General features: G+C 66.8%; 101 protein-coding genes (2 of these 101 cut by a window edge). 52 read left to right on the plus strand and 49 right to left on the minus strand.

Annotated features, from left to right (window positions below; all coding sequences use genetic code 11):
* Window positions 1–563: the 5' portion of a glycosyltransferase family 2 protein gene (locus ACSQ9I_RS07225; protein ID WP_093106694.1), read on the minus strand. It extends 289 nt beyond the left edge of the window; 563 of the gene's 852 nt are visible here — the first part of the coding sequence; its start codon is at window positions 561–563; its stop codon lies off the left edge, out of view.
* Window positions 564–710: 147 nt separating this feature from the next.
* A complete protein-coding gene (gene argH / locus ACSQ9I_RS07230; RefSeq protein ID WP_436312713.1) occupies window positions 711–2111 on the minus strand; it encodes an argininosuccinate lyase in 1401 nt (466 codons plus the stop codon).
* Window positions 2112–2168: 57 nt separating this feature from the next.
* Here argH and ACSQ9I_RS07235 point away from each other — a divergent pair, with 57 nt between their 5' ends.
* The 3 genes from ACSQ9I_RS07235 to ACSQ9I_RS07245 are packed head-to-tail and all read left to right on the plus strand — an operon-like array spanning window position 2169 to window position 5174.
* Entirely contained in the window at window positions 2169–3233 is a 1065-nt protein-coding gene (locus ACSQ9I_RS07235; protein ID WP_244503858.1) for a sensor histidine kinase, read from the plus strand.
* Between the two features lie 4 nt (window positions 3234–3237).
* Window positions 3238–3987 carry a LytR/AlgR family response regulator transcription factor gene (locus ACSQ9I_RS07240; protein WP_093106685.1) on the plus strand — a complete coding sequence of 250 codons (750 nt, stop codon included), beginning with the start codon at window positions 3238–3240 and terminating at the stop codon, window positions 3985–3987.
* Window positions 3984–5174 (plus strand): AI-2E family transporter, encoded by a 1191-nt coding sequence (locus ACSQ9I_RS07245; RefSeq protein WP_436292579.1) that lies wholly within the window; start codon window positions 3984–3986, stop codon window positions 5172–5174. The genes ACSQ9I_RS07240 and ACSQ9I_RS07245 overlap by 4 nt, the downstream gene beginning before the upstream one ends.
* Here the strand turns inward: ACSQ9I_RS07245 and ACSQ9I_RS07250 are convergent.
* The 4 genes from ACSQ9I_RS07250 to ppc form a co-directional block, all read right to left on the minus strand.
* Entirely contained in the window at window positions 5171–6076 is a 906-nt protein-coding gene (locus ACSQ9I_RS07250) for a LysR family transcriptional regulator (protein WP_093106679.1), read from the minus strand. The two genes, ACSQ9I_RS07245 and ACSQ9I_RS07250, sit on opposite strands and share 4 nt — an antisense overlap.
* A 33-nt stretch (window positions 6077–6109) precedes the next feature.
* Window positions 6110–14281: a GH36-type glycosyl hydrolase domain-containing protein gene (locus ACSQ9I_RS07255; RefSeq protein WP_436312714.1), complete on the minus strand. Its 8172-nt coding sequence runs from the start codon at window positions 14279–14281 to the stop codon at window positions 6110–6112.
* Window positions 14278–14496 carry a hypothetical protein gene (locus ACSQ9I_RS07260; RefSeq protein ID WP_093106673.1) on the minus strand — a complete coding sequence of 73 codons (219 nt, stop codon included), beginning with the start codon at window positions 14494–14496 and terminating at the stop codon, window positions 14278–14280. The genes ACSQ9I_RS07255 and ACSQ9I_RS07260 overlap by 4 nt, the downstream gene beginning before the upstream one ends.
* Window positions 14497–14658: 162 nt before the next feature.
* Window positions 14659–17493 carry a phosphoenolpyruvate carboxylase gene (gene ppc, locus ACSQ9I_RS07265; RefSeq protein ID WP_093106670.1) on the minus strand — a complete coding sequence of 945 codons (2835 nt, stop codon included), beginning with the start codon at window positions 17491–17493 and terminating at the stop codon, window positions 14659–14661.
* A gap of 89 nt (window positions 17494–17582) precedes the next feature.
* Between ppc and hemC the strand changes: the two genes are divergently transcribed.
* The 7 genes from hemC (at window position 17583) to ACSQ9I_RS07300 (ending at window position 25744) form a co-directional block, all read left to right on the plus strand.
* Window positions 17583–18494 carry a hydroxymethylbilane synthase gene (gene hemC / locus ACSQ9I_RS07270; RefSeq protein WP_436312715.1) on the plus strand — a complete coding sequence of 304 codons (912 nt, stop codon included), beginning with the start codon at window positions 17583–17585 and terminating at the stop codon, window positions 18492–18494.
* A 5-nt stretch (window positions 18495–18499) separates the two neighbouring features.
* Window positions 18500–19273 (plus strand): uroporphyrinogen-III synthase, encoded by a 774-nt coding sequence (locus ACSQ9I_RS07275; protein WP_436312716.1) that lies wholly within the window; start codon window positions 18500–18502, stop codon window positions 19271–19273.
* Window positions 19270–20349: a uroporphyrinogen-III C-methyltransferase gene (locus ACSQ9I_RS07280; RefSeq protein ID WP_436312717.1), complete on the plus strand. Its 1080-nt coding sequence runs from the start codon at window positions 19270–19272 to the stop codon at window positions 20347–20349. Before ACSQ9I_RS07275 ends, ACSQ9I_RS07280 begins: the two co-directional genes overlap by 4 nt.
* 18 nt (window positions 20350–20367) lie before the next feature.
* A complete protein-coding gene (locus ACSQ9I_RS07285) occupies window positions 20368–21651 on the plus strand; it encodes a heme biosynthesis protein HemY (protein ID WP_436312718.1) in 1284 nt (427 codons plus the stop codon).
* Between the two features lie 226 nt (window positions 21652–21877).
* Window positions 21878–23038 carry a polysaccharide biosynthesis/export family protein gene (locus ACSQ9I_RS07290; RefSeq protein WP_436312719.1) on the plus strand — a complete coding sequence of 387 codons (1161 nt, stop codon included), beginning with the start codon at window positions 21878–21880 and terminating at the stop codon, window positions 23036–23038.
* 31 nt (window positions 23039–23069) lie between these two features.
* Window positions 23070–23489 carry a low molecular weight protein-tyrosine-phosphatase gene (locus ACSQ9I_RS07295; protein ID WP_436315725.1) on the plus strand — a complete coding sequence of 140 codons (420 nt, stop codon included), beginning with the start codon at window positions 23070–23072 and terminating at the stop codon, window positions 23487–23489.
* Window positions 23489–25744 (plus strand): polysaccharide biosynthesis tyrosine autokinase, encoded by a 2256-nt coding sequence (locus tag ACSQ9I_RS07300; protein WP_093106655.1) that lies wholly within the window; start codon window positions 23489–23491, stop codon window positions 25742–25744. Before ACSQ9I_RS07295 ends, ACSQ9I_RS07300 begins: the two co-directional genes overlap by 1 nt.
* A gap of 42 nt (window positions 25745–25786) precedes the next feature.
* Here ACSQ9I_RS07300 and ACSQ9I_RS07305 read toward each other — a convergent pair whose 3' ends face one another.
* From ACSQ9I_RS07305 to ACSQ9I_RS07340, 8 genes are all read right to left on the minus strand, one after another.
* Window positions 25787–27031, minus strand: a complete 1245-nt coding sequence (locus ACSQ9I_RS07305) for a glycosyltransferase WbuB (protein WP_436312720.1) — start codon at window positions 27029–27031, stop codon at window positions 25787–25789.
* A gap of 3 nt (window positions 27032–27034) precedes the next feature.
* On the minus strand, window positions 27035–28198 hold the full coding sequence (locus ACSQ9I_RS07310; RefSeq protein ID WP_436312721.1) for a glycosyltransferase: 1164 nt from the start codon (window positions 28196–28198) through the stop codon (window positions 27035–27037).
* Window positions 28195–29541 carry a hypothetical protein gene (locus ACSQ9I_RS07315; protein WP_436312722.1) on the minus strand — a complete coding sequence of 449 codons (1347 nt, stop codon included), beginning with the start codon at window positions 29539–29541 and terminating at the stop codon, window positions 28195–28197. The genes ACSQ9I_RS07310 and ACSQ9I_RS07315 overlap by 4 nt, the downstream gene beginning before the upstream one ends.
* 37 nt (window positions 29542–29578) lie before the next feature.
* Complete coding sequence (locus ACSQ9I_RS07320) at window positions 29579–30553, minus strand: hypothetical protein (RefSeq protein WP_436312723.1); 975 nt, start codon at window positions 30551–30553, stop codon at window positions 29579–29581.
* Window positions 30554–30583: 30 nt separating this feature from the next.
* The gene (gene fcl / locus ACSQ9I_RS07325; protein WP_093106640.1) at window positions 30584–31552 is read right to left on the minus strand and encodes a GDP-L-fucose synthase; all 969 of its coding nucleotides are present in this window, start codon (window positions 31550–31552) and stop codon (window positions 30584–30586) included.
* A 58-nt stretch (window positions 31553–31610) separates the two neighbouring features.
* On the minus strand, window positions 31611–33047 hold the full coding sequence (locus ACSQ9I_RS07330) for a mannose-1-phosphate guanylyltransferase/mannose-6-phosphate isomerase (RefSeq protein ID WP_436312724.1): 1437 nt from the start codon (window positions 33045–33047) through the stop codon (window positions 31611–31613).
* On the minus strand, window positions 33044–33766 hold the full coding sequence (locus ACSQ9I_RS07335) for a sugar transferase (protein WP_093106635.1): 723 nt from the start codon (window positions 33764–33766) through the stop codon (window positions 33044–33046). Before ACSQ9I_RS07335 ends, ACSQ9I_RS07330 begins: the two co-directional genes overlap by 4 nt.
* 563 nt (window positions 33767–34329) lie before the next feature.
* Window positions 34330–37350, minus strand: coding sequence for an Rne/Rng family ribonuclease (locus tag ACSQ9I_RS07340; protein WP_436312725.1), 3021 nt, complete (start codon window positions 37348–37350; stop codon window positions 34330–34332).
* A 540-nt stretch (window positions 37351–37890) separates the two neighbouring features.
* On the opposite strand from ACSQ9I_RS07340, the gene ACSQ9I_RS07345 reads away from it, so the two are divergent.
* The 4 genes from ACSQ9I_RS07345 to ACSQ9I_RS07360 are packed head-to-tail and all read left to right on the plus strand — an operon-like array spanning window position 37891 to window position 41008.
* Entirely contained in the window at window positions 37891–38943 is a 1053-nt protein-coding gene (locus tag ACSQ9I_RS07345; RefSeq protein WP_436312726.1) for an RluA family pseudouridine synthase, read from the plus strand.
* Window positions 38940–39608 carry an HAD-IA family hydrolase gene (locus ACSQ9I_RS07350; RefSeq protein WP_436303150.1) on the plus strand — a complete coding sequence of 223 codons (669 nt, stop codon included), beginning with the start codon at window positions 38940–38942 and terminating at the stop codon, window positions 39606–39608. Before ACSQ9I_RS07345 ends, ACSQ9I_RS07350 begins: the two co-directional genes overlap by 4 nt.
* 10 nt (window positions 39609–39618) lie before the next feature.
* Complete coding sequence (locus ACSQ9I_RS07355) at window positions 39619–39984, plus strand: Rieske (2Fe-2S) protein (RefSeq protein WP_436303151.1); 366 nt, start codon at window positions 39619–39621, stop codon at window positions 39982–39984.
* A gap of 1 nt (window position 39985) precedes the next feature.
* Window positions 39986–41008, plus strand: a complete 1023-nt coding sequence (locus tag ACSQ9I_RS07360) for a S49 family peptidase (protein WP_436303152.1) — start codon at window positions 39986–39988, stop codon at window positions 41006–41008.
* A gap of 1 nt (window position 41009) precedes the next feature.
* On the opposite strand, the gene ACSQ9I_RS07365 is transcribed toward ACSQ9I_RS07360, so the two are convergent.
* From ACSQ9I_RS07365 to ACSQ9I_RS07375, 3 genes are read right to left on the minus strand one after another with little or no spacing between them, the layout of a single operon-like run.
* Window positions 41010–42128 (minus strand): MFS transporter, encoded by a 1119-nt coding sequence (locus tag ACSQ9I_RS07365; RefSeq protein WP_436312727.1) that lies wholly within the window; start codon window positions 42126–42128, stop codon window positions 41010–41012.
* Window positions 42129–42154: 26 nt separating this feature from the next.
* Window positions 42155–42913: an SAM-dependent methyltransferase gene (locus ACSQ9I_RS07370; protein WP_093106615.1), complete on the minus strand. Its 759-nt coding sequence runs from the start codon at window positions 42911–42913 to the stop codon at window positions 42155–42157.
* Window positions 42910–43491, minus strand: a complete 582-nt coding sequence (locus tag ACSQ9I_RS07375; protein WP_436312728.1) for a Maf family protein — start codon at window positions 43489–43491, stop codon at window positions 42910–42912. The genes ACSQ9I_RS07370 and ACSQ9I_RS07375 overlap by 4 nt, the downstream gene beginning before the upstream one ends.
* Window positions 43492–43529: 38 nt before the next feature.
* Here ACSQ9I_RS07375 and ACSQ9I_RS07380 point away from each other — a divergent pair, with 38 nt between their 5' ends.
* From ACSQ9I_RS07380 to nagZ, 22 genes are all read left to right on the plus strand, one after another.
* Complete coding sequence (locus tag ACSQ9I_RS07380) at window positions 43530–44078, plus strand: YceD family protein (RefSeq protein WP_436312729.1); 549 nt, start codon at window positions 43530–43532, stop codon at window positions 44076–44078.
* Window positions 44079–44227: 149 nt separating this feature from the next.
* A complete protein-coding gene (gene rpmF, locus ACSQ9I_RS07385; protein ID WP_028248601.1) occupies window positions 44228–44410 on the plus strand; it encodes a 50S ribosomal protein L32 in 183 nt (60 codons plus the stop codon).
* 61 nt (window positions 44411–44471) lie between these two features.
* Window positions 44472–45560, plus strand: coding sequence for a phosphate acyltransferase PlsX (gene plsX / locus ACSQ9I_RS07390; protein ID WP_093106606.1), 1089 nt, complete (start codon window positions 44472–44474; stop codon window positions 45558–45560).
* Window positions 45560–46537: a beta-ketoacyl-ACP synthase III gene (locus ACSQ9I_RS07395; RefSeq protein ID WP_436303157.1), complete on the plus strand. Its 978-nt coding sequence runs from the start codon at window positions 45560–45562 to the stop codon at window positions 46535–46537. The genes plsX and ACSQ9I_RS07395 overlap by 1 nt, the downstream gene beginning before the upstream one ends.
* Before the next feature lie 54 nt (window positions 46538–46591).
* A complete protein-coding gene (gene fabD / locus ACSQ9I_RS07400) occupies window positions 46592–47545 on the plus strand; it encodes an ACP S-malonyltransferase (RefSeq protein ID WP_436292598.1) in 954 nt (317 codons plus the stop codon).
* A 26-nt stretch (window positions 47546–47571) separates the two neighbouring features.
* The gene (gene fabG / locus ACSQ9I_RS07405) at window positions 47572–48315 is read left to right on the plus strand and encodes a 3-oxoacyl-ACP reductase FabG (protein ID WP_093106600.1); all 744 of its coding nucleotides are present in this window, start codon (window positions 47572–47574) and stop codon (window positions 48313–48315) included.
* A gap of 100 nt (window positions 48316–48415) precedes the next feature.
* The gene (gene acpP / locus ACSQ9I_RS07410; protein WP_007830471.1) at window positions 48416–48655 is read left to right on the plus strand and encodes an acyl carrier protein; all 240 of its coding nucleotides are present in this window, start codon (window positions 48416–48418) and stop codon (window positions 48653–48655) included.
* Window positions 48656–48748: 93 nt separating this feature from the next.
* The gene (gene fabF / locus ACSQ9I_RS07415; RefSeq protein ID WP_093106598.1) at window positions 48749–49993 is read left to right on the plus strand and encodes a beta-ketoacyl-ACP synthase II; all 1245 of its coding nucleotides are present in this window, start codon (window positions 48749–48751) and stop codon (window positions 49991–49993) included.
* A gap of 13 nt (window positions 49994–50006) precedes the next feature.
* Window positions 50007–50489: a hypothetical protein gene (locus ACSQ9I_RS07420; protein WP_436312730.1), complete on the plus strand. Its 483-nt coding sequence runs from the start codon at window positions 50007–50009 to the stop codon at window positions 50487–50489.
* Window positions 50486–51160: an RNA polymerase sigma factor RpoE gene (rpoE, locus tag ACSQ9I_RS07425; protein WP_436312731.1), complete on the plus strand. Its 675-nt coding sequence runs from the start codon at window positions 50486–50488 to the stop codon at window positions 51158–51160. The genes ACSQ9I_RS07420 and rpoE overlap by 4 nt, the downstream gene beginning before the upstream one ends.
* 13 nt (window positions 51161–51173) lie before the next feature.
* Window positions 51174–51809 (plus strand): sigma-E factor negative regulatory protein, encoded by a 636-nt coding sequence (locus ACSQ9I_RS07430; RefSeq protein WP_436312732.1) that lies wholly within the window; start codon window positions 51174–51176, stop codon window positions 51807–51809.
* A 22-nt stretch (window positions 51810–51831) separates the two neighbouring features.
* Entirely contained in the window at window positions 51832–52899 is a 1068-nt protein-coding gene (locus tag ACSQ9I_RS07435) for a MucB/RseB C-terminal domain-containing protein (protein ID WP_436315726.1), read from the plus strand.
* Window positions 52900–52950: 51 nt separating this feature from the next.
* Window positions 52951–54432 (plus strand): DegQ family serine endoprotease, encoded by a 1482-nt coding sequence (locus ACSQ9I_RS07440; protein ID WP_436312733.1) that lies wholly within the window; start codon window positions 52951–52953, stop codon window positions 54430–54432.
* A gap of 522 nt (window positions 54433–54954) precedes the next feature.
* Window positions 54955–56766: a translation elongation factor 4 gene (gene lepA / locus ACSQ9I_RS07445; RefSeq protein WP_093106585.1), complete on the plus strand. Its 1812-nt coding sequence runs from the start codon at window positions 54955–54957 to the stop codon at window positions 56764–56766.
* Window positions 56767–56771: 5 nt separating this feature from the next.
* Window positions 56772–57743, plus strand: a complete 972-nt coding sequence (gene lepB / locus ACSQ9I_RS07450; protein WP_093106582.1) for a signal peptidase I — start codon at window positions 56772–56774, stop codon at window positions 57741–57743.
* A gap of 29 nt (window positions 57744–57772) precedes the next feature.
* Window positions 57773–58132 carry a DUF4845 domain-containing protein gene (locus ACSQ9I_RS07455; RefSeq protein ID WP_093106579.1) on the plus strand — a complete coding sequence of 120 codons (360 nt, stop codon included), beginning with the start codon at window positions 57773–57775 and terminating at the stop codon, window positions 58130–58132.
* Between the two features lie 45 nt (window positions 58133–58177).
* Window positions 58178–58879: a ribonuclease III gene (gene rnc, locus ACSQ9I_RS07460; protein ID WP_093106576.1), complete on the plus strand. Its 702-nt coding sequence runs from the start codon at window positions 58178–58180 to the stop codon at window positions 58877–58879.
* The gene (era, locus tag ACSQ9I_RS07465) at window positions 58876–59844 is read left to right on the plus strand and encodes a GTPase Era (RefSeq protein WP_436312734.1); all 969 of its coding nucleotides are present in this window, start codon (window positions 58876–58878) and stop codon (window positions 59842–59844) included. The genes rnc and era overlap by 4 nt, the downstream gene beginning before the upstream one ends.
* 30 nt (window positions 59845–59874) lie before the next feature.
* Entirely contained in the window at window positions 59875–60648 is a 774-nt protein-coding gene (gene recO / locus ACSQ9I_RS07470; RefSeq protein WP_093106569.1) for a DNA repair protein RecO, read from the plus strand.
* Window positions 60645–61388 (plus strand): pyridoxine 5'-phosphate synthase, encoded by a 744-nt coding sequence (locus ACSQ9I_RS07475; RefSeq protein WP_436312735.1) that lies wholly within the window; start codon window positions 60645–60647, stop codon window positions 61386–61388. Before recO ends, ACSQ9I_RS07475 begins: the two co-directional genes overlap by 4 nt.
* A gap of 86 nt (window positions 61389–61474) precedes the next feature.
* On the plus strand, window positions 61475–61870 hold the full coding sequence (gene acpS, locus ACSQ9I_RS07480) for a holo-ACP synthase (protein WP_093106564.1): 396 nt from the start codon (window positions 61475–61477) through the stop codon (window positions 61868–61870).
* Window positions 61867–62943: a beta-N-acetylhexosaminidase gene (gene nagZ, locus ACSQ9I_RS07485; RefSeq protein WP_436312736.1), complete on the plus strand. Its 1077-nt coding sequence runs from the start codon at window positions 61867–61869 to the stop codon at window positions 62941–62943. Before acpS ends, nagZ begins: the two co-directional genes overlap by 4 nt.
* On the opposite strand, the gene ACSQ9I_RS07490 is transcribed toward nagZ, so the two are convergent.
* From ACSQ9I_RS07490 to ACSQ9I_RS07505, 4 genes are all read right to left on the minus strand, one after another.
* Window positions 62940–63449, minus strand: a complete 510-nt coding sequence (locus ACSQ9I_RS07490) for a M48 metallopeptidase family protein (protein WP_436312737.1) — start codon at window positions 63447–63449, stop codon at window positions 62940–62942. The two genes, nagZ and ACSQ9I_RS07490, sit on opposite strands and share 4 nt — an antisense overlap.
* Complete coding sequence (locus tag ACSQ9I_RS07495; RefSeq protein WP_436315727.1) at window positions 63446–64702, minus strand: Hsp70 family protein; 1257 nt, start codon at window positions 64700–64702, stop codon at window positions 63446–63448. Before ACSQ9I_RS07495 ends, ACSQ9I_RS07490 begins: the two co-directional genes overlap by 4 nt.
* Window positions 64696–66234 carry a lysine--tRNA ligase gene (gene lysS, locus ACSQ9I_RS07500; protein ID WP_436312738.1) on the minus strand — a complete coding sequence of 513 codons (1539 nt, stop codon included), beginning with the start codon at window positions 66232–66234 and terminating at the stop codon, window positions 64696–64698. The genes ACSQ9I_RS07495 and lysS overlap by 7 nt, the downstream gene beginning before the upstream one ends.
* 91 nt (window positions 66235–66325) lie before the next feature.
* Window positions 66326–66973: an LON peptidase substrate-binding domain-containing protein gene (locus ACSQ9I_RS07505; protein ID WP_244503855.1), complete on the minus strand. Its 648-nt coding sequence runs from the start codon at window positions 66971–66973 to the stop codon at window positions 66326–66328.
* 49 nt (window positions 66974–67022) lie between these two features.
* Here ACSQ9I_RS07505 and ACSQ9I_RS07510 point away from each other — a divergent pair, with 49 nt between their 5' ends.
* Window positions 67023–67583, plus strand: coding sequence for a YggT family protein (locus tag ACSQ9I_RS07510; RefSeq protein ID WP_436303166.1), 561 nt, complete (start codon window positions 67023–67025; stop codon window positions 67581–67583).
* A gap of 11 nt (window positions 67584–67594) precedes the next feature.
* On the opposite strand, the gene accD is transcribed toward ACSQ9I_RS07510, so the two are convergent.
* From accD to ACSQ9I_RS07605, 19 genes are all read right to left on the minus strand, one after another.
* Entirely contained in the window at window positions 67595–68467 is an 873-nt protein-coding gene (gene accD / locus ACSQ9I_RS07515) for an acetyl-CoA carboxylase, carboxyltransferase subunit beta (RefSeq protein WP_093106545.1), read from the minus strand.
* 23 nt (window positions 68468–68490) lie between these two features.
* Complete coding sequence (gene trpA / locus ACSQ9I_RS07520; RefSeq protein ID WP_093106543.1) at window positions 68491–69336, minus strand: tryptophan synthase subunit alpha; 846 nt, start codon at window positions 69334–69336, stop codon at window positions 68491–68493.
* Window positions 69333–70610, minus strand: a complete 1278-nt coding sequence (gene trpB / locus ACSQ9I_RS07525) for a tryptophan synthase subunit beta (RefSeq protein WP_214683362.1) — start codon at window positions 70608–70610, stop codon at window positions 69333–69335. The genes trpA and trpB overlap by 4 nt, the downstream gene beginning before the upstream one ends.
* Before the next feature lie 51 nt (window positions 70611–70661).
* Window positions 70662–71348, minus strand: a complete 687-nt coding sequence (locus ACSQ9I_RS07530) for a phosphoribosylanthranilate isomerase (RefSeq protein ID WP_093106538.1) — start codon at window positions 71346–71348, stop codon at window positions 70662–70664.
* Window positions 71345–72157, minus strand: a complete 813-nt coding sequence (gene truA / locus ACSQ9I_RS07535; RefSeq protein WP_093106535.1) for a tRNA pseudouridine(38-40) synthase TruA — start codon at window positions 72155–72157, stop codon at window positions 71345–71347. The genes ACSQ9I_RS07530 and truA overlap by 4 nt, the downstream gene beginning before the upstream one ends.
* 26 nt (window positions 72158–72183) lie before the next feature.
* Complete coding sequence (locus tag ACSQ9I_RS07540) at window positions 72184–74808, minus strand: FimV/HubP family polar landmark protein (protein WP_436312739.1); 2625 nt, start codon at window positions 74806–74808, stop codon at window positions 72184–72186.
* Between the two features lie 267 nt (window positions 74809–75075).
* Window positions 75076–76218, minus strand: a complete 1143-nt coding sequence (gene asd / locus ACSQ9I_RS07545) for an aspartate-semialdehyde dehydrogenase (RefSeq protein WP_436292610.1) — start codon at window positions 76216–76218, stop codon at window positions 75076–75078.
* 93 nt (window positions 76219–76311) lie between these two features.
* Window positions 76312–77400, minus strand: a complete 1089-nt coding sequence (gene leuB, locus ACSQ9I_RS07550) for a 3-isopropylmalate dehydrogenase (RefSeq protein ID WP_093106527.1) — start codon at window positions 77398–77400, stop codon at window positions 76312–76314.
* Between the two features lie 28 nt (window positions 77401–77428).
* The gene (gene leuD, locus ACSQ9I_RS07555) at window positions 77429–78079 is read right to left on the minus strand and encodes a 3-isopropylmalate dehydratase small subunit (RefSeq protein WP_093106524.1); all 651 of its coding nucleotides are present in this window, start codon (window positions 78077–78079) and stop codon (window positions 77429–77431) included.
* Between the two features lie 13 nt (window positions 78080–78092).
* Complete coding sequence (leuC, locus tag ACSQ9I_RS07560; protein ID WP_436312740.1) at window positions 78093–79514, minus strand: 3-isopropylmalate dehydratase large subunit; 1422 nt, start codon at window positions 79512–79514, stop codon at window positions 78093–78095.
* A 34-nt stretch (window positions 79515–79548) separates the two neighbouring features.
* Complete coding sequence (locus ACSQ9I_RS07565) at window positions 79549–80493, minus strand: LysR substrate-binding domain-containing protein (RefSeq protein WP_436312741.1); 945 nt, start codon at window positions 80491–80493, stop codon at window positions 79549–79551.
* A gap of 116 nt (window positions 80494–80609) precedes the next feature.
* Window positions 80610–80750: an entericidin A/B family lipoprotein gene (locus ACSQ9I_RS07570; protein ID WP_093106516.1), complete on the minus strand. Its 141-nt coding sequence runs from the start codon at window positions 80748–80750 to the stop codon at window positions 80610–80612.
* Window positions 80751–80871: 121 nt separating this feature from the next.
* Window positions 80872–82182 carry a citrate synthase gene (gene gltA, locus ACSQ9I_RS07575; protein ID WP_436312742.1) on the minus strand — a complete coding sequence of 437 codons (1311 nt, stop codon included), beginning with the start codon at window positions 82180–82182 and terminating at the stop codon, window positions 80872–80874.
* Between the two features lie 23 nt (window positions 82183–82205).
* Complete coding sequence (locus tag ACSQ9I_RS07580; RefSeq protein ID WP_093106511.1) at window positions 82206–82508, minus strand: succinate dehydrogenase assembly factor 2; 303 nt, start codon at window positions 82506–82508, stop codon at window positions 82206–82208.
* A gap of 13 nt (window positions 82509–82521) precedes the next feature.
* Entirely contained in the window at window positions 82522–83223 is a 702-nt protein-coding gene (locus ACSQ9I_RS07585) for a succinate dehydrogenase iron-sulfur subunit (protein WP_093106509.1), read from the minus strand.
* Window positions 83224–83246: 23 nt separating this feature from the next.
* A complete protein-coding gene (gene sdhA / locus ACSQ9I_RS07590) occupies window positions 83247–85055 on the minus strand; it encodes a succinate dehydrogenase flavoprotein subunit (protein WP_093106506.1) in 1809 nt (602 codons plus the stop codon).
* Window positions 85056–85059: 4 nt separating this feature from the next.
* The gene (sdhD, locus tag ACSQ9I_RS07595) at window positions 85060–85425 is read right to left on the minus strand and encodes a succinate dehydrogenase, hydrophobic membrane anchor protein (protein WP_436292613.1); all 366 of its coding nucleotides are present in this window, start codon (window positions 85423–85425) and stop codon (window positions 85060–85062) included.
* 10 nt (window positions 85426–85435) lie between these two features.
* Window positions 85436–85882, minus strand: a complete 447-nt coding sequence (gene sdhC, locus ACSQ9I_RS07600; RefSeq protein ID WP_093106502.1) for a succinate dehydrogenase, cytochrome b556 subunit — start codon at window positions 85880–85882, stop codon at window positions 85436–85438.
* Window positions 85883–86043: 161 nt separating this feature from the next.
* Window positions 86044–86802, minus strand: a complete 759-nt coding sequence (locus ACSQ9I_RS07605) for a GntR family transcriptional regulator (protein WP_436292614.1) — start codon at window positions 86800–86802, stop codon at window positions 86044–86046.
* Between the two features lie 160 nt (window positions 86803–86962).
* Between ACSQ9I_RS07605 and ACSQ9I_RS07610 the strand changes: the two genes are divergently transcribed.
* From ACSQ9I_RS07610 to ACSQ9I_RS07630, 5 genes are all read left to right on the plus strand, one after another.
* Complete coding sequence (locus ACSQ9I_RS07610) at window positions 86963–87949, plus strand: malate dehydrogenase (RefSeq protein ID WP_436292615.1); 987 nt, start codon at window positions 86963–86965, stop codon at window positions 87947–87949.
* 18 nt (window positions 87950–87967) lie between these two features.
* Window positions 87968–88744 carry a trans-aconitate 2-methyltransferase gene (gene tam / locus ACSQ9I_RS07615; RefSeq protein ID WP_436312743.1) on the plus strand — a complete coding sequence of 259 codons (777 nt, stop codon included), beginning with the start codon at window positions 87968–87970 and terminating at the stop codon, window positions 88742–88744.
* Between the two features lie 55 nt (window positions 88745–88799).
* Window positions 88800–89801 (plus strand): HpcH/HpaI aldolase/citrate lyase family protein, encoded by a 1002-nt coding sequence (locus ACSQ9I_RS07620; RefSeq protein ID WP_093106491.1) that lies wholly within the window; start codon window positions 88800–88802, stop codon window positions 89799–89801.
* 31 nt (window positions 89802–89832) lie between these two features.
* Window positions 89833–90396: a hypothetical protein gene (locus ACSQ9I_RS07625; RefSeq protein WP_436303177.1), complete on the plus strand. Its 564-nt coding sequence runs from the start codon at window positions 89833–89835 to the stop codon at window positions 90394–90396.
* Between the two features lie 63 nt (window positions 90397–90459).
* Complete coding sequence (locus ACSQ9I_RS07630; protein WP_436312744.1) at window positions 90460–93045, plus strand: bifunctional aconitate hydratase 2/2-methylisocitrate dehydratase; 2586 nt, start codon at window positions 90460–90462, stop codon at window positions 93043–93045.
* A gap of 40 nt (window positions 93046–93085) precedes the next feature.
* On the opposite strand, the gene ACSQ9I_RS07635 is transcribed toward ACSQ9I_RS07630, so the two are convergent.
* On the minus strand, window positions 93086–93919 hold the full coding sequence (locus ACSQ9I_RS07635) for a helix-turn-helix domain-containing protein (protein WP_436312745.1): 834 nt from the start codon (window positions 93917–93919) through the stop codon (window positions 93086–93088).
* A 131-nt stretch (window positions 93920–94050) separates the two neighbouring features.
* On the opposite strand from ACSQ9I_RS07635, the gene ACSQ9I_RS07640 reads away from it, so the two are divergent.
* Both ACSQ9I_RS07640 and ACSQ9I_RS07645 read left to right on the plus strand, forming a co-directional pair.
* Window positions 94051–94467 (plus strand): hypothetical protein, encoded by a 417-nt coding sequence (locus tag ACSQ9I_RS07640; protein WP_436303178.1) that lies wholly within the window; start codon window positions 94051–94053, stop codon window positions 94465–94467.
* A gap of 94 nt (window positions 94468–94561) precedes the next feature.
* Entirely contained in the window at window positions 94562–97429 is a 2868-nt protein-coding gene (locus tag ACSQ9I_RS07645) for an aconitate hydratase (RefSeq protein ID WP_436312746.1), read from the plus strand.
* Window positions 97430–97508: 79 nt separating this feature from the next.
* Here the strand turns inward: ACSQ9I_RS07645 and ACSQ9I_RS07650 are convergent, their stop codons facing one another.
* A complete protein-coding gene (locus tag ACSQ9I_RS07650) occupies window positions 97509–98915 on the minus strand; it encodes a C13 family peptidase (protein ID WP_436312747.1) in 1407 nt (468 codons plus the stop codon).
* Between the two features lie 99 nt (window positions 98916–99014).
* On the opposite strand from ACSQ9I_RS07650, the gene ACSQ9I_RS07655 reads away from it, so the two are divergent.
* The 4 genes from ACSQ9I_RS07655 to ACSQ9I_RS07670 are packed head-to-tail and all read left to right on the plus strand — an operon-like array spanning window position 99015 to window position 102668.
* Window positions 99015–99305 carry a FeoA family protein gene (locus ACSQ9I_RS07655; protein ID WP_436292622.1) on the plus strand — a complete coding sequence of 97 codons (291 nt, stop codon included), beginning with the start codon at window positions 99015–99017 and terminating at the stop codon, window positions 99303–99305.
* Window positions 99298–101196, plus strand: coding sequence for a ferrous iron transporter B (gene feoB / locus ACSQ9I_RS07660; RefSeq protein ID WP_436312748.1), 1899 nt, complete (start codon window positions 99298–99300; stop codon window positions 101194–101196). Before ACSQ9I_RS07655 ends, feoB begins: the two co-directional genes overlap by 8 nt.
* Window position 101197: 1 nt before the next feature.
* Window positions 101198–101479 (plus strand): DUF6587 family protein, encoded by a 282-nt coding sequence (locus tag ACSQ9I_RS07665; protein WP_436292624.1) that lies wholly within the window; start codon window positions 101198–101200, stop codon window positions 101477–101479.
* Window positions 101480–101486: 7 nt separating this feature from the next.
* A complete protein-coding gene (locus tag ACSQ9I_RS07670; RefSeq protein ID WP_436312749.1) occupies window positions 101487–102668 on the plus strand; it encodes an FAD-dependent monooxygenase in 1182 nt (393 codons plus the stop codon).
* Window position 102669: 1 nt separating this feature from the next.
* On the opposite strand, the gene ACSQ9I_RS07675 is transcribed toward ACSQ9I_RS07670, so the two are convergent.
* The 6 genes from ACSQ9I_RS07675 to ACSQ9I_RS07700 all read right to left on the minus strand — a co-directional run bounded on the left by ACSQ9I_RS07675 (window position 102670) and on the right by ACSQ9I_RS07700 (window position 108958).
* A complete protein-coding gene (locus ACSQ9I_RS07675) occupies window positions 102670–103920 on the minus strand; it encodes an SMI1/KNR4 family protein (protein WP_436292625.1) in 1251 nt (416 codons plus the stop codon).
* A 38-nt stretch (window positions 103921–103958) separates the two neighbouring features.
* Complete coding sequence (kynA, locus tag ACSQ9I_RS07680) at window positions 103959–104795, minus strand: tryptophan 2,3-dioxygenase (RefSeq protein WP_093106468.1); 837 nt, start codon at window positions 104793–104795, stop codon at window positions 103959–103961.
* Window positions 104796–104807: 12 nt separating this feature from the next.
* Window positions 104808–106106: a kynureninase gene (gene kynU / locus ACSQ9I_RS07685; RefSeq protein ID WP_436292626.1), complete on the minus strand. Its 1299-nt coding sequence runs from the start codon at window positions 106104–106106 to the stop codon at window positions 104808–104810.
* A complete protein-coding gene (kynB, locus tag ACSQ9I_RS07690) occupies window positions 106103–106747 on the minus strand; it encodes an arylformamidase (RefSeq protein WP_436312750.1) in 645 nt (214 codons plus the stop codon). Before kynB ends, kynU begins: the two co-directional genes overlap by 4 nt.
* Window positions 106748–106820: 73 nt before the next feature.
* Window positions 106821–107756 (minus strand): ornithine carbamoyltransferase, encoded by a 936-nt coding sequence (gene argF, locus ACSQ9I_RS07695; protein WP_436312751.1) that lies wholly within the window; start codon window positions 107754–107756, stop codon window positions 106821–106823.
* Window positions 107753–108958, minus strand: coding sequence for an aspartate aminotransferase family protein (locus tag ACSQ9I_RS07700; RefSeq protein ID WP_093106459.1), 1206 nt, complete (start codon window positions 108956–108958; stop codon window positions 107753–107755). Before ACSQ9I_RS07700 ends, argF begins: the two co-directional genes overlap by 4 nt.
* Before the next feature lie 161 nt (window positions 108959–109119).
* Between ACSQ9I_RS07700 and ACSQ9I_RS07705 the strand changes: the two genes are divergently transcribed.
* On the plus strand, window positions 109120–109443 hold the full coding sequence (locus ACSQ9I_RS07705; protein ID WP_436312752.1) for a DUF3579 domain-containing protein: 324 nt from the start codon (window positions 109120–109122) through the stop codon (window positions 109441–109443).
* A 126-nt stretch (window positions 109444–109569) separates the two neighbouring features.
* Here ACSQ9I_RS07705 and rpsT read toward each other — a convergent pair whose 3' ends face one another.
* A complete protein-coding gene (rpsT, locus tag ACSQ9I_RS07710; RefSeq protein WP_093106455.1) occupies window positions 109570–109884 on the minus strand; it encodes a 30S ribosomal protein S20 in 315 nt (104 codons plus the stop codon).
* A gap of 116 nt (window positions 109885–110000) precedes the next feature.
* Here rpsT and murJ point away from each other — a divergent pair, with 116 nt between their 5' ends.
* The 3 genes in view from murJ to ACSQ9I_RS07725 are tightly spaced (at most 55 nt apart) and all read left to right on the plus strand, a layout consistent with a single transcriptional unit that may run on beyond the window.
* On the plus strand, window positions 110001–111566 hold the full coding sequence (gene murJ, locus ACSQ9I_RS07715) for a murein biosynthesis integral membrane protein MurJ (RefSeq protein ID WP_436312753.1): 1566 nt from the start codon (window positions 110001–110003) through the stop codon (window positions 111564–111566).
* 55 nt (window positions 111567–111621) lie between these two features.
* Window positions 111622–112473 (plus strand): SirB1 family protein, encoded by an 852-nt coding sequence (locus ACSQ9I_RS07720; protein ID WP_436312754.1) that lies wholly within the window; start codon window positions 111622–111624, stop codon window positions 112471–112473.
* Window positions 112473–112889: the 5' portion of a bleomycin resistance protein gene (locus ACSQ9I_RS07725; RefSeq protein ID WP_093106447.1), read on the plus strand. The gene runs 6 nt beyond the window's last position; only the first 417 of its 423 coding nucleotides appear in the window; it begins with the start codon at window positions 112473–112475; the stop codon falls past the right edge of the window. The genes ACSQ9I_RS07720 and ACSQ9I_RS07725 overlap by 1 nt, the downstream gene beginning before the upstream one ends.

A 112889-nucleotide genomic window follows, 5' to 3' on the forward strand; every position in this document is an offset into this window, starting at 1 on the left:
TCGGCATCGCTCCAGCGGTTGTGGCTCGCGATCCAGTCGCTGAGCCTGGCCGAATTCTTGTCGTGCATGAAGCCGCTGATGCGGCCGGGCGTCGCCGAGCTGATGAAGTGCTGGTCGTAGAGCCGCGACTCGCAGCGCCCGGTGCCCGAGCGGAACAGCCGCAGGTGCCAGGGATTGACGCCCGAGAAGCGCAGCATCTTGCCCATGAAGTAGTCGCGCCGGCGCAGCAGGTAGGCGTCGAAGCGCGGCGTGCCCGAGAGCAGGGCCTTGATCTCGTCGACCGCCTGCGCGTCCAGCACCTCGTCGGCGTCAAGGTGCAGTTGCCAGCCGTAGGAGGCCTCGACCTGCGAGATCGCCCAGTTGCGCTGGTCGCTGTAGTTGGAAAAAGGCCTCTGCACCACGGTGCAGCCCAGCTCCTCGAGGATCGCGACGGTGTTGTCCGACGAGTGCGAATCGACCACGTAGACGTGCGGGCTCAGCTTCTTCGCCTGCGACACGGTCTCCCGAATGATCGAGGCGGAATTGAAAGTCAGGATGACGACGACGCAGTTGGGTTTTTCCATGGGATTCGGAGACGCTCTCGTGCGATTCGGGGGGCCGCTAGATTGCAGGCGGCCCAGGCGGGATGCAATGCAACTTTAGCACTACATTTTTACAACCGGGCACAAATACCGCATTGCAGCATTCGTGCCTGCTTCCCATGGACGGCTTCAGGCGAGCCGGGCGCGATGCCGGGCGATCTGCTTGCGCACCTGGGCGGGTGCGGTGCCGCCGAGGATGTTGCGCGCATGCAGCGAACCGCGTAGGCTCAGCACGTCGTAGACGTCCTTCTCGATCTGCGGATTAAAGGTCTGCAGCACCGCCAGCGGCAGCTCCGACAGGTCGACCTTGTGCGAGATCGCCGCCTTGACCGCATGGGCCACGGTTTCGTGCGCGTCGCGGAAGGGCAGGCCCTTCTTCACCAGGTAGTCGGCCAGGTCGGTCGCGGTCGCATAGCCGCGCAAGGCTGCGTTCTCCATGGTCTCGGGCTTCACCGTGATGCCGCCCACCATCTCCGCGAAGATGCGCAGCGTGTCCTTGAGCGTGTCGACGGTGTCGAACAGCGGCTCCTTGTCTTCCTGGTTGTCCTTGTTGTAGGCCAGGGGCTGGCCCTTCATGAGCGTGATCAGCCCCATCAGGTGGCCGACCACGCGGCCGGTCTTGCCGCGCGCGAGCTCGGGCACGTCCGGATTCTTCTTCTGCGGCATGATCGAACTGCCGGTGCAGAAGCGGTCGGCGATGTCGATGAAGCCGAAGGCCTGGCTCATCCAGAGCACCAGCTCTTCGCTCAGGCGGCTGATGTGCACCATGGCCAGCGAGGCGGCGGCGGTGAATTCGATCGCGAAGTCGCGGTCGCTCACTGCGTCCAGGCTGTTCTGGCAGACCTCGTCCATGCCGAGCGCGCGGGCCACGGCCTCGCGGTCGAGCGGGTAGCTGGTGCCGGCCAGCGCGGCGGCGCCCAGCGGCAGGCGGTTGACGCGGCGGCGCACGTCGGCCATGCGCTCGGCATCGCGCGCGAACATTTCCACATAGGCCAGCATGTGGTGGCCGAAGCTCACCGGCTGCGCCACCTGCAGGTGGGTGAAGCCGGGCAGGATCACGTCGGCATTTTTCTCCGCGATGGCGACCAGCGATTTCTGCAACGCGGTCAAGAGCTCCGCAATCAGGTCGATCTCGCCGCGCAGCCAGAGCCGCACGTCGGTGGCGACCTGGTCGTTGCGGCTGCGGCCGGTGTGCAGGCGCTTGCCGGCATCGCCCACCAGCTGCGTGAGCCGCGCCTCGATGTTGAGGTGCACGTCCTCGAGGTCGAGCTTCCAGTCGAAGGTGCCGGATTCGATCTCGGCGCGGATCTGCGCCATGCCGTCCTGGATGGCCGCGTGGTCCTCGGCGCCGATGATGCCCTGCTTGGCCAGCATGCCCGCATGCGCCAGCGAGCCCTCGATGTCGGCCTGCCACAGCCGTTTGTCGAAGAAGACGCTGGCGGTGTAGCGCTTCACCAGGTCGCTCATCGGTTCGGAGAACAGGGCGGACCAGGCTTCGGATTTCTTGTCGAGTTGGTTGGAGGAGGTCATGGGGGTGAATCGGGGTGGGAGGCAATAATGGGTTTGCACCCGAATGTTTCAGCTCTGATGCGCAACCCGACGATTTTATCGGCCACCCCTTCGACGCCGGCTCCTGCCCGCGCTCGCGGGCCTGCGCGTGCGAGGGTTGCGCTGTTCGACGCCTGCCAGATCGGGGTGGTGCTGCGCACCGTGATGTTCGTCGAAGCCGTGGTCGCCGTCGCGACCTTGTTCGTCTCGCCGGCGCCCGCCGAGTGGCTGGTGCTGATGGCCACGGTGACCGGCGGCGCCTTGCCGGCCACGCTCTTGTGGCTGCTCGCGGCCTGCTGGCTCAAGAAGCTGCTCGGCCGCCTGCCGCGCGCGGCACAGTACGTCGCCGGCGCCTTGCTGGGTGCGCTCTCCGCGCTCTACGGCTGTGGCCTGCTGCGGCTGACGGGCGTGCTCGGCAGCGCGCCCTGGCTCGCGAGCGCCCTGGCCGGCGCGATGTTCGCCGCGCTGGTGATGGCCGCGCTGGTGTTGCGCGCGCGCGGCCAGACGCCGGCGGCCATGACGGCGCGGCTCGAAGAACTGCAGTCGCGCATCCGGCCGCATTTTCTTTTCAACACCCTCAACAGCGCCATCGCGCTGGTGCGCGAGGAGCCAGCCAAGGCCGAGACCATGCTGGAAGACCTGAGCGAGTTGTTCCGCCAGGCGCTGGCCGATCCGGGCGAGTCGGTCACGCTGGCCGACGAGATCGCGCTGGCCGAACGCTACCTCGCGATCGAGCAGGTGCGCTTCGGCGAGCGGCTGCGCATCCGCTGGGACATCGACCCGGCAGCCAACACCGCGCGCCTGCCGCCGCTCCTGCTGCAGCCGCTGGTCGAGAACGCGGTCAAGCACGGCGTCGAGCCGAGTCCGGCCGGTGCCAAGATCCGCATCCGCACCGAGCGTCGTGGCGGCATGGCGGTGATCGAAGTGGTCAACAGCCTGCCGCCGCTGCGCTGGGCCGACGAACCTCTGCCGCGCGGGCACGGCATCGCGCTGGCCAACGTGCGCGACCGGCTGCGCCTCCTACACGATATGCAGGCGCAGTTCAGCGCCGGGATGGACCAGAAGAGCTACCGTGTGCGCATTGCCATTCCTGCCGAAGCCTGAAGTCATGAGCGCTCTCCGCACCTTGATCGTCGATGATGAAACCCTCGCCCGGTCGCGGCTGCGCACGCTGCTGGCCGACTGCAAGTCGCCGGCGGCGGAGGTTGTGGCAGAGGCCGCGCACGGCGCCGGCGCGCTGGAACAACTGGCGGACACCCGATTCGATCTCGTGCTGCTCGACATCCACATGCCCGGCATCGACGGCCTCGAGCTCGCACGCAGCCTGAGACAGCGCGCCGGTGCGCCGGCGGTGGTGTTCGTCACGGCCCATGCGGCGCATGCGGTCACCGCCTTCGAGCTGGAAGCGGTCGACTACCTGACCAAGCCGGTGCGCGCTGAACGGCTGCAGCAGGCGCTGCAGAAGGCCGAGCGCTACCTGAAGGAGCGGCGCGGCGCGGCCACCGAGGCACCGCAGGAGGTGCTGCTGATCCAGGACCGCGGGCGCACCGAGCGCGTGCCGATGTCCGAGGTGCTCTACCTCAAGTCCGAGTTCAAGTACCTCACGGTGCGCACGCCGACGCGCAGCCACATCTATGACGGCTCGCTGGCCGAATTCGAGGAGCGTTATCCGGCGCGCTTCGTGCGCGTGCACCGCAATGCGCTGGTGGCGCGCGCGGCGATCCGGGCGCTCGAGAAATACGACGACGGTGAAGATGCCGAGGGCTGGGCGCTGCGGCTCGACGGCATTCCGGAGCCGGTGGTGGTGTCGCGGCGCCAGCTGTCGGCGGTGCGCGAGGCGCTCAAGGATCCACGATGAACGACGAAGCCGAGCAGAAGAAGGAAGCCGAACAGAAGAAGGAGGCCGAGCCGCCGGCAGAGCCCCCCGCCCCCGAACCGGAGCGCGTGCTGCTGCACATGCCGGTCGACGTGCGCAGCGCCGCGCTGGTGGTGCTCGCGGTGCTGGCCGGCGTGTTCACGCTGCACTGGGCCAAGGCCGTGTTCGTTCCGCTGATGCTGAGCCTGCTGCTGACCTACGCGCTGGCGCCGCTGGTCGGCTGGCTCGAACGCTGGAAGATCTCGCGCTGGATCGGCGCGGCCCTGATCCTGCTCGGGCTCGGCGGCGGGGTGGGCTGGACCGGCTATTCGCTCTCCGGCAGCGCCTCCGAGTTGCTCGATACGCTGCCGGTCGCCGCCCAGAAGCTGCGCCTGGCCGTGCGCAGCGGCAGAAGCACCGACCCCAGCGCGCTCGACACGGTGCAGAAGGCCGCGGCGCAGCTCGAACAGGCCGCCGAGGAGAACTCGGCCAAGGTCGCAGCGCGCAAGGGCGTGGCGCGCGTGGTCATCGAGCGGCCGACCTTCAACGTGCGCGACTACCTCTGGAGCGGCACGGTGGGGCTGATCGCCGCCGTCGGGCAGCTCACGCTGGTCGCCTTCCTGACCTTCTTCGCGCTCGGCTCGGGCGACACCTTCCGCCGCAAGCTGGTGAAGATCACCGGGCCCAGCCTGCAGAAGAAAAGAATCACGGTGAACGTGCTCGACGACATCACGCAGCACATCGAGCGCTACCTGCTGGTGCAGATCCTCACCAGCGCCGTGGTCGGCGTCGCCACCGGCCTCGCGTTCTGGGCCCTCGGCGTCGACAACGCCGCGGTGTGGGGCATCGTCGCGGGAGTGACCAATCTCATCCCCTACCTCGGCTCGGTCATCGTGATGGCGGCGGCGGGCCTGGTGGCCTTTCTCCAGTTCAATAGCATCCAGATGGCGCTCGTGGTCGGCGGCGTCTCGCTCCTGATGCACACGCTGGTGGGCAACCTGCTGGTGCCCTGGCTCACCAGCCGCACCAGCCGCATGAACCCGGTGGCTGTGTTCGTCGGCGTGATCTTCTGGGGCTGGCTCTGGGGCATCTGGGGCCTACTGCTCGGCATCCCGATCATGATGGTCGTGAAGGCCATCTGCGACCGGGTGGAAGACCTACAGCCGATCGGCGAGCTGCTCGGGGATTAGGCGCGGCCGGGCGCGCTTTTTGCGCCGATGCGCGTCTGCAGGAAGTCCAGCAGCGCGCGCAGCGCCGCGCTGTTGTGGCGCCGCTGCAGGTAGGCGGCCGAGAGCCACATGTCGTTGCGCACGAAGTCCTGCAGCACCGGCACCAGTTCGCCGTGGTCGATGTGCGGCTGCACCAGCAGGGCAGGCAGGTAGAGCACGCCGAAACCCAGCAGCGCGACCTGGATCAGCGGCCCGCCCTCGGTCGAATCCATGCGGCTCTTGACCGGCACGTCCAGCGGCCGGCCGTCGACCTCGAAGCGCCACCGCGGATGCGGGCCGAGCTTCGAGTGGGTCAGCGCCTCGTGCTGCGACAGATCGGCCGGCCGGGTCGGCATGCCGTGGTTCTTCCAGTAGCGCGGCGAGGCGCACACCACCAGCTTCACGGGCGTGAGCTTGCGCACGATGAGGTTGTCGTCCGCGATCGGTCCGAAGCGCAGCGCCAGGTCGATCGCCTCCTCGGCCATGTCGACCGTGCGATTGCTCAGGTGCAGGCTGAGGCTCACCTCGGGGTAGTAGCCCATGAACTGGGCCAGCAGCTTGGGCAGGTCGCCCTGTCCCATGCCGTGCGGCGCCGAGATGCGCAAGCGGCCCGTGGGCCGGCTCGCATGCTCCTGCAGCTCGGCCTGGGTGAGCTCCACCATCTCCATCACCGGCTTGCTGCGCTCGAGCAGCAGCGCACCGGCATCGGTCAGGCTCACCGAGCGGGTCGAACGGTTGAGCAGGCGCACGCCGAAGCGGGTTTCGAGTTCGGCCACGTATTTGCTGACCGTCGCCTTGGACATGTCGAGCTTGCTGGCGGCTCGGGAGAAGCTGCCGTGGGCGGCGACTTCGCGAAAGGTCTTGATGAGATCGAGGCTGTCCATGGCAGGCGCCAATTGTGCTGCGCCTTGGTTTTTTCAGCCGACGCGCAGCACAGCCTTGTCGGGCAGCGTGCGCCAGATGGTCCATTCGCCTCGGGCGATGTGGTGCGTGGGCACCGCCGCCGTGGTGGCGTCGCCGTACTGCACGATCAGTTCCCGGCCCTTGAGCCGCAGCGTGATCTCGAAGCCCGGCCAGTGCGCCGGCACGCGCGGCGTGAGCGAGAGCCGGTCGCCGTGCACCGCCAGGCCCAGCAGGGTTTCGACGGCGGCGCGGTGCAGCCATGCGGCCGAGCCGGTGTACCAGCTCCAGCCGCCGCGGCCGACGTAGGGCGCGGCGCCGTAGATGTCGCCGGCCATCACGTAGGGCTCGAGCTCGTAGGCGGGGCCGCGCTCGGGATGGCGCGCGCGGTGCGCCGGGCTCAGGCCCTCGAAGCTGTGCCATGCGGCTTCGGTGTCGCCGGTGAGCGCCTGTGCCATCAGCGCCCACACCGCGGCATGCGAATACTGGCCGCCGTTCTCGCGCACGCCCGGCGGGTAGGCCTGGATGTAGCCCGGGTTGTTGGGCGAATGCGCCAGCGGCGGATGCAGCAGCTGCAGCAGGCCGGCGGGCTCGTCGTGCAGATGGGCCTTCATCGATGCGAGGGCCTGCGTGGCGTGGTTCGTGTCCGAGGCGCCCGAGAGCACCGACCAGGCCTGCGCGATCAGGTCGATGCGGCACTCCTCGTTAAGCGCCGAGCCGAGCGGCGCGCCGTTGTCGAAGAAGGCGCGCCGGAACCAGGCGCCGTCCCAGCCGGCGCCGTGCAGGGCGGCGATCCAGCCTTTGCGCGCGGCCTGCCAACGCTCCCCGCGTGCCTTCTCGCCGCGCGCCTCGGCAAAAGGCGCGTAGCGCTCGACCACGCTGCACAGGAACCAGGCGAGCCAGACCGATTCGCCGCGGCCTTCGTGGCCGACGCGGTTCATGCCGTCGTTCCAGTCGCCGGTGCCCATCAGCGGCAGGCCGTGGACGCCGGTCGCGAGGCTGCGGTCGATCGCGCGCGCGCCGTGTTCGTAGACGGTAGCCGTGTGGCTGCTGGTCTGCGGTGCGTAGTAGGCGTCCTCGGCGCCGTCGGGGATCCCGGGGCCGTCGATGAAAGGCACGACTTCGTCGAGCACCGAGCGGTCGGCCGTGACTTCGACGTAATGCGAGGCGGCGTAAGGCAGCCACAGCAGGTCGTCGGAGAAATGCGTGCGCACGCCGGCGCCGCCGGGCATGTGCCACCAGTGCTGCACGTCGCCCTCGGGAAACTGGCGCGCCGCGTTGACCAGGATCTGCTCGCGCAGGCGCGCCGGATCGGTCAGCGCGAAAGCCATCGCGTCCTGCAGCTGGTCGCGGAAGCCGAAGGCGCCGCCGGCCTGGTAGAAGCCGGCCTTCGACCAGAGTCGGCACACCAGCGTCTGGTAGATGAGCCAGCGGTTGACCAGCGCATCGAACAGCGGATCGGGCGTGCGCACCTGCAGGCGGCCGAGCAGCTCGTCCCAGAAGCCGCGTGCCGCGGCCAGCGCCTCGGGCACGTCGCGCTGTTGCCAGCGGCGCGCCATCTGCATCGCAGCCTCGGGGTTGTCGGCCTGGCCCAGCATGAAGGTGAAGCTCGCACTCGCGCCGGCGGCGAGCGGGAAGTCGCCGGCCACCGCGGCGCAGGCATCGAGGCCGCTGCCGGCACGCTGGGCCAGCGTGTCGGGCACTTCGACCGCACCGTGCCCGGCGAAGAATTCGCTGCGCTCGCAGGTCCACTGGGTCGCGCCGTTCAAGCCGGCGAGCGCCACGAAGCCGGTGCTGCCGCCGAAGCCGGTGCTCGACTCGCGCTGCTGGCCGAACACCGCGGGCAGGTCCTCGGGCTTCCAGGTGTGGACGGTGCGGCGCTCGCCGCGCGCCGCGCCCTGCTGCCACTCGACCATCGCAAGCGCGCGCAGGCGGCGCGGGCGGGTGCCCTCGTTGCGCACCTTGACGAGCACCAGCTTCATGCGTTCGTCGCGGTCGGCGAAGAAGGTGGTCTCCAGCGCGACGTTGCGGTGCAGGCATTCGAACACCGTGTAGCCCTGGCCGTGGCGCACGCGGTGCTTGGCGGCAGCGCCGCCGCGGCTGGCCGGCGTGAGCGGCAACAGCTCGCGCGAATCGAGGTCCTGCAGCAGGTAGTGCTCGAAGGCCGGGTCCTGCACCGGGTCGTTCGACCAGGGCGTGAGCTGGTGCAGGCGGCTGTTGACAGCCCAGGTGTAGCCGGTGCCCGATTCGGAAATCTGGAAGCCGAAGGAGGGGTTGGCGATCACGTTGATCCAGGGCCGCGCCGTGCGCCGGTTGGGATCGACCTCGAAACGGAACTCGCCGCTTTCGGCATCGAAGCCGCCCCGCGGCGCCGTCACCGCATCGGCGAGCTCGGCCGCAGGCGGCAGCAGCGAGAGCTGGACGCGCGGGCCGAGATCTTCCGCCGCCGGGCCGCCCGAGGTCGCTTCGCGCAGCGCCGCCACCTGCATCTCGAGCGAGCGTCCGTCGGCGGTGAAGACCGCGCGCGCCAGGCTCGACAGCGCCGCTTTTTCCGAGGGCGCCACTTCGTGGTCGCGCAGCAGGTAGAAGCCGGCCGCGTCGTTGCGCGGAAAGCTGTTCTGCGTCTGCTGCGCGACGCGGCTGCGCAGCGCCTCGATCTCCCGCTGCAGCGGCATCAGGTAGGAATTGGGCTCGCCGTTGAGCACCACCAGGTCGCAGGCCACGCCGCCGAAGCCCCACCAGGGCTGGGCGCGCAGCAGCGTGTCGACCAGGCCCTTGCCGGCGATCGAGTGGATGTAGACCAGCACGATCGGCTTGTCGCCCGAGATGCCGAAGCGCCAGATCTGGCGCAGGTCGATGAGGCCGCGGTCGCGCATCGGGCGCGGCGTGGTGTACGTCAGGATGGTCGTGAGGTCCTGCAGCGCCTGGTTCTTCGCCGGGTCGATGCTGAGGTCGCGCAGGCGCACCTGCGCCAGCGTGGCGGCCATGCGCGTCGCGCGCTCGACGTGCATCGGCTGCAGGTAGCGGTCGATGCTGGGCATCAGGGCTTCCACGTCCTCGTCGGCCGCGGTGGCGAAGGTCACGCGTGCCGTACCGCCCGGCGGGATCTCGAGGCGCACGCGCAGGCAGGCGATGGGATCCAGCCCGCTGACCGGCGTACCGTCGGGCGCTGCCGATTGCGGATCGAGGGTCGGCGTCGCGAGCGTGCGGTTGCGCCCGATGAAGGCGCGCCGGTCGGTCATGCAGTCGACCGACAGCACCTGCGCATCGACCGAGGCCACGAAGTGCGCAGCGGCCACCACCGGGTCGCCGTGCAGGCGCGGCTTGCGCGTCAGCAGCAGCGCGCGCCAGCCGGGCTCCCAGCGGCTCTCGACGAAGAGGTTGGCGAAGGACGGGTGCGCCTCGTCGGCCTTGGGGTCGGAGAGCACCGGTTCGAAGTACGAGACGAGCTCCAGCGTGCGCGTCTCGCTGCCGGTGTTGTGCAGCGCGACCGTGCGCAGCTCCGTGTCGTCTTCGGGGCTGATCAGCACCGTGGTGCGCGCCTGCAGGCCGGGCCCGCTGGCATCGAACTGCACCTGGTCGGCCAGGAAGCGCGCGCGGTAGCGCCACTCTTCGCCGGGCGCGGGCAGGGCGGTCAGCGAGGTGAGCGTCGGGCTGCCGATGTCCCGCACATAGAAGAAGGTGCCGTAGCCGTCGCGCAGCGGATCGTCGCGCCAGCGGCTCACGTTGAACGAACGCCAGCGGCTCACGCCCGCGCCGTTGGCGCGCAGCGCCACGGTGTAGTGGCCGTTCGACAGCAGGTGGGTGGGCTGGAAGCCGGGCTCGTGAGGATCGACCACGCGCGGCTGGAAGATCGGCGGCGCCTCGCCGGTGCTCGGCTCGGGCGGCATGCGCGGATCGGCGCTGCCGATGATCTGCCGCGGCGTGCGCTCGTGCAGCAGCGACTCGTGCGCCCGCACCAGCGGCGCGCTGCCGAACCAGCGGCGCGGCGCGCCGTCGCACACGACGTTGCACAGTGCCACCAGCGCCATGCCGTGGTGGTGGGCCATGACGTTGTGCACCACGGTGAAAGGCTGGCCCGCGGGCTGGCGTGAGGCGGTGAAGTCGATCGCGTCGAAGAAGCCGAACTCGCCGCGCCCACCGAGCGATTCGAGCAGCCGCAGGTTGACCACCGCATCGGCCGGCGCGAGCACGGCGGCCATCATGGTGGCGTAGGGCGCGACCACGCGGTCGGTGGGCGGCGTGCGGCGCAGCGCCAGCCGCGGCACGCCGAAGGGCGAGTACTGGAAGGCGAGCGAATGGTCCTGCGCGAAGTAGGCCGACTCCGAGACGCCCCATGGCAGGTTCTGCATGTTGCCGAAGGCCTGCTGCTCGCTGACCGCCGCGAGGTTGGCCACCTGCAGCAGGCCGCCCACCGGCTCTGCCATCACCAGCGTGGGCATCAGGTACTCGAACATCGAGCCCGACCAGGACTTGAGCCCGGGCCGTACGCCGACCGAGAGAAAAGGCCGCCCGAGCGCCATCCAGTGGCGCCGCGGCACGTCGCCCTTGGCGATGGCGAGGAAGCTCAGCAGCCGCGCTTCGGAGGCGAGCAGGTCGTAGTAGCTCGCATCGAGCTCGTTCTCCTCGACCCTGAGGCCGATGTGGAACAGGTGGCGCTTGGCGTCGTAGAGCCCGCGGAAATCCATGCCCGCGCACAAGGCCTCGCAGCGCAGGGCGAGGGCTTCGAGTTGCGCGCCGGCGCCGCTGCCGTCGGCCGCGAAGCTGCGGCAGGCCTGGGCCACGGCCAGCAGGTGGCCTGCAAGGTTGCCGCTGTCGACGCTGGACACGTAGGCCGGCAGCAGCAGCTCGAGCGAGCGCGTGTCGTACCAGTTGTAGAGATGGCCCTGGTGCTTGTCCATGCGGTCGATGGTGTCGAAGGTCGCCTGCAGCCGGGCGACGAGCGCCGTGGTGTCGAGCCAGCCGAACTCGCGTGCGCAGCAGCTGGCCAGCAGGTACATGCCGATGTTGGTCGGCGAGGTGCGGTGCGCGATGGTGGGCTCGGGTTCGAACTGCAGGTTGTCGGGCGGCAGGTGGTTGTCCTCGGGCCCGACCACCTGCTCGAAGAAGCGCCAGGTGTCGCGCGCCAGCGTTTCGAGGTAGTTGCGGTGCTCGGCGGCCAGCGTGTCTTCGTTGCCCACCGGTACGCGGCTGCCCCACCAGGCCGCGACCGGGGCCAGCGCCCACAGCCCGAACACCAGCATGCCCAGCCACGGATGCGGGCTCCAGAACGCGGCCGCGGCGAGTGCGATGCAGACCAGGCTCGCGATCGCCCCGTTGCGCAGAAAGGGCGCCAGCTGGTAGCTGGCCTGCGCCTGGGCCTGGGCCGCAGTGGTCCATTCGAGCAGGTGCCGGCGGCTCACCGCCAGGCGCCATGCGGCGCGCACCATGGCATCGAGCAAGAGGCGGCTCTGCGCGGCCAGCTGGACGAACTGCCAGGCCGCGCCGGCTATGGCGCGCAGCAGCTCGGTGGAACCGACGTCGAAGAAGTGGCGCAGCTCGATCGAGCGCCGCGTCGGCACCAGGCCCGCCAGTGCGCCGAGCATGGGGCCCAGCATCAGCGCCGCCGCGACGGCCGCGAGCGCCCAGGGCAGCGGGAACGCATCGGTGAAGACGACCCACGCGAGCAGCGCGGTCGATGCCGGCACCACCAGCGCACGGCGCAGGTTGTCGCTCATCTTCCAGAGGCCCAGCGCATCGATGCCGAAGCGCGGCGCGCGCAGCATCAGAGGCAGCAGTTGCCAGTCGCCGCGCGTCCAGCGGTGCACGCGCGAGGCCGCCACGCCGGTGTGATGCGGATGGTCTTCGATCAGCACCAGGTCGCTCACCACGCCGCAGCGCGCCACCGCGCCTTCGAGCAGGTCGTGGCTCAGTACCGCGCCGTCCGGCAGGCGCCGGTCCAGCGTCGCATGGACCGCGCGCACGTTGAGCAGACCCTTGCCGGTGAAGGAGCCGCTGCCGAACACGTCCTGGTAGAGGTCGGAGGCGCTGCTGCTGTACGGGTCGAGCCCGCACTGGCCGGCGAACAACCAGTGGAAGAAGGAACGTTCGTTGCGCTCCGGGAAGGGCGTGACGATGCGCGGCTGGAAGATGCCGAAGCCCCTCACCACGCGGTGGCTGGCCATGTCGAGCTGCGGCGCATTGAGCGGATGGGCTGCCACCGCGACCAGCTCGCGCAGCGCGCCGGGCGGCAGGCCGGTGTCGCTGTCGAGCGTCAGCACGTAGGGGATGCGCTCGGCCAGCTGCAGGCCGGGCGCCAGCGGCAGGAAGCCGCTGTCCTCGCCCGCGGCCAGGAGGCGCAGCAGCATCTCGAGCTTGCCGCGCTTGCGCTCCCAGCCCATCCAGCGCCGCTCGGTCTCGCACCAGCTGCGCGGGCGGTGCAGCAGCAGGAAGCGCGGCACCGTCCCTGGCGGCGCGGGATAGCGGTCGTTGAGCGCGGCGATGCGCCGCAGCGCGTCGTCGAGCAGGGTGGCATCACCGGGCAGCGAGGGTTCGACGGCATCGGCCCAGTCCGTCAGCAGCGCGAACTGCGCCTGCGCTTCGCGGTTGGCGAGCCAATGCAATTCGAGCCGGTGCGCGAGCTGGACATTGGCCGCTTCCGAACTCAGCAGCGCCGGAATGGCAACCAGCACCCGGTGCACCTCGGGAATGCCGTGCGCGAAATCGAGCCGGGGCAGCGGCTGGACGCGGGTCGATTCGGCCATGATGCGGTGCACCAGCGCGATGACCGCTTCGGACAGGGGCCAGGCGAGCAGCACGAGCGCGACCAGCGCCTGCCAGGGCGCATCGGGCCAGCCGCTGCGGTTCAGGCCCTGGACCGCCGCCGCCAGCAGCAGCGCGGTGCCGGCCAGCACGGCCAGCACGTAGAGCGTCGGGCGCCAGGCGCGCAGCGCGCTCAGGCGCGGCGCGATGCGCGCTGCGCCCGTGCCGTCCGCCGGCGCCAGCGCGATGCTCAGCGCCGGAAGCCCCTGTCCGAAGAGGTAGTAGCCGGCGGTGCATTCGGCCCGTGACCAGCGGGTCTCGGCATCCCCGTCCTCGGGTGGATCGCAGGCTGCATCGAAAGCGAGACGCACCACTGCTTGCGCGACTTCGCGCTCAGGCCGGCGGCTGGTGCGTGCCACCTGCTCCATTGCATGGGTGATCTGCTGGCGCGTGAGCTCGCTTTCGCGCGTGAAGCTGGGCAGTTCGCGCAGCACGCGCAGCGAGCGGCTCACCGGCTCGATCAGGTCGGCCCACTCGACCTGGCCGATCATGCGCAGCGTGGTGATGATGTTGCCGACCGTGAGGTTGGCGGCGGCCTGCATCGTCTGCGCCTCGCTGACCAATGCCGGGCCGTTCGGGCAATGCTGCTCGGTCCACTTCAGGAGCGCGGGCGCATCCTCGCCATGCTCGACCGGCAACTGCAGCCACAGCTGGGTGAGAAAGCGTTCCTGCATGCCGCGGCTTTGCAGCGCGCGGTAGAGCACGTCCAGGTCCTGCGCGGAGAGCCTGTCGGCGGCGTCCCAGGCCGCATGCGCGACCTCGCGCGCCACCTTGCTTTCGGCAATGCCCTCGGCCACACGCCGCAGGTTCTCGAGCAGCACCACGCGCAGCGTGGTCGGCAGCGCCCACAGTTCGCCGAGCGTGAGCTCGTCGATGTCCTGGTAGGCATTGAGGAAGGCGGTGAACAGCTCCTGGTTCAACACGCTGTCGGTATGCGCCACGTAGGCCCAGGCGATGCCGTAGACGCGCGGCAAGCCCGCGAGCGGCGGCGCCGCGAGCTTGGGCAGGCGCGCGTAGTAGCTGCGCGGCACGCCCTCGCGAATCTGCTGCAGCTGCGCCTCGACCAGGTGGAAGTTGTCGAGCAGCCATTCGGCCGCCGGCGTGACGTAGCGTCCGCTCTGCGAGATCAGGGCGATGTAGTCGAAGGCGCTGCGCAGCGATTCGAGGTTGCGATCGACGCGCGGAAAAAAAGGCGTGGCGTCACCGCGGGAGTCCTCGCTGCGCACGACCTGCGCCCGGGCCAGGCTGTGGCCGTGCTGCTCGAAGCGCTGCGCGCCGAACAACTCGGCGCGGATCGGCGGCTCGACCGCTTCGTAGGGCCCGAGAAGAAGATTGCGCGCGTACTGGCTGAGGGAGTCGAGCCGGTCGACGACCGCCGCAGCGCTCAAGCGACCGCGTACAGCCCGATGAGGAGAACCACGGCCAGGCAGGCCATCGTCACGATGCGGCCGGCGGCGGCCGAGCGCATGCGCTGCAATCTGCTCTTCACCGTGAACCAACGCCCCTGTGCGCGCGCGCAATGTCGCATGTGCGATGCCAGCGCGTCGAAGTCGCCGCTCACAAAGTCGACCTTGGCATGGGTGAGGGAGTGCGGGGAAGACATGGCGAAGATTCCTGTGAACGAGCCTTGAGCTGCCGCGCGATTGCGAGAACTTTGAACGTGGGGGACAGGGTACTCTTCCTTCAAAGCCCCTAATTTCTGCTTCGCCGGATGTTCACGTAGGAGGCGGCGCACATGGCGCGTTTTCGCCGTCTCCTAACCGGTCTAGCCGGTATTTCGCAGCCCCGCCGCCACCCCGTTGATCGACATGTGGATGCCGCGTTGCAGCCGCTCGTCGTCCTGTCCCGCGCGCCAGCGGCGCATCAGCTCGACCTGCAGGTGGTGCAGCGGATCGATGTAGGGGAAGCGGTGGCGAATCGAACGCTGCATGTCGACGTTGCCTTCGAGCCGCTGCTTCGCGCCGGTGATCAGCGTCAGTGCGTCGGAAGTACGGTGCCATTCGGCATCGATCATCGAGAACACCTTCTGGCGCAGCTTGCGGTCGGCCACCAGTTCCGAATAACGCGAGGCCAGGGCTAGGTCGCTCTTGGCGAGCACCATGTCCATGTTCGACAGCAGCGTGCTGAAGAAGGGCCACTGCGCGACCATGCGCTGCAGGAGCGCCTGCCGCTCCTTGCGCGCCGCGGCGCTGCCCGCGGCCGCGAGGAACTGCTCGATCGCCGAACCGAAGCCGTACCAGCCCGGCAGCGTGAGCCGGCACTGGCCCCAGCTGAAGCTCCAGGGCACGGCGCGCAGGTCTTCGATTTTTCGGCTGGGGTTGCGCGAAGCGGGGCGCGAGCCGATGTTGAGCTCGGAGATCTCGCGGATCGGCGTGGCGCTGAAGAAGTAGTCGCCGAAGCCGGGTGTCTCGTAGACCAGTTCGCGATACGCCGCCATGCTGGCCGCCGAGAGCTCGCCGGCAGCCGCCAGAAAGCTTGCGGGCGCGGCCTTGGCGGAGGGCAGCAGGGTGGCTTCCAGCGTGGCCGCGACCAGGGTTTCGAGGTTGCGCCGGCCGATCTCGCGGTTGGCGTACTTGGAGCCGATCACCTCGCCCTGTTCGGTCAGGCGGATCTGGCCGCGCACCGTGCCGGGCGGCTGCGCGAGGATGGCCTGGTAGCTCGGTCCGCCGCCGCGTCCCACCGTGCCGCCGCGGCCGTGGAACATGCGCAGGCGGATGGAGGTCTTCGATTTCTTGTTGAGCTCATCGAACAACGCCACAAGCGCGGTGCCCGCGCGATAAAGCTCCCAGTTGCTGGTGAAGATGCCGCCGTCCTTGTTGCTGTCGCTGTAGCCGAGCATCACGTCCTGCTCGGCGCCCGAGCGCTGCACCAGCGCCTGGATGCCAGGCAGGGCGTAGAAGGCGCGCACGATCGGCGCCGCGTTGCGCAGGTCTTCGATGGTTTCGAACAAGGGCACCACGATCAGGTCGCAGGTGGCGTTCTCTTCCAGCGTGCCGCGCAGCAGGCCCACTTCCTTCTGCAGCAGCAGCGCCTCCAGCAGGTCGCTGACGGTCTCGGTGTGGCTGATGATGTAGTGGCGGATGGCGGCCGCGCCGTAGCGCGCGCGGGCCTTGCGGGCGGCGGCGAAGATTGCGATCTCGCTTTGCGCCAGCGGCGAGTACTCGGCATCGGGCACGCGCAGCGGGCGGGCATCGTCAAGCAGGCGCAGCAGCAGCGTCTGCTTGGCCTCCTCGGCCAGCGCGGCGTAGCCGGGCTCGATGCGCGCGGTGGCGAGCAGTTCGGCCACCACGGCCTCGTGCTTGTCGGAGCTCTGCCTGAGGTCGACCGTCGCGAGATGGAAACCGAACACCTCGACCGCGCGGATCAGCGGGCGCAGGCGCTGCGCGACCAGCACGGAGCCGTGCTTGTCGGTGAGCGAGTCTTCGATGGTGCGCAGGTCGGCCAGGAATTCTTCGGCCTGCGTGTAGGGGTTCTGCGGCGCGACCGCATGGCGCGCGGCCTCGCCGCCGGTGAGCTCGCGCAGCGTGGCCGCCAGCCGCGAATAGACGCCGGTCAGCGCGCGGCGGTAGGGCTCGTCGACGCGGTGCTCGCTCTTGTCGGGCGAGCGCTCGGCCAGCGCCTGCATCTCGACCGACACATCGACCAGCGTGGCCGACAACGACAGCTCGCCGCCGAGGAAGTGCACCTCGGTCAGGTAGTGGCGCAGCGCCAGTTCGGCCTGGCGGCGCAGCGCGTACTCGAGGGTTTCGGCCGTGACGTTGGGATTGCCGTCGCGGTCGCCGCCGATCCACTGGCCCATGCGCAGAAAGGGCGCGATGGCGCCCTGGCCCAGCGCCGCTTCGAGCTCGGCATAGACGCGTGGGATCTCGCGCAGAAAGGTGGCCTCGTAGTAGCTCAGCGCGTTCTCGATCTCGTCGGCCACGGTGAGCTTGGAGAAGCGCAGCAGCCGCGTCTGCCAGAGCTGGGTGACGCGCGTGCGCATCTGGCTTTCGTTCTCGGCGTACTCGCGCGGCGTCAGCGTGTCCTTCTTTCCCGCGAAGGCATGCTGGTGCAGCTTGATCTCGTCGCGTGCCGTGAGCAGCTGCGCGATGGCGCGCTCGGCGTCGAGGATGCTCTTGCGCTGCACCTCGGTCGGATGGGCAGTGAGCACCGGCGACACGTAGCTGTGGGCGAGCGACTCGACCACAGCCTTCGGCGCGATGCCCGCCTTGCGGATGCGTGCCAGCGCGACCTCGAGGCTGCCCTCGGCGTTCTCGCCGGCGCGCTCGGCCTCGGTGCGGCGCCGGATCTGGTGGCGGTCCTCGGCCAGGTTCGCCAAGTGGCTGAAGTAGGTGAAGGCGCGGATCACGCGCACCGTCTCGGCCGCGCTCAGGCCCTTGAGCAGGTTCTTGAGCGCGCGGTCGGCCGCATGGTCGGCATCGCGGCGGAAAGACACCGAGAGCGTGCGGATCTTCTCGACCAGCGCGTAGCTGTCTTCGCCCTCCTGCTCGCGGATCACGTCGCCGAGGATGCGGCCGAGCAGGCGGATGTCGTCGATCAGCGGCTGTTCGTCGCTGTTGCGGCGCCGGGGTGCGGAAGCGGTGGTGGGGGCTGTTTTCATTCGAAATATCTCCTCGTCGGACCCGATTGGCGCATGCGTTGTTGCGATGCAACATGCTAGCATTCCACCGATCCCCCACAGCAATGGAAATGGCCTTGAGCAACATCGTGATCGCCACGCGCGAGAGCCGGCTGGCCCTTTGGCAAGCCGAGCACGTGCAGTCCCTGCTCCAGGCCCGAGGCCATACGGTCAGCCTGCTCGGCATGACCACCCGCGGCGACCAGATCCTCGACCGCTCGCTCGCCAAGGTCGGCGGCAAGGGCCTGTTCGTGAAGGAGCTCGAGCTTGCGCTCGAGGAAGGGCGCGCCGACATCGCGGTGCACTCCCTCAAGGACGTGCCGATGGATCTGCCCGAGGGCTTCGCGCTGGCCTGCGTGCTGCCGCGCGAAGATCCGCGCGATGCGCTGGTGTCGCCGCGCTATGCCTCGCTCGATGCGCTGCCCCAGGGCGCGGTCGTCGGCACTTCCAGCCTGCGCCGCGTGGTGCTGCTGCACGCGCTGCGGCCCGACCTGCGCATCGAGCCGCTGCGCGGCAATCTCGACACGCGCCTGCGCAAGCTCGACGAAGGTCAATACGACGCCATCGTGCTCGCCGCGGCCGGACTCAAGCGGCTCGGCCTCGAGGGCCGCATCCGCGCCGTCTTCGAGCCCGATGCGATGCTGCCCGCGGCCGGGCAGGGCGCGCTCGGCATCGAGGTGCGCGCCGATCGCGCCGACTTGATCGCGCTGCTGGCGCCGCTGTCGAAGCAGAGCGACTGGCTCGCCACCACGGCCGAGCGCGCCGTCAGCCGCGCCATGGGCGGGAGTTGCTCGATGCCGCTTGCGGCCCATGCACGCTGGCAGCCCGACGGCAGCTTGCGCATCGACGCGGCCTGGGGCGACCCCGACGCGGCGGCGCCTTTGGTGAAGATTCACGCGCTGGCCGAAGCCTCAGACTTCGCGCAGGCCGATGCGCTGGGCGTGGGTGCCGCGAAACTGCTGCGCGACGCCGGCGCTCACTGATTGAGATGCCGTCCGCCCCAGTGATCGTCACGCGCCCCGCGCGCGAGGCGGCGCGCTGGGTGGGCGAATTGCGCGCCGCGGGATTGGATGCCGTTTCGCTGTCGTTGATCGTGATCGAGCCGCTCGACGATCCGGCGGAACTGCAGGCGGCACGCCAACGCTTGCCCGACTACGACGCGCTGATGTTCGTGAGCGCCGCGGCTGTCGAGCACTTTTTTCGCGCCGGCGGCGCGCTCCCCTCCGTGCTGCGCCAGCGCTTCTGGGCCACCGGGCCCGGCACCTGCGGCGCCCTGCAGGCGGCCGGCGTGCCTGCTTCGTCGATCGATGCGCCGCCCGCCGATGCCGAACAGTTCGATTCCGAAGCCCTGTGGGCGCACGTGCAGCCGCAGGTGCGTCCGGGTGCGCGCGTGCTGATCGTGCGCGGCGGCGATGCTTCGGGACAGCCGGCGGGGCGCGACTGGCTGGCGCGCGAGATCGCCGCTGCCGGCGGTGTCTGCGATACGGTGGTGGCCTATCGGCGGCTGGTTCCGTCCTGGGGTGCTGCCGAGCGGCAAGTGGCCGCCGAGGGTGCCGGCGGCCGTGCCATCTGGCTCTTCAGCAGCTCCGAAGCCATCGCCAACCTGTGCCGCGCGCTACCGGCAACGAGCTGGCGCTCGGCACGCGCGATCGCCACCCATGCCCGCATCGCCGAGGCCGCGCGGAATGCGGGTTTCGGCACGGTGCGTGTCTCTTCCCCCGGCCTGGCGGCGCTGGTCGCGTCGATAGAATCCTTCGAATGAGCGATGCCTCCGTGTTGAACGAAAGCCTGCAGGAACCCGCAGCGCGTGCGCCCCTGCCGGCCACGCTGCAGGTCACGCCCGCGGCGGCATCGGCCGTCCTCTCCAGGGTCGTGGTGGGCTTGCTGGCCGTCGTCGCGGTGGTGGCGCTGGTGATCGCTGTGGCGCTCTGGCAGAAGGTCAGCGGCATGCAGGAGCAGCTCGCGCGCCAGAGCGCCGATGCCTTGGCGCAATCCATGGAGGCCCGCACCCTGGCGCGGCAAGCACAGGAGGTGGTGCGCGACACGGCCGGGCGGCTGGCCCTGACCGAAACCCGTGTCGCCGAAGTCGCACTGCAGCGTTCGCAGCTCGAGGAGCTGATGCAGAGCCTGTCGCGTTCGCGTGACGAGAACCTGGTGGTCGACATCGAGTCGGCCGTGCGCCTGGCGCTGCAGCAGGCGCAGGTCACGGGCAACGTGCAGCCGCTGCTAGCGGCGCTCAAGGCCGGCGACCTGCGCATCGCGCGTACTGCGCAGCCGCGGCTCGCGCCTCTTCAGCGCGCGATGCAGCGTGATGCCGACCGCCTGCGCACCAGCGCCAGCGCGGACAGCGGCGAAGCGCTGCAGAAGCTCGACGAACTGATGCGCAGCGTCGACGATCTGCCGCCGCTGAATGCGGTCGCCGTGCGCGGTGCGGGCCTCAATTCGTGGCAGGCCGAGCCGGTGCCGGCCGACGCGCCCTGGTGGCAGCGCTTCCTGCTGATCGTGCGCGGCGAGGCGCGCTCGCTGCTGCGCGTGGGGCGCATCGAGCGGCCCGAAGCCGTGCTGCTCTCGCCGGACCAGACCTTCTTCCTGCGCGAGAACCTGAAGCTCCAGCTCCTCAATGCGCGTCTGGCCCTGCTGTCGCGGCAGGTCGATACGGCGCGCAACGAGTTGGCCACCGTGTCGGCTTCGCTCAACCGCTATTTCGATCCGGCCTCGCGCCGCGTCCAGGCCGCCGCCACGCTGGTGCAGCAGCTGCAGGCGCAGGTCAGAACCAGCGAGCCGCCGCGCATCGACGAAACGCTGACCGCGCTCGCGACGGCTGCTGCCGGGCGCTAGGATTAGGGCAGGCCCTAAATGCGCGCGGCACTCTGGTTTCTCGCCCTGTTCGGCATCGCGGCCGCGGTGGCACTGTTCGCCGGCAACAACCAGGGCACGGTCACCGTCTTCTGGCCGCCGTGGCGGGTCGACCTCTCCTTGAATCTCGTGCTGCTGCTCCTGCTGGCGGCCTTCGGCCTGCTTTATGTGGCGCTGCGCGGCTTGTCGGCCCTGTTCTCGCTTCCCAGGCAGGCGCGTCAGTGGCGCCTGCAGCAAAAGGAGCGCGCCCTGTACGCGGCCCTGCTCGACGCGCTGGCGCAATTGCTGGCCGGCCGCTTCTCGCGCGCGCGCAAGGCGGCGCAGGCGGCGCTCACGCAGGAAAGAACGCTGGCCGCGCTCGACGCGCGGCTGCCGCAGGCCCAGCAGGTGCGGGTGCTGTCGCACCTGCTCGCGGCCGAGAGCGCGCAGGCGCTGCAGGATCGCGCGGCGCGCGATGCGCATCTGCAGCAGGCGCTCAACGAGAGCGCCGATCGCGCAGTTCTCGCGAGTCTCGAAACGCGCGAAGGCGTGCAGCTGCGCGCCGCCCGCTGGGCGCTCGACGACCGCGATGCGCCTGCGGCGCTGGCGCGGCTTGCGGAACTACCGCAGGGCGCGCAGCGGCGCACGCTGGCCTTGCGGCTGCGGCTGAAGGCGGCGCGCCAGGACCGGCGCACCCTCGAGGCGCTCGAAACCGCGCGGCTGCTGGCCAAGCATCGCGCCTTCTCGGATTCGGCCGCGCAGAGCATCGTGCGTGGGCTGGCGACCGAATTGCTCTCGGGCGCGCACGACCCGGCCCAGCTGCTGCGCGCCTGGGGTGAGTTCGAGGCCTGGGAGCGCGAGATGCCTGAGGTCGCAATCCACGCGGCCCAGCGCATGGTGGCGCTGCGTGGCGATCTCACGCTGGCGCGCGCATGGCTGCTGCCGGTCTGGGAGCGCATGGTGGCGCAGCCCCAGAGCCTCGGCGAGTCCTTGCGCGTGAAGCTGGTGCGGGCGCTCGAAGTGGGTCTGGACTCGGTCGATGCGGAATGGCTGGCGCGCATCGAGTCGGCGCAGCGGAACAACCCGCGCGACGCCAACCTGCAGTACCTGGCCGGCATGGCCTGCATGAAGCGCCAGCTCTGGGGCAAGGCGCAACAATTGCTCACGCAAGCTGGCTTGGCGTTACAGGACCCGAACCTGCATCGGCGAGCCTGGCAGGCTCTGGCCCAGCTGGCCGAGGCTCGGGACGACGCCGATCAGGCTTCCGCCGCCTGGAAGCGCGCGGCGCAGACCGAGAACCCCTGAAATTGGGCCTATTCCGAGGCTCGGTTAGCTATCTTATTGATAGCTAACTATCAAATATCCACGGCCAATATGCAAACTTTCGCTGTCTCGGCGTTTCTGCCTACACGCGTATTTTTTCTCTGCCTAATGATCTACGCCGAGAAAGAATTTGACCTCAGCGCTGACTGATGTACAGTCGTAACTGATTGCAAAAGTATTCATTCTGGTCACGAACGCGGAGTTGGGTTTGAAACGTTTTCTATTACACACCGCTTTGTTTGCCTCGGCCGGCCTGCTGCTGCAGGCGTGCGCGCCGTTGGCACCGGGGTTCCGTTCCGCCAGCAACGACGCCGCCCAGGCCGTCTCGCCGTCGGGCTTTTCGACCTCCGAGATCGATCCGCCGCCGCCCGGTGCGATCACCTCGATCACGCCCCAGCTGATCCGGGCGCAGCGCGCTGCGGTCGGGAATTCGGTTCCGCCGGAGGTCAAGGCGCTGGTCGGCACCCCCGAGGTCTACAAGATCGGGCCGGGCGACGTGGTCGGCATCGTGGTCTACGACCACCCGGAGATCGTGTTCAGCGCGATCCCCGCCACCACGGTGGCCGATCCGGCCAGCGTGTCGCCGGCGCCCGGCTTCATCGTGTCGAACACCGGGCAGCTGAGCTTCCCCTACGTCGGTGCGCTGAAGGTCGACGGCATGACCGTCCAGGAACTGGAGAACACGCTCGTGCAGCGGCTGTCGCGGGTCTTCAAGAATCCCCAGCTCAGCGTTCGCGTCCAGGCCTTTCGCAGCAAGCGCGCCTACATCGAAGGTGAGGTCAGGCTTCCCGGCCTGATGGTGTTCACCGACATCCCGATGACGCTCGCCGAGGCGCTCAACCGTGCCGGCGGCCTGGCCCCGACGGGTGACCGTTCCGCCATCAACCTCACGCGCGACGGCAGGACCATTCCCCTCGACCTGATGGCGTTGGCAGAGGCAGGGATCGACCCGAGCCGCATCCCGCTGAAGTCGGGCGACATGGTGATGGTGCGCGGCCGCGACGAGCGCAAGGTCACGGTGATGGGTGAGGTGGGCATCCAGACCGGCGTGATGATGCGCAACGGCAGGCTCAGCCTGAACGATGCGCTGACCGAGGTCGGCGGCGTCAACCTGGGGACTGCGAATCCGCGCCAGATCTACGTGATCCGCAACGAGACCGAAGGCCAGGCGATCTTCCACCTCGATGCGCGCACGCCGACGGCGATTGCGCTTGCAGACGGCTTTGCGCTGCGTCCCAAGGACGTGGTCTATGTCGATCCGGTCCCGCTCGTGCAGTGGAACCGCGTCCTGAGCCTGATCCTTCCGACGGCCACGACCGCGACTTCTTATCGCGATCTGGGCTCGCGCGGCGGCACGACTGGGCGATAGGCAGACCGTGACCATCCGGAACGTCCTCGTCGTGTGCATCGGAAACATCTGCCGCAGCCCGATGGCCGAAGGCCTGGTGGCCGCGGCCTTGCCCGGCGTGCAGATCACTTCGGCGGGCCTCCAGGCCATGGCCGGCCAGCGCGCGGATCCGATCGCCTGCGAACTGATGGACGCGCGCGGCATCAGCCTCGAAAAACATCGGGCGCGGCAGCTCAATCTCGACATGTGCCAGCGCGCCGATCTGATCCTCGTGATGGATCGCGAGCAGCGCCGCACGGTCCAGGAACGCTACCTCTTCGCCGCCGGCAAGGTGTTTCGCCTCTGCGAGTTCGGCGACCAGGACGTGCCTGATCCGTACCGCGCGGGTCGCAGCGCTTTCGAACGGTCGCTTGCGCTCATTGAAGGCGGTGCGCAGCAGTGGGTCAAACGCATTTCAAGAGTATCCAGTTGATGAATTCCACTCTCACTCCCAAAACAAGCCCCACCTCGCAGATCATGAGCAGCGCGGACGAGGACGACCTGGACATCGGGCGTTACATCGACGTGCTGCTCTCGAACAAGTGGCTGATCGCGGCGATCACCCTCGTCGTGTTCCTGATCGGTGCCACCTACGCGTTCTTGGAGCGGCCGATCTACGAGTCCAACATGGTGGTTCAGGTCGAGGACACGGGCACCGGCGGCAAGGGCATTCTCAGCGAGGCCGGCGGCCTGATCGACGTGAAGACGCCGGCCAATGCCGAGATCGAGATCATCCGCTCGCGCATGATCGCCGGCCAGGCGGTGGAAGCGACCAAGCTCTACATTGCGGCGAGCCCGCGCTATGTGCCCTACGTCGGCGGCTGGCTGGCGCGGCGAGCCACGGGCCTTTCCGAGCCCGGTTTCCTGGGTCTCGATGGCTATGTGTCGGGAACGGAACGCATCCTGGTGTCGAAGTTCGACGTGCCGACCCACATGGAAGGCGGGCTGTTCACGGTGACGGCGAAAGCCGACAAGCAGTACACGCTCGACTATCCCGGCATGCAGCAGCTCACCGGCACCGTCGGCACGCCGCTGAAGGCCGACACCGGCAGCGGGCCGATCGAGTTGACGGTGACCGAACTCGCCGGCAAGCCGGGCGCGTTGTTCAATCTTTACCGCTACGCGATGCTGCCGACCACCATTGCGTTGCAGTCCAGCCTGATACTGACCGAGCGGGGCAAAACCTCCGGCATCATCAACGTGGCCCTGCAGGACACGGACCCGTTCAAGCTGACGCGCGTGCTAAATGCCGTGGGCGACCAGTACGTCAAGCAGAACATCGAGCGCAAGGCCGCCGAGGCGCAGAAGACGCTGGCCTTCCTCGATGTCCAGCTGCCGCAGTTCAAGAAGCAGCTGGAGGCGTCGGAAGAGGTCTACAACCGCTATCGCAACCAGAAGGGCACGGTGGCCTTCAGCGAGGAAGCGGCGCTGGTCCTGGGCCAGGCGGTCGATCGCCAGACCAAGTTGCTGGATGCCCAGCAGCGCCGGCGCGAGCTCGAGGCCCGCTTCACCTCCGCGCATCCGGCCGTGCAGACGCTCGACAGCCAGATCGCGGCGTTGAAGACCGACATGGGCGAGATCCAGGCTCGCATCAAGGGCCTGCCTGCCATCCAGCAGGAGGCGGTGCGCATGGAGCGCGACGTCAAGGTCAACACCGAGCTGTACCAGCAGCTGCTCAACAACGCGCTGCAGCTGCGCCTGGTGAAGGAAGGCAAGATCGGCAACGTCCGCGTGCTCGACGAGGCGGTGGTGCCACAGGTTCCGGTCAAGCCGAACCGCAAGGTCATCGTCGCGGCCGCGCTGGCCCTGGGCTTGTTCCTCGGCATCGTCGCCGCGTTCGTGCGCAGCTCCTTCATCGAGCAGCGCCTGCGAGACCCGCACGAGGTGGAAGCCGATACCGGCCTGCCGGTCTTCTCGACCATTCCGCTCAGTCCTGCGCAAAGTGCGATCGCGAAGCGACGCTTGAGCGGCGCCACCGGCGTCCGCTTGCTGGCGATCGAGAGTCCGGACGATCCGGCCGTGGAAAGCCTGCGCAGCCTGCGCACGGCCATGCAGTTCGCGATGCTGGAGTCGCCGAACAACCGCGTGCTGATCACCGGGCCCACCCCAGGCGTCGGCAAGAGCTTCGTGACGGCGAACTTCGCCGCCCTCATGGCCGCTGCCGGCAAGCGCACGCTCTTGATCGACGCCGACCTGCGGCGCGGCCACACGCACCAGTACTTCGGCTTGCAGCGCCACGGCGGGCTCTCGGAGCTGATCGCAGGCAGCTTGACGGTGCAGCAGACCGTGCACCGCCAGGTGGTTCCCAACCTGGACTTCCTGGCCACGGGCCAATTGCCTCCTAACCCGTCGGAACTGCTGGTGTCGGACTCGTTCAAGACGGCGCTCGAGCGCCTGTCCGAGCAGTACGACCTGGTCGTCATCGACACGCCGCCGGTGCTGGTCGCCGCCGACACCTCCACGGTCGCGACGCATGCAGGCACGGTGTTGCTGGTGGCGCGCGCCGACCAGTCCACCATGGGCGAACTCAAGGAAAGCACGCGCCGTCTGGCGATGGGTGGCAAGGCTGCCACCGGCGTGCTGCTCAATGCGATGGATGTCGGCCGTCGGGCCTATGCCCCGTACAAGTACGGCCGCTACCGCTACACCAACTACAACTACGAGAGCATCCTGCCCGAAGAGCAGTGACGGAAGGCGCCGGGCGGCTGCCCGGCGCGGCAGGGTGGCGTCTCAGGTGGCCGGACGGTGCGCCATGCGCGCCACGCAGGCCTGCAGATCGCGTTCGAACTGTGCCAGCACGGCATCGCGATCGAATCGCGCTTCGGCATAGGCGCGGGCACGCAGCCCCAGTTCGCTCCGAAGCCCGGGCTGCGAAGCCAGCGAGACCACTGCTGCAGCAAAAGCTTTTGCATCATCGGGCGGCACGGCGACGCCGCATTCGGATGCGACCTTGCCGAGCTCGGTCTCGGCACGTGCGCCGGCCACCACGGGCCTGCCGCTGCTCAGCATGCCGGTGAGCTTGGAGGGCATCACCAAGTCCGCCGCATCCGCGCGCTGGGGCAGCAGATGGATGTCCGCCAGGCCCAGCAGGTCGCCGAGCCGATCGACCGGCTGCAGATCGAGAAAGCGGACGTTGGCGAGCTGCTCGCAGCGCTTCATCAGTTCGGCGCGGCCGGCGCCGTTGCCGCAGAACACAAAGTGGAGGTTGGGCTGGTCCTTCAGCATAAGGGCCATCTCGGCCAGCAGTTCCAGCCCCTGCTTGGCACCCATGTTCCCCGAATAGAGGGCGACCATGGCATCGGACGGGATGCCCAGTTCGGCGCGGTAGGGGCTGTCCGCTTGCAACGGCTGGATGGCCGAGACGTCGGCCCAGTTGGGCAGGGAAATCAGTCGCGCGTCCTCGATGCCCTTGCTGCTCGCGCGCTCGATCATGCGCTGTGAAATGGTGGAGATGCGGTCGAAGCGGCGCATCAGGCCGCGCTCGACCGCGGCAACGAAGGCGCGCAGGCGCGCGCCCTTGAGCAGCCCGAGCTCGAAGGCGGCGTCGACCTCGTAATCCTGGATGTGCAGCCAGGTCTTGGCCGAGCGCAGCCGCGCGAAGACCAGCGCCGCCGGCGTGCAGAAGAGCGGTGGCTCCGTCACCCACACGAGGTCGGGCTTCCAGCGCCATTGCGCGAACAGGGCCGGCACGCTGGCCAGCGCGAAGCTCGCCAGGTGCAGAAGGCGCTTCGCGCCGCTGACCTTGCGCGGCACCCACAGCGGCGTGCGCAGCACCGTGGCGCCGCGCCAGGTCTCTTGCGTGTAGCGCGAGGCGCGGTAGCCCGGCCAAACTGCCCAGTCGGGGTAGTAGGGCGGCGCGGTCACCACGCGCACCTCGTGTCCTCGCGCGGCCAGCCACGCGACCATTTCTCCGGTGTACTTGCCGATGCCGGTCAGTTCCGGCGCGAAATTGATTCCGTAGACGAGCAGCTTCATGGATCAGGCGGGTTGCGGCGAGTGTTCGCGAATGGTGCGCACCAGCATTTGCGCCACCTGCTCCATCTGGAACCGGCTGTCGAAGCAGCGCAGCGCGGCGACGCGCATCGCCGCGAGTTCGGCGGGTGTCGAGTCCAGCCAGCGTCGCAGCAACGCGATCGTGCCATCCAGCGTGTCGGACTCGACGAAGCCCGCGTGGTCGGCCGCGATCTCGCGCCAGATGTTGACCTTGTCGCTGATCAGCACCGGCCGGCTGCAGGCCAGCGCCTCCGCCACCGCGATGCCGAAGTTCTCTTGGTGCGAGGGCAGGCAGAACACTTCGCACGCATGGAACGCGCCCCATTTCAAGTCGCCCGACAGCATGCCGGTCCAGCTGACGCGCGAGGCGATGCCGAGGCTGGCCGCCCGGCTTTGCAATTGACGGGTCAAGCCTTCGTCGCCGGGGCCCGCCATCACCAGATGGGCATCCGGTGCATCGGCCGCCGTGCGCGCAAAGGCGTCGATCAGCAGGTCGCAGCCTTTCTTCTCGTGGATGCGGCCCAGGAACAGCAGCAAGCGCTTCTGCCTCAGCTCGGGAAAGGACGAAAGAAATGCCTCGGACAAGGCCTTGGCGTCCTGCGGCGGCACGGTGGTGCCATAGGAGCCGACCACCTCTCGGCAGCGATAGAGCCAGAACGACTGCCGTGCGAGCAGGCGTTCTTCCTCGCAGGTGAAGAGCACGGCGGACGCATCGCGCAGCACGCGGTATTCGCCCCAGGGCCAGTAGAGCCACTTCTTGAGGTGCTTGAGCGGGTAGCGGTGCTTGAACCACGGATCGAGCATGCCGTGGCTGTAGACGAAATAGGGCGTGGACGAGCCGTGCAGGGCGCGCCAGGCGGCGAAGCCGACGTACTGCCAGAGCCCGTTGACGATGACGGCGTCATAGTCGCCGGCGTGCGCCTTGAGCCACGGCACCAGGCGCTCGTTGTAGCCATAGCTCGAGATCGAGGGGCCGGTCGCGATCACCTTGCCCGGATAGTCGGCAACGAAGCCGGCGTCGGGGCTGTCTAGGCTCACGAGGTCGCCTTCGTGCCCCATGCCCGCCAGCGCATCATGGATCCGCCGGACTCCCTCGATGGGGCCTCCGCCCCGGGGATCGACGGATGGAATGAGATGAAGCAGTCTCACGATCGCGAGGCGCGGCTTGGGAAGATTTCGAGCCTCGGATAGCGGAGAACCAGGAGGGCGTAGGCCAGCATGATGCCGAGCAGGGCATTGGCCGTCAGTTGGCCGAGCGCAGGCCAGCTGACCACGGCGAGCGCGGTGGTGAGCCATACCAGCACCGCATAGGGGGAATTCGTCTTGATCGAGGCCCGCAGGCTCGACAGCAGGCCGACGGCCAGCGCCAGGTACTTGAGTGCGATGTAGGCGACTCCCAGCAGGCCGCCCTCCATCAGGATGCGGCCGCCTTCGGCTTCCGCGAGCGCGAAGACATCCGCCGCTCCTGTGCGAACGTAGGTCGCGAGGTTGGATCCGAAGCCCACGCCGTAGCCCAGCCAGCTCATGAGGTCGTAGACCCAGGGTTCGCCGAACAGAACGGTAAGAACCCGTTCGCCGAAGTCTTCTGCCTGCGCCGCCTGCTCGAAGCGTGTCTGCGTGACGCCGATGGCATCGCGGAAAACGTAGGCGAAGAGCGCCGTCATCGCGAGCACGACGACGACCGCGACCGCTGCGCCCACCTTGTTGCGCGCTTTCGAGAACAGCAGCCTGCCGAGCAGGTAGGCCATGAGCATCATGCCCGAGGTGATCGCCGCCGTTCTGGAGCCGCTCACCAGCGCGCCGGTGACGAAGGCCACGAAGACGGCCATCGCAAACAGGAACTGCCTGGTGTTTCGCTTCCTGGCGCCCAGGATGCCGAACACCAGCGGTGCCACCATCGTCAAGTAGGTGGCATAGCCGGAGGTGAAGCTGAAGGTCCCGGTGGTGCGGACCACGCCCACCACCGCGACGAAGACGCTTTCCTCGTCGCCGTCCAACTGGGTGTTGATACGCGCGCCGGGAGGCGAGTAGTGCTGCAGCACGGCCAGCGGTGCCAGCAGCAGCATCACGAGGGCTGCCGCAAGGATCGCAGCCCGGTAGTCCGTTTCGTTCATGGCGGCGGCCGCCGCGACGGCGAACCACGTGTACAGGAGCCAGAAACGCAGGCCGATCACAAACACGACCGGCGAGCTTTCGCCGCCGACGAGCTGCAGCAGTCCCCAGCCGAGCACCAGGCAGGACCATGCGAGCATGACGGCCGTGATCTTCTTGTGGCGCCTCAGGTAGCCGTGCCTCATGGCGTAGACGACCAGCGCGAGGGCCAGCAGGTCGCGCAGAAGGATCAAGGGAAGCGTGGACGCGGAGGACACCCACTTGCGCACCGCGCCTTCGAAAATGACGATCAGGAATACGGCAAGAAAAAGCTGGCCGGCGCGGCTGAGCGACGCGGCCCGGTTCGCCGCGCGAGGGACGCTTGCGGCGATCGCGCTCATGGTCGCGTCCTTCCGGATTGCATGCCGTTGCTGTTGCTCACCTTTGCACCTCGGTGGTCATTGTCCGAAGCGCAGCGACATGCGCATCGATGCGATGCGGTTCATACCACTTGTGCGCTTCGTGTCCGATGACGCGCGGATCGACGGCCGACCGGTCGACCGCGTCGAAACCACGAGCATAGTGCACATTGGGCGTCAGGCCGTCGTGCACGCCATACTCGTCCGACAGCAGAATGGGACAGACGGCGTGTGAACTGTAGGCTGCGAAGATGCTGCTCTTGGACACGTAGTCCGGCGGGTAGGCGAGGGCGCCGTAGTCCGCGCTGGACAGCGCCAGGCTCACCTGTTCGGCCGACAGCTTGCCGTGCGCGATCACGCCCTCCTGCACCAGTCGCTGGGACAGCGGGCCTCCCGGCATCGCCGGACCGATGTCATGGATCTCGAGGCCGTTGCGCTTGGCGCAGCGGAAGAGTTCGCCGTCCGACCATTCGTAGGACTGGGCGCGGATGCCGGCGCTGCCGAAAACCACCAGCTTGCGCTGCCGTTCGGTCTCGATCGAGGCGGGCTCGCCCACATTCGAGAACACCGGCAGCACCCGGTGCGGCGTGGCCTGGGAACGCTCCAGCAGCCAGCGCGCGGATTCCTCCCGGTTCGTCAGCCAGAAATCGGACAGGAGCAGCAGGTCGCGCGCGATCCGCTGCTGGCAGCCGCTGAGCCAGAACGCCGAGCCCCACGGCGGGCCGGTCGCGAAGAGTTCATGGAAGACGATGCCGAAGGCCTTGAACTGGGTGCGCAAGCCGTCGATCTTCTTGACCAGCCACAGCGGAATGCCGCGCTTCTGAAAACCGTAGCCGCTGAAATGCAGGAGCAGGAACTCTCCCTTCAGCGACGCGGTGTCGGTGTTGCGTGTCAGCTCCATCAGCGGCGCGTTGAGCGGATTGCCCAGCACCGTCGCATAGTCCCGCACGCCGCCCGTGCCGGGCGGAATCAGGGAGATGGAGGTGGCATTCATGCTGGGCATCGACGCAGGGAATTCAGGTCCTCAGGAAGGGATGAGTTCTTCGCTGCAGAAATCCTCGTAAGCGCGCTCCACGCCGGCGCGCAGCGTCATCCTGGGCTTCCAGCCGAGTTGACGAATCCGCGAAATGTCGAGCAGCTTGCGCGGCGCGCCATCGGGCTTGCTCGTGTCGCAGCGGATGGTGCCGCGGTAGCCCACCACCTCGCTCACCAGCTGCGCGAGTTCCGCGATCGACTGGTCTTCGCCGCTGCCGACATTGATGTGGCTGGCCGTGGGCTCCGTATGGGCCGCGTAGATCTCGCGCGGAAGGTCCATCACGTGGACGCAGGCGCTTGCCATGTCGTCGACGTAGAGAAACTCCCGCTTCGGAGTCCCCGTGCCCCAGATCACGACCGAGGGCGCATCCGCGAGCTTGGCTTCGTGGAAGCGGCGGATCATCGCGGGCAGCACGTGGCTGTTCTCGGGATGGTAGTTGTCGCCCGGGCCATAGAGGTTGGTCGGCATCACGCTGCGGAAGTCGCAGCCGTACTGGCGGTTGTAGCTTTCGCAGAGCTTGATGCCGGCGATCTTGGCGACGGCGTAGGGCTCGTTGGTCGGCTCCAGCTTGCCGGTCAGGAGTGCGTCCTCTGCCATCGGCTGTGCCGCGAGCCGTGGATAGATGCAGCTCGAACCGAGAAAGAGCAGCTTGCTCACGCCGGTGCGCCAGGCCTCGTGGATCAGGTTGGCTTCGACCATCAGGTTCGAATAGATGAACTCCGCCGGATAGCTGTTGTTGGCGTGGATGCCGCCGACCTTGGCCGCCGCTACATAGACCTCCTGCGGCCGTTCCTCGGCGAAGAAGGCCCGGACCTGCGCCTGGTCCGTCAGGTCGAGTTCGGCACGACTCCGGGTGACGAGGTTGGTGTAGCCCTTCTCGACCAGGCATCGCACGATGGCGCTGCCCACCATGCCGCGGTGCCCCGCGACGAAAATCCGCTTCTGAAACTCGCTCATGGAAATAGACCTTGATACGGGGTGAAGGTTGGGCCCGGTGCTCCCCCGGCCGGAGCGATCAGGCGAGTCGTCTGCGTTGACCGTCGGCGCGCTCGGGCAGATCGTCGAAGCGCACGATGTCGTCCTCGCCGAGGTAGCCGCCGGTCTGGACTTCGATCACTTCGAGGATGGTCTTGCCGGCATTTTCCAGCTTGTATCGGGCGCCAACGGGAATGTAGATCGATTCGTTTTCCTTGACCAGGAGCACCTTGTCGTCGCACACCACTCTGGCCGTTCCCTTGACCACGACCCAGTGTTCGGCACGATGGTGGTGCATTCGCAGCGCAAGGTGCGCACCCGGCTTGACCGTCAGGCGCTTGACGGCAAAGCGCTCGCCGTCGTCGATGCTGTCGTAGGCGCCCCATGGGCGCGGAATGCGGCGATGCCGGGTGGCCTGGCTGTGGCCCTGCGTCGTGAGCAAGGCGACCACGTCCTTGACCTGTTCGGCACAGTCGCTGTGCGCAACCAGAAGCGCATCCGGCGTGTCGACCACCAGCAGATCCTTGGTGCCCAGGGCCACGACGGGACGATTGGGCGCATAGATGAAGGTGTTGCGCGCACCCATGGCAAAACCCTGGCCGCTGATCCGGTTGCCGTCGCCGTCCACGTCGTGCAACTCGGCGACCGCGTTCCAGCTGCCGACATCGCTCCAGCGACCCTGGAAGGGAATGACGGCAACCCGGTCGCATTTTTCGAGCACCGCGTAGTCGATGCTCTGGCTGCGGCAGCGGCCGAATGCGGCGCTGTCCATGCGCAGGAAATCGCCGTCGGTTTCGATGGCCGCGGTGGCCAGCCTGCAGCTTTCGAGGATGTCGGGCGCGTGCTGCTCGACTGCGGCGAGCAGCACCTTGGCCTGGACCAGCAGGATGCCGGCGTTCCAGAGGTGGCCGCCCGCGAGCAGCAGCTGCTCCGCGTGCGAGGCTGCCGGCTTCTCGACGAATGCGGCCACGGCATGACCCGCCTCTTCGCCCAATGCCTCATCGAGCTTGTTGCCCTGGCGGATGTAGCCGTAGGCGGTACTGGGAAAAGTCGGCTCCACACCGAAAGTCACGAGGTATCCGGCCAGCGCGGCAGGAATCCCCTTCTGAATCGTGGCGACGAAGCGGTCTGCATCCGGGATGTGGTGATCGGCGGGTGCGAACAGCAGCAGTTGTTCCGGGTCGGCCAGAAGGGCAATCGCCGACATGGCGGCCGCCGTGTTGCGTGCCATCGGCTCGAGCAGTTGCTTGCCGCAAACATCCGCTGCTTCGATGCTTTCCTGAACCAGGAAGCGGTGCTCTTCTGCCGCAACGCAAGTCACCTCGGTATTCAACCGACGGAGACGTTCGAGCGTGAGCACCAGCAGGTTCTTGTTGTCGATCAGCGGGACGAATTGCTTGGGCAGGGTCTTGCGCGACAGCGGCCACAGGCGGGTGCCACTGCCGCCGCAGAGGACGATCGGCTGAATGACGCTCACCTCGAACCCTCTCCGGTGATGACTGCACGCACGGTCTTCAACAGAATCTTGATGTCGAGCCACAACGACCAGTTGCTGACGTACTCCATGTCGAGTTCGACCCGTCTTGCGTAGGACAGGCGGTTGCGGCCGCTGACCTGCCACAGGCCCGTGATCCCGGGGCGCATGGCGCAATAGTGTTCCCAGCCCTTGCCGTAGAGGCTGCGCTGACGCTCCATGCAGGGGCGCGGACCGACCAGGCTCATGTCGCCCTTGAGCACGTTCCAGAACTGGGGCAGTTCGTCGAGGCTCAGCTTGCGGATGAACTGGCCGATGGGCGTGATGCGCGGATCCTTCTCGAGCTTCTGAAAAGTGTCCCACTCGGTGCGGGCCATGTCGTTGCGGCTCAGGAATTCGTCCAGCACCACTTCGGAGTTGTGCACCATCGAGCGGAACTTGTAGAAGCGAAACCTCTGGCCGCTTTCTCCAAGGCGGTTCTGCCAGAAGTGGACCGGACGGCCCATGCTGATGCGCACGCCGAGTGCAACGAGCAGATAGAGGGGCCCGAAGAGAATGAAGAAGGTCAGCGCGCCCACGATGTCGATGGCGCGCTTCGTCGCGCGTTCGAGACGAGTGAGTCTGCGTGGTTGTACGTACGCTGGAGGCGCGGACGATCCGCCGCCATCAGGGGTGAAGCGTCGGACCACGTTGCCGTGTGCGGTCGAGTCGGAACGAAACATTTAAATATCCCCCAGACGGGTGCTGCCTCAACTTCAGAGTCAGAGCGTGGCAGTGTAACGCTTTACTACTATTCGCAAGAATTTGAACACAAGATTCCTTCGTTGTCTTGTGAACAAAAGACGTACACCCTTCGTTGAGCGATGTAAGTTGCGCACTCTGTGAACAAGCCTCTACACTGATTTGGTGCAGTGCAGCATATTCGCCTGAAGTGTAGGTCTTTTGTATGACAACATGTTAACGCTTATTGACGAGTGAGTGTTGTTTGCAAGCGCCGTTCGTCGATTTCGTGACTTAGGTTCTTGCTTCCGGAGTTGCTGCAGCGCAGCAAGCATATGGCGTGCCGCAAGAATCCAAAAGGATTACAAAAAGCTACCGCAGCAGCTTGGTGGGGTATTCGGGGCTGTAAAGAAGGTGCAATGGCGCGCTGGGTAAGCGGCATGGCAAGCGATAGCGATGCGCAGTGGGCGGCGCTGACGCTGGCGCAGGCCCCCAAAAATGGTTTGGCAGGAACTGCCGATGTCGAACGAGAGGGAGGCGGGCTGCCTCCCTCTGCACTGTGTGCTTACTGGCGCACGCCGGCCTCGCGCCCGGCTTCTTCGAATGGCAGCACCATATTGCCGAGGTCGCGACGGGTTTCCACCAGCACCAAGGGGCCTTCGTCGATCACGATGGCGGGCGGACGCTCGCGGGGCACATGGATGGGCTTGGGTTCTGCCGCGATCGCCGCGCGAACCTGCGCCACACGTTCGGCATCCGAATTCACCCAATGCAATCCGGAGCCTTCCGCCACTTGGGCGAGTTCGTCCAGCGGCAGCTCGAAGGGCTGAACCTTCGGCAGAGCGCGCGAAGTCGCGGGCTTGGCCTCGACCACGATGGGCATGGAGGGTGCGACAGCGGGCCGTTCGGTGCGAGGCGCCGACGGCGCCGTATCGATCTCGATGCCGTCGTAGGCGCCGGCGGGTGCTGGAGAGAGCGCAGATGCGGCCGCAATCGCTTCGCCCTCTTCGCGCGGGCTGCGCTCGCGGCGGTCTCGGCCGTAGCGATCGCGCGAGCGGCCCCGGCGCTCGTCGCCGTCACGGCGCGGCGCGGAATCCCCGCTAGCTGCTGCTTCATCGGCGCTACCCATCTCGGTGGGTTCGGCCGCAAGCGACTGAACTTCTGCGGCGGAAGGCGTTTCGACGGGGCGCGGGGCACCCTCACTGCGCCGCTCGCGGCGGCCCTCGTTGCGCTCGCCGCGGGGTGCGCGCTCCTCGCGGCCGCCGCGCGCACCGCGATCGGCTGAAGCGCCGTCCTGTTGTTGCGAGCTGTCGGCGTTCGCAGCGCGGGAGGCGTCGCCCGTGCGTTCACGCGCTGCGTCTGCACTGCGCTCACCGCGTTCCCGACGTTCGCCGCGTCCGCGCGGTGCGCGCTCCGCGGGGGGAGCACCTTCGTCGCCTGCGAACGCATTCGGTGCGATCGCCTGTGCGTCGAGCTGGACGTCGCTTGCTTCGGTCGGCAGTTGGCGCTGGTCGCTGTCGCGACGCTCGCCGCGGCCGCGGCGCTCACCATCGCGCGGCGCACGCGCTTCGCGGGGCTCGCGCGGTTCGCGGACCTGGCTGTCGTTGCGCGCCTCGCCGCGGACTTCGCGTCCTTCGCGGCGCTCGCCTTCGCGGCGTTCGCCGGGGCGGCCGCCGCGGCGCTCGCCGTCGCGTCCACCGCGGCCTTCACCGCGTCCGCCGCGGCGCTGCTCGCCATCGCGCGCGGTGCGTGCCTCGCCGTCGCGGCCGCCGCGAGCATCGCGGCGCGGCTTGGGCGCTTCCACAGGAATCGTGGGCGGGACGGGTGCCGGGACCGGCGCGGCGCCGAACAGGCTCTTGATCCAGCCGAACAGGCCCGACTCGGCGGGTGCGCGCGCGACGGGGGTGGCCGCAGCAGGCGCGGGTGCCGGGGCGACTGCCGGCGGACGCACCGCTTCGGGCTTCGGCATTGCCGCCGGTGCCGGTGCATCGGGCAGCACGCCCTTGATCACCGGCGTCTGCTTGTTGGTGGGCTCCTGCGAGCGTCGCGTGACCGAGGTCGGGTCCTCGATCTCGTCGGCCATCTTGTAGCTGGCTTCGATGTGGTCGAGGCGCGGGTCGTCGTGCTTCAGGCGCTCCAGCTTGTAGTTGGGTGTTTCCAGCGTCTTGTTGGGCACCATCAGCACGGTCACGCGCTGCTTGAGTTCGATCTTGGCGATCTCGGGGCGCTTCTCGTTGAGCAGGAAGGATGCAACTTCGACCGGCACCTGCACGTGCACGGCGGCCGTGTTGTCCTTCATGGACTCTTCCTGAATGATGCGCAGGATCTGCAGCGCGCTCGATTCGGTGTCGCGGATGTGGCCCGAGCCGCCGCAACGGGGGCAGGGGATCGACGAACCTTCGGAGAGCGCCGGCTTCAGGCGCTGGCGGCTCATTTCCATCAGGCCGAACTTGCTGATCGAGCCGAACTGGACGCGTGCACGGTCCTGGCGCAGTGCGTCGCGCAGGCGGCTTTCGACCTCGCGGCGGTTCTTCGACTCGTCCATGTCGATGAAGTCGATGACGATCAGGCCGCCCAGGTCGCGCAGGCGCATCTGGCGGGCCACTTCGTCGGCGGCTTCGAGGTTGGTGCGGGTGGCCGTTTCCTCGATGTCGCCGCCCTTGATGGCACGCGCCGAGTTCACGTCGACCGAGACCAGCGCCTCGGTGTGGTCGATCACGATCGCGCCCCCGCTGGGCAACTGGACCGTGCGCGCATAGGCCGATTCAATTTGATGCTCGATCTGGAAGCGGCTGAACAACGCGGCGTCGTCGCGGTAGCGCTTCACGCGCGCGGCGTGTTCCGGCATCACGTGGGCCATGAACTGCTGCGCCTGGTCGTAGATGTCGTCGGTGTCGATCAGGATGTCGCCGATGTCGTGATTGAAGTAATCGCGGATCGCGCGGATCACCAGCGAGGACTCCTGGTAGATCAGGAAAGCGCCCTTGCCGCCCTTGGCGGCGCCGTCGATGGCGGCCCACAGCTTGAGCAGGTAGTTCAGGTCCCACTGCAGTTCGGGCGCGGAGCGGCCGATGCCGGCGGTGCGCGCGATGATGCTCATGCCCTTGGGGTACTCGAGCTGGTCCATCGCCTCCTTGAGCTCGGCGCGGTCGTCTCCCTCGATGCGCCGGCTGACGCCGCCGCCGCGCGGGTTGTTGGGCATCAGCACGACGTAGCGGCCGGCCAGCGAGATGAAGGTGGTCAGGGCCGCGCCCTTGTTGCCGCGCTCTTCCTTCTCGACCTGGACCACCAGTTCCTGGCCTTCGCGGATCGCGTCCTGGATCCGGGCCTGGCTGGCCGAGACGCCTTCGGCGAAATACTGCTTGGAGATTTCCTTGAACGGCAGGAAGCCGTGGCGGTCTTCGCCGTAGTCGACGAAGCAGGCCTCCAGCGACGGCTCGACGCGCGTCACAACGGCCTTGTAGATGTTGCCCTTGCGCTGCTCGCGCCCTTCGATTTCGATTTCGTAGTCGAGGAGCTTTTGCCCGTCGACGATGGCCAGGCGGCGTTCTTCTGCCTGCGTGGCGTTGATCAGCATCCGCTTCATGATGCGTTTCCTTTGTCTGTTCTATCGTTCTAACCGGTCCATGACGGACCTAACGATGCACGGACGACGCGTCGCGAAACGAAGGAATTGCCGCTGTGCCCCGGCTGCTGCTGGTTGCCGCGCGGACGCGAGCAACCGTATCGAGCGTCAGCTCAATGACAGCCGGGGTGGGGGCGCATGGATGGGCGCGAGCCCGATATGGTGTTGACGCGCTATATTTTCTATAGCAATTGGCGCAATGGTGGCGCGCTCTGCCGACGATTCAATGCCCGAGGCCGCTGGCATCAGCCAGCGCAGGCAAAGTTGAATCAGCAGTATCAACACAAGGTACTCGCTTCGATCCGCCGGCAGCTTTTGGTCTGCCGGCTGGGTATTCCGTATCGGTGTTTCGTGGGCGTCGGCTTGACTTTGATGTAGCGCCCGCCGCCTTGCGCGTTGGCGCGTGGCTTGCGGGCTCAACGCCTAAGCGGCATCGACCTCACAGCGCCTCCGGCAGTGCTCTAAACTTCTGATTAATCAAGCACTTACAAGACCGCGCTGGTGAAAAACATTATAGGTGCGAAGCCAAGCCCCGCGGCAGCAGAAGTTCGCTTTCTGACGGTCGATGGGGAATCTGCGGGCCAAAGACTCGACAATTTCCTGTTCCGGCAGCTCAAGGGGGTGCCCAAAACCCATGTCTACCGGATCATCCGGTCGGGCGAGGTGCGCATCAACAAAGGACGCGTGCAGGCCGAAACCCGCCTGGCGGAAGGCGACGTGTTGCGGCTGCCGCCGGTACGGGTGTCGGCACGGGGGGAAGAGGGCGGCCTGCCGCCCGCACCCGCGCGCGAATTCCCTTTGCTGTATGAGGACGATGCCTTGCTGGCGATCGACAAGCCGGCCGGCGTCGCGGTTCACGGCGGCAGCGGCGTGAGCTTCGGCGTGATCGAGCAGCTGCGCACCGCGCGCCCTGCGGCGCGCTTTCTCGAACTCGTGCACCGGCTGGACCGCGAGACCTCGGGCATCCTGCTGGTTGCCAAGAAGCGAAGCGCGCTGACGGCGCTGCAAGACCAGTTTCGCGAGCGCGAGACCGGCAAGACCTACCTGGCGCTGGTCGAAGGCAGCTGGCCCGCGAACAAGAAGGTGCTCGATGCGCCGCTCGCCAAGTACCTTTTGCCGGGTCAGGCCGGCTCGGCTGAGCCGGGTGAGCGGCGCGTGCGCGTGGTGGCCAAGGACCATCCCGACGCGATGCGCGCCGTGACGCTGGTGAAAGTCCTGGCTCGCGTCGCCCTCCCGGCGGACGCCGCTTCCTTTTCGCTGCTCGCCGTTACGATCAAGACCGGTCGCACGCATCAGATTCGCGTCCACCTCGCCTCCGGCGGCCATGCGATCGCGGGCGACGACAAGTACGGCGACTTCGAGCGCAACCGCGCGCTGCAGAAGCTCGGACTCAAACGCATGTTCCTGCACGCCTGGCGACTGCAGTTCACCCACCCCGCGAGCGGAGAGCGCATGGCGCTGCAGGCTGACTTGCCGCCGGAACTGCATGCGCTGATGCCGCAGGCTGCGCTCGATGCGCTCGCTGCCCACCCCTCGACAGCCTCTCACTCATGACTGACATTCGTCCCCGCCGTTTCGACCTGATCGCTTTCGATTGGGATGGCACGCTCTATGACTCGACGCGACTCATCGTGCGCTGCATCCAGGCCGCGGTGGTCGACGTCGGCGGCGCCAAGCCGAACGAGAACGACGCCGCATGGGTGATCGGCCTGGGCCTTGCCGAAGCGCTGGCCCGCGCCGCACCCGATGTACCGAAGGAGAAGTACGCCGAGCTCGGCGCGCGCTACCGCTATCACTACCTGCAGCATCAAGACGACCTGGTGCTCTTTGACGGCGTCCTGCCGATGCTCGATGCGCTCCACGCGCGCGGCCACAAGCTGGCCGTGGCCACGGGCAAATCGCGGCGGGGGTTGAACGAGGCGCTCGCCACCGTCGCGCTGCGGGACCGCTTCGACGCCTCTCGAACGGCCGACGAAACCTTCGGCAAGCCGCATCCGCGCATGCTGCTCGAATTGATGGAAGAGCTGGACGTGCCGGCCGATCGCACCTTGATGATCGGCGACACCACGCATGACCTCCAGCTCGCGCTCAACGCCGGCTGCGCGAGCGTGGGCGTGAGCTATGGCGCGCACGAGCCGGACAGCTTCGACGTGCTGAAGCCGCTGCATGTGGCGCACTCGGTGTCCGGCCTGACGCAATGGCTTCTCGAGAACGCATGAAAATCCGCGCATGAGCGAATGCATCCCGCTGTGCAATGCGGCCGACCTGGTCGAGGGCGGCCGCGCCGTTCCCTTCGACGTGGTGCACGGCGGCCAGACATGCCGGGCCTTTGCCATTCGCTACGAAGGCCAGCCGCACGCGTACCTCAACCGCTGCAGCCACGTCGCGATGGAGCTGGATTTCCAACCGGATCGCTTCTTCGACGACAGCGGTCAATGGCTGCTGTGCGCGACGCATGGCGCCGTCTACAAGCCGGACACCGGCGAGTGCGCCGGCGGTCCTTGTCGCGGCGGCCTGGTGAAGATCGCCTTGAGCGAACGGGACGGAGTGGTGCACTGGCATACTGCCTGGAACCTCCAACCTCTGGTTTTCTGAAATGACCGATTCCAACCGCACGGAACCTGAGGGTTTCGAGCCTTTCGAGCGCGCCGCGCCTCCCCGAAGCATGTCGAAGAACGATCCGACGCAGCAACCCAACTGGGAGCGCGCCACACTCGAAAAACTGGCCTTCGCCTCGCTGCGCGAACAAAGGGCCACGCGTCGTTGGAAGACCTTCATTCGTCTGAGCTGGCTCGTCTTCTTCATTTTTCTGGTGTGGCTGGCCATGTCCCGCGGCACGCCGACGACTGCCAAGACCACGGCCCACACGGCGGTAGTCGAAATCAAGGGCGAAATCGCCAATGGCGGCGACGCGAGTGCGGAGTTCGTGATCGCGGCGATGAAGAGCGCCTTCGAGGACGACGGCGCCAAGGGTGTCGTTCTGCTGATCAATTCGCCGGGCGGAAGCCCCGTGCAGGCCGGCATCATCAACGACGAGATCAAGCGCCTGCGGGCCAAGCACAAAAAGCCGGTCTACGCGGTGGTCGAGGAGACCTGCGCGTCGGCGGCGTACTACATCGCGGCGGCGACCGACAAGGTCTTCGTCGACAAGGCAAGCATCGTCGGAAGCATCGGCGTGCTGATGGACGGTTTCGGATTCACCGGCCTCATGGACAAGGTCGGCGTGGAGCGCAGGCTCTTGACGGCCGGCGAAAACAAGGGCTTCCTGGATCCGTTCAGCCCGATGAGCGATGCGCAGCGGGTGCACGCGCAGAAGATGCTCGACCAGATCCACGCGCAGTTCATCGATGTGGTCAAGAAGGGCCGCGGCGACCGGTTGAAGGTCGATACGCCCGGCCTGTTCAGCGGCCTGTTCTGGAGTGGCCAGCAGGCCGTGGAGCTCGGCTTGGCCGATCAGCTCGGCAACGTCGATTTCGTTGCGCGCGAAGTGATCAAGGCCGAGGAAGTGATCGACTACACGCGCCGGGAGAACGTGGCCGAGAAGCTCGCCAAGAAATTCGGCGCTGCCCTCGGCGACGCTTCGGTTCGGGCGCTGCGAACCGCGCCGGCGCTGCGCTGAATCAGGCCGGATTCGCGTAGCGCGCCGATGCCGCGAGCGCTGCGGCAAAGGCCACCACGACATAGAGCGCAGCAGTCAACGAGCTGAGCTGGGCCAGAAAGCCGATTGCCGGCGGTCCGGCCATGAAGCCCAGGTAGGCCGCTGCCGATACCGCGGCGATGCCACGTGCCGGCTCGACGCCCGGGACGCGCGCCGACGCGGCGAAGAGGATCGGCACCACGTTGGCGAAACCGATGCCCACGCCTGCAAATCCGATCAAGGCCAGCCAGGGTGCGTCGGCCAGCAGGACCAGCGTCATGGAGGCGGCCGCCAGCCAGGCGCTGCCGCGCAGCAGCAGCGCCGGCGAGAAACGCGCCCGCATCGCGTCGCCGGCGAAGCGCGTGGCGGCCATCGCCGCCGAAAAGCTGGCGTAGGCCAGCGCGGCTTGCTGCTGGGGGCTGCCCAGTTCCTGCTTCAGATAGAGCACGCTCCAGTCGTAGATCGCGCCCTCGGCAATCAGCCCCAGCGCGGCCAGCACGCCGAGGATGGCCAGCGCGCCGCGCGGCAGGCGAAAGCCGTCGCCCGTGCTGGTGAACGTGGTCGCCTCCTTCGGCAACATCCATCTAGAGGAGAGGGCGATCGATAGCGCCATCGCCGCGGCGACGAGCGTCAAGTGCGATTGAGGCGCCATCCCAGCGGCGAGCGCTGCGCCGCCGGTCACGGCACCCGCCATGCCGCCCAGGCTGAACATGCCGTGCATGCCGCTCATCAGCGGATGGCCGTCTCGCAGCTCGAGCTGCGCGGCCTCGGTATTGATCGCCACGTCGAAGACGCCGGTGAGGATGCCGAACACGGCGAGCAAGCCCAGCAGCGCGCCATAGCTGGGCATCACCAGCAAGCCGGCCAGCAGCAGCGCATAGATCGCGCCGCACAGGCCGGCGGTGCCGCGGGCGCCATGGCGGCCGATCCAGCGGCTCGCCTGTGTGAGGCCCAGCAAGGCGCCGACGCCGGCGGCGAGCATGGCCAAGCCGAGCGCCGCTTCATCGACGCCGTAGTGGATCTTCACAGTCGGGATATGAACACCCCAGGTCGCGAAGATGAAACCCGAGCCGAAGAATTGCGCGCGCGAAGCCCAGCGCATGCGGGCGGAGGGAGGGCCTGACAAGATCAGCGCCCGATCGCGAACACCGCGGGCGTGCGCTCGTCGGCCGGCAATGGTTTGGCGCGCCAGCTCTTCACCGTATCGCTGCGCACGTTCGCGGCCGCGAGCGTGAGTCCGCGCGCCACCGCGAGCCGCGTGTTGTGCTGCAGCGTCTGCACGAGCGCCTGCAGCAGGGCTGTATTGCGGTAGGGCGTTTCGATGAAAAGCTGCGTCTGGCCGGTCCTCAGTGCGAGTGCCTCGAGCTCGCGGATGCGTTGCGCGCGTGCCTCGGCGTCCTGCGGCAGGTAGCCGACGAAAGCGAAGTTCTGGCCATTGAGACCACTCGCCGCAAGTGCGAGCAGCAGCGACACCGGGCCGGTGAGCGGCACCACGGTGATGCCCAGTTCGTGCGCGGCCCGTGCCACGGAGGATCCCGGGTCGGCGACGGCAGGCATGCCGGCCTCGCTGAGCAGGCCAATGTTCTTGCCTTCGAGCGCGGCGGAAAGGAGTGGTCGGGCATCGAACTGGCCGGCGTGGTCTCCCTTCTTGTGAACCTCGCGCGGCAGTTCCTGGATCTGCTGGGCCTGCAGCGGCGCAGCAAGCGGCGCCACCGCGTCGATGCGCTTGAGATAGGCGCGGGCCGATTTCGCGTTCTCGCAGATCCAGTGCGTGATCCCAGCCGCGATCTGCAGCGTGCCGAGCGGAAGCACGTCCTGCAGCGGCACCTCAGCCTCACAGCCGAAATCCAGCGGTGCAGGCACCAGATAGAGCTTGCCTTTGCTCACAAGAGGTCGACGCCGGCGGCGCGCAGCATGTTGGCTGTACGAATCAGCGGCAGGCCCACCAGGGCCGTCGGATCGTCGCTGTCGATGGCTTCGAGCAGAGCAATGCCAAGGCCCTCGCTCTTTGCGCTTCCCGCGCAGTCGTAGGGCTGTTCCGCGCGCAGATAGGTATCGATCGCCGCATCGCTGAGCTCACGAAACACGACGCGCACGGGCGCCAGATCGCGCTGCACGAAGCTCGTCGCCTGGCACACCACGGCGACGGCCGTCTGGAATATCAGCGTCTGGCCGCGCATGCGCCGCAATTGGGCCGTGGCGCGGGCGTGATCTCCGGGCTTGCCCAATGGCTCGCCAGCCAGGTCGGCCACCTGATCGGAGCCGATCACCACGGCTTCAGGGAATTGGCGGGCCACCGACATCGCTTTTTCGAGCGCCAGCCGTTCCGCCAACGCGCGCGGCGCCTCGCCTGCCATCGGTGTTTCGTCGACGTCGGGTGCTTGGACATCGAAGGCCAGGTGCAGGCGTGCAAGAAGCTCGCGGCGATAGCGCGAGGTCGAGGCAAGAATCACAGTGCGTTGCATGGGCCACGATTGTGCGCGAGCGGTTTAGACTGGTGCCGATGACCAGAGAATTTGCCCCAGGCCGGCTCGACGTGAACGGCTTTGCCGAGGCGGCCGCTACCGTTTCGGGAAACGAGCCCCTTCAGACTTATCAGCGCTTGAGCGCTGAAGTGGCCGCCCCGGCCACCGACGTGAGCGTGCGCTGGCAGGCCGAAGGCGCCCGCCGCGATGGTCCCGATGGAGCGCCAGTCCCCTGGCTGCACCTGGAGGCGCAGACCACGGTGCCCCTGGTCTGCCAGCGCTGCCTCACCCCGGTCGAAGTCGAACTGAAAGTCGATCGCTGGTTTCGTTTCGCGGCAGACGAAGCCATTGCAGCGGCCGAAGACGAGGATTCCGAGGAGGACGTTCTGGTCGCGAGCCGCGATTTCGACCTCCATGCCTTGATCGAGGATGAGCTCCTCATGGAAATCCCGGTCACACCGCGGCACGAACGTTGTCCCGAGCCGGTGCGGCTGTCGGCTGCGGATCCCGATTTCGAGGCGGCCGAGGCCGCGCGTCCGAATCCCTTCGCAGTGCTCGGCGCGTTGCGTTCACGCAAGCCGGAGTAGGCCTCGAAACATCGAGCTGGCGCTCCTTATTCAGCTTGGGCTATAATCATGGGCTTCACGCGCGCCGCCGTCGACGTTAGAGCGTTCTACAGGGCCTCACGGCCGCCCCGCGTGCTTACCCACTCACCCGAATACTTTCAGGAGCCAGCATGGCCGTCCAGCAAAACAAGAAGTCGCCGTCCAAGCGCGGCATGCACCGTTCCCACAATGCTTTGGGCGTGCCCGGCATTGCCGTCGAGCCGACCACCGGCGAAACGCATCTGCGCCACCACATTAGCCCGAACGGCTTCTATCGCGGCCGCAAGGTGCTCAAGACCAAGTCTGAAGCCTGATCCCAGTTTCAAGGCCAAAGGCCCGAAGCTACTTTTGTTGTAGCGTCGGGCCTTTGTTTTGATGGTAACGCCTTCCGAATTCGCTCCTGCCCCCTCCGCAATCACGCTTGCCGTCGATTGCATGGGGGGAGACCACGGTCCGCGCGTCACGCTTGCGGCCTGCCGCGCATTTCTCGATCGCCACGCCGAAGCGTCGTTGCTGCTGGTTGGTGCCCCGGCAGCGCTGGCCGGCTTCTCGCATCCGCGTGCCCGAGTCATTCCCGCCAGCGAAGTGGTCGGAATGGACGACCCGATTGAGATCGCGCTGCGCAAGAAAAAAGATTCTTCGATGCGCGTCGCGATTCAGCAAGTGAAGGACGGCGCCGCGCAGGCCGCGATTTCTGCTGGCAACACCGGCGCCTTGATGGCGATCGCTCGTTACTTGCTCAAGACCTTGGATGGTATCGACAGGCCGGCCATCGCTCCTCAGCTTCCGAACAGCAAGGGCGGGGCGACAACGGTGCTCGATCTCGGCGCCAATGTGGATTGTGATGCTGAAGATCTGTTGCAGTTCGCCGTGTTGGGTTCTGCGCTGGTGTCCGCCCTGACGGGCAACGAGTCGCCGTCCGTCGGACTTCTCAATGTCGGGGAAGAGGCGATCAAGGGCAGCGAAACGATCAAAAAAGCAAGTCAATTGCTTCGGAAAGCGGCCAATTCCCAGGATTTGAACTTCTACGGCAACGTCGAGGGTAACGACATTTTCAAAGGGACGACCGACATCGTCGTCTGTGACGGTTTTGTTGGCAATGTCACATTGAAGGCCACCGAGGGCGTGGCTTCGATGATCGTCGACTTCCTTCGCATCGAGTATTCCAGCGGTATTTTCAGCAAATTTGCTGCGATCGTCTCGTATCCGGTTCTAAAGGCCCTCAAACGCCGCCTCGACCATCGGCGGTACAACGGCGCGGCCTTGCTCGGCCTGCGCGGACTCGTATTCAAGAGCCATGGCTCGGCTGACGAAGTGGCCTTCGGTCATGCGCTCGATCGCGCTTATGATGCCGCTCGCAACAACCTGCTCGATCGCGTGCGGGCCCGCATCGCCCACGCCGCGCCACTCCTCGCGCGACAAGAACCGGCGACGCCGGTCGACACGGCGGCGCTCCACGTTTGATGACTCCTTTTTCCCGCATCACCGGCACCGGCAGCTACCTGCCCCCGCGCCGAGTGACCAACGACGACCTCGCCCGCGAATTGGCCACGCGTGGCATCGAGACCTCTGATCAATGGATCATCGAGCGCACGGGCATTCGCGCTCGGCACTTCGCCGCACCCGAAGTCACGAGCAGCGAACTGGGGCTGGAAGCCGCAAAGAATGCGCTGGAAGCGGCTGGTCGCAGTGCTGGCGAGGTCGACCTGATCATCGTCGCGACCTCGACCCCTGACATGGTGTTCCCGTCGTCGGCAGCCATTCTTCAAAACAAGTTGGGCATCGCGGGCTGTCCTGCATTCGACGTACAGGCGGTGTGCAGCGGCTTCGTCTATGCGATGACGGTGGCCGACGCCATGATCCGCACCGGAAGCGCCAAGTGCGCGCTGGTCGTCGGCGCTGAGGTTTTTTCGCGCATCCTCGACTTCAACGACCGCACCACCTGCGTCCTGTTCGGTGACGGTGCCGGCGCCGTGGTGCTCGAGGCCAGCGACGAGCCCGGGATTCTTGCCAGCGACCTGCATGCCGATGGCAAGCACGTGGGCATCCTCTGCGTGCCGGGCCACGTCTCGGGCGGCAACGTGCTCGGCACGCCGCTGCTTCACATGGACGGGCAGGCTGTTTTCAAGCTGGCCGTACGCGTGCTGGAAGAGGCCGCACGCGCCACCTTGCAGAAGGCGGGCAAGACCGATGCCGACATCGACTGGCTGATTCCCCATCAGGCCAACATCCGCATCATGGAAGGCACCGCGCGGAAGCTGAAGCTGCCGCTCGAGAAGCTGATCGTGACGGTCAACGAGCATGGCAACACCTCTGCGGCCTCTATCCCCTTGGCATTGGACGAGGCGGTGCGCGCAGGCAAGGTGAAGAAGGGCGATACGGTGATGCTGGAAGGCGTTGGCGGCGGCTTCACTTGGGGCGCAGTCCTGTTGACCATGTAATGCAGCGCGTTGCCCCCGAAGAGGGCAGTCGCGCGCGATTGGAGACGCAAAACAATGAAATCCTTCGCTTTCGTATTTCCCGGCCAGGGCTCGCAGGCGGTCGGCATGCTCGACGCATGGGGCGACCATCCGGCCGTGACCGAGACCCTGCAGGAAGCATCCGATGCCTTGGATGAAGATGTTTCGCGCTTGATCCACGAGGGCCCCAAGGAGGCGCTGGCGCTCACGACGAATACGCAGCCCGTGATGCTGGTCGCCGGCATCGCGTCCTGGCGGGCCTGGTTGGCGGAAGGCGGCGCCAAGCCCTCGGTCGTTGCCGGTCATTCGCTGGGCGAATATTCCGCCTTGGTGGCATCCGGCGTCTTGACGCTGGCGCAGGCGGCGCCACTGGTGCGTTTCCGCGCCCGCGCCATGCAGCAGGCCGTGCCCGTGGGGGCGGGTGCCATGGCGGCGGTCCTCGGCATGGATGCCGGCAAGGTGAAAGCAGGTTGTGCCGAAGTGACAGCCTCGTTCGGCACCGGCAGCGCCGAAATCGTCGAAGCGGTGAACTTCAACGATCCGATGCAAACCGTGATCGCGGGCAGCAAGGCCGCGGTCGAAAAGGCCTGCGAAGTGCTCAAGGCCCAGGGCGCCAAGCGGGCACTGCCGTTGCCGGTGTCGGCGCCTTTCCATTCGAGCCTGATGAAGCCGGCCGCCGAAGCGCTGGAAGAGCGGCTGGCATCGCTCAGCCTGGCCGCGCCCCAGATCCCCGTCCTCAACAACATCGACGTGGCGGTCGAAACCGACCCGGCCCGGATTCGCGACGCGTTGGTGCGCCAAGCGGCGGGTCCTGTGCGCTGGGTCGAAAGCGTGCAGGCCTTGCAGGCGCGTGGCGTGGAGGTCGTCGTTGAATGTGGCCCCGGCAGGGTGCTTGCCGGCATGATCAAACGCATTGCGCCCGAGCTCGCCGCGGCCTCGGTGTATGACCCGGCAACGCTCGCAGAAACAAGACAACTGCTCGGCGGCTGAACGCCGAGCTCCAACATTATTCTTTTATGAGTACTCCAAAATTCGAAGGCCAGGTCGCATTGGTCACCGGCGCTTCGCGCGGTATCGGTGCGGCGATCGCGCTCGAACTGGCCCAGCGCGGTCTCATGGTCATCGGGACCGGCACCACCGAAGAAGGCGCGAACAGGATCTCGGCCGCGCTCGCCGCCCATGGCGGGCGGGGGTGTGCGCTCGACGTCAATGATGGGCCGGCGGTCGAAGCGCTGGTCGACGAGATCGTCAAGACCTATGGCGCGATCCATGTGCTGGTCAACAACGCCGGCATCACCCGCGACATGCTCGCCATGCGCCTCAAGGATGAGGATTGGGATGCGGTGCTCGACACCAATCTCAAGGCCGTTTTCCGTCTTTCCCGTGCGGTGATCCGCCCCATGATGAAGCAGCGCTACGGCCGGATCGTCAGCATCACCAGCGTCGTCGGCGCTTCCGGCAACGCCGGCCAGGCCAACTATGCGGCCGCCAAGGCTGGCGTGGCAGGCATGACGCGCGCGTTGGCACGCGAACTCGGAAGCCGCAGCATCACGGTCAACTGCGTGGCGCCGGGCTTTATCGAGACCGACATGACCGCCAGCCTGCCCGAGGCGCAGCAGCAAGCGCTGCTGTCGCAGATCCCGCTCGGCCACCTGGGCAAGCCGGCTGACATCGCGCATGCCGTCGCCTACCTGGCTTCGCCCCAAGCCTCCTATGTGACGGGCCAGGAACTGCACGTCAACGGCGGCATGCACATGTAAGCGCAGTAGCGCAATTCTTTTACCGTACGGCCTTGGGGCGGATGCCACAATGCGGCCGGCTAAAATCCACCGATTACCTACAACCCTCAGAGGGAACCAAATGAGCGATATCGAAGCACGTGTCAAGAAAATCATTGCCGAACAACTCGGCGTTGAAGAGTCCCAGGTCACCAATGAAAAGGCTTTCGTGGCGGACCTCGGTGCTGACTCGCTCGACACGGTCGAACTGGTGATGGCACTCGAAGACGAATTTGGCATCGAGATCCCGGATGAAGACGCCGAGAAGATCACGACTGTCCAGAACGCCGTCGACTACGCCACCAAGAATCAAAAGGCCTGATATCGGCCACGCTGAGTTTCCGTTCCGGCCCGCGGCTTCCAAGCCTGCACGCGCCGCACAACGGCCTCAGTGCTTCCAGAAAGGTTTGCCGGCATGACCAAACGCCGCGTCGTCGTCACTGGGCTTGGTTGCATTGCCCCTGTCGGAAACACTGTCGCCGAGTCCTGGGCCAATCTGCTGGCCGGGAAGTCGGGCGTCGACACCATCACCAAGTTCGATGTGAGCGCCTTTGCCTGCAAGTTCGCGGGCGAGGTCAAGGGCTTCGACATCACGCAATACATTCCCGAGAAGGAAGCGCGCCACATGGATCGCTTCATCCATCTCGGGCTCGCTGCTGCGATCCAGGCGGTGCAGGACAGCGGCTTGCCGACCGGCGAGGCCCTGAGCTATGAAGAAGCCGTTCGCATCGGCTGCAACATCGGCTCAGGGATCGGGGGACTCCCCATGATCGAGGCCACGCACGGCGAACTGACCAACCGCGGCCCGCGCCGCGTGTCGCCGTTCTTCGTGCCGGCATCGATCATCAACATGATCTCCGGCCACGTGTCCATCAAATATGGCTTCAAGGGCCCGAACATCGCGATCGTCACTGCCTGCACGACCGGTTTGCATGCGATTGGCACGTCTGCTCGGATGATCGAGTACGGCGATGCCGATGTGATGATTGCAGGCGGCTCGGAATCCACGGTGTCGCCGCTCGGTATCGGGGGCTTTGCCGCGGCGCGCGCACTGTCCACCCGCAACGAAGATCCGGCCACGGCGTCGCGCCCCTGGGATCGCGACCGCGACGGTTTCGTGCTCGGTGAGGGTGCCGGCGTACTGGTGCTCGAGGAGTACGAGCACGCCAAGGCGCGCGGCGCCAAGATCTACGCCGAAGTGTCCGGCTTCGGCATGAGCGCCGACGCCTTCCACATGACCGCGCCCGATGTCGACGGACCCCGCCGCTCGATGGACATGGCCTTGAAGAATGCGGGCGTCAACGCCGATCAGGTCCAATACCTGAACGCGCATGGCACCTCGACGCAGATCGGCGACATCAACGAAACCAATGCGATCAAGAACGCTTTTGGCGACCATGCCAAGAAGCTGGTGGTGAACTCGACCAAGTCGATGACCGGCCACTTGCTCGGCGGTGCCGGCGGCATCGAGTCGGTGTTTACCGTGCTGGCTGTGCATCACCAGAAAAGTCCGCCGACGATCAACATCTTCAATCAAGATCCGGAGTGCGATCTCGATTACTGCGCCAATGAGGCGCGCGATCTCAAGATCGACGTCGCGGTCAAGAACAACTTCGGCTTCGGCGGCACCAACGGCACGCTGGTGTTCAAGCGCGCTTGATTTTCCTTGACCCATGCACGACGCCCCATCGGTGAGTTATCCGGTGGGCCGTTCGCGCAACGCTGATCGGTTGCTCTCGATCATCTGGGCCTGCGGCGCGTGCTGCGCGGCCGCAGCGTGCTATCGGCTCGACGACCCGGATTGGCGGATCGGGCTGCTGGCGCTCAGCGTCGTCGGGGCCGGCGCTGCGGCATGGCGGAGCACGCTGCGACGCACCGCGTTCACGGAACTGAGCTTCGACGGCCGGCATTGGTCGCTTGCGGACTCTGCGGGGTTGCGAGCGGGGGTGAAAGTCGCCCTGGATTTCCAATCTTCGCTGCTCCTGTGCCTGACCGAAGCGCGTCGTATGCGACGCTGGGTCTGGCTCGACCGGAGCACTCTGCCGGAGCGCTGGCAGGATCTGCGCCGTGCGGTATATTCGCGCGCCCCGCTGGCCGGCCCGGTTGCCGAGTCCCGGCAGCCAGCGGCATCCGGCTCGCACCATCCTCTTTCATGACAGCCTCTCCACCGCCCGTGCCGCCCGACACCGGCTTGACCGATGCGCCCCCTGCAGAGGTGAGGCCCGGGGAGGTCGACTTTCAACTGGTCCAGCGCACGGTCGCAGGCGATCAGAAGGCTTTCGAACTGCTCGTCATCAAGTACCAGCGCCGGATCGAACGGCTCATCGGCCGCATGGTGCGCGACGTGAACCTGATCGAGGACATTGCGCAGGAGACCTTCATCCGCGCCTACCGCGCCCTGCACCAGTTCAGGGGCGAGGCGCAGTTTTACACCTGGCTCTACCGCATCGCCGTCAATACCGCCAAGAAGGCCCTGGTGGACATGAAACGCGATCCGACCGTTTCTGAGAGCGCATTGCGTTCGTCTTCTGAGGACGAGGATGAAACTTACCGGCCCGGAAACGAACCAATCAGCGACGAGACGCCCGAATCCGTCATGGCCGCCAACGAAATCGCGGCCGCCGTCGAAGCTGCAATGGAAGCACTGCCGGCCGAGCTGCGGCAGGCGGTGACCCTGCGCGAGATCGAAGGCATGAGCTACGAAGAGATCGCCGAGGTGATGAATTGTCCGATCGGTACCGTACGCTCGCGGATTTTCCGGGCCCGCGAAGCTATTTCGGCAAGGGTCAAGCCGCTGCTGGACAACCAGTCCGGCAAGCGTTGGTAAGCAGGTGAATGAAATGAAGCACACAAGCACAGTCCACGAACAGATTTCCGCGCTGGCCGACGGCCATCTGCGGGACGACGAGTTCGCACAGGTGATCGAGAAGGTCTGCACGGACGACGATCTGCGCGCGACCTGGCATACCTATCATCTGGTCGGGGAAGTGTTGCGTTCCGGCGTGCACTCCGCCTGCAGCGATACCTCGGTGTTCTTGTCGCGGCTCCAGCAGCGGCTGGCGGCCGAGCCGTCCGCCCCGATGCTGGCGCCCGAGGTGGTAAAGCCCGTCGTGCACCATGTCGAGGCCGCCAACGAACCGGTGTTCCGATGGAAGCTCGTGGCCGGTGCGGCATCGCTGGCGGCTGCAGCGGCCATCGGTTGGAACTGGATTGGGAGCACCGGCCCGCAGCCGGCCGCTTCGCAACTGGCGCAACAGCAAGGCTCGAGTTCGGTGCTCGCTGCGTCGAATTCTTCGCAGCAGACGCCCTCCAACCTCGCGCCGATGCGGGTCATCGTCGGAAATGGCAATCCGCAGGTCATGCTGCGTGATCCGCGGCTGGATCAGTTGCTCGAAGCGCACCAGCAAGCGGGCGGTGCCTCGCAGATGCCTTCCGGCTTCCTGCGCAACGCCACCTTCGATGGGCCATCGCGTTGATCACGCGCCTGCAGCCCTTGCAATGACCGTTCCGATGCCGATTTCCGCGCGTGGTGCTGTGGTTCTGGTTGCCGCGCTTTGCGTGGCACAGGCCGTGATGGCTCAGAACCGGACGCCCTCGCCGTCAGTGAAGAGTTCGGTCAGCCCAGCCGGCGGCGAGACGCCGACCTTGGGCGTGGTCGAATGGTTGCAGCGTATGCATGCCGCTTCGCGGCAGCGTTCTTACGTCGGAACTTTCGTTGTATCGGCACCCGCCGGCAGTCTGTCGAGTGCCCGCATTTGGCATGTGTGCGAGGGTGACCTCCAGATGGAGCGCATTGAGGCCTTGTCTGGGCCGCCGCGCTCAACCTTCAGGCGCAACGACCACGTGATGACCTTTCTGCCTGAGACGAAGGTCGTGAAGAGCGAGAAGCGCGAAAACCTCGAGCTGTTCCCGAACCTGCTCGGTACCCCCGACTCCTCCATCGGCGACCTCTACGGCGCACGCGTGCTGGGCAAGGACCGCGTCGCGGGCTTCGATGCCGACGTGGTGCAGTTGGAGCCGCGCGACGGGCTGCGTTTCGGCTACCGCGTCTGGAGCGAGCGCCGATCGGGCTTGGTGGTGAAGCTGCAGACCATCGACGGTGAGAACCGCGTGATCGAACAGTCCGCATTTTCCGAACTTCAGCTCGACCCGCCGGTCAAAGCGCAAGCCCTTGCACAGATGATGGGCAGCACCGCGGGTTATCGCGTAGAGAAATCCGAGCTCGAGCGCACCACGGCCACGAAAGAGGGGTGGTCGCTGCGCGCGCCCATCGCCGGCTTCAAGCCGGTCAGCTGCTATCGGCGTCCCGCGGGGGTTGCAGGAAGCGCTGCGCAGGGGCACACGATGCAGTGGACTTTTTCCGATGGCCTTGCGTCGGTCTCGCTGTTCGTCGAGCCTTACGACGCGCAGCGCCAGCCGCGGGAAGTCCTGCTGGCGCTCGGTGCCACCTACACGCTGACGCGCCGGCTGCCGGGCAAGGATGGCGACTGGTGGCTGACTGCCGTCGGAGAAGTGCCGCCGCAAACGCTCGATGCGTTTGCGCAAAGTCTTGTTCGCGCGCGTTGAGTCGCCATATTGATCGTTGTTGTTTACAGGTCTCTCAAACGAAGGAAACCGATGATGTTCAAGTTCGAGAAGAACAAAATCCGTTCATTCCTGATGGCCGGCGTGCTCGCGCTGGCCTCCGGCGCTGCGCTGCTGCCCGTCGCGCCTGCGCATGCGCAAGCCCGTGTTCTCCCGGATTTCACCGATCTGGTCGATCAGGTCGGACCTTCGGTGGTCAATATCCGGACCGTCGAAAAGGTGACGCAGCGCAGCGGCAACGCCGAGATGGACGAGGAGATGCAGGAATTCTTCCGCCGCTTCTTCGGCCAGCCGATGCCGAACATTCCGCGCCAGGGGCCGCGTCCGAACCGGCCCCAGCAGCCTCAGGAAGAAGAGCGCCCGCGCGGCGTGGGTTCCGGCTTCATCCTGACGACCGACGGTTTCGTCATGACCAACGCGCACGTTGTTGATGGCGCATCCGAGGTGCTGGTGACGCTTGTCGACAAGCGCGAATTCAAGGCCAGGCTGATCGGCGCGGACAAGCGCACCGACGTTGCGGTCGTGAAGATCGAGGCAACCGGTCTGCCGGCGGTCAAGGTCGGCGACATCTCCAGGCTGCGCGTCGGCGAATGGGTGATGGCCATCGGTTCGCCCTTCGGTCTCGAGAACACCGTGACTGCGGGCATCGTGAGCGCCAAGCAGCGCGACACCGGCGACTATTTGCCTTTCATCCAGACGGACGTCGCCATCAACCCCGGCAACTCGGGCGGCCCGTTGATCAACATGCGCGGTGAAGTGGTCGGGATCAACAGCCAGATCTACTCGCGCTCGGGCGGCTTCATGGGCATCTCGTTCTCGATCCCGATCGACGAAGCGATCCGCGTAAGCGACCAGCTGCGCGCGAACGGCCGCGTTTCGCGCGGACGCATCGGCGTGCAGATCGACCAGGTCACGAAGGACGTGGCCGAATCCATCGGCCTTGGGAAGGCGCAGGGTGCCTTGGTGCGCGGGGTCGAGGCCGGCTCGCCGGGTGAGAAGGCCGGCATCGAGCCGGGCGACATCATCACCAAGTTCGACGGCAAGGCCATCGAGAAGCCCAGCGATCTGCCGCGCCTCGTGGGCAATACCAAGCCCGGCACCAAGAGTTCGCTCACCGTGTTCCGTCGCGGCAATTCGCGCGATCTCGCCGTGACGATCGCGGAGATCGAGCCCGACAAGCCCGTCAAGCGGGCGGCCGAAAAAGAGGAGCCCGCAGCCAAGCCGCAGGCATCTGCCGCCGCCAAGTCCATGGGGCTCGCGGTCAGCGACCTCACCGAGGCGCAGAAGAAGGAGCTCAAACTCAAAGGCGGCGTGAAGATCGACACCGCCACCGACGCGGCCACGCGGGCTGGTCTGCGCGAGGGAGATATCGTGCTGGCCATCAACAACACCGAGGTGGCCAACGCCAAGGAGTTCGAAGCCGCACTGGTGAAGGCAGACAAGACCAAGCCGGTCAGCGTGCTGTTCCGCCGCGGCGACTGGGCGCAATATGCCTTGATCCGGCCTTCACGCTGATCTGGCGCTTGGCGTCAAGTGGCCCCACCCGGCACTCGGGTTTGGGGCTTTTTTTCGGCCGCTTTCGCATTCTGGCAACCGCCGAAACAAATTTTTTTTGGCACCTCGAGGCCCTTAAATTAGTTTGCGTTTACTAACTTATAAGGAGGCTAATGATGATTTTCAGTAGAATACGGCCTCATCGGCCAGAGGTCGACGCATAAGCCGGACAGGCTTCTTCACGATGCGAGATTCCTCTCGGCCGTCCACCGATGCTCCACAGATCGCCCACAAGTTGTTAAGAAATCGATCCACCGATTCTGTGGATAAGTTGTTTATAAGTTCCATGTTGCTGACCTGCAACGACCGTTCCGGGGCCTTGGCCTGTCTGTACGCGCCCCCCTTTTTGCCTACAATGAAGTTCCAACTACTGCAGTTGCCATTGCTTGTTGGTTCAGGGCGCGTCTCTTGCGGACGCGCCCTTTTTTCTTGCCTGTCGCCTTCTGCGCACGAGCCAATTCAAGTACTTAAGCGTTCCCGTTGATGAATCACATCAGAAACTTTTCGATCATTGCGCACATCGATCATGGCAAGTCAACGCTTGCAGACCGCTTGATCCAGCGCTGCGGCGGGCTCGCCGAACGCGAGATGGAGGCGCAAGTGCTCGACTCGATGGACATCGAGAAGGAGCGTGGGATAACCATCAAGGCACAGACCGCCGCATTGCACTACAAGGCGCGCGATGGGCAGGTCTACAACCTCAATCTGATCGACACGCCGGGCCATGTCGACTTCTCTTATGAAGTGAGCCGCTCGCTGTCGGCATGCGAAGGTGCACTGCTCGTCGTCGACGCGAGCCAGGGCGTCGAAGCGCAGACCGTTGCCAACTGCTACACCGCGCTCGATCTCGGCGTCGAGGTGGTGCCGGTGCTCAACAAGATGGATCTGCCGCAGGCTGATCCCGACAACGCGAAATCCGAAATCGAAGACGTGATCGGCATCGATGCGACCGATGCGATCCCGTGCTCGGCGAAGACCGGCATGGGCATCGACGAGATTCTCGAAGCCATCGTGGCCAAGGTGCCGGCGCCGCGAGGCAACCCCGACGCAGCATTGCGGGCGATGATCGTCGACAGTTGGTTCGACGCGTATGTGGGCGTCGTGATGCTCGTGCGCGTGGTCGACGGTCGCCTCGCGAAAGGCGAACGCATCAAGATGATGGCGTCGGGTGCGACCTACAACGCCGACAACCTCGGCGTGTTCACTCCGGCGACCGAAGTTCGCCAATCGCTCGAAGCGGGCGAGGTGGGTTTCATCATCGCCGGCATCAAGGAGTTGCAGGCCGCGAAGGTGGGCGACACGGTCACGCTGATCAAGGCCGGGACGGGCGGCGCGGCCGCCACGGCCACCGAGGCCTTGCCCGGCTTCAAGGAAATCCAGCCGCAGGTGTTCGCCGGCCTCTACCCGACGGAAGCCAGCGAGTACGACTCGCTGCGCGACGCACTCGAGAAGCTCAAGCTCAACGATTCCTCGCTGCACTACGAGCCGGAGGTATCGCAGGCGCTGGGCTTCGGCTTCCGTTGCGGCTTTCTCGGCCTGCTGCACATGGAGATCGTGCAGGAGCGGCTCGAGCGCGAGTTCGACCAGGACCTCATCACGACCGCGCCCAGCGTGGTCTACCAGGTCATGAAGAACGACGGCGAAGTGATCATGGTCGAGAACCCGTCCAAGATGCCCGACGTGGGCAAGATGTCGGAGATCCGCGAGCCGATCGTCACCGTGCATCTGTACATGCCGCAGGAGTACGTCGGCGCCGTGATGACGCTGGCCAACCAGAAGCGCGGCGTCCAGATGAACATGGCCTACCACGGCCGGCAGGTCATGTTGACCTACGAGATGCCGCTCGGCGAGATCGTGCTGGACTTCTTCGACAAGCTGAAGTCGGTCAGCCGGGGCTACGCGTCGATGGACTACGAGTTCAAGGAATACCGCGCATCGGATGTCGTGAAGGTCGACATCCTGCTCAACGGCGAGAAGGTCGATGCGCTGTCGATCATCGTGCACCGCAGCCAGAGCCAGTACCGCGGCCGGGCGGTCGTTTCCAAGATGCGCGAGATCATCAGCCGCCAGATGTTCGACGTCGCGATCCAAGCCGCCATCGGGGCCAACATCATCGCGCGTGAGACAATCAAGGCGCTGCGCAAGAACGTGCTTGCCAAGTGCTACGGCGGCGATATCACCCGCAAGAAGAAGCTGCTCGAGAAGCAGAAAGCGGGCAAAAAAAGAATGAAGCAGATAGGCTCGGTCGAGGTCCCGCAAGAGGCCTTCCTCGCCATCCTGCAAGTCGAAGACTAAGAAGAATGGCATTCCTCACCTCCCTGATCCTCGCGGCTTTCGTCGGCTATATCGGTGCCTGGTACTTCGGCGCGGTCGAAGGCAACTTTGCGCTGCTGCTGTTCCTGGCCACCGTCGTCACCGGCCTCTACTGGCTGGCGGAGCGCTTCTATTTCCTGCCGAAGCGCCGGCAGGCAGCCGATGCGCTGGATGCATCGCTGGCCCAGCGCCGCGAAGAGCTGGCTCGCCAGGGCATCACGCAGGTCGACACCGTGGACACCAAGGCACGCGAGCGTCTGGTCATGCAGCCGTGGTGGCTCGACTGGACCGCGGGCCTGTTCCCGGTGATCCTGGCCGTGTTCCTGCTGCGTTCCTTCCTGTTCGAACCCTTCAAGATTCCTTCGGGCTCGATGATGCCGACCCTGCTCACCGGCGACCTGATCCTGGTGAACAAGTTCACCTACGGCCTGCGGCTGCCGGTCATCAACACCAAGATGACCGACGGCACGCCGCCGGCGCGCGGTGACGTGATGGTGTTCCGCTACCCGCCCAAGCCGAGCATGGACTACATCAAGCGCGTGATCGGCGTGCCCGGCGACGAGGTGGCCTACCTCAATAAGAAGCTCACCATCAATGGCCAGCCGGTCAACAAGCAGCCGGTGCCCGACTATTTCGACGAGGAGGCGATGCGCTACCTCAAGCAGTATTCCGAGAACCTGGGCGGCAAGGAGCACAGGCTGCTCAACGACGACACTCGACGCGCGGGACTCTCGGAGGTCGAGATCATGGCGTTCCCGAATCAGGAAAATTGCCGCTACAGTGTCGAGGGCGTGGTGTGCAAGGTGCCCGCGGGCCAGTATTTCATGATGGGCGACAACCGCGACAATTCGCTCGACTCGCGCTATTGGGGTTTCGTTCCGGACAAGAACATCGTGGGCAAGGCCTTCTTCGTCTGGATGAATTTCGGCAATCTCAAGCGCATCGGCGGATTCCAATAATCGAGCTTTTCATTCGAGGGATAGAGGGCATGAGAGCAAGAAGTCAATCCAAACGGGGTCAGCGCGGCATCTCGTTCATCGGGCTGCTGTTCGTCGCGGGCGTGCTGGCCTGCCTGGGCGTGGTTGCCGCGCAGGTGATCCCGACCCTGATCGAATACCAGGCGATCGACAAGGCCGCCAACAAGGCCAAGGAAGGCACGACGGTGCCCGAAGTCCGTGCCATCTTCGATCGTGCGCAGGCCATCGACGACTTCAAATCGGTCACCGGCAAGGACCTCGACGTGCAGAAGGTCGGCGACAAGGTTGTGGTGTCTTATTCCTACGAGCGCGAAATTCATCTGTTTGGCCCGGCTTTCCTGCTGCTGAAATACAAGGGCCAGTCCCGCTAGGATGAAACGCCCCCACGCCCACGCCGGCCCGGCGTCGACCGCGCTGTGAACGAAGGTGGTCTTGCCGCGTTGCAGGCGCGCCTCCAGCATTCGTTCTCGGACGCGCGGCTGCTCCAGCTTGCGCTGACGCATCGCAGCTTTTCGGCCGACCACAACGAGCGGCTCGAGTTCCTGGGCGATTCGGTGCTGAACCTGGCCGTCGCCCACCTTCTCTACGAGCGCCTGTCGGAATTGCCCGAAGGCGATCTCTCCCGCGTGCGGGCCAACCTGGTCAAGCAGGAGACGCTGCACCAACTGGCGCTCAAGCTCGCGCTGTCCCCTCTGCTGCGGCTCGGCGAGGGCGAGGCGCGCTCGGGTGGCCCGAACCGGCCCTCGATCCTGGCCGACGCGCTCGAGGCCCTGATCGGCGCCGTCTACCTCGACGCCGGCTATGGCCCGGCGCAGGCGCTGGTGCGCCGGCTCTACGAATCGGTGGCGATCACGCCGCGCATGGAGGCGGTGGCCAAGGACCCGAAGACCGAATTGCAGGAATGGCTGCAGGGTCAGAAAATGAAGCTGCCGGTCTATCGCGTGGTCGGCACGCTGGGCGCGGCGCACAAGCAGACTTTCGATGTCGAATGCGCGGTGCCCGATCTGGGCCTCAGCGAACGCGGCATCGGCGGCTCGCGCCGCGCCGGTGAGCAGGCCGCCGCGGCGGCCATGTTGATCCGGCTCAAGGCGCGCGGCGCGGCAAAGGCACCCCAATGAACGACCCCATCGATTCCATCACCATACCCCCCGCAGAGGGCGAGGACGCCGCGGGGCCGAATCCTTCGCAGCGCTGCGGCCTGGTGGCCATCGTCGGCAAGCCCAACGTCGGCAAGTCGACCTTGCTGAACGCGCTGGTTGGCCAGAAGATCAGCATCACCTCGCGCAAGGCGCAGACCACGCGCCACCGCATCACCGGCATGCGCACGCTGGGGTCGACGCAGTTCGTCTTCGTCGATACGCCTGGCTTCCAGACGCTGCACGCCAACGCGCTCAATCGGTCCCTCAACAAGACGGTGGTGGGCGCAGTGTCGGACGTGGACCTGATCCTGTTCGTGGTGGAAGCCGGCAGCTTCACGCCGGCCGACGAACGCGTGCTCAAACTGCTCGGCGCCGGCATTCCGACGGTGCTGATCGCCAACAAGCTCGACAACGTGCATCGCCGGGGCGACATCGCGCCTTGGTTGCAGACGATGCAGCAGAAACACGCCTTCGCCGAGTTCGTCCCCATGTCGGCCAAGAACCCGAAGGACATCGAGCGCCTGTTCGGCATTTGCGAAAAGTACCTGCCCGAGCAGGCTTGGTGGTATGCCGAAGACGAACTCACCGATCGCAGCGAACGCTTCCTCGCGAGCGAGCTGGTGCGCGAAAAGCTGTTCCGCCTCACCGGCGACGAGCTGCCCTACACCTCGACCGTCGTGATCGACAAGTTCGAGGAAGAGCCGCCTGCGCGCAAGGGCCAGAAGCGCCTGCTGCGGATCGCCGCCACGATCGTCGTCCAGCGCGACGGCCACAAGGCGATGGTGATCGGCGACAAGGGCGAACGCATCAAGCGCATCGGCACCGAGACGCGGCAGGAGCTCGAGAAGCTGGCGGATGCCAAGGTGTTCCTGGAACTCTGGGTCAAGGTGCGTTCCGGGTGGGCGGACGACGAGGCTCGCGTCCGCTCCTTCGGCTACGAGTGAGTCATCCGTTGGCCAGCGTGGGAGGCTGAGATGGCCGCCGCGCACCGCATTTCGCACGAGCCGGCCTACGTGCTCCACCGCTACGACTGGAGCGAGTCCAGCCTGATCCTCGAGGTCTTCACCCGCCATCACGGCCGCATCGCGCTGGTGGCGAAAGGCGCCAAGCGGCCCAGTTCCAACTTTCGCCCGGTGCTGCTGCCGCTGCAGCCTTTGCAGCTTTCCTACGGCGGCGACGCCGAGATCCGCACGCTCAAGGCCGCCGAATGGATGGGCGGCCACGTGATGCCGACCGGCGAGGCCCTGCTGTCGGGCTACTACCTCAACGAGCTCCTGCTGCGCTTGCTGGCCCGGGACGACGCGCACGAGGCGCTGTTCGACGCCTATGCCGGTGCGGTGCAGGTGCTGGCGGGCGACCATGCGGACGCCCAGGCCGCCACCCAGGCGGCGGCGCTGCGCGCCTTCGAGCTTCTGCTGCTGCGCGAGGTCGGACTGCTGCCGGCGCTCGATGCCCAGACCCTCACGCTGGCGCCGCTGCAGGCCGAGATGCGCTACACCCTGGTGCCCGAAGCGGGCCTGCGCCAGGCTGCCGACGACGAAGCCGCGTTGAGCGGCGCCGAATGGCAGGCCTTGGAGCGCGCGCTCGGGGACCGAGCGCCGTTCCCCGCCACGCTGCGCCTGGTCGCCCTGATGAACGCCGGCACCAACAGTGCCTTGCGCAACCAGCTGCGCACGCTGCTCAACTACCATTGCGGCGTGAGCATGCTGCGCACGCGCCAGATGATGAGAGATTTGCAAGCCCTATGAGCACTTCCCTGTCGATCAATCTCAACAAGGTTGCGCTGGTGCGCAACACCCGGCATCTCGGGATCCCGAGCGTGCTCTTCGCCGCTGCGCTGTGCCTGGACGCCGGCGCGCACGGCATCACCGTGCACCCCAGGCCCGACGAACGCCACATCCGCCCGCGGGACGTGCATGACCTCTCGGGGCTGCTGGCCAAGGACTGGCCGCAGGCCGAGTTCAACATCGAGGGCAACCCTTTCCACAACCTGATGGATTTCGTGCGCGAGCTGCGCCCGCACCAGGCCACTTTCGTGCCCGACAGCGAAACCCAGTCGACCAGCGACCACGGCTGGAATTTTCCTTACGACGCCGAGCGACTGCGCCCACTGATCGCCGAAACCAAGGCGCTGGGCGTTCGCGTGAGCCTGTTCATGGATCCGGAGCCCGACATGATGGCGGCGGCCAAGGCGGCCGGCGCCGATCGCATCGAGCTCTACACTGAAGGCTATGCCTCCTCGCGCGGCACTTCCAGGGCGGATGCCGTGTTGCAGCTCTACGTGCGGGCGGCACGCGCCGCGCAGGCCGCCGGTCTCGAAGTCAACGCCGGTCACGACCTGAGCCGGGACAACCTCACGGAATTCCTGCGGGCCGTGCCCAACGTGCGCGAGGTCTCGATTGGCCATGCCTTCGTTTCGGACGCCTTAGAGCTCGGCTACGCCGCGGCCACCAAGGACTATCTGCGCTGCATCCGAGAGGCTACGTAAATGGGCCCCCACGCTCGTCACTTCGTGTACTCGCTGCCCCCCGAGGGGGCGCTCAGCACCCTTCGGGCGGCCGGGCGGGTGCTGAAATGATTTACGGCATCGGCACTGACATCTGCGACATCCGCCGCATCGAGGCGACCTTCGAGCGCCAGGGCGAGCGTTTTGCGCAGCGTGTGCTGAGCGACGCCGAGCTCGAAGTCTGGCGCGCGCGCAGCGCCCGCTGGCCGAAGCGCGGATTGCGCTACCTGGCCACACGCTTTTCCGCCAAGGAGGCTTTCAGCAAGGCCATCGGCAAGGGCATGCGCATGCCGATGAGCTGGCGGCTGTGCGAGATCGCGAACCAGCGCAGCGGCAAGCCCGTGATCGTGCTCCACGGCGTGCTGAAGGAGTGGTTCGAGGCCGAGCATCTAATGGCGCACGTGACCGTGACCGACGAGACCGACTACGCGGCGAGCTTCGTCGTGGTCGAACGCAAGAAATGACGGCCAACAACGTACTGCATGCCCCGCTGATCATTGACGTCGCGGGCACCGAACTGAACGCGGCCGATCGCCGCCGTCTTGCGCATCCGCTGGTGGGCGGCGTGATCCATTTCGCACGCAACTGGCAGGACCGCGCACAGATGAGCGCCCTCAATGCCGAGATCAGGGCACTCCGGCCCGACATCCTCATTTGCGTCGATCACGAGGGCGGCCGCGTGCAGCGCTTTCGCAGCGACGGCTTCACGCGGCTGCCGTCCATGCGCGTGCTGGGGGAACTTTGGATGAGCGAACCCTTGCGCGCCGCCCAGGTTGCGGTCGCCTGCGGCCATGTGCTTGCGGGCGAGCTCCGCGCCTGCGGCGTCGACTTCAGTTTCACGCCCGTGCTCGATCTGGATTACGGCGAAAGCAGCGTGATCGGCGATCGCAGCTTCCATCGCGATCCGCGCGTCGTCGCGCTGCTCGCGCGAAGCCTGGCGCATGGACTTTTGCAAGCGGGCATGGCCAATTGCGGCAAGCATTTCCCCGGCCATGGTTTCGTCAAGGCCGACTCGCATGTCGCGATTCCAATAGACCGGCGCAGCCTCAAGGCCATCCTGGCCGACGACGCACGCCCCTATGACTGGTTGAACGGCACGCTCGGGGCGGTGATGCCGGCGCACGTGATCTACCCCAAGGTCGATGCCCGGCCCGCAGGTTTTTCGTCGAAATGGCTGCAGCAGATCCTGCGCGCCAAGCTGGGGTTCGATGGCGCCGTGTTCAGCGACGACCTCAGCATGGAGGCCGCACGTCATATCGAGGGCGAGCTGCTGAGCTACACCGAAGCGGCGCTCGCTGCGCTCGAGGCCGGCTGCGACCTCGCGCTGCTGTGCAATCAGAGCGTGGGCGAGAGCACGGTGCTCGACGAAGTGCTCGATGGCTTCGCCGCTGCCCGACGCAGCGGCCGCTGGCAGCCGGATGCGGCCAGCGAGGCGCGCCGGCGCAGCCTCCTGCCACGTGCACCGGCGCTCGATTGGGGCGCGCTCATGCAGTCGCCGGCCTACCGGCGCGCCGCGGCGATGCTTCCGCGTCCCTAGACTTCGGGCGACCAGAGCCGCTGGCCACCGCTTTCGAGGTGCGTCAGATAGAGGCGCAGGTCGAACTCGAGTTGGTGATAGTCCGGCTCCATGTGGGCGCAGAGCTGATAGAAGGCCTTGTCATGCTCGCGCTCCTTCAGGTGCGCCAGCTCGTGCACGACGATCATGCGCAGCCATTCGATCGGCACCTCCTTGAACAGGCTCGCAACCCGGATCTCGCGCTTTGCCTTGAGCTTGCTGCCCTGCACGCGCGAGATGGTCGTGTGGGTGCCGAGCGCGTTGCGGATCACGTGCAGCTTGTTGTCGAAATCCACCTTGGACAGCGGTTCGGCATTGCGCAGAAACTCGTTCTTGAGGCCGCTCACGTAGTCGTAGAGCGCGCGGTCGGTGCGGATATCGTGCACGCCGCCGTAGCGCTTCAGCAGCAAGTCGCCGAGCCTGCCCTGTGCCATGAGATGCTCGACCTGGGCGCGCAGGTCTGCGGGGTAGGCGGAAAGGTATTTCATGCAGCGGCGTAGGCCAGGCCGGCGGCCACGCCACCGAACAGATCGCCTTCGATGATCTTCGTGCCCGGGAACGCGTGTCGCAGCGCGCTCTGGAACGGGCTCAGCGCCGATGACCCGCCCGTCAGATAGATGGCGTCGAGCGTGTCACCCGTCGCGCCGCCTTGCTTCACGCATTCGCGCGCGCAGGAAACCACGTTGTCGAGCAGCGCTGCCAGGTGCCTGGCCATGCCGTTCGCCGTGAGGGCAGCGCCCAGATCCACCTCCGCGAAGGACAGATCGATGGCCACGTCGTCGTTCGTCGTGGACGTTCGAATCTTGGCTTCTTCCACCTCGCTGGCGATGCGATGCCCTTGCCGGTCCACCAGCACGCTCATGAGCCGGTCGTGCAGCTGCGTGTCGAGGTAGTTGATGCGCAACTCCTGGACCTGCCGGATCGCCTTCGGCGCATAGAGCCAGTTGATCAGGTGCCAGGACGACAGGTCGAAGAAGGTCCTGCTCGGCACTTCGCGGCCTTGGGGGCCGATATGCCGGAAACCGAAATGCGGCATCACGCATTCGACGCTGAGCCGCTGGTCGAAATCGGTGCCGCCGATGTGCACGCCCGTCGTGGCCAGCACGTCGCTGGAGCGATCTGCCTTCGCCATGCGTTCGGGACCGAGACGCACCACCGTGAAGTCGGAGGTGCCGCCGCCGATGTCGACGATCAGCACCAGCGATTCGCGGGTGACGCGCCGCTCGTAATCGAAAGCGGCCGCGATCGGTTCGTACTGAAATCCGACTTCGCCCAGACCGGCGCTTTGCGCGGCTCGGCGCAGCGTGGCCTCCGCCTCGCGGTCGCGCGCGGCATCGTCGTCGACGAAATGCACCGGCCGACCGATCACGACCCGTGCAGGCTCGACGCCGAGCTGCCGCTGGGCGCGCGTCGCAAGTTCCGACAGGAAGAGCGCGATGATTTCCTCGAAGCTGACCCGCTGGTTGTCGATCTCGGTCTGATCCTGCATCAGGGAGCTGCCGAGCAGGCTCTTCAGCGAGCGCATCAAGCGGCCTTCGGTGCCGGCGAGGTAGAGCGAAATCGCTTCGCGCCCGAAATGCGTGCTGCGGTCTTCGGTATTGAAGAAGACGGCCGTCGGGATCGTCGTCGCCGACCCTTCCACCGGCAGCATGCGGGCAAGTCCGCTTCCCGCCACGCAGGCGACCGCGGAATTGGATGTGCCGAAGTCGATGCCGATGACGGGCGCAGGCGTCTTCAAGATTCCCGGCGCAAGGCAGGAAACAGGATGACGTCGCGGATGCTCGGCGAGTCGGTCAGGAGCATCATCAGGCGGTCGATGCCGATGCCGCAGCCGCCGGTGGGCGGCATGCCGTATTCCAGCGCGCGCACGAAGTCGTGGTCGTAGAACATCGCCTCGTCGTCGCCGCTGTCCTTGGCCGTGACCTGCGCATTGAAGCGCGCGGCCTGGTCTTCTGCGTCGTTGAGCTCGCTGAAGCCGTTGCCGAATTCGCGGCCCGTGATGTAGAGCTCGAAGCGCTCCGTCACCTCGGGGCGCTCGTCGTTGGCGCGCGCCAGTGGCGAGATCTCTGTCGGGTGCTCCATGATGAAGGTCGGCTGCCAGAGCTTTTCTTCCACGGTCTCCTCGAAGTACATCACCTGCAGGCTCGCCAGGCTGCGCTGCGAGAGCTTGTCCTTCTCTTCGGTCAGGCCGAGCTTGCGCAGCGCGTTGACCAGCCAGGCGGCGTCGTCGACGTTCGCGCCCGCCTCCGTGTGCTTCAGGATCGCCTCGCGGATCGTGAGCCGCTCGAAGGGTTGGCTCAGGTCGACCGGCTTGCCCTGGTACTCGAGCTCGAGCTTGCCCACGGTCTTCTGCGCGATCGTGCGGATCAGCGTTTCGGTGAAGTCCATCAGGTCGCGGTAGTTCCAGTAGGCCGCGTAGAACTCCATCATCGTGAACTCGGGGTTGTGCCGCACCGAGATGCCTTCGTTGCGGTAGCTCCGGTTGATCTCGAACACGCGCTCGAAGCCGCCGACGATCAGCCGCTTCAGGTAGAGCTCGGGCGCGATGCGCAGGAACATCTCCTGATCGAGCGCGTTGTGGTGCGTCTTGAAGGGCTTGGCGTTGGCGCCGCCCGGGATCGGGTGCAGCATCGGCGTCTCGACCTCGAGGAAGTCGTTGGCCACCATGAATTCGCGCAGCGCGCTCACAGCGCGGCTGCGCGCCGCGAAGCGCTCGCGTGCCGTCTCGTCGGTGATCAGGTCGACGTAGCGCTGGCGGTACTTCTGCTCCTGGTCGGCCATGCCGTGGAACTTGTCGGGCAGCGGCCGCAGGCTCTTGGTCAGCAGGCGCAGCTTCGTGACCTTGACCGAGAGCTCGCCGGTGCGGGTCTTGAAGGCCGAGCCTTCGGCGCCGACGATGTCGCCCAGGTCCCAGTGCTTGAATTCGGCGTAGGCCTCCTCGCCGACGGCGTCGCGCGTGATGTAGAGCTGGATGCGGCCGGTCGCGTCCTGCACGGTCGCGAAGCTGGCCTTGCCCATCACCCGCTTGAGCATCATGCGGCCCGCCACGCTGACAGCGACCGGCGTGGCTTCGAGCACTTCGGCGGCCGTTTCGCCATGCGTTGCAACGAGCGCGGCTGCGCGATCGGCGGGCTTGAAGTCGTTCGGGAACGCGACCCCCTTGCCTTCGGCCTGCGCGGCGCGCAGCGCCTTCAGCTTTTCGCGCCGTTCGGCGATGAGCTGGTTGTCGTCAGTGGCAGGGGCGGGAACGGGGGAGGTCGGAGCGTCGGACATGGAAGAGGAATAGAGGCGCGGGCGGCTGCGCGCGCAACCCGCCATTTTAGCCGGCCGACCCTCGCCCTCGCGCTATGGAATGAAGAGCGGACTACTTGGTGATGCCGGTGCGCGCGAGCAGGTCGCTGACCAGTTCCAGCCGCATGAGCGGGCTGTCGAGCTCCATCAGGCGCTGCTTGAGTTCCGGCTGTACCGGCAGCAGCTCGCACCAGCGGTTGGCCACCCAGCCGCAATCGTCGAAGCGGTAGGGCGGCGTGATCGGCAGCCGGACGTTCTCGTTGCCCTCCATGCGGCGCCGCTCCTCCAGCGTCTGGACCAGGCGGCGCAGCGCTTCGGCCGTCGGCTGCAAGTCCTCGGGGACAGCGAGCGCAACGTCATCGGACACCGCCTCGACATCGGCCGTCCACAGCCCGTGCTTGTGGAGCTCGCTGGAAAGCACGCGAAAGCGGTGCGTGCCCACGCATTCGATCTGCATCAGGCCGGCCTGGGGCGCGTCGAATTCCCGGATGACGGCGAGCGTGCCGAGCGTGGCGAAGCTTTCGGCTTCTGCGCCCGCCCTGCGAACCTCCGAGCCCTGCGTGAGGCTGACCACGCCGAAGGGGGCGCCTGCCTTGTGGCACTTGCCGATCATGTCGAGGTAGCGCACCTCGAAGATGCGCAACGGCAAGAGGCCGCCGGGGAACAGCACCGTAGCGAGGGGAAAGAGGGGAAGCGAATGCAGAAGGGGTTGAGTCGTCATCGATGAACCTTGCGTGGCTATCATCGCATTCCGTCCACGACCGCGCGCCATGCTCTACCAGATCCCCTCGTTCCTGCTCGACGTGATCGTCGGCCTCCTCGGCGGCGCCTGCCTGCTGCGTCTCTACATGCAGTACCACCGGGTGCCCTTCGGCAATCCGCTGGGGCGCTTCGTGTTCGCCGTCACCGACTGGATCGTGTTGCCGCTGAGGCGCATCGTGCCTTCGGTCAAGCGCTGGGACCTGGCCAGCGCCGTGGCCGCCTGGCTGCTGGTGATGGCCAAGTTCCTGCTGCTCTGGGTGCTGATGGGCAGCCTGGGCCGTTGGGCGATCCTGCCGCTGGTGTCGCTCATCGGCCTGCTGCAACTGGCAGTGTCGGGTCTGACTGCCTTGCTGATCGTCTATGCCGTGCTGTCCTGGGTGCCGAATGCATCGTCGATGCTGCAGGATCTGATCGCGCGGCTGGCCGAACCGCTGGTGCGGCCGCTGCGGCGCTTCATTCCGCTGGTGGGTGGCGTCGACCTGTCGCCGCTCGCCGCCATCGTCCTGTTGCAGGTCGGCGCGATCGTTCTCGGCAGCCTGATGGCCACGGCCTTCGGCCTCGGCCGATAGGCCGGCCGCGCTCAGATCACCGCGTCGGCGGGCTGGCGCAGCAGCATCGCAAGCGTGCTTGCGACGGTCTTGCGCAGCTCGCGGCGGTCGCAAATGAAGTCGATCGCGCCCTTGGTCTGCAGGAACTCGGCGCGCTGGAAGCCTTCAGGCAAGGTCACCCGAACCGTCGACTCGATCACGCGCGGTCCGGCAAAGCCGATCAGCGCCTTGGGCTCGGCGATCACGACGTCGCCCACGAAGGCGAAGCCGGCGCTCACGCCGCCCATCGTCGGATCGGTCAGCACGCTGATGTAGGGCAGGCCTTTCTTGGCCAGGCGCGTGAGCGCGGCGTTGGTCTTGGCCATCTGCATCAGCGAGAGCAGGCCCTCCTGCATGCGCGCACCGCCGGTCGCGGTGAAGCAGATGAAGGGAACCTTCTGCTCGATCGCGGTCTCGACGCCGCGCACGAAGCGCTCCCCGACCACGCTGCCCATGCTGCCGCCCATGAAGTCGAACTCGAAGCAGGCGACCACGACGTTGATGCTGTGCACCGAGCCGCCCATGACCACCAGCGCGTCGGTCTCGCCGGTGTTCTCCAGCGCTTCCTTGAGCCGCTCGGGGTACTTGCGGCTGTCCTTGAACTTGAGGGCGTCGACCGGCAGCACTTCCTGGCCGACCTCGTAGCGGCCTTCGGAGTCCAGAAAGGCATCGAGCCGCGCGCGCGCGCCGATGCGGTGATGGTGGCCGCAGCTCGGGCACACGTTCTGGTTGTGCTCGAGGTCCGTCTTGTAGAGAACGGTCTCGCAACTCGGGCATTTGATCCAGAGCCCTTCGGGCATCTGGCGGCGCTCGCTCGGGTCGGTGGGGGCAATCTTGGGGGGAAGCAGTTTTTCAAGCCAGCTCATGGGGGCTCCTTGTGTTGGCGGGATTATCGGCCAGCCGCGTTCTTTGGCGTGGCGGCCGGCAAGGCGTCGAGCGCCTCGCGGATTTCGGCGAGGAATCTGCGTACCCGCGGCACCACCTGGTCGCGCGGCTGGCCCTCGATCAGCTGGATGATGCGGGTGCCGATCACGACCGCATCGGCCGTGGAGCCGACCGCCTGCGCGCTGCGCGCATCGCGGATGCCGAAGCCCACGCCCACCGGTAGCTTCACGTGCTCGCGGATGCGCGGAATCATCCGTCCGACCGCCTCGGTGTCGAGGTGGCCGGCACCGGTCACGCCCTTGAGCGAGACGTAGTAGACATAGCCGGTGGCGATGCGGCCGACCTGTTCCATGCGCTCGCTGGTGCTGGTCGGGGCCAGCAGGAAGATGAGGTCGATGCCGTGCGCCTGAAGCTCGGCGGCGAAGTCTTCGCATTCCTCGGGCGGGTAATCGACCACCAGCAGGCCGTCCACGCCGGCGGCAGCCGCGTCGCGGATGAAGCTGCCCTTGCCGTGCACGCCGTCGTAGCGCTCGACCGGATTGGCGTAGCCCATCAGCACCACCGGCGTGGCGTCGTTTTTCTGCCGGAAAGCGGCCACCATGGCCAGCACCTGCTTCATGCCGATGCCCAGCGCCAGCGCGGCTTCGCCGGCCGCCTGGATCACCGGCCCGTCGGCCATCGGGTCGGAGAAGGGTACGCCGAGCTCGATCACGTCGGCGCCCGCTTCGACCATGCCGTGCATGAGTTCGGGCGTAATGTCGGCAAAGGGAAAACCGGCCGTGACGTAGGGAATCAATGCTCTGCGGCCGTCTTTTTGAAGGCCTTCGAAGGTGGCGGCGATGCGGCTCATGCCCGGCCTCCCTTCACGCTCAAACCGCGCATCGATGGCCGGTCGTAGAAGTCGACGCCCGAGAGGTCGGCCACCGTGCCGATGTCCTTGTCGCCGCGGCCCGAGAGGTTGACCAGGATCGACTGGTCGGGGCGCATGGTCTTCGCGAGCTTCATCGCGTAGGCGAACGCGTGGCTCGATTCGAGCGCGGGAATGATGCCTTCGGTGCGGCACAGGTAGTGGAAGGCTTCGAGGGCTTCGGCATCGGTGATGCCCACGTATTCGGCGCGGCCGATGTCGGCCAGGTAGGCATGCTCGGGACCGACACCGGGGTAGTCGAGGCCTGCGCTGATGCTGTGGGTCTCGGTGATCTGGCCGTCCTCGTTCTGCAGCAGGTAGGTGCGGTTGCCGTGCAGCACGCCCGGGCTGCCGCGCAGGATCGAGGCCGCGTGTTTGCCGCTGTCCAGGCCTTCGCCCGCCGCTTCCACCCCGATGAGGCGCGTGTCCGCGAAGGGGATGTAGGGATGGAAGATGCCGATGGCATTGCTGCCGCCGCCCACGCAGGCGACCACCACGTCGGGCTGCCGGCCTTCGGCCTCGCCGGTGATGCCCTGGGCCGCCAGCATGGCGGGCATCTGTTCGATGCACTCGGTGCCGATGACGCTCTGGAAGTCGCGCACCATGGTGGGGTAGGGATGCGGGCCGGCGACGGTGCCGATGATGTAGAAGGTGTTCTCGACGTTGGTGACCCAGTCGCGCATCGCTTCGTTGAGCGCGTCCTTCAGTGTCTTGCTGCCCGATTCCACGGGGACCACGGTCGCCCCGAGCAGGTTCATGCGGTAGACGTTGGGGCTCTGGCGCTTGACGTCCTGGCTTCCCATGTAGACCACGCATTCGAGCCCGTAGCGCGCGCAGATGGTGGCGGTGGCCACGCCGTGCTGGCCGGCGCCGGTTTCGGCGATCACACGCGGCTTGCCCATGCGCTTGGCGAGCATGGCCTGGCCGATGGTGTTGTTGACCTTGTGCGCGCCGGTGTGGTTCAGGTCTTCGCGCTTGAGGTAGATCTGGGCGCCGCCCATTTCGCGGCTGGTGCGCGCGGCGTGGTAGATCGGCGAGGGCCGGCCCACGAAGTGCGCGAGTTCGTGATGGAACTCGGCCTGGAACTGCGGGTCGTCCTTGTACTTCGCGTAGGCGTCGCGCAATTCGTTGATCGCGTGGGTCAGCGTTTCGCTGGCGAAGGTGCCGCCGTAGATGCCGAAATGGCCGCTGGCGTCGGGTTGCTGGTAGGTGTTCATGGTCTCGATCGGTGGGGCCGGCTGCCCCCTTCGATCGAGGTCGGCAGCCAGCTAACTGAGGGCATCGGCCGCACGCACGGCGGCCACGAATTCGCGGATCTTCACGGCGTCCTTGATGCCTTTGGAGGCCTCGACGCCGGAGCTCACGTCAACGGACAGCGACTTGGCTGCCGTGCGCAACTGGCGAATGCCATCGCCCACGTTTGCAGGTGTGAGCCCACCACTCAAGACGAGGTGAGCGTCGACGGCGGGTGGAAGATGTGACCAATCGAATGCCTTGCCGCCACCGCCATAGGCTTCGACATGGGCGTCGAGCAGGATGGCGTGGGCGCGGGAGTAATCGGACGCGTATTTTACGAGGTCGAAGCCCGCTCCGGCCGCGCCCAGCGGAATACGGGCCGCGCGCATGAAGCGGTGAGCGCCGCGGCCGCTGGCTTCCCAGCATTGATCGGGCGTCTCGTCGCCATGGAACTGGGCCATAGAACCCGGGACGCCGGCCAGCGAGGCCGCGGCTTGGGCCACAAGCTCGTTGACGAAAAGCAGCACCGGCGTCATGAAGGGCGGCAGCCGCGAGGCCAGCCGGCTGGCGCGTTCCGCCGTCACCGCGCGGGGGCTGGCCGGATAGAGCACGAAACCCACGGCATCGGCACCGGCATCGACCGCGGCATCCACGTCCTGCTCGCGCGTCAGCCCGCAGATCTTGATTCGCGTGCGCGTGGCGGACGGGGCGGAACTCATGGCGGACCATCATACGCAGCGCCGGTGTTCTGCATCGTCGCCTCCGGCGGAAGCCCCCATCCGGCAGCATAGAGCGGCCCCAGGAAGTAGAGGCCGTTCGGCGAAAAAGTCGGAGCGGCCACTACGCGGCTGCGCGCCTCCAGCACGTCGCGCATCCATTCCGGAGGCGCGTCGCCCCGGCCGATGCGCACCAGGCTGCCCATGATGTTGCGGATCATGTGATGCAGGAAGGCGTCAGCCTCGAACTCGAAGTGCCAGCGGCAGCGATCGGCGTCGCCGTGCCGCGTGATCTCGATGCGCCGCAGATCCTTGACCGGCGAACGCGCCTGGCAGGCCGAGGCGCGAAAGGAGCTGAAATCGTGCCGGCCCACCAGCATCGCAGCCGCGGCACGCATCGCGTCGCCGTCGAGTTCGTACATGGACCAGCCCACGCGGCCCGCATCCAGGCTCGGGCGCACCGGGGACTGCGACAGTACGTACAGGTAGCGCCGGGCGAGCGCGCTGGCGCGGCAGTGGAACTGGTCGGGCACCGGCTGCGCCCATTGCACCGCGATGTCGTCGGGAAGAAAACGGTTGGTGCCCCGCACCCAGGAGAAGGGTGCGCGCTCGACGGAGGTATCGAAGTGCACCACTTGCATCAGGGCATGGACACCGGCATCGGTGCGCCCCGCGCAGAGCGTGGAGATGGGCTGAGCGGCGAAGTGGCCGAGCGCATCTTCCAGCTTGTCCTGAACGGTACGGCGCGATGGCTGGCTCTGCCAGCCGTCGTAGGCTTGACCGTTGTAGCGGATGCCGAGGGCCAGCCTCACCGCGGGATCGGCGGCCGCACGGCCGTTCAGCGCAACTGGCCGAGCAGTTGCTTGGCTTCGGCCTTGACCTCGCCCGAGCCCTCGGAAGCCACTTCCTCGACCAACGAGCGCGCACCTTCGACGTCGCCCAGCGCCTTCAGTTCGCGCGCCAGCGAAAGCTTGATGGCATGCGGGCTTTCGCCGCTGTCCTCGACCGGCTCCAGGCGGCCGCGCTCGGTGTCGGCAGGGCTGCGGCCCGACAGGCCGGCCATCGAACTCATGTCGAATTCGATGAAGCCGGAGTCGCCGGGGAGACCGGCGCGCAGGGTCGCGGGCTGGGTGAACTCCTCCTCCGTGTTCAGCGGCGCGCGTGCCGTGTTCGGCTGCAGCGCGCCGGGCGCGGTGTCGAAGTCGTTGTTGAGATCGATCTTGGCGCTCGAAGCGAGTGGTGCGCTGTACTTGACCAGCGATGGCGCTGCGGCATTCTCAGCCCCGTTGCGCGCGGCCGGAAGGGTGGCGTTGACCGGCGCCGCAGCAGCCGGCGCAGGTGCCGGCGGCTTGCTCAAGTCGAGGTCGAAATCGAGCGGCGCGACGGACGGCACGAAGGCCGGCGGCGGCGCGGCCGCGACAACGGGTTTTGCCACGGGGCTCGTTGCCGGTGCGGGAGCAGGCGGGGTCGCGGTTGCCGCGGCCAGCGTGCCGGCGAAGGCGGCGGTCTCTGCGGCCGAGACGCCGCGACCACCCGATTCGTACAGCGGGTTGCCCGGATCCAGGTCCTTGCCCAGTTCGACCACGCGGTTCCAGTCGGCGCCGGTGCCGCCGGTCAGCTTGTGCACGTCGGAGGCCAGCGCTTCGTAGGCGCGCAGGTCGCGCCGCTTGGCGTGGATTTCGAGCAGCTTCAGATGGATGGCAGTGCGCTCCGGGTTGACGCGCAGCGCTTCGCGCAGGATTTCCTCGGCCTGCAGATCGCGTCCATAGGCCAGGTAAACGTCGGCTTCGGCCACCGGATCGACATCACCGGCGTCGAGCTGGCTCGGCGAGTACGACAGCGAGGACACGACCGAGTTGCCGCGGTTCTTGGTGTCTACCGATTCGCCGCCGCTGGCGCCGAAGAAGGAGTCCTTGGGAATGCGGCTCTCGAGGAACACGCTGTCGTTGGCGTCGCGGCGCTTGCGGCCGAGCACGCGGTAGAGCAGGAAGCCGACCAGGAGCGCGATCAGCGCAGCCGCGCCCAGCATGATGGGGTTGTCGAGCAATTCGTCGAAGAAGCTGCGTTCCACCGGCGCGGGTGCAGGTGCGGGCGGCTTGGGCTTGGCGGCGGCCGCTGGGGCAGGCACCGCTGCGGGCGCGGCTGCGGAAGCCGCGGCTTCGGGGGGCGTCGTCGTAGCAGCCGGCGGCGTTGCCGGGGCTTCCGCCGCGGCCGTTGCGGCGGGTGCGACAGCGGCCGGCAGGGCGGGGATGGCCGGGCTGGCTGCAGGCGCGGCAGCAGTGGGAGCGGGGGTCGAGCCCGTCGTGGGCGGGGTCGCGGCCGGCGCAGCCGCCGAAGGTGCAGGTGCAACCGGTGCTGGCGCTGCGGCTGGCGCGGTGCTGCCGGCCGTTGTGGGCGATCCGCTCGCGGCCTGCAGCTTGTTCAGTTCGCTGATGTTCTTGGACAGCTCGGCAACGCGCGTGCTGCTGTCCTGGGCTTGGCGGGCCTTGGCCAGCTGCTCTTCGGTCTGCCGGCCGGCGACTGCGCCGCCTTGGGTGATCTTGAGCTTGTCAGCGGCTGCACTTGCGGCGTTGCGATCCTCGACGTTGGCCTGCAGCTTGCCCGAAGCCTGGCGGTCTGCCTCGGCGACGCGCGAAGCCGGTGCATTCTCGGCCAGGCGCCGGCGGTACTCGCCGAAATCGCGGCTTTGCGCGGTCACGGTGCTCCGGGCTTCGGGGGCCGGCACGCTGCTGGCTTGCGCTGCGCTCGGCACATCGAGCACGGCACCGGCCTTGATGCGGTTGACATTGCCGCCGATGAAAGCGTCGGGATTGGCGCGCAGCAGCGCCACCAGCATCTGGTCGAGCGACACGTCGGCCGATTTGTAAGCGCCAGCGATCTTGCTGGCGGTATCGCCGGGCTGCACGGTCACCTGCTGGTCGCCGCTGCCGGTACGCACCGCGCTGTCGGCTTGCGTCGGGGCTGCCGGGGCCGCAGCGGCGGGCGCGGGGCGTTCGCGGCGGGCCGGGGCTTGCACGACGGCGGGAGCCGTGCGCTGCGAAGGCGCGGTGATCTGCGGTGCAGTTGGGGCGATCGGCGCGGCGGCCGTTGCGGTTCGGCTCTTGGGCGGGTCGAGCAGCACCGTGTAGTCGCGCACGACGCGGCCGGAGTTCCAGGTCGCTTCGAGCAGCAAGTCGATGAAGGGCTCGCTGAGCATGCGATTGCTGCTCAGCCGCACCACATAACGGCCGTCGGCGCGGCGCTGCAGGTTGGTCCGCACATCCGCCAAGGCTGGGTTGTAGGGGACGCCGGCGGCGTTGAATGCGTCCGCCGGGGCAATGCGGACTTTCAGGCCGTCAGCCTCGGCCGCCGTGATTTCGGAGACCTCGATTTCGGCCCTGAGCGGTTCACCCAAGGCCGATTGCACATTGAGCCGCCCGAGCGCCAGGGCGGCCGCGTCGGTACTGATCGCGCCCAGGGCCAAGGCGACCGCGGCGCTGAGAAGTGAGAGCTGGCACCGACCTGAAATCGTCGGAGTCGGGCAAGTGGCCGGGAGGCGGGCCGCAGGCAACGGGTGTCGTGTCATGCTGGTAGGGGGCAGCTCGGCCCAAAAGTGTAAGAGGACGTTAACATCATCACCCCGCACTGACAAGGCGACAGGCCTTATCTACCCAGTGCGCACCAACTTCGGAGCGCTTTCTGCGTTGCGGCACCGCAACGCCGGGCGTCCGGAAGGGCGCCCGACATCGCTTCAGGCCTCGAGCAGGATGCGCAGCATGCGGCGCAGCGGCTCCGCCGCACCCCACAGCAACTGGTCGCCGATGGTAAATGCGCCGACGTATTCGGGGCCCATCGCGAGCTTGCGCACCCGGCCGACCGGGATGCTCATGGTGCCAGTCACTGCGACCGGCGTCAGGTCCTTGAGCGTGGCTTCGCGGTTGTTCGGCACCACCTTGACCCAGTCGTTGTCGGCCGCGATCAGCGCTTCGATGTCGGCGACCGGCACATCCTTCTTGAGCTTGAATGTCAGCGCCTGGCTGTGGCAGCGCATCGCGCCGATGCGCACGCAGAAGCCGTCGACCGGCGTCGCAGCCGTTCCGAAGCCTGCGCCCTGACCGAGGATCTTGTTGGTTTCGGCGCCAGCCTTCCACTCTTCCTTGCTGATGCCGTCGCCGAGATCCTTGTCGATCCACGGAATCAGGCTGCCGCCGAGTGGTGCGCCGAAGTTGGCCGTCTCGGCCGCGCTCAGCGACTGCTGCTTGGCCAGCACCTTGCGGTCGATCTCGAGGATGGCCGACTTCGGATCGTCCAGGAGCGCGCGCACTTCGCCGTTGATCGAGCCGAACTGCGTGAGCAGCTCGCGCATGTGCTGCGCGCCGCCGCCGGAAGCGGCCTGGTAGGTCATGCTGGTCATCCACTCGACCAGGCCGGCCTTGTAGAGAGCACCCACGCCCATCAGCATGCAGCTCACGGTGCAGTTGCCGCCGATCCAGTTCTTGCCGCCCTTGGCGAGCGCCTTCTGGATCACCGGCAGGTTGACCGGATCGAGCACGATGATCGCGTCATCGTTCATGCGCAGGGTGGAGGCGGCGTCGATCCAGTGGCCGTTCCAGCCCGCGGCGCGCAGCTTGGGAAAGACCGCGCTGGTGTAGTCGCCGCCCTGGGCGGTGATGACGATGTCGCACTTCCGGAGCGCCTCGATGTCGTGCGCGTCCTTCAGCGTGGTCTCGTTCTTGGCCATCGCCGGGGCCTTGCCGCCGGCATTGGAGGTGGAGAAGAAAAGCGGCTCGATCAGTCCGAAGTCGCCTTCGGCCTGCATGCGGTCCATGAGGACCGAGCCGACCATGCCGCGCCAGCCTACGAGACCGACCAGAGGTTGAGTTGCGTTCGCCATTTTCAGTTTGCCCTTGTGAAAAAAAGAAAGTTGTCTTTTCTTTGCGCCCGGCTCGTCAGAGCCGGGGGGAGGGCATGACGAAGCGGGCTGCGGTTAGCCGGTAATCGTCTTTTTGGTGATGGCTGCCACCACGGCGTCGCCCATCTCGCGGGTGCCCACCTTGGTCGTGCCCGCGGACCAGATGTCTGCCGTACGCAAACCCTGGGCCAGCACGTGCTTGACCGCCGACTCGATACGGTCGGCAGCCTCGGGCTGGTTCAGGGAAAAGCGGAGCATCATGGCAGCGGACAGGATTGTAGCCAAAGGATTGGCAACCCCTTTGCCGGCAATGTCGGGCGCGCTGCCGTGGCTGGGTTCGTAGAGGCCCTGGTTGCCCGCGTTGAGCGAGGCCGAGGGCAGCATGCCGATCGAGCCCGTCAGCATGGCGGCCTCGTCGGACAGGATGTCGCCGAACATGTTGCCGGTGACCACCACGTCGAATTTCTTGGGTGCCTTGACCAGCTGCATCGCGGCATTGTCGACGTACATGTGGTCGAGTTCGACGTCGGGGTATTCCTTGCCCACCTCGGTCACGATGTCCTTCCAGAACTGGAAGGTTTCGAGCACGTTGGCCTTGTCGACGCTGGTCACGCGCTTGCTGCGCTTGCGCGCGGCCTGGAAGGCGACGTGGGCGATGCGCTCGACCTCGGGGCGCGAATAGCGCATGGTGTCGAAGGCCTCCTCGGCGCCGGGGAAGTGGCCGTCGACAGCGGTGCGGCGGCCGCGCGGCTGGCCGAAATAGATGTCGCCGGTGAGCTCGCGGATGATCAGGATGTCGAGACCCGCGATCAGCTCGGGCTTCAGGCTCGAGGCGCCGACCAGCTGCTCGTAGCAGATCGCCGGACGGAAGTTGGCGAACAGGCCGAGGTTCTTGCGCAGGCCCAGGATGGCCTGCTCGGGGCGCAGCGAGCGTTCCAGCTTGTCGTACTTCCAGTCGCCGACGGCGCCGAACAGCACGGCATCCGCTTCCTTGGCCAGCTTGAGCGTGGCCTCGGGCAGCGGGTGGCCGTGGGCCTCGTAGGCCGCACCGCCGACCAGGGCCGATTCCATTTCGAAGGAGAGGTCGAGCGTGTCGAGCACGCGGATGGCCTCGGCGACGATTTCGGTGCCGATGCCGTCACCGGGAAGAACTGCGATTTTCATGAAGTTTGTTCTGAAGAAGTGGAAGGGGTCAGGCGATCAGCTGGTGGCTGAGCCAGGGCTTCTGCGCCAGGCGCTCGGCCTCGAAGGCCTTGATCTTGTCTTTGTGGCGCAGCGTCAGGCCGATGTCGTCCAGGCCGTTGATCAGGCAGTACTTGCGGAAGGCCTGGACCTCGAAGGCCAGTTCGCTGCCGTCGGGCTTGACGATCACCTGCCGCTCGAGATCGATGGTGAGGCTGTAGCCCGGGAAGGCGAAGGTCTCGTCGAAGAGCTGGGCGACCTGCGACTCGCTCAGCACGATCGGCAGCAGGCCGTTCTTGAAGCTGTTGTTGAAGAAGATGTCCGCATAGCTCGGCGCGATGATGGCGCGAAAGCCGTACTGGTCGAGCGCCCACGGTGCATGCTCGCGCGACGAGCCGCAGCCGAAGTTCTGGCGTGCGAGCAGGATCGAGGCGCCCGCATAGCGCGGCTGGTTCAGCACGAAGTCGGGGTTCGGCTTGCGCGACTTCGGGTCCTGGCCCGGCTCGCCCGGATCGAGGTAGCGCCAGGCGTCGAACAGGTTGGGGCCGAAACCGGTCTTCCTGATCGACTTCAGGAACTGCTTGGGAATGATCGCGTCGGTGTCGACGTTCTCGCGGTCCATCGGCGCCACGAGGCCCTTGTGCACGGTGAATTTCTGCATGGTGTCTGGCTCCTCAGGCGAATTGGCGGACGTCGACGAAATGGCCGTGCACCGCGGCGGCGGCGGCCATGGCCGGGCTCACCAGGTGGGTGCGGCCGCCGGCACCCTGCCGGCCTTCGAAGTTGCGGTTGCTGGTGGAGGCGCAGCGCTCGCCGGGCTCCAGTCGGTCGGCGTTCATCGCCAGGCACATCGAACAGCCCGGCTCGCGCCATTCGAAGCCCGCGGCCTTGAAGATCTGGTCCAACCCTTCGCGCTCGGCCTGTTCCTTCACGAGGCCGGAGCCCGGAACGACCATCGCGAGCTTGACGTTCTTGGCGACCTTCTGGCCCAACTTCTTGACCATCGCCGCGGCTTCGCGCATGTCCTCGATGCGGCTATTGGTGCAGGAGCCGATGAACACCTTGTCGATGAGGATGTCGTTCATCGGCTTGTTCGGCTCCAGACCCATATAGGTCAGCGCGCGCTCGATGGCGCCGCGCTTGTTGGCGTCCTTTTCCTTGTCCGGATCGGGCACGCGGCCGTCCACCGGCACCACCATCTCGGGTGAGGTGCCCCAGGTGACTTGCGGCTTGATCTGCGCGGCGTCGAGTTCGACCATGGCATCGAAGTGCGCATCGGCGTCAGATTGCAGCGTCTTCCAGTAGGCGACGGCCTGGTCCCATTCGACGCCCGTGGGCGCGAGCGGGCGACCCTTGACGTAGGCGATGGTCTTCTCGTCCACCGCCACCAGCCCGGCGCGCGCACCGGCCTCGATCGCCATGTTGCACACCGTCATGCGGCCTTCCATGCTCAGATCGCGGATCGCCGAGCCGGCGAATTCGATCGTGTAGCCGGTGCCGCCGGCGGTGCCGATTTTGCCGATGATGGCCAGCACGATGTCCTTGGCGGTGCAGCCCAGCGCCAGCTTGCCATCCACCTTGACGAGCAGGTTCTTCGCCTTCTTGGCCAGCAGCGTCTGGGTGGCCATCACGTGCTCGACCTCGCTGGTGCCGATGCCGTGCGCGAGCGCGCCGAAGGCGCCGTGCGTGGAGGTGTGCGAATCGCCGCACACCACCGTCATGCCCGGCAGCGTCGCGCCCGACTCGGGGCCGATCACGTGCACGATGCCCTGGCGCTTGCTCAGGAAGGGGAAGAAGGCGGCGGCGCCGAACTCCGAGATGTTGCTGTCCAGCGTGGTGATCTGCTCGCGGCTGACGGGATCGGCGATGCCGTCGTAGCCGCGCTCCCAGTGCGTGGTCGGCGTGTTGTGGTCGGCCGTGGCCACCACCGAGCTGATGCGCCACAGCTTGCGGCCGGCTTCGCGCAGCCCCTCGAAGGCCTGCGGGCTGGTCACTTCGTGGACCAGGTGGCGGTCGATGTAGAGGATCGAAGTGCCGTCTTCCTCGGTGTGGACGACGTGTTCGTCCCAGAGCTTGTCGTAGAGCGTGCGTGCCATGGTGATGGTCTCTTTCGTGGGGAGGGTGATTGTCTTATGCGGCCAGCTGGTCGGGCGCCGCAGCCGGCGCCTGCAGGTGCTTGACGAGCATGCGCGCCGCGACCGGCAGCGTCGAGAAATCGCGTGCGACCAGGCGGATCTCGCGCGCCGCCCAGGCGTCGTTCAGCGCCACGCTCGTCAAGCTGCGGCCGATGCCGCCTTGCATCAGCTCGAAGGCGCGCAGCGGCATCACGCCGATGCCGAGGCCGTTCTCGATCATTCGGCACATGGCGTCGAGGCCGGTCACGTGAATGCGCAGCTTGATCGTGCGATTGGCGGCCAGTGCGGCCTGGTGCATCGCGACGTAGATCGAGCTGTTGGTGTGCAGGCCGACGTGGTCGACATCGAGCGAGTCCGCGAAATCGATCGCGCGCTGCGCCGCCAGCGGATGGCCGGCGGGCACGATCAGCACCAGCGAATCGTGGCGGTACAGCAGGCTCTGCAGTTCGCTCGTGCCTTCGGGCACGTGGCAGATGCCGAGGTCCGCAGCACCCTCGTGGACCGCACGCACCACCTCGCTGCTGAGGTGCTCTTCCAGGTCGATCTTGATCGCGTCGTGCTCGCGCGTGAAAGCGCCGAGGTCCTCGGGCAGGAACTGCACGATGGCCGAGATGTTGGCGTGCACGCGCACATGGCCGCGCACGCCGTCGGCGTATTCGCTCAGTTCGCCCTGCATCTTCTCGAGGCTGTAGAGCACCGAGCGCGCGTGGTGAAGAAGGCTCTCGCCAGCGGGCGTCAGGTCGACGCCGCGCGCATGGCGATAGAGCAGGGGGGTGCCGAGGGTGGCTTCGAGATCCGAGAGCCGCTTGCTGATGGCCGAAGCCGCGATGAATTCGCGCTCCGCCGCGCGTCCGATGCTGCCGAGCTCGCAGACGGCCACGAACAACTGCAGCGACGTAAGGTCGATGCGGCGGGCGAAGCTGCGTTCTGAGGAGGTCATACGGGGCTTGGCATCTCGTATGGAGATGGAGTCCCGTATTTTCCTTCGGTTTCTAAGGAGGAGCCATCGCGATGCGCGATGACATTACTGTCGGCGTGCGATGGGCGAGTGCGTCGTCATTGCTTCTTCTTGCCCGCGTCCTCCATCTTTTCCCCGGCCTTCTGCACGTCTTGGCCGGCACCTCTCCAGGTGTTGCAGCCAGCCAGCGGCACGGAGAGAGTGAATGCAATGGCGACCAATGCGGCAAGTTTCTTCATGGCGGAACTCCTTCGTTGAGGTGCCTTGCAGCCTATTCCTCCCTTGCCGGCGCCGCGTGTCAGCCAAGACGCAAAAAAGCTGCCCGAGGGCAGCTTTCCGAGTTGAGCGCGAACGCGAGGCTCAGCGCTGGGCGATGGGTTGCACGTCGCGCTTGGGCGAGCCTTCGAAGAGCTGGCGCGGACGGCCGATCTTGTACTCCGGGTCGCCGATCATCTCGTTGAGCTGGGCGATCCAGCCGACGGTGCGCGCGAGCGCGAAGATGGCGGTGAAGAGCGGCACCGGAATGCCGATCGCGCGCTGCACGATGCCCGAGTAGAAGTCGACGTTCGGGTAGAGCTTGCGCGAGACGAAGTATTCGTCTTCGAGCGCGATCTTCTCGAGCGCCATCGCGAGCTTGAACAGCGGGTCGTTCTCGAGGCCCAATTCGCTCAGCACTTCCTTGCAGGTTTCCTGCATCAGCTTGGCGCGCGGATCGTAGTTCTTGTAGACGCGGTGCCCGAAGCCCATCAGCTTGACGTTCGAGTTCTTGTCCTTGACCTGCTTGATGAACTCGCCGATCTTGTCGACGCCGCCGGCCTTCTGGATGTCGTGGAGCATGTTGAGCGCCGCCTCGTTGGCGCCGCCGTGGGCCGGGCCCCAGAGGCAGGCCACGCCCGCCGCGATCGCCGCGAAGGGGTTGGTGCCCGACGATCCGCACAGGCGCACGGTCGAGGTCGAGGCGTTCTGCTCGTGGTCGGCATGCAGGATGAAGATCCGGTCGAGCGCGCGCTCGAGCACCGGGCTCACCTTGTATTCCTCGCAGGGCGTCGCGAACATCATGTGCAGGAAGTTGCCCGCATAGCTGAGGTCGTTCTTCGGGTACATGTAGGGCTGGCCGATCGTGTACTTGTAGGCCATGGCCACGAGCGTCGGCATCTTCGCGATCAGGCGGATCGCGGCGATCTCCCGGTGCTTCGGATTGGTGATGTCGGTGCTGTCGTGATAGAAGGCCGACAGCGCGCCGACCAGGCCGGTCATGATGGCCATCGGGTGCGCATCGCGGCGGAAACCGCGCAGGAAGAACTGCATCTGCTCGTTGACCATCGTGTGGTTGGTCACGAGCTTGGTGAAGCCGGCCTTCTGCGTCGCGTTCGGCAGCTCGCCGTACAGCAGCAGATGACAAGTCTCAAGGAAGTCGCAGTTGGTGGCGAGCTGCTCGATCGGGTAGCCGCGGTACAGCAGCTCGCCCTTGTCGCCGTCGATGTAGGTGATGGCCGACTCGCACGAGGCCGTCGACATGAAGCCCGGGTCGTAGGTGAACATCCCTGTCTGGGCATAGAGCTTGCGGATGTCGATCACGTCGGGGCCCATGGTGCCCTTGTAGATCGGCAGCTCGACGTTCTGTCCGCCGTTGCTGAACGACAGGGTGGCCTTGGTCTCGGATGCTTTCATTGCGAGTGTCTTTCAAAGAATGTTCAGGAGGGTTGGGATTGCGCGCCGTCGGTGCGCATCAACTGCAGGAGTTCGATCACGTCGGCCCCGGCCCATTCGGGCTCGGGTTCCTTTCTTCGAAGCAGCAGGTCGAGCAGATCGTTGTCCGACAGGTCCATCAATGTCTCCAATGCCTGCGCCTGCCCGCAGGTCAGACCTTCTTCATGCCGCTCGAAGAAGCGCGCGATGAAGAGGTCGTTTTCGAGCAAGCCGCGCCGGCAGCGCCATCGCAGCTTGCTCAGCGCACGTTCGCTGATCGGCTGCCGGAGGTCGGTGGCGGATTGCATGGTCTTGAAAAGTTCAGATGGCGCGGCGCACCATCAGTTCCTTGATCTTGCCGATCGCCTTGGTCGGGTTCAGGTTCTTCGGGCACACGTCGACGCAGTTCATGATCGTGTGGCAGCGGAACAGGCGGTACGGGTCTTCGAGGTTGTCCAGGCGCTCGGCGGTGGCCTCGTCGCGGCTGTCGGCGATGAAGCGGTAGGCCTGCAGCAGGCCGGCCGGGCCGACGAACTTGTCGGGGTTCCACCAGAAGCTCGGGCAGCTGGTCGAACAGCTCGCGCACAGGATGCATTCGTACAGGCCGTTCAGCTCATCGCGCTCTTCGGGCGACTGCAGGCGCTCCTTTTCGGGCGGCACGCTGTCGTTCTGCAGGTAGGGCTTGATCGAGTTGTACTGTTTGAAGAACTGCGTCATGTCCACGATCAGGTCGCGGATCACCGGCAGCCCGGGCAGCGGCTTCAGCACGATCGTGCCCTTGAGCGTGAGCATGTTGGTCAGGCAGGCGAGGCCGTTCTTGCCGTTGATGTTCATCGCGTCCGAGCCGCAGACGCCTTCGCGGCAGGAGCGGCGGAACGACAGCGTCGGATCCTGCGCCTTCAGCTTCATCAGGGCGTCGAGCAGCATGCGCTCGTGGCCGTCGAGCTCGATCTCGACGGTCTGCATGTAGGGCTTGGCGTCCTTGTCCGGGTCGTAGCGGTAGATCTGGAATGTGCGCTTCATCGTGAAAACCTTGAGATATGTTCTTAGAAGGTACGGACCTTGGGAGGCACGGACTCGACCGTCAGCGGCTTCAGCTTGACGGGCTTGTAGGACAGGCGGTTGTCCTGGCTGTACCAGAGCGTGTGCTTCATCCAGTTGGCGTCGTCGCGGCCCAGCGGCGCAACGGGATCGTCGGACGGGCGCTCGTAGTCTTCGACCGTGTGCGCGCCGCGGCACTCCTTGCGCGCGGCGGCCGAGACCATGGTGGCCTGCGCCACCTCGATCAGGTTGTCGACTTCCAGCGCCTCGATGCGCGCGGTGTTGAAGACGCGCGACTTGTCTTTCAGCGTGACCTTGGCCACGCGCTCACGCACGGCGGCGATCTTCTTGACGCCCTCGTCCATGGAAGCCTGCTTGCGGAACACGGCGGCGTGCTGCTGCATCACGGAGCGGATCTCGCCGGCCACGTCTTGCGCATACTCGCCCGAAGTCGACGACTCGAGCTGGTTCAGGCGTTCCAGCGTGCGATCGGCGGCATCGGCGGGCAGCGGCTTGTGTTCCTTCAGCTTGTCGTTGAATTCGACGATGTGGTTTCCGGCCGCGCGGCCGAACACCAGCAGGTCGAGCAGCGAATTGGTGCCCAGGCGGTTGGCGCCGTGCACGCTCACGCAGGAGCATTCGCCCACCGCGTACAGGCCGTTGACCACGGCGCTGTTTTCCTCGCCCTTCTGGATCACGACCTGGCCGTTGATGTTGGTCGGAATGCCGCCCATCTGGTAGTGGATGGTCGGCACCACCGGGATCGGCTCCTTCGTGATATCGACGTTGGCGAAGTTGACGCCGATCTCGTACACCGAAGGCAGGCGCTTGTGGATGGTCTCGGCACCGAGGTGATCGAGCTTCAGCAGCACGTAGTCCTTGTTCGGGCCGCAGCCGCGGCCTTCCTTGATTTCCTGGTCCATCGAGCGCGAGACGAAATCGCGCGGCGCCAGGTCCTTGAGCGTAGGCGCGTAGCGCTCCATGAATCGTTCGCCGTTGCTGTTGAGCAGGATCGCGCCTTCGCCGCGGCAGCCTTCGGTCAGCAAGACGCCGGCGCCGGCCACGCCGGTCGGGTGGAACTGCCAGAACTCCATGTCCTGCAGCGGAATGCCCGAGCGCGCCGCCATGCCGAGGCCGTCGCCGGTGTTGATGAAGGCGTTGGTCGAGGCCGCGAAGATGCGGCCCGCGCCGCCGGTGGCCAGCAGCACGGTCTTGGCCTGCAGGATGTGCAGATCTCCGGTTTCCATCTCGAGCGCGGTCACGCCGACCACATCGCCCTCGGCGTCGCGGATCAGGTCGAGCGCCATCCACTCGACGAAGAATTGCGTGCGTGCCTCGACGTTCTTCTGATAGAGCGTGTGCAGCATCGCGTGGCCGGTGCGGTCGGCCGCCGCGCAGGCGCGCTGCACGGGCTTCTCGCCGTAGTTGGCGGTGTGGCCGCCGAAGGGGCGCTGGTAGATGGTGCCGTCCGGATTGCGGTCGAAGGGCATGCCGAAATGCTCGAGCTCGTACACCACCTTCGGCGCTTCGCGGCACATGAACTCGATCGCGTCCTGGTCGCCGAGCCAGTCGGAGCCCTTGATCGTGTCGTAGAAGTGGTAGTGCCAGTTGTCCTCGCTCATGTTGCCGAGCGAGGCACCGACGCCGCCTTGCGCCGCGACGGTGTGCGAACGGGTCGGGAACACCTTGGACAGCACGGCCACGTTGAGGCCGGCGCGCGCCAGTTGCAGCGAGGCGCGCATGCCGGAGCCGCCGGCGCCGACGATGACGACGTCGAACTTGCGCTTGGTGATTTGTTCTTTGGTATAGGACATGGGGTCAGACTCTCCAGAGCACTTGAATGGCCCAACCCGCGCACGCTACAAGCCAGACGATCGTGAAAACCTGCAAAACGAGACGGATGCCGACCGGCTGGACGTAGTCCATCCAGATGTCGCGCATGCCGACCCAGACGTGATAGAGCAACGAAGCGATCACGACGAAGGTCAGAACCTTCATCCACTGCGAAGCGAAGATGCCGGCCCACGCGTCGTAGCCGATCGGCCCGCGCGTGAAGATCACCTGCACGAGCAGGATGATGGTGAAGAGCGCCATCAGGGCACCCGTGATGCGTTGGCTGAGCCAGTCGCGCAGACCGTAATGCGCGCCGACGACGATGCGCTTGGAGCCGTAGTTCACAGACATCTCGTGCTCCTTAGTAGAGGCCGAACAGCTTGGCGCCGAGGACCAGGGTCAAGAGGATGCTGATCGCCAGCGTGGCGATGGCCGAGCTGTGGCCGAATTCCTTGCTCGCCGCGGCATGGCTCACGTCCATCCACAGATGGCGCAGGCCGGCGACGAAGTGGTGCAGGTAGGCCCAGATCAGCGCCAGCACCACCAGCTTCAGAAACCATCCCGGAACGAAACCAAGGCCGCTGTTGAAGGCGGCCTTGAAGCGGGCGTAGGAGTACTCGGAAGACACGGACGTGTCGAACATCCAGAGGATGAAGGGAAGCAGCAGGAATATCAGCGCACCGCTCACGCGGTGAAGAATCGACACGACGGCGGCCGGCGGAAGCCGGTAGGTGGTCACATCGGTGAAGACATTGATGTTGCGGAACTCGCGTCGCGGGGGGCGGGGTGGTGTGGCCAGCTCTGTCATGGGGGCTTTCGGGTATATTTTTCGAGGGGCGGCTTGGTCTTTGGCGGAAATGCAAACAACGCAAAATTCTATTGCAACGCACCATCGCGCTTCGTGCGCCGCGAAGTCGTCGCACAGCCTCGCTCGGATGCTACTGATTCGATAGCGGTGGTGCGGAAGGCTCAGCCAAGTTCATTGCGATAGTGGTGCGTGTCGGTGCGATAGAGGCCGCGGCGCAGTTCCATCGGCGTGTCGTGATAGGTGTGGGCCACGCGCTCGACGCTCAGAAGCGGCGTGGCGGTGGAAACGGCGAGCAGCGCGGCCTGCGCCGCGTCCGGCAGCACGGCGCGAATCTTTTCTTCGGCGCGCACCATGCGCACGCCAAACTCGGTTTCGAACATCGCGTACATCGGGCCGTGCCAGGCGTTCAGCCGCTCCGCCGTCAAACCCTTGAAGGGCGCGCCCGGCAGCCAGAGGTCTTCGAGGATGGTCGGCGTTCCGCGGTACGCCAGCACGCGCCGAACCTGCAAGACGGCATCGCCGGTGCGAAGCGCCAGCAGGCGCGCGATGTCGGCGCTCGCGCGCAGCCGTTTGCAGTCGACGATCTCGCGCTCGGCCGGGCCCTCGCTGTCGACGTCGCCGCTGTCCGGCACCAGCTTCAGGAAGCGGTACTGGACGTGCTGCTCGGCGTGCGTGGCGACGAAGGTGCCCTTGCCCTGGCGGCGCACGACCAGGTTCTCGGCCGCAAGCTCGTCGATGGCCTTGCGCACCGTGCCCTGGCTCACGCGAAAGCGCGCCGCGAGTTCGATCTCGCTCGGGATCGGCTCGCCCGGCTTCCATTCGCCTGCATGCAGGCTCTGCAGGATCAAGGACTTGATCTGCTGGTAGAGCGGGCTGAACGAGGGCGTCAGCTCGGCAAGCGCGGTGGGGGAGGTGCTCATGTCGGCCGACATCTTATATAAGACACAAGACTGGCGCCATCGAAAGCGCAAATCGGCATAAAATCTTCGACGGCCTTTGCGCCCGGGCGGATCGCCCGGCCCGACCTCCGCGGCCGCACCCGCGACCGCGCACCGTTTCATCACATCCTGGAGTTTTCCCATGAGCAAAAAGCCTGTTCGCGTTGCCGTCACTGGTGCCGCCGGTCAGATCGGTTATGCCCTGTTGTTCCGCATCGCCTCCGGCGAAATGCTCGGCAAGGACCAGCCGGTCATCCTGCAACTGCTCGAGATCCCGGACGAGAAAGCCCAGAAGGCGCTCAAGGGCGTGATCATGGAGCTCGAAGACTGCGCCTTCCCGCTGCTCGCCGGCGTGATCCCCACCGGCGATCCGCTGGTCGCCTTCAAGGATGCCGACTACGCGCTGCTGGTCGGCGCCCGCCCGCGCGGCCCCGGCATGGAGCGCGCCGACCTGCTGGCCGCCAACGCTCAGATCTTCACGGCTCAGGGCAAGGCCCTCGACCAGGTTGCGAGCCGCAACGTCAAGGTGCTGGTGGTCGGCAACCCCGCCAACACCAATGCCTACATCGCGATGAAGAGCGCGCCCAGCCTGCCGCGCAAGAACTTCACCGCCATGCTGCGCCTGGACCACAACCGTGCCGCCAGCCAGATCGCCGCCAAGACCGGCACCGCCGTCGGCGACATCGAAAAGCTCACCGTCTGGGGCAACCACTCGCCCACGATGTACGCCGACTACCGCTTCGCCACGGTCGGCGGCAAGAGCGTCAAGGACCTGATCAACGACCAGGTCTGGAATGCCGACGTCTTCCTGCCCACCGTGGGCAAGCGCGGCGCCGCGATCATCGAAGCGCGCGGCCTGTCCTCGGCCGCTTCGGCTGCCAACGCCGCCATCGACCACATGCGCGACTGGGCCCTGGGCTCCAAGGGCAAGTGGGTCACCATGGGCATCCCGTCGGACGGCCAGTACGGCATTCCGAAGGATGTGATCTTCGGCTTCCCGGTCACCACCGAGAACGGCGAGTACAAGCTGGTCGAAGGCCTCGAGATCGACGCCTTCAGCCAGGAGCGCATCGACAAGACGCTGAAGGAACTGCTGGACGAACAGGCCGGCGTGGCACACCTGCTCTAAGCGCAGTCAGTCACCGGCATGCTCGACTGGAATCCCGCGCTCTACCGTCGCTACGAGGACGAGCGCACGCGCCCGGCACAGGAGCTGCTGGCGCGCGTGCCCTTGACCGGGGCGGCCCGCGTGGTCGACCTCGGCTGCGGGCCGGGCAATTCCACCGAGCTGCTGGTGCAGCGATTTCCCGCTGCCGAGGTGCTCGGCACCGACAACTCCGAAGCCATGCTGGTCAGCGCGCGCGAGCGCCTGCCCCAGGCCCGCTTCGAACTCAGCGACATCGCGCGCTGGCAGCCCGAGCTGCCGCCCGATCTGATCTACGCCAACGCCTCCTTGCAGTGGGTGCCCGATCACGAGACGCTGATCCCGCGCCTGTTCGCTGCATTGGCGCCCGGCGGCGTGCTCGCCATCCAGATGCCGGACAACCGCGAGGAGCCCACGCACCGGCTGATGCGTGAAGTCGCGGCCGAGGCGCCGTGGACTCAAGTGATCGGCGATGCGGACAAGCTGCGCACGCAACTGCTGCCGATCGACGGCTACTACGACCTGCTGGCGGCCGATTCGGCACAGGTCGACGTCTGGCGCACCGCCTACCAGCATCCGATGGGTTCTGCCGCCGCGATCGTCGAGTGGGTGCGCGGCACCGGGCTCAAGCCCTTCGTCGACCGGCTGCCGGCCGATCTGCAGGCCTGCTACCTGGCCGAGTACCAGCGCCGTGTCGACGGCGCTTATCCCGTGCGCACCGACGGCAAGCGCCTGCTGGCCTTCCCGCGCATGTTCATCTTGGCGCAGCGCAAGGCATGAGCCGCCGGGCCGTTCCCAAGGCGAATACCGCAGCGCGCAGCGCGGAGGTTACGCAATGAGCACTTCCGCGCATCCACGGGACGTGCTGCTCGGCGCGCAAGCCGGTGCCGTCGTGTTGCCCGTGTGCGACCACTACAGCGGCGTCGAATCGCGCATGCGCAAGAGCCTGGCGCTGCAGGCCGAGATGGCCCAGGAGTTCGGCGCCTGCGTGTTCGATGTCACGCTCGACTGCGAAGACGGCGCCCCCGTGGGCGGCGAAGCCGAGCATGCCGCGCTGGTCACCGAGTTGGCGCTGGCTGCCGCACCCGGCATGCGCGTGGGCGCACGGGTGCATCCGGTCGACCACCCGGCCTTTGCCGGCGACGTGATCACCATCGCGGGGCGTGCCGGCCATCGCCTGAGCCACCTGATGGTGCCCAAGGTCGAATCGGCCGAGGACGTGCGCGAGGCCGTCGAGGCCCTCAACGCGGCCGGCGCCGAAGCGGTGCCGCTGCACGTGCTGATCGAATCGCCGTTGGCCGTGCACCATGCCTTCGACATCGCCGCCCATCCGCGCGTCCAGTCGCTGAGCTTCGGCCTGATGGATTTCGTCTCGGCGCACGGCGGCGCGATCCCGGCCGAGGGCATGGGCGCGGCCGGGCAGTTCACGCATCCGCTGGTGGTGCGCGCCAAGCTCGAAATCGCTTCGGCCGCGCACGCGCACGGCAAGGTGCCGTCGCATTGCGTGGTTACAGAATTCAACGACATCGATGCGATGCGCGCCGCGGCGAAAAAAGCAGCGGGTGAGTTCGGCTACACGCGCATGTGGAGCATCCACCCGAACCAGATCCGCCCCATCCTCGAGGCCTTCGCGCCCGATGAGCGGCAGATTCAAATGGCTACAAAAATCATAGCGGCTGCCACTGCCGCCGATTGGGCGCCGGTCAGTTTTGATGGCACATTGCACGACCGCGCAAGCTACCGTCATTTCTGGCAGGTACTTTCGCGTGCGCACGCCACCGGCCGTGCGCTGCCGTCCGAGGCGCAAGCTTGGTTTGCTGCACCGGCGTCCTCCTGAAAACCGAACCTCCTCCAAAGGAAAGACACCCATGAAGAAGATCGCACTGATCGCCGCCGTCGCCCTCGCGCTGCCGGCCCTTGCCCAGAACGCAGCGGATTCCGCCGCCAAGCCGCCCCTCAAGGAACGGGCCAAGAGTACGGCCAAGAGCGTGACGCAGAAGGTCGTGCCCAAGCGCGTCATCAAGAAGGTCGAGGAAACCAAGCCCATCAGCGAAGAGACCGACGTCGTGCTCACGCCCGAAGACCTGGCCGTCGCGCAGCGCGTGCTCACCGGCACCATCAAGTGCGAACTGGGCGCGAGCGTGAAGATCGATGCCAGCGAGAAGAAGCAAGGCTTCTTCATCGTCACGCACGGCACCACGCGCTATTTCATGCACCCGGTCAACAGCCGCACCGGCGCAATCCGCCTCGAAGACCCGCGTGCCGAAGCCATGTGGCTTCAGCTGGGCAACAAGTCGATGCTGATGAGCCAGAAGCAGGGCCTACGCCTGGCCGACGAATGCCAGGCAACCGAGCAGGCGCTGATGGCCGAAGACATGAAGAAGAACCCGCCCAAGAGCCTGTTCGAGGGCGCGGACGCACCCAAGAGGTAAATCAAGGCGCCGGCGGCCCGCCTTTTGCTAGGCCGCCACTGGTTTCAGATCCCGGAGAAAAAGATGTTGCAAGCCTACGTTGACCATGTCGCCGAGCGCGCCGCGCTCGGCATCCCGCCGCTGCCGCTGTCGGCCCAGCAGACCAGCGAGCTCATCGAGCTGCTGAAGAACGCCACCGCCAAGGACGGCGAATTCCTGCTGAACCTGCTCACGCACCGTGTGCCTGCCGGCGTGGACGACGCGGCCAAGGTCAAGGCGAGCTACCTGGCGGCCGTGGCCCACGGCAGCGAGAAGAGCACGCTCATCTCGCGCGCCCATGCCACGGAACTGCTGGGCACCATGCTCGGCGGCTACAACATCAGCCCGCTGATCGACCTGCTCGACGACGCCGAAGTGGGCGCCGTCGCAGCCGAGGGTCTGAAGAAGACCCTGCTGATGTTCGACCAGTTCCACGACGTCAAGGAAAAGGCCGACAAGGGCAACGTCAATGCCAAGGCGGTGCTGCAGAGCTGGGCCGATGCCGAGTGGTTCACCAGCCGGCCCGAAGTGCCGCAAAGCCTCACGATCACCGTGCTCAAGGTGAGCGGCGAGACCAACACCGACGACCTGTCGCCCGCGCCCGACGCCACCACGCGCCCCGACATCCCGATGCATGCGCTGGCCATGCTGAAGAACGCGCGCCCCGGCATCACGCCGGAAGAAGACGGCAAGCGCGGCCCGGTCAAGTTCATCGAGTCGCTGAAGGACAAGGGCCACCTGGTCGCCTACGTGGGCGACGTGGTCGGCACCGGTTCGTCGCGCAAGAGCGCCACCAACTCGGTGCTCTGGTTCACCGGCCAGGACATTCCCTTCATCCCCAACAAGCGCTTCGGCGGCGTGTGCCTGGGCAACAAGATCGCGCCGATCTTCTACAACACGATGGAAGACGCGGGCGCGCTGCCGATCGAGCTCGACGTGAGCCAGATGGAGATGGGCGACGTGGTCGAGCTGCGCCCCTACGAAGGCAAGGCGCTGAAGGACGGCAAGCTCATCGCCGAGTTCAAGCTCAAGAGCGATGTGCTGTTCGACGAAGTGCGCGCCGGCGGCCGCATCCCGCTGATCATCGGCCGCGGCCTCACGGCCAAGGCACGCGAGGCGCTGGGCCTGCCGGCTTCGACGCTGTTTCGCCTGCCGGTCAGCCCGGCCGATTCGAAGAAGGGCTATTCGCTGGCCCAGAAGATGGTCGGCCGCGCCTGTGGCCTGCCGGAAGGCATGGGCGTGCGCCCGGGCACCTACTGCGAGCCGAAGATGACCAGCGTCGGTTCGCAGGACACCACCGGCCCGATGACGCGCGACGAGCTGAAGGACCTGGCCTGCCTGGGCTTCAGCGCCGACCTGGTGATGCAGTCCTTCTGCCACACGGCGGCCTACCCGAAGAAGGTCGACGTCAAGATGCACCACGAGTTGCCCGACTTCATGAGCAACCGCGGCGGCGTCTCGCTGCGCCCGGGCGACGGCGTGATCCACTCGTGGCTGAACCGCCTCTTGACGCCCGACACGGTCGGCACCGGCGGCGACAGCCACACGCGCTTCCCGATCGGCATCAGCTTCCCGGCCGGTTCGGGCCTGGTGGCCTTCGCGGCTGCGACCGGCGTGATGCCGCTGGACATGCCCGAGTCGGTGCTGGTGCGCTTCAAGGGCACGATGCAGCCAGGCGTCACGCTGCGCGACCTGGTCAATGCGATTCCGCTCTATGCGATCAAGTCGGGCCTGCTCACGGTCGAGAAGAAGGGCAAGAAGAACATCTTCTCGGGCCGCATCCTCGAGATCGAAGGCCTGCCGGAACTCAAGGTCGAACAGGCCTTCGAACTGAGCGACGCCTCGGCCGAGCGTTCGGCCGCGGGCTGCACGGTGCACCTGAACAAGGAACCGATCATCGAGTACATCAACAGCAACATCACGCTGATGAAGTGGATGATCGCCGAAGGCTATGCCGATGCGCGCACCCTGCAGCGCCGTATCGCCGCGCAGGAAGCCTGGCTCAAGGATCCGCAGCTGCTCAAGGGCGACGCCGATGCCGAATACGCCGCCGTGATCGAGATCGACCTGGCCGACATCCACGAGCCCATCGTGGCCTGCCCGAACGACCCCGACGACGTGAAGACGCTGTCGGACGTGGCCGGCGCCAAGATCGACGAAGTGTTCATCGGTTCGTGCATGACCAACATCGGCCACTTCCGCGCGGCGTCCAAGCTGCTCGAAGGCAAGCGCGACATCCCGGTCAAGCTGTGGATCGCGCCGCCGACCAAGATGGATGCGCAGCAGCTCACCGAAGAAGGCCACTACGGCGTGTTCGGCAACGCGGGTGCGCGCACCGAGATGCCGGGCTGCTCGCTGTGCATGGGCAACCAGGCGCAGGTGCGCGAAGGCGCGACCGTGATGTCGACCAGCACGCGCAACTTCCCCAACCGCCTGGGCAAGAACACCAACGTGTACCTGGGCAGCGCCGAGCTGGCCGCGATCTGCTCGCGCCTGGGCCGCATTCCGACCAAGGAAGAGTACATGGCCAGCGTCGGCGTGCTCGATGCGTCGAGCGCGCAGATCTACCAGTACCTGAACTTCGACAAGATCGAGGATTACAAGGGCGTGGCGGATTCGGTCGCGGCCTGACCGTTGCTCGCCGCCAGGCGCCTCAGTAAAAAGCCCGCCTCTAGGCGGGTTTTTTTTCTCCTTCGTGGAGCGCTGCCAGTGCTGCGGCCGTCTGCGCATCCGCCGGAAAGAAGGACTCCACCGCCAGTTCCTGCAGCGTGACATCCACCGGCGTGCCGAAGATGGTGGTGGTGCTGATGAAGCTCAGCACGCCTTGCGGCGTCACGAACTGGAAGGGCACCACCACGCCGTTGAACTCGCCGCCCGCGGCGGGCGTGTCGTGGCTGACGTTCGGTGCCGGGTAGGCCGCCAGTTCGTCGTGCAGTGCAGAGAGCGCCGCGTCGCCCGTGGCCGCGATCTGTTGCTGCAGCCGTTCGAGCAGATGCGCGCGCCACTGGGCCAGGTTCGCGATGCGCGAGGCCAGGCCATCGGGGTGCAGGCTGAGCCGCAGCACGTTGACCGGCGGCTTCAGCAGCTCCGGCGCCGCGCCCGCCATCAGCAGCGGCACGAGCGCGTTGTACGCCACCAGGTTCCAGTGGCGATCGACCGCCAGCGCCGGAAAGGGCTCGTGCCCCTTGAGCACCAGGTCGACCGCCCGGCGCGCCGAGGCGAGGGCGGGATCGTCCAGCGAGCGCTGCCGGTACATCGGCGCGTAGCCGGCCGCCACCAGCAGCGTGTTGCGTTCGCGCAGCGGCACTTCGAGCCGCTCGGCAAGGCGCAGCACCATCTCGCGGCTGGGCTCGGCGCGGCCGGTTTCGACATAGCTCAGGTGGCGCGTCGAGACCTGGGCCTCGTGCGCCAGGTCGAGCTGGCTCAGGCGGCGGTGCTGACGCCAGTGGCGCAAGTGGATGCCGAAGGGGTCGGCCGCGGTAGGAGGTGTGCTGTGGGAGCTCATGGCCGCCATCCTAGTGAAGCGGCGCGCCGCGGCCATGACCTCCCAGGTCATCGACCGTCCGCCGTGTCGCCGGAATGATGGACCCCAACGCGGCAGGAAGGGCCTGCGGCGTGCCACACAAGGAGTCCATCATGTCCGTCTTCGCTTCTTCCCGCTTTCTGCCCCGCGTGATGTGGGCCGATGCCGCTTCGTGCGCCGCGACCGGCCTGCTGCAGGTGGCCTTCACCGGCGTGCTGGCCCGCCTGACCGGTCTGCCCGCGCCCCTGCTCCTGGGCACCGGCGTCTTCCTGCTGGCCTATGCCGCCGCCGCGGCATGGATGGCCGGCCGCGGCGTCCCGCCGCGCCGGCTGATCGGGCTGGTGGTCGTCGGCAACTTCGGCTGGGCCGCGGCCTGCGTTGCCCTGCTGGCCATCGGCGGGGCCGCGATCGCGCCGCTCGGGTGGGCCTGGGTGATTGCGCAAGCCCTGACCGTGGTCGTGCTGGCCGAACTGCAATGGATGGGCCTGCGCCACAGCCGGCCGGCGGCCCGCGGCGCGATCGCGGCATGAGCCTACGGAGCGCTGGGGTGCGCTCCCCGACTACAGCCGTTGTCATCGATCCCTGCTATCTTTAAGGAGCTTCCACGAATCACAGGAGTTCCTCATGGCCAAAGAACCGGCACACGCTTTTGCCCCCATGCTCAAGACCTTCAAGACCGCATCGGGCAAAGCCGGCAAATACTGGTCACTCAAGGAACTCGCGAAGCAATACCCCAACGTCGACAAGCTGCCGGTGTCGATCCGCATCGTGCTCGAATCGGTGCTGCGCAACTGCGACGGCCAGAAGGTCACGGCCGAGCATGTCGAGCAGCTCGCCAACTGGGCGCCCAATGCGGAGCGCACCGACGAGATCCCCTTCGTCGTGACCCGCGTGGTGCTGCAGGACTTCACCGGCGTGCCGCTGCTCGCAGACCTTGCCGCCATGCGCAGTGTCGCGAAGTCGCTGGGCAAGTCGCCCAAGACCATCGAGCCGCTGGTGCCGGTGGACCTGGTGGTCGACCACTCGGTGATGGTGGACCACTATGGCACGCCCAAGGCACTCGACCTCAACATGAAGCTCGAGTTCCAGCGCAACAACGAGCGCTACCAGTTCATGAAGTGGGGCATGCAGGCCTTTGACACCTTCGGCGTGGTGCCGCCCGGCTTCGGCATCGTGCACCAGGTCAACCTCGAATACTTCGCGCGCGGCGTCTACAAGAGCCCGAACGACGACGGCGACCCGCCGGTCTACTACCCCGACTCGCTGGTCGGCACCGACAGCCACACCACCATGATCAACGGCATCGGCGTGGTGGGCTGGGGCGTGGGCGGCATCGAGGCCGAGGCCGCGATGCTGGGCCAGCCGGTGTACATGCTCACGCCCGACGTGGTGGGCTTCGAGCTCAGCGGCAAGCTGCGCGAAGGCGTCACGGCCACCGACCTGGTGCTCTATGTCACGGCCATCCTGCGCGGCGAGAAGGTGGTGGGCAAGTTCGTCGAGTTCTTCGGCCCCGGCGCGGCCTCGATCGCGGTGCCCGACCGCGCGACCATCGGCAACATGGCGCCCGAGTACGGCGCGACCATGGGCTTCTTCCCGGTCGACGAGATGACGGTGGCCTACTTCAAGGGCACCGGCCGCACCGACAAGGAAATCGAGCGCTTCGAGGCCTACTACAAGGCGCAGGGGCTGTTCGGCATGCCGGCGCCCGGCGAGCTGAACTACACCAAGGTCGTCAAGCTCGACCTCGGCACCGTGACGCCGAGCCTCGCAGGCCCCAAGCGCCCGCAGGACCGCATCGATCTCGGCCATCTCGCGACCAAATTCTCCGAGCTCTACAGCAAGCCCAACGAGGCCAACGGCTTCAACCAGCCGGCCGACAAGCTCAAGCTGCGCTATCCGCTGCCGCACAACGGCGAGTCGGCGGAGCAGGAGCCGGACGACCCGAAGCCGGGCGCGCCGCGCCCGGTGGTCGAAATGGCCGACAACAAGCCAACGTCGGAATCAGCGCACGTCGGCGACACGGCAGCCCATGTGAAAGCCAGCGGCGTGACCATCGGCAACGGCGACGTGCTGATCGCCGCCATCACCTCCTGCACCAACACCTCGAATCCCAGCGTGCTGCTGGCTGCCGGCCTGCTGGCCAAGAAGGCGGTGGAGGCGGGGCTCACGGTCAAGCCGCACATCAAGACCTCGCTGGCGCCGGGCTCGCGCATCGTGACCGAGTACCTCGAGAAGGCGGGCCTCCTGCAGTACCTCGAAAAGCTCGGCTTCTATCTCGCGGGCTACGGCTGCACCACCTGCATCGGCAATGCCGGCGACCTGGCGCCCGAGATCAACGAGGCGATCACCAAGAACAACCTCGTGGGCGCGGCCGTGCTTTCGGGCAACCGCAACTTCGAAGCGCGCATCCATCCGAACATCAAGGCCAACTTCCTGGCCTCGCCGCCGCTGGTGGTGGCCTATGCCATCGCGGGCAACGTGATGGTCGATCTCATGACCCAGCCGGTGGGCAAGGGCAAGAAGGGCAAGGACGTCTACCTCGGCGACATCTGGCCCAGCATGAAGGAGATCGACGAGAACCTGCACTATGCGATGAATGCGAAGGCCTTCCGCAAGAACTACGAGCAGATCAAGGACAACCCCGGCAAGCTGTGGAGCAGCATCAAGGGCACGACCGGGCAGGTGTACGACTGGCCCAAGTCCACCTACATCGCCGAGCCGCCCTTCTTCGAGGGCTTCAAGATGGAGCCGCACGCATCGGACGCCGGCTTCACCGGGGCGCGCATCATGGCGCTGTTCGGCGACTCGATCACCACCGACCACATCTCGCCGGCCGGCTCGATCAAGGAAAGCTCGCCGGCGGGCATCTGGCTCAAGGCGCATGGCGTGCAGAAGGCCGACTTCAACAGCTACGGCTCGCGCCGCGGCAACCATGACGTGATGATGCGCGGCACCTTCGCCAACGTGCGCATCAAGAACCTCATGATCCCGCCGGGCCCGGATGGTTCGCGCGAGGAAGGCGGGGTCACGCTGTTCCAGCCGGGCAACGAGAAGATGTTCATCTACGACGCGGCGATGAAGTACATCGAGCAGGGCGTGCCCACCGTCATCTTCGGCGGCGAGGAGTACGGCACCGGGTCGTCCCGCGACTGGGCGGCCAAGGGCACGCAGCTCTTGGGCATCAAGGCGGTGGTGGCGCGCAGTTTCGAGCGCATCCACCGCGCCAACCTGGTCGGCATGGGCGTGCTGCCGCTTCAGTTCCGCGGCGCCGATTCATGGGAGAGCCTGGGGCTCACCGGCGACGAGAAGATCGATGTCGTGATCGGCGGCGAACTCAAGCCGCAGATGGACGTCAAGATCGTGGTGCACCGTCCCGACGGCAGCCACCAGGAAGTGACGGTGCGCCTGCGCATCGACACGCCGATCGAGGTCGACTACTACAAACACGGCGGGATCCTGCCTTTTGTGCTCAGGCAGCTGCTCGCTGCCTGAGCACACAGGCAGAGCCTGCTTCTGTGACCGGCACGCGGCCGCGTGCCGGGGTGCTGCGGCAGCTGCTCGCTGCCTGAGCTCAGTTGCTGTCGAGCCGCTTCGCCAGGCGCTCGAGCACCGGGCGGATGCCTTCGCCCACCTGGATCTGCGGGTTCGAGAAGCCGTCGTCCTTGCCGGCGTCGATTTCGCGCTGGCGAATCACCGGCACGGCCGCCGCGAAGGCTGCTTCGAAGGAGTGGCTCTTGCGCAGTTCCTCGTTGAATACCGCGCGGCCGAAGAAGGTGAGTTCGGACAGCCTGCCGCAGCCGTAAGAGGTGTGCTCGGCATCGGCGGCGGTCATGATGAGGCTGTCCTCGGTGGCGAGGGGTTCGATCCAGCCGCCCGAATAGCAGGCCGAGATCGCGATCACGCGGTGCCGGATGCCGGCCGCGTCGAGCGCTTCGCGCACTTCCTGCGGCGTCAGCCACGGCACGGTCAGCGGCCAGTGCGTGGCGGCGAGCTTGAAATCCCGCGCGCCGTGCGAGGTCATGTAGAGCACCAGCACGTCGCGCTCGCGGTCCATGCGCGCGGCCAGCGCTTCCACGGCGCGCCGCAGGTTCAGTGGCGTCGCCCAGGGGAGTTCCTGCGTGGTGGTCGCGTGGTTGACCAGGCGCAGCACGCGCCCCTTGGCGTCGAATCGCTCTTCGAGCAGGGTGGCCACCATGGCGCTTTCGCGCAGGAAGACGTCTTCCGAGGCATAGGGGGCGAACACCAGGCCGTAGACATGGGATTCGCCGTCCGGCCGCGGCGCCAGCCCGGCGACGGCGCGCTGCCACACGGCCTGCTGTTCCTCGAAGGTCTCCTGCGTCAGCTGCAGCCGGGGCCGCTCCGGCGCCGCCGAGGCGCTGTAGTCCGGCTGCCAGACCCGCTCGCGGTCCTGTTGCGTGTCTTGCCAGACGCCGATGGCAGTGATGGCCAGCATGCCGGGCACGAAGAGGGCCAGGCGCATGCGCGAAGGCGCGCAGCGCGCCATCAGGCGCACCGAGCTCAGCAGCCAGCACGCGATCAAACTGCCGTAGACCGCCCAGAAGCCCGAGGTGGTGGTGAGCGGTTGAGGCAACCAGCCCCGGAAGTAGGCGAGGGCGAAGCCCGCCATGAGCAGGTTCCAGGGCACGGCGGCCCAGGTGCTCAACGCAAACCAGCGGCTCACGCTGGCGGCGGGCGACAGCGCCGCCCAGCCGACCCACAGCGTGAGTGCGGTGGCCCACCAGGCATTCAGCTCCGCGGCCGGGTGGAAGGTGGCCGGGCCGTCGATCTGGAGCCGTTCGATGCCCAGCACCAGCAGGAGCGGGATCAGCACGATGAGCATCAACTGCCAGGGGCTGGGCGAGGCCGCGATGCGAGGGGCCAGCAGCACCGAGGCGCGCAGGCCTTCGATGATCCAATGCCAGAAACTGGGACGGCGTTGCACGTCGTGTGCGGGCAGGTCGGGATGCTCGTCTGTCATGCCCGGATGATGCCTTGCACGCAGGGATTCTTCGGCCCCGGTTCGCCAAACGCCGGCGTTTTCGAGAATAATTCTCATTTTGACAATTGGATTCCGCGGGTGACCACCACGAACGGCGCGGCCTTGGCCGCCATCAGCCTCGATCAGCTTCCCAGCAACCAGTGGGCGACCGTGCTCGATGTGCTTCGGCCCGATGAAGCGGAAGGCCGGGAGCTGGTGCTGCGCCTGACCGAGATCGGCTTCGTGCCCGGCGAGGCGGTGCGCATCGTTGCCAATGGCGTGCCGGGCCGCGAGCCGCTGGCCGTGCGCCTGGGCCACACCACCTTCGCGCTGCGCCGCCACGAGGCCTCGTTCATCCGCGTGATGCCGGGAGCCGCGCAGCATGGTTGAAGCGACGCTGAACTTCCAGCCCGGCGCCGCTGTCTCGTCGGCGCCGCCGGGCCGCATCGCGCTCCTGGGCAATCCCAACTGCGGCAAGACGGCGCTGTTCAATCTGCTGACGGGCAGCCGCCAGAAAGTGGCCAATTACGCCGGCGTGACGGTCGAGCGCAAGGAAGGCCTGCTGCGCACCGCCGCCGGCCGGCGTGTGTTCGTGCTCGACCTGCCGGGCGCCTACAGTCTCAATGCGCTGTCGGCCGACGAGGCCGTGACGCGCGACGTGGTCACCGGCAGGAGCCAGGAGGCGCTGCCCGATCTGCTGGTGTGCGTGACCGACGCCACCAACCTGCGGCTCAACCTGCGGCTGGTGCTCGAGGCCAAGCGTCTGGGCCTGCCGATGGTGGTGGCGCTGAACATGACCGACATGGCGAAGAAGCAGGGCATCGTGGTCGATGTCGCGCTGCTTTCGCGCGAGCTCGGCGTGCCGGTGATCGAGACCGTCGGCGTGCATGCCGGCGGCGCCAAGGGCCTGCTCGAGGCGCTCGATGCGCCGGTGGCGGTCGCGGCGCCCCAGCCCTGGCAGGCGCCGGGACTCGACGACGTGCTCGCCACGCAGCGCGAGGTGCGCCGCATCCTCGGCGTGGCGGTGCGCGAGCCGGTCGGCAGCCTGGCCGCCAGCGACCGCATCGACCGCGTGGTGATGCATCCGGTGTGGGGCATGCTGGTGCTCGCCGTCACGCTGTTCCTGATGTTCCAGGCCGTGTTCAGCTGGGCCAACGTGCCGATGGACGCGATCAAGGACGCAACCGCCGCCTTCGGCGAGCTCATCAAGCGCTTCGTGCCCGAGGGCATGCTGCAGAGCCTGCTGGTCGACGGCATCATCGCCGGCGTGGGCGGCGTGATCGTGTTCCTGCCGCAGATCCTGATCCTGTTCCTGTTCATCCTCACGCTGGAAGACTCCGGCTACCTGCCGCGCGCGGCCTTCCTGCTCGACCGCGTGATGGGCACCGTGGGCCTGTCGGGCCGCTCCTTCATTCCGCTGCTGTCGAGCTTCGCCTGCGCCATTCCGGGCGTGATGGCCACGCGCACCATCAGCAACTGGCGCGACCGGCTCACCACGATCATGATCGCGCCGTTGATGACCTGCTCGGCGCGGCTGCCGGTCTATGCGCTGCTGATCGCGGCCTTCATCCCGGCGCGCACCGTGGGCGGCGTGTTCAACCTGCAGGGCGTGGTGTTGTTCGCGCTTTACGTGTTCGGCATCGTCTCGGCGATGGCGGTGGCTTGGGTCATGAAGCGCTTCCGCGAGAGCAAGCAGCATTCGCCGCTGATGATGGAGCTGCCGGCCTACCGCTGGCCCAACCTGCGCAACCTGGCTCTGGGCCTTTATGAACGGGCGTGGATCTTCATCCAGCGCGTGGGCACGATCATCCTCACGCTCACGATCCTGCTGTGGTTCCTCTCGACCTTCCCGTCGCCGCCCGAGGGTGCGACCGGGCCGGCGATCCAGTACAGCCTCGCGGGCATGATCGGCCGCGGGCTGGAGCACATCTTCGCGCCCATCGGCTTCAACTGGCAGATCTCGATCGCGCTGGTTCCGGGCATGGCGGCGCGCGAGGTGGCGGTGGGTGCGCTCGGCACGGTGTATGCGCTGTCGGCCACCGGCGACGACGTCGCGGGCCAGCTGGAGCCGCTGATCGCCGGCAGCTGGTCGCTCGCCACGGCGCTGTCGCTCCTGGTCTGGTACGTGTTCGCGCCGCAGTGCATCTCGACGCTGGCCGCGGTCAAGCGCGAGACCGGTTCGTGGCGCTACGTGTGGATCATCGCCGGCTATTTGTTCGCGCTCGCCTACATTGCGTGCTGGATAACCTATAGGGTTGCTCTGGCACTCACAGGAGGATGAGATGACACAACAGATCATCGTCGGGCTGATCGTCGCGCTGGCCGCGATCTATGCGGTCTGGCGCTGGATGCCCGCCGGCTGGCGCCGCGCCGCGGCGGCGAGGCTCGCGTCGGGCACGCAGCGCGCGGGCCTGGTCGATGCGGAGCAGGCACGGCAGTTGGCCGAGTCGCTCGCCAAGAGCTCGGGCTGCGGCTCGTGCGACAGCTGCGGCAGTTGCGGCACCACCAAGAGCAGTCCTTCGGCAGCGCCGGATCGCGCAAAGCCAGCGACGCGCGCGCATTGAGCGGGGCATGCCGGCTGCTCACATCCTGATCGCAGGCGGGGGCATTGCGGGTCTGGCGAGCGCGCTCGCGCTGGCTCGCCGCCGCCACCGCATCGACCTGTTCGAACAGGCCGTGGCTTTCGGCGAGGTCGGTGCCGGCATCCAGCTCGGCCCCAACGTCACGCGCCGGCTGCAGGCGCTGGGCGTGTGGGAGCCGCTCGTGCGCATCGCGGCGCGGCCCGAGGCGCTGGTGGTGCGCAGCGCGACCGGCGGCCGCGAGATCGCCCGCCTGCCGCTCGGCAATGCGATGCTGCGAAGCTATGACTCCCCTTATCTTTGCGTGCACCGCGCCGACCTGCATGCGCTGCTGCTGGCTGCCGTGCGCGGGAGCGGCGCCGTCACGCTCAACACCGGCACGCGCGTCGACCAGGCGGTGGCGCGTGCCGGTGCGGTCTGCGTGTCGAGTGCGGATGCGCGGGCCTGGGAGGGCGATGCGCTGATCGGCGCCGACGGCCTCTGGAGCGCGGTGCGTTCGCGCGTGGTGGAGGATTCGCCGCCGCCGCGCGCGACCGGCCACACGGCCTGGCGTGCGTTGATCGAGCAATCGGCGCTGCCTGCGGCGCTGCGCAGCACGCAGATCGGCGTCTGGCTCGGGCCGCGGCTGCATGCGGTGGCTTACCCGGTGCGCCGCGGCGATGCGCTCAATGTCGTGGTGCTGGCCGAGGCCGCGCCGGCCGGCGATGCGCGCGATTGGGACCAGGCGAGCAGCCTGGTTGCGCTGCAGGCGGCCACCGGCCGAACCTGCGCCGGCCTCCAGGCGCTGCTGGAAGCGATGCCTTCATGGGGCGCATGGACGCTCAGCGACCGGCCGCCGCTCAGCGGGCCCGAGCAGATGGCGAGCGAACGCGTGGCCCTGGCCGGCGATGCGGCGCATCCGATGCTGCCCTACCTGGCGCAGGGCGCCGGCATGGCGATCGAGGACGCGGTGGCGCTGGCTGGTGCACTCGATGGAGGCGATTCGGCGGCAGTGCCGGCCGCGCTGGCGCGCTACGCGGCCGCGCGCTGGGAGCGCAACGCCCAGGTTCAGGCGCGGGCGCGGCGCAACGGCGAGATCTTTCATGCCACCGGCCTGGTGCGCGTGGGGCGCGATGCGGCCCTGCGACTGCTCGGCGCGCGGCTGCTCGACGTGCCCTGGCTCTACCGGGCTTGAATCAGAGCGCGAAGCTTTGTAAATGGTCGACGCGCTCGGCCAGGCCGTGCGCGCCCAGGTAGTGACTCACCTTGCCGGTGCGCACCTCGGCCAGCGAGGTCTCGAGCTCGGCGAGCATCCCGTTCCTGACCGATTCGAAAGCCGCGGGCAGGTCATCGTGGGCCTGGCCGTAGGCAGCGGCGATGAGCCGTGCGGCGGCCGGCGCGCCGCAAGCCACGCACTCTGCGATCGCGGTGGCGCTCGGTTGGGCGCCGTGATCGAGCAGCAGGGTGACGAGTTCGGGCGAGACCGCGCTGTCGATGTAGTCGAGCGCGTCCGGCGCCACCGGCGCACCGGCGCGCACCAGCGCGGCCGCTGCAGCATGGGCACCGTGGCTCAGCGCCAGGTCGGTGGCGATCGCGCTGCCCTGCAGCGGGCCGTCGAGCGCCACGCCGGCCGCCGCCAGCCGTTCGACCAGCGCGGCATCGTCGGTGGCGACCGCATGGCGCAATGCGATGCGCGAGAGCGGGCCGTCCTGGCCCAGCGTGCCATCGGCCAGCGGTGTCTTCCAGTCGACCGTGGCGCGGCGGTAGAACGCGACCAGCTTGTCCATCAGCTCCAGGGACAGGCCGTGCGCTTCGTGACGCTCGTCGAGGTATTCGAGCAGTGCTTGCCCGGTGAAGTAGTCGCCGGCCGGTTCGAGCGGGTCTTCGTCCAGGTGCAGCACGGCAAAGGCTGCGTACAGATCGTGTCCGACGGTCGTCAATCCATCCTCGTGCAGCGCGTGCGCCCAGGCCTCGGGGAGGCCCTGCTTCCACGCCAAGATATGGCCGTAGTCCGCGCCGGGCTCGACCACGGCGTAGATGCGGTCGCTGTATTCGAAGCCGCCGAAGGGCAGGGCGGTGAGCTTGCCGTCCCAGGCTTGGTCGCCCGCCTTGGCGGCTTCCTCCGCCACTTGCCGTTCGTGATCGATCCAGCCCTGCAGGTCGTGGTAGCCGTCGCTGCCGTTCCAGAACAGCTCGCTCCAGCTGACGGCCTCTTCGTTGCCGTTCATGCGCAGGTGGAGGTCGTAGTCGATGCGCCCGCCCGCCGTTTGCTGCCAGAGCGCGACGAGTTCGGGCGGGATCGGCCCGGCGCACAGGGCCTGTACCGTGGCGATCTGCTCGAAGGGAATCGGCGGCCGGGCATCGAAGATCACGCGCTCGGCAAAGAGCACGATGCCGTGCTCGCGCAGCTGGCTCAACTCGTCGTCGGCAAAGAAATCGCTGCTCATCGTCGTCTCCTTGATCGTTGTCGAGCTCGGCGGCGGCGCTACAGGTCGGTACGCAATTTCCAGATCTCCGGGAACAGCACCACATCGAGCATCTTGCGCAGGTAGCTTACCCCGCCGGTGCCGCCCGTGCCACGTTTGAAGCCGATCACGCGCTCGACCGTGGTCACGTGGCGGAAGCGCCAGAGGCGGAAGGCGTCTTCGAGGTCGGTCAGTTCCTCTCCGAGCTGGTAAATGTCCCAGTGAGCCTTCGGGTTGCGGTAGGCCACGAGCCAGGCTTGCTCGACGCCGTCGCTGAGTTCATAAGGCTTGGTCCAGTCGCGCTCGAGGTGGTCGGCCGGAATGTCCAGCCCGCGGCGTGCCAGCAAGCGCAGCGCCTCGTCGTAGAGCGAGGGTGCGCGCCACGCCGCCTCGACCTCGGCCAGCAGCTCGGGGCGGTGCGCATGGGGCTTGAGCATGGCGGCGTTCTTGTTGCCGAGCGCGAACTCGATGCAGCGGTACTGCCAGCTCTGGAAGCCGCTGGAGCTGCCCAGGTAGGGCCGCATCGCGCTGTACTCGGGCGGCGTCATGGTGGCCAGCACGTCCCAGGCGTGCACCAGCTGCTCCATGATGCGCGAGACGCGCGCCAGCATCTTGAAGGCGCTGGACAGGTCGTCCTCCGCGACGCAGCGGATCGCGGCGCGCAGCTCGTGCAGCATGAGCTTCATCCACAGCTCGCTGGTCTGGTGCTGCACGATGAAGAGCAGCTCGTCGTGCGCCGGCGAGCGCGGATGCTGGGCGTTGAGGATGCTGTCGAGGCTCAGGTAGTCGCTGTAGCTCATCGAGGCGCTGAAGTCCAGCTGCGCCTTTTCGTCGTGGACGATCTTTTCGGTGCTCATGTGCGTCCCTCTCTAGGTCACCGCGAGTTTCTGGTTGAACTCAGGGCGCTTCCATTCCTCGCGCTCCAGGACCTGCACCAGGTGCTCGACGGCATTCCACACGTCTTCGAAGCCGAGGTACAGGGGCGTGAAGCCAAAGCGCAGGATGTCCCTGTCCTCCGATTGCCCTGAGCTCGTCGAATGGGCGGCGCGGAAGTCGCCGATCACGCCGCGCGCGATCAGCGCCTGCACGATGGCGTAGGCACCGGGCTCGTTGTCGCTGAGTGCGAGGCACACCTGCGAACCGCGCTGCGCATGCGCGCGCGGCGTGACCAGCGTGAAACGGCCTGGGCAGCGTTCTTCCACCAGGGCGATGAAGGCGTCGGTCAACGCCAGCGACTTGGTGCGCAGCGCCGCCATGCTGCCCTGATCGCCGTCGAAAGGCTCGGCGGCCAGTACCGTGTCGAGCCCGCATTCGAGTGCGGACAGGGCGATGATGGGCTGGGTACCGCACAGATAGCGCGTCACGCCCGGCGCCGGCCGGTAGTGCGGCGTGAATTCGAAGGGCGCCGCATGGCCGAACCAGCCCGACAGAGGCTGCTCGAAGCGGCTCGCATGCCGTGCATGCACCCAGACGAAGGCCGGTGCGCCCGGGCCGCCGTTCAAGTACTTGTAGCCGCAGCCGATCGCGAAATCGGCCTCGCTGTCGTTGAGCGCCACCGGCACCGCGCCCGCGCTGTGCGCGAGGTCCCACACCGTGAGCGCGCCGGCCGCGTGGGCCGCGGCCGTGAGCGCCTTCATGTCGTGCATCGCGCCGGTGCGGTAGTTCACGTGCGTGAGCATCAGCACCGCCACTTCGGCGGTCAGTGCCGCGGGCAGCTCGCCGGCCTCGATCAGCTTCAAGGTGAAGCCGCGCTCGCGGCACAGCGACTCGGCGATGTAGAGGTCGGTCGGGAAATTGCTGCGTTCGCTGATCACGACCTGGCGGCCGCTGGCCTTCATCTGCGACAGCGCCGCGAACAGCACCTTGTAGAGATTGACCGAGGTGCCATCGGTGCACACCACCTCGCCGGGCGCCGCGCCGATCAGGCGCGCCAGCTTGTCGCCGAGGCGCTGCGGCAGGTCGATCCAGCTGGCGCTGTTCCAGGAGCGGATCAGGCCTTCGCCCCATTCCTTGGCGACGACCTCGGCGACGCGCGCCGGCGCGGCCTTGGGCAGCACGCCCAGCGAGTTGCCGTCGAGGTAGATCACGTCCTCGGGCAGGATGAACAGGTCGCGCAGGGCGGCGAGGGGGTCTTGCGCGTCGAGGCGCTGGCAATCGTCGAGGGTCATGGTCGGGTAGGTGTGAGTTCGCGCAGCACGGCGCGGACAGGGGAGGCATCGGCCGTCACGAGCTTGAGCGGCAGCGCGATGAGTTCGTAGTCGCCTTCGGGCACGGCGTCGAGCACGAGGTTCTCGAGCACGCGCAGGCCGAGGCGGCGGATGACCTGGTGGCTGGCTAGCGTCTTGCTCTCGGCCGGATCGATGCTGGCGGTGTCGATGCCGATCAGCTTCACGCCCAGCGCGGCCAGGCGCTCGATGGTGGCGGGCGCGTAGGCGGCGAGCGCGCCGTCCCAGCGGTCGATGGGTGCGTGCCGGTAGGAGCGCACCAGCACGCGCGGCGGCAGGTTGTCGGCGGCGTGAGCGAGGTGCTCCCACTCGATCAGGGGCCCGCACTCGATCGCATGGATCACGCGGCAGGGGCCGAGGTAAGGGGAGAGATCGACGTCGCCGATGGTCGCGCCCGCCGGGTCGTAGTGCAGCGGCGCATCGGCATGCGCGCCGACATGCGGCGACAGCGTGATTTCGCTGACGTTGACCGGACAGCCCGGCCCGATGGTGGCCGCCCAGCGCTGGCGGTAAGGCGTGTCGCCGGGAAACACCGGCGCGCCTTCATGCACCGGTGGCGAGATATCCCAGATGCGTTGGTTCATGGCGCAAAGTTAGCGCCGCGAACGGGGTCGTGGTGTCGGTTATTTCCAACAGAATGAAAACACCGGCGCGAGCTCAGCCCGTCTGCCGGCCGAGCAGCAGGAACTCCATCAGCGCCTTCTGCGCATGCAGCCGGTTCTCGGCTTCGTCCCACACCACCGATTGCGGGCCGTCGATCACTTCGGCCTGGACTTCCTCGCCGCGGTGCGCTGGCAGGCAGTGCATGAAGAGGGCGTCGGGATGGGCGACGCGCATCATCTCTTCGTCGACGCACCATTCGGCAAAGGCCGCGCGGCGCGCTTCGTTCTCGGCCTCGTACCCCATGCTGGTCCAGACGTCGGTGGTCACCAGGTCGGCACCGCGGCAGGCTTCCATCGGGTCCTTGAACACCTTGTAGCTTTCGGCCGAGCGGATGCCGGCGATCGACTGGTCGACCTCGTAGCCGCTGGGCGTGCTCACATGCACCTTGAAGCCGAGAATCTCGCTGGCTTGCAGCCAGGTGTTGGCCATGTTGTTGCCGTCGCCGACCCAGGCCACCGTCTTGCCGGCGATCGAGCCACGGTGCTCGATGAAGGTGAAGATGTCGGCCAGGATCTGGCAGGGGTGGAATTCGTTGGTGAGGCCGTTGATCACCGGCACGCGCGAATGCGCCGCGAAGGCCTCGATCTTGGTCTGCTCGTAGGTGCGGATCATCACCAGGTCGACCATGCGGCTGATGACCTTGGCGCTGTCCTCGATCGGCTCGGCGCGGCCGAGCTGGCTGTCGCCGGTGGTCAGGTGCACCACGCTGCCGCCCAACTGGTACATGCCGGCCTCGAAGCTCACGCGGGTGCGGGTCGAGGCCTTCTCGAAGATCATGGCCAGCGTGCGATCGACCAGCGGCTGGTGCTTCTCGTAGGCCTTGAACTTCTTCTTGATCAGCGCGGCACGCGCGAAGACGTGCGCGTACTCGTCGGCCGTGAAGTCGGAAAACTGCAGGTAGTGCCGGATGGCGGGTGTCTTGTCGCTCATGGCCGAGGCTCCGCGAGGAAGGCTTTCACGATCGGCGCCAGGATCGCGACGATCTCGTCCGCTTCGGCGATGCTGAGGATCAGCGGCGGCACCAGGCGGATCACGCTGTCGGCCGTCACGCTGAGCAGCAGGCCGGCATCGCAGGCGCGGTTGAGGATCACGCCGCAGGGCCGGTCGAGCTCGATGCCGAGCATCAGGCCCTGGCCGCGGATTTCCGTCACGCCCGCCAGGCCGCCCAGCTCGCGCTCCAGCGCGGCCTTGAGATGCGCACCGACATTGGCTGCGTTTTCGAGCAGCTTGTGCTCTTCCATGATCCGGATGGTCTCGATGCCGGCGCGCATCGCGAGCGGATTGCCGCCGAAGGTCGTGCCGTGGTTGCCCGGGCCGAACAGGTTGGCGGCGCGCGGACCTGCGACGACGGCGCCGATCGGCACGCCCGAGCCGAGGCCCTTGGCCAGCGGCATCACGTCCGGCAAGATGTCCGCCCACTGGTGCGCGAACCACTTGCCGGTGCGGCCCATGCCGCACTGAACCTCGTCGATCATCATGAGCCAGTCGCGCTCGTCGCAGAGCGCGCGCACCTGGCGCAGGTACTCCCAGCGCATCGGATGGATGCCGCCTTCGCCCTGGATGGTTTCGAAGAACACGGCCACCACGTTCGGATTGCCTTCGGTCGCCTTCTTGAGCGCTTCGATGTCGTTGAGCGGCACGCGGATGAAACCTTCGACCAGCGGGCCGAAGCCCTTCTGCACCTTGGGATTGCCGGTGGCCGACAGCGTGGCGATGCTGCGGCCGTGGAAGGCGGCCTCGTAGACCACGATCTCGGGGCGCTCGATCCCCTTGTCATGGCCGAACTTGCGCGCCAGCTTGAGCGCGGCCTCGTTGGCCTCCAGCCCGGTGGAGCAGAAGAAGGCGTTGGTGAGGCCCGAGAGCTCGGTCAGCTTGGTCGCCAGCTGTTCCTGGCCGGGCACGTGGTAGTAATTGGAGCTGTGGATCAGCTTGGCGATCTGGTCCTGCAGCGCGGGCACCAGCTCGGGGTGGTTGTGGCCCAGCGTGTTGACGGCAATCCCGCCCAGGCCGTCGAGGTAGGCGCGGCCTTCGGTGTCCCAGACTCGGCAGCCCTGGCCGTGCGACAGCGCGATCGGCAGGCGGCCGTAGGTGTTCATGACGTGGGGCGACGAGGGGGCGGCAGTGGCGCTCATACGATCTCCGGAAAAGGGAACGCGGATTCTAGGCGTGCCCTTTGACAGCATCGTTGAGGATTGAGCATCACAGCAATGCCCTCGCAGGTGTCGCTCGCGGGACCGCCGGATAGAATCGTTGTGCAGCGCAGCACAGGTGCGCGTTTCCCTCTCGCCGACCGATGGTTTCCCCCTCCGCCAAAGAAGTTTTCATCCAGGGCATCACCCAAGATGGCCGGACATTTCGCCCGAGCGACTGGGCGGAGCGACTGGCGGGCGTGATGTGTTCGTTCCGCCCGGGCGGGCCCCAGCCCGGGAGTCATCTGAACTACTCGCCCTGGTGCGTGCCGACGGTCATCAATGGCATCAAGTGCGTGGTGGTCAGCAGCGAACTGCGCGAGGCCGAGGTGATGGCCTGGGACTTCGTGATGAATTTCGCCAGGGACAACGGGCTGCAAGTGGCGGAGGCTTGCCTGGTGCCGGATGCCAAAACCGGTCGCCCATGAAGAACCGCCCGAGGGCGGCCGGACATGAAAAAACCGCCCGAAGGCGGTTTTGTCACTTTGCTGCAGCGCACCCCGATCAAACGGCGGACTGGCTGAAAACCGGTCCGGGCTTAATGCCTGATGACGTCAGGCGGCGGCCTTTTCAGGGGCGAGGGCCAGGGTCTTGACCTTGGCCGCGAGGCGGCTCTTGTCGCGAGCGGCCTTGTTCTTGTGGAAGATGCCCTTGTCGGCGACGGTGTCGACGATGCTCTGGGCCTTCGCGAAGAGTTCTGCCGCCTTGGTCTTGTCGCCGGCGAGCACCGCCTTTTCGACATTCTTCACGGCGGTGCGGTATTTGGAGCGCAGCGAGGTGTTCGCGGCGTTGAGCTTGACGTCCTGGCGGACGCGTTTACGGCCCGACGCGAGGCGCGGGTTCTTTTTCTTGGGCTTGGCGGATGCCATGGATGTGTTCCTTAGGTGTCTGAGGATGATGCAGCAAAGCCCTCCATTATAGGCGAGGAGCCCGAGGCCGTCCTGCAGGCCCGGAAGAGCACGCGCGGCCACATACACTTCCGCCCGTGTCCCTGTTCAAATCCGCCTCCACCGTCTCCCTGCTGACGCTCGCCTCCAGGGTCACGGGGCTCGTCCGCGACGTGCTCATGACCTCGGTGTTCGGCGTCAGCGCGATGACCGACGCCTTCTACGTCGCCTTTCGCATCCCCAACCTGTTCCGGCGCGTGTTCGGCGAAGGCGCCTTCAGCCAGGCTTTCGTGCCGGTGCTGGCCGCCAGCAAGACGGAGCGCGGCGAAGAGGGCGCCAAGGAACTGGTGGATCACGTGGCGACGCTCCTGACCTGGACTTTGGTCGTCGTCTGCGCGGCCGGGGTGATTGCAGCGCCGCTGATGGTCTGGGCCATGGCCAGCGGCCTCAAACAGAATCCGCAGGGCTTCGATGCCGCGGTCATCATGACGCGCTGGATGTTTCCCTACATCGGTTTCATGTCGCTGGTCGCGCTGGCCGGCGGCATTCTCAACACCTGGCGCAAGTTCGTGGTGCCGGCGGCGTCGCCGGTGTTGCTGAACGTGGCGCTGATCCTGTCGATCGTGCTCGGCGCGCCGTGGTTCCGGCGGCTCGGTATCGAGCCGATCTATGCCCAGTGCGTGGGCGTGATGGTGGGCGGGGTGCTGCAACTGGCGCTGCAGATACCGGCCCTGCGCGGGCTCGGCATGATGCCGCGCATCGGTGCCAGCATCACGGCGATCCGTGCGGCCTGGGCCGATCCGACGACGCGCAAGATCACCAAGCTGATGCTGCCGGCGCTGGTCGGCGTCAGCGTGGCGCAGATCTCGCTGCTCATCAACACACAGATCGCGTCTCATCTGGCGACCGGCAGTGTCAGCTGGGTCACCAACGCCGATCGCCTGATGGAATTCCCGACCGCCATGCTGGGCGTGGCGCTGGGCGTGGTGCTGATGCCGCAGCTCGCAGGCGCGCGCGCCGCCAAGGATGACGTGCGCTATTCGTCGATGCTCGACTGGGGCCTGCGCCTCGTGGTGCTGCTCTCGGTGCCCTGCGCGTTGGCCCTGCTTGTTTTCTCCAAGCCTCTGGTCGCTGTGCTGTTCCACAACGGCGCCTTCAACGAGTTGCACGTGCAGCGAACCAGCATGGCGCTCATGGGCTACGGGGTCGGCCTGGTCGGCCTGGTGGCGATCAAGGTGCTGGCGCCGGGCTACTACGCCAAACACGACACGCGCACGCCGATGCTGATCGCCGTGGTGGTGCTGGTGCTCACGCAACTGCTCAACATCGTCCTCGTGCCGGTGCTGCAGCATGCGGCGCTGACACTGACGATCGGCATCGGGGCGCTGATCAACGCGAGCTGGCTGCTGGTCGGCCTGATCCGGCGCGGCAGCTACCAGCCCGAGCCGGGCTGGGGCAAGTTCGTGCTGCAGGTGATGGCCGGCGCCCTGGTGCTGGGTGCGCTGCTGGTCTGGGGCGCCCAGCACTTCGACTGGATCGGTTTGCAGGCCGAGCGCCTGCGCCGCATCGGCCTGCTGGCGGCGCTGATCGTGGGCGCCGCGCTCCTCTATTTCTCGGTGCTCGCGCTCGTCGGTGTCAAGTTGCGCAGTTTTGTGCGCCGTTGAAACGCGACGCATGCAGCCGCCTTGACGCTCTCCGCGCGCTCCTCTACAAAGACACATGACGTTCAGCTTCTCGGCACCCACTGCTCTGGAGTACTTCGACTCGCTTGTCAAGAGCGACGATCACTTTCCTCTGCTCGAAGCGGCCGCCAGCCTGGCGCAGGACGAATATCCCGAACTCGACGTGCAACAGGTGCTGGGCGACGTCGACCAGCTGCTCGCGCGGCTCAGGCGCCGCCTGCCCGCCGACGCGGCGCCGCTGCAGCGCCTGCGGGCGCTCAACCAGTTCTTCTTTCATGACCTGAGCTTCGGCGGCAACGTCAACGACTACTACGATCCCGACAACAGCTACCTCAATGCCGTGCTGCGCACGCGCCGCGGCATCCCGATCTCGCTGGCCGTGCTGTGGATGGAGCTTGCGCAGGGCCTGGGCCTGCAGGCGCGGGGCGTGGGTTTTCCGGGCCACTTCATGCTCAAGGTCACGCTGCCGAAGGGCCAGGTGGTGATCGACCCCTTCACCGGCAAGTCGCTCTCGCGCGAAGACCTCAGCGAGCGGCTCGAGCCCTACAAGCGCAGCAACGGCCTGGTCGGCGACTTCGACGTGCCGCTGGGCCTGTACCTGCAGCCGGCCTCGCCGCGCGAAATCATCGGCCGGATGCTGCGCAACCTGAAAGAAATCCATCGCGCGCAGGAAGACTGGCAGCGTGCGATCGCAGTGCAGGACCGGCTGGTGGCGCTGTTTCCCGAAGCCTGGGGCGAGTACCGCGACCGCGGCCTGGCGCATGCCGAGCAGGGCAACAGCGCGCTGGCGGTGCGCGACCTCGAAACCTATTTGATGCACGCCGAAGACGCGCTCGACATCGATGCGATCGCCGAACGCGTCGCTGCGCTGCGCCGGACGGAGAACTGATGGACCAGGCCAAGGCCACGGGGGTCGACCTCGGCACGCGGCACGAGTTCCACGGCATCCAGCCGGTGCTGCCGGTGGCCGATGCGTCACGCGCCGCGCGCTACTTCTGCGACGTGCTGGGCTTCGAGCTCGACTTCATCGCCGGCGAGCCGCCGAGCTATGCGCGCGTGAAGAAAGGCGATCGCAGCTACGGCGACCCGGTCTACATCCGCCTTTGGCAATGCGGCCGGCGCGAAGCCGATCCCTGGCGCGGCGAGATCGTGATCCATGTCGGCCAGGATGTCGACGGACTGCATGCCGCCTACCTGAAGCGCGGCGTCAACGTGATCGAACCGGTGGCGTCGCAGCCCTGGGGCCTGCGGGAGTTCGCGATCCGCGAGCCCGACGGGCACGTGCTGCGCTTCTGCGGCTACCTG

The organism is Variovorax sp. LjRoot84 (assembly GCF_964254305.1).
GTDB lineage: Bacteria > Pseudomonadota > Gammaproteobacteria > Burkholderiales > Burkholderiaceae_C > Variovorax.

What these genes read in the sequence shown, in the direction of transcription:
- lepB (WP_093106582.1), top strand. Translation starts at nt 56,772, where the DNA reads ATGGCATTCCTCACCTCCCTGATCCTCGCGGCTTTCGTCGGCTATATC.
- kynB (WP_436312750.1), bottom strand. Translation starts at nt 106,747, where the DNA reads ATGAACCAACGCATCTGGGATATCTCGCCACCGGTGCATGAAGGCGCG.
- fabF (WP_093106598.1), top strand. Translation starts at nt 48,749, where the DNA reads ATGACCAAACGCCGCGTCGTCGTCACTGGGCTTGGTTGCATTGCCCCT.
- fabG (WP_093106600.1), top strand. Translation starts at nt 47,572, where the DNA reads ATGAGTACTCCAAAATTCGAAGGCCAGGTCGCATTGGTCACCGGCGCT.
- ACSQ9I_RS07280 (WP_436312717.1), top strand. Translation starts at nt 19,270, where the DNA reads ATGAGCGATGCCTCCGTGTTGAACGAAAGCCTGCAGGAACCCGCAGCG.
- ACSQ9I_RS07625 (WP_436303177.1), top strand. Translation starts at nt 89,833, where the DNA reads ATGAAGAAGATCGCACTGATCGCCGCCGTCGCCCTCGCGCTGCCGGCC.
- ACSQ9I_RS07665 (WP_436292624.1), top strand. Translation starts at nt 101,198, where the DNA reads ATGACACAACAGATCATCGTCGGGCTGATCGTCGCGCTGGCCGCGATC.
- ACSQ9I_RS07395 (WP_436303157.1), top strand. Translation starts at nt 45,560, where the DNA reads ATGACTCCTTTTTCCCGCATCACCGGCACCGGCAGCTACCTGCCCCCG.
- sdhC (WP_093106502.1), bottom strand. Translation starts at nt 85,882, where the DNA reads ATGACAGAGCTGGCCACACCACCCCGCCCCCCGCGACGCGAGTTCCGC.
- tam (WP_436312743.1), top strand. Translation starts at nt 87,968, where the DNA reads ATGCTCGACTGGAATCCCGCGCTCTACCGTCGCTACGAGGACGAGCGC.
- ACSQ9I_RS07650 (WP_436312747.1), bottom strand. Translation starts at nt 98,915, where the DNA reads ATGACAGACGAGCATCCCGACCTGCCCGCACACGACGTGCAACGCCGT.
- ACSQ9I_RS07475 (WP_436312735.1), top strand. Translation starts at nt 60,645, where the DNA reads ATGAGCACTTCCCTGTCGATCAATCTCAACAAGGTTGCGCTGGTGCGC.
- gltA (WP_436312742.1), bottom strand. Translation starts at nt 82,182, where the DNA reads ATGAAAGCATCCGAGACCAAGGCCACCCTGTCGTTCAGCAACGGCGGA.
- ACSQ9I_RS07640 (WP_436303178.1), top strand. Translation starts at nt 94,051, where the DNA reads ATGTCCGTCTTCGCTTCTTCCCGCTTTCTGCCCCGCGTGATGTGGGCC.
- ACSQ9I_RS07430 (WP_436312732.1), top strand. Translation starts at nt 51,174, where the DNA reads ATGAAGCACACAAGCACAGTCCACGAACAGATTTCCGCGCTGGCCGAC.
- ACSQ9I_RS07490 (WP_436312737.1), bottom strand. Translation starts at nt 63,449, where the DNA reads ATGAAATACCTTTCCGCCTACCCCGCAGACCTGCGCGCCCAGGTCGAG.
- ACSQ9I_RS07700 (WP_093106459.1), bottom strand. Translation starts at nt 108,958, where the DNA reads ATGAGCGCCACTGCCGCCCCCTCGTCGCCCCACGTCATGAACACCTAC.
- lysS (WP_436312738.1), bottom strand. Translation starts at nt 66,234, where the DNA reads ATGTCCGACGCTCCGACCTCCCCCGTTCCCGCCCCTGCCACTGACGAC.
- ACSQ9I_RS07635 (WP_436312745.1), bottom strand. Translation starts at nt 93,919, where the DNA reads ATGAGCTCCCACAGCACACCTCCTACCGCGGCCGACCCCTTCGGCATC.
- ACSQ9I_RS07630 (WP_436312744.1), top strand. Translation starts at nt 90,460, where the DNA reads ATGTTGCAAGCCTACGTTGACCATGTCGCCGAGCGCGCCGCGCTCGGC.
- accD (WP_093106545.1), bottom strand. Translation starts at nt 68,467, where the DNA reads ATGAGCTGGCTTGAAAAACTGCTTCCCCCCAAGATTGCCCCCACCGAC.
- ACSQ9I_RS07455 (WP_093106579.1), top strand. Translation starts at nt 57,773, where the DNA reads ATGAGAGCAAGAAGTCAATCCAAACGGGGTCAGCGCGGCATCTCGTTC.
- ACSQ9I_RS07435 (WP_436315726.1), top strand. Translation starts at nt 51,832, where the DNA reads ATGACCGTTCCGATGCCGATTTCCGCGCGTGGTGCTGTGGTTCTGGTT.
- ACSQ9I_RS07365 (WP_436312727.1), bottom strand. Translation starts at nt 42,128, where the DNA reads ATGCGCTGGGCTTCGCGCGCGCAATTCTTCGGCTCGGGTTTCATCTTC.
- ACSQ9I_RS07705 (WP_436312752.1), top strand. Translation starts at nt 109,120, where the DNA reads ATGGTTTCCCCCTCCGCCAAAGAAGTTTTCATCCAGGGCATCACCCAA.
- acpP (WP_007830471.1), top strand. Translation starts at nt 48,416, where the DNA reads ATGAGCGATATCGAAGCACGTGTCAAGAAAATCATTGCCGAACAACTC.
- ACSQ9I_RS07245 (WP_436292579.1), top strand. Translation starts at nt 3,984, where the DNA reads ATGAACGACGAAGCCGAGCAGAAGAAGGAAGCCGAACAGAAGAAGGAG.
- ACSQ9I_RS07315 (WP_436312722.1), bottom strand. Translation starts at nt 29,541, where the DNA reads ATGAGCGCGATCGCCGCAAGCGTCCCTCGCGCGGCGAACCGGGCCGCG.
- ACSQ9I_RS07570 (WP_093106516.1), bottom strand. Translation starts at nt 80,750, where the DNA reads ATGAAGAAACTTGCCGCATTGGTCGCCATTGCATTCACTCTCTCCGTG.
- asd (WP_436292610.1), bottom strand. Translation starts at nt 76,218, where the DNA reads ATGGCGAACGCAACTCAACCTCTGGTCGGTCTCGTAGGCTGGCGCGGC.
- fabD (WP_436292598.1), top strand. Translation starts at nt 46,592, where the DNA reads ATGAAATCCTTCGCTTTCGTATTTCCCGGCCAGGGCTCGCAGGCGGTC.
- leuC (WP_436312740.1), bottom strand. Translation starts at nt 79,514, where the DNA reads ATGGCACGCACGCTCTACGACAAGCTCTGGGACGAACACGTCGTCCAC.
- ACSQ9I_RS07505 (WP_244503855.1), bottom strand. Translation starts at nt 66,973, where the DNA reads ATGACGACTCAACCCCTTCTGCATTCGCTTCCCCTCTTTCCCCTCGCT.
- ACSQ9I_RS07300 (WP_093106655.1), top strand. Translation starts at nt 23,489, where the DNA reads ATGAATTCCACTCTCACTCCCAAAACAAGCCCCACCTCGCAGATCATG.
- argF (WP_436312751.1), bottom strand. Translation starts at nt 107,756, where the DNA reads ATGAGCGACAAGACACCCGCCATCCGGCACTACCTGCAGTTTTCCGAC.
- ACSQ9I_RS07565 (WP_436312741.1), bottom strand. Translation starts at nt 80,493, where the DNA reads ATGACCTCCTCAGAACGCAGCTTCGCCCGCCGCATCGACCTTACGTCG.
- ACSQ9I_RS07240 (WP_093106685.1), top strand. Translation starts at nt 3,238, where the DNA reads ATGAGCGCTCTCCGCACCTTGATCGTCGATGATGAAACCCTCGCCCGG.
- lepA (WP_093106585.1), top strand. Translation starts at nt 54,955, where the DNA reads ATGAATCACATCAGAAACTTTTCGATCATTGCGCACATCGATCATGGC.
- ACSQ9I_RS07285 (WP_436312718.1), top strand. Translation starts at nt 20,368, where the DNA reads ATGCGCGCGGCACTCTGGTTTCTCGCCCTGTTCGGCATCGCGGCCGCG.
- ACSQ9I_RS07380 (WP_436312729.1), top strand. Translation starts at nt 43,530, where the DNA reads ATGACCAGAGAATTTGCCCCAGGCCGGCTCGACGTGAACGGCTTTGCC.
- ACSQ9I_RS07355 (WP_436303151.1), top strand. Translation starts at nt 39,619, where the DNA reads ATGAGCGAATGCATCCCGCTGTGCAATGCGGCCGACCTGGTCGAGGGC.
- ACSQ9I_RS07580 (WP_093106511.1), bottom strand. Translation starts at nt 82,508, where the DNA reads ATGCAATCCGCCACCGACCTCCGGCAGCCGATCAGCGAACGTGCGCTG.
- era (WP_436312734.1), top strand. Translation starts at nt 58,876, where the DNA reads ATGAACGACCCCATCGATTCCATCACCATACCCCCCGCAGAGGGCGAG.
- ACSQ9I_RS07305 (WP_436312720.1), bottom strand. Translation starts at nt 27,031, where the DNA reads ATGAAGCTGCTCGTCTACGGAATCAATTTCGCGCCGGAACTGACCGGC.
- fcl (WP_093106640.1), bottom strand. Translation starts at nt 31,552, where the DNA reads ATGAGCGAGTTTCAGAAGCGGATTTTCGTCGCGGGGCACCGCGGCATG.
- rpsT (WP_093106455.1), bottom strand. Translation starts at nt 109,884, where the DNA reads ATGGCATCCGCCAAGCCCAAGAAAAAGAACCCGCGCCTCGCGTCGGGC.
- sdhA (WP_093106506.1), bottom strand. Translation starts at nt 85,055, where the DNA reads ATGTCCTATACCAAAGAACAAATCACCAAGCGCAAGTTCGACGTCGTC.
- ACSQ9I_RS07530 (WP_093106538.1), bottom strand. Translation starts at nt 71,348, where the DNA reads ATGAGTTCCGCCCCGTCCGCCACGCGCACGCGAATCAAGATCTGCGGG.
- acpS (WP_093106564.1), top strand. Translation starts at nt 61,475, where the DNA reads ATGATTTACGGCATCGGCACTGACATCTGCGACATCCGCCGCATCGAG.
- sdhD (WP_436292613.1), bottom strand. Translation starts at nt 85,425, where the DNA reads ATGTCTGTGAACTACGGCTCCAAGCGCATCGTCGTCGGCGCGCATTAC.
- ACSQ9I_RS07335 (WP_093106635.1), bottom strand. Translation starts at nt 33,766, where the DNA reads ATGTTTCGTTCCGACTCGACCGCACACGGCAACGTGGTCCGACGCTTC.
- nagZ (WP_436312736.1), top strand. Translation starts at nt 61,867, where the DNA reads ATGACGGCCAACAACGTACTGCATGCCCCGCTGATCATTGACGTCGCG.
- ACSQ9I_RS07340 (WP_436312725.1), bottom strand. Translation starts at nt 37,350, where the DNA reads ATGAAGCGGATGCTGATCAACGCCACGCAGGCAGAAGAACGCCGCCTG.
- ACSQ9I_RS07670 (WP_436312749.1), top strand. Translation starts at nt 101,487, where the DNA reads ATGCCGGCTGCTCACATCCTGATCGCAGGCGGGGGCATTGCGGGTCTG.
- hemC (WP_436312715.1), top strand. Translation starts at nt 17,583, where the DNA reads ATGGCCTTGAGCAACATCGTGATCGCCACGCGCGAGAGCCGGCTGGCC.
- ACSQ9I_RS07675 (WP_436292625.1), bottom strand. Translation starts at nt 103,920, where the DNA reads ATGAGCAGCGATTTCTTTGCCGACGACGAGTTGAGCCAGCTGCGCGAG.
- rpmF (WP_028248601.1), top strand. Translation starts at nt 44,228, where the DNA reads ATGGCCGTCCAGCAAAACAAGAAGTCGCCGTCCAAGCGCGGCATGCAC.
- ACSQ9I_RS07510 (WP_436303166.1), top strand. Translation starts at nt 67,023, where the DNA reads ATGCTCTACCAGATCCCCTCGTTCCTGCTCGACGTGATCGTCGGCCTC.
- leuB (WP_093106527.1), bottom strand. Translation starts at nt 77,400, where the DNA reads ATGAAAATCGCAGTTCTTCCCGGTGACGGCATCGGCACCGAAATCGTC.
- ACSQ9I_RS07720 (WP_436312754.1), top strand. Translation starts at nt 111,622, where the DNA reads ATGACGTTCAGCTTCTCGGCACCCACTGCTCTGGAGTACTTCGACTCG.
- ACSQ9I_RS07250 (WP_093106679.1), bottom strand. Translation starts at nt 6,076, where the DNA reads ATGGACAGCCTCGATCTCATCAAGACCTTTCGCGAAGTCGCCGCCCAC.
- ACSQ9I_RS07585 (WP_093106509.1), bottom strand. Translation starts at nt 83,223, where the DNA reads ATGAAGCGCACATTCCAGATCTACCGCTACGACCCGGACAAGGACGCC.
- ACSQ9I_RS07610 (WP_436292615.1), top strand. Translation starts at nt 86,963, where the DNA reads ATGAGCAAAAAGCCTGTTCGCGTTGCCGTCACTGGTGCCGCCGGTCAG.
- ACSQ9I_RS07320 (WP_436312723.1), bottom strand. Translation starts at nt 30,553, where the DNA reads ATGAATGCCACCTCCATCTCCCTGATTCCGCCCGGCACGGGCGGCGTG.
- plsX (WP_093106606.1), top strand. Translation starts at nt 44,472, where the DNA reads ATGGTAACGCCTTCCGAATTCGCTCCTGCCCCCTCCGCAATCACGCTT.
- ACSQ9I_RS07350 (WP_436303150.1), top strand. Translation starts at nt 38,940, where the DNA reads ATGACTGACATTCGTCCCCGCCGTTTCGACCTGATCGCTTTCGATTGG.
- trpA (WP_093106543.1), bottom strand. Translation starts at nt 69,336, where the DNA reads ATGAGCCGCATCGCCGCCACCTTCGAAGGCCTTCAAAAAGACGGCCGC.
- ACSQ9I_RS07420 (WP_436312730.1), top strand. Translation starts at nt 50,007, where the DNA reads ATGCACGACGCCCCATCGGTGAGTTATCCGGTGGGCCGTTCGCGCAAC.
- ACSQ9I_RS07260 (WP_093106673.1), bottom strand. Translation starts at nt 14,496, where the DNA reads ATGTCTTCCCCGCACTCCCTCACCCATGCCAAGGTCGACTTTGTGAGC.
- ACSQ9I_RS07375 (WP_436312728.1), bottom strand. Translation starts at nt 43,491, where the DNA reads ATGCAACGCACTGTGATTCTTGCCTCGACCTCGCGCTATCGCCGCGAG.
- leuD (WP_093106524.1), bottom strand. Translation starts at nt 78,079, where the DNA reads ATGCAGAAATTCACCGTGCACAAGGGCCTCGTGGCGCCGATGGACCGC.
- ACSQ9I_RS07620 (WP_093106491.1), top strand. Translation starts at nt 88,800, where the DNA reads ATGAGCACTTCCGCGCATCCACGGGACGTGCTGCTCGGCGCGCAAGCC.
- recO (WP_093106569.1), top strand. Translation starts at nt 59,875, where the DNA reads ATGGCCGCCGCGCACCGCATTTCGCACGAGCCGGCCTACGTGCTCCAC.
- rpoE (WP_436312731.1), top strand. Translation starts at nt 50,486, where the DNA reads ATGACAGCCTCTCCACCGCCCGTGCCGCCCGACACCGGCTTGACCGAT.
- ACSQ9I_RS07235 (WP_244503858.1), top strand. Translation starts at nt 2,169, where the DNA reads ATGCGCAACCCGACGATTTTATCGGCCACCCCTTCGACGCCGGCTCCT.
- ACSQ9I_RS07360 (WP_436303152.1), top strand. Translation starts at nt 39,986, where the DNA reads ATGACCGATTCCAACCGCACGGAACCTGAGGGTTTCGAGCCTTTCGAG.
- kynU (WP_436292626.1), bottom strand. Translation starts at nt 106,106, where the DNA reads ATGACCCTCGACGATTGCCAGCGCCTCGACGCGCAAGACCCCCTCGCC.
- ACSQ9I_RS07645 (WP_436312746.1), top strand. Translation starts at nt 94,562, where the DNA reads ATGGCCAAAGAACCGGCACACGCTTTTGCCCCCATGCTCAAGACCTTC.
- trpB (WP_214683362.1), bottom strand. Translation starts at nt 70,610, where the DNA reads ATGAACACCTACCAGCAACCCGACGCCAGCGGCCATTTCGGCATCTAC.
- argH (WP_436312713.1), bottom strand. Translation starts at nt 2,111, where the DNA reads ATGACCTCCTCCAACCAACTCGACAAGAAATCCGAAGCCTGGTCCGCC.
- kynA (WP_093106468.1), bottom strand. Translation starts at nt 104,795, where the DNA reads ATGAGCACCGAAAAGATCGTCCACGACGAAAAGGCGCAGCTGGACTTC.
- ACSQ9I_RS07440 (WP_436312733.1), top strand. Translation starts at nt 52,951, where the DNA reads ATGATGTTCAAGTTCGAGAAGAACAAAATCCGTTCATTCCTGATGGCC.
- feoB (WP_436312748.1), top strand. Translation starts at nt 99,298, where the DNA reads ATGGTTGAAGCGACGCTGAACTTCCAGCCCGGCGCCGCTGTCTCGTCG.
- ACSQ9I_RS07275 (WP_436312716.1), top strand. Translation starts at nt 18,500, where the DNA reads ATGCCGTCCGCCCCAGTGATCGTCACGCGCCCCGCGCGCGAGGCGGCG.
- ACSQ9I_RS07605 (WP_436292614.1), bottom strand. Translation starts at nt 86,802, where the DNA reads ATGAGCACCTCCCCCACCGCGCTTGCCGAGCTGACGCCCTCGTTCAGC.
- ppc (WP_093106670.1), bottom strand. Translation starts at nt 17,493, where the DNA reads ATGAAAACAGCCCCCACCACCGCTTCCGCACCCCGGCGCCGCAACAGC.